Origin of the sequence: Synechococcus sp. UW69 (genome assembly GCF_900474185.1) — a bacterium.
In the GTDB taxonomy this organism is placed as follows: domain Bacteria; phylum Cyanobacteriota; class Cyanobacteriia; order PCC-6307; family Cyanobiaceae; genus Parasynechococcus.
The window spans coordinates 168595-278948 of record NZ_UCNW01000011.1; the positions used below are offsets into that span (position 1 = coordinate 168595).

Annotated in this window: 132 protein-coding genes, 1 tRNA gene and 2 pseudogenes (2 of these 135 only partly in view); 67 read left to right on the forward strand and 68 right to left on the reverse strand. The window is 58.6% G+C overall.

Going from position 1 to position 110354, the window contains the following annotated elements; all coding sequences use genetic code 11:
- Together DXY29_RS11730 and DXY29_RS11735 are read left to right on the forward strand one after the other, a co-directional pair.
- A protein-coding gene (locus tag DXY29_RS11730) for an FAD-dependent monooxygenase (RefSeq protein WP_115025217.1) crosses the window boundary here: on the forward strand, positions 1-435 show its 3' end. It extends 711 nt beyond the left edge of the window; only the last 435 of its 1146 coding nucleotides appear in the window; its start codon lies beyond the left edge, outside the window; its stop codon occupies positions 433-435.
- A gap of 20 nt (positions 436-455) precedes the next feature.
- A complete protein-coding gene (locus DXY29_RS11735; protein WP_115025373.1) occupies positions 456-668 on the forward strand; it encodes a DUF2949 domain-containing protein in 213 nt (70 codons plus the stop codon).
- Here the strand turns inward: DXY29_RS11735 and DXY29_RS11740 are convergent.
- Positions 659-1213 (reverse strand): adenine phosphoribosyltransferase, encoded by a 555-nt coding sequence (locus DXY29_RS11740; protein ID WP_115025218.1) that lies wholly within the window; start codon positions 1211-1213, stop codon positions 659-661. The two genes, DXY29_RS11735 and DXY29_RS11740, sit on opposite strands and share 10 nt — an antisense overlap.
- Positions 1214-1220: 7 nt before the next feature.
- On the opposite strand from DXY29_RS11740, the gene DXY29_RS11745 reads away from it, so the two are divergent.
- From DXY29_RS11745 to DXY29_RS11755, 3 genes are read left to right on the forward strand one after another with little or no spacing between them, the layout of a single operon-like run.
- Positions 1221-1769: a DUF3038 domain-containing protein gene (locus DXY29_RS11745; RefSeq protein WP_115025374.1), complete on the forward strand. Its 549-nt coding sequence runs from the start codon at positions 1221-1223 to the stop codon at positions 1767-1769.
- Positions 1770-1776: 7 nt separating this feature from the next.
- Complete coding sequence (locus tag DXY29_RS11750) at positions 1777-2391, forward strand: DUF4335 domain-containing protein (RefSeq protein WP_115025219.1); 615 nt, start codon at positions 1777-1779, stop codon at positions 2389-2391.
- A 59-nt stretch (positions 2392-2450) separates the two neighbouring features.
- Positions 2451-2819, forward strand: a complete 369-nt coding sequence (locus DXY29_RS11755; RefSeq protein WP_115025220.1) for a hypothetical protein — start codon at positions 2451-2453, stop codon at positions 2817-2819.
- Here the strand turns inward: DXY29_RS11755 and DXY29_RS11760 are convergent.
- A complete protein-coding gene (locus DXY29_RS11760; RefSeq protein ID WP_115025221.1) occupies positions 2804-3268 on the reverse strand; it encodes an EF-hand domain-containing protein in 465 nt (154 codons plus the stop codon). The two genes, DXY29_RS11755 and DXY29_RS11760, sit on opposite strands and share 16 nt — an antisense overlap.
- 136 nt (positions 3269-3404) lie before the next feature.
- Between DXY29_RS11760 and DXY29_RS11765 the strand changes: the two genes are divergently transcribed.
- The 3 genes from DXY29_RS11765 (at position 3405) to ppk2 (ending at position 6439) form a co-directional block, all read left to right on the forward strand.
- Complete coding sequence (locus DXY29_RS11765; protein WP_170952223.1) at positions 3405-4130, forward strand: response regulator; 726 nt, start codon at positions 3405-3407, stop codon at positions 4128-4130.
- 1 nt (position 4131) lies between these two features.
- Complete coding sequence (locus tag DXY29_RS11770; protein WP_115025376.1) at positions 4132-5457, forward strand: ATP-binding protein; 1326 nt, start codon at positions 4132-4134, stop codon at positions 5455-5457.
- A 67-nt stretch (positions 5458-5524) separates the two neighbouring features.
- Complete coding sequence (gene ppk2, locus DXY29_RS11775) at positions 5525-6439, forward strand: polyphosphate kinase 2 (protein ID WP_115025377.1); 915 nt, start codon at positions 5525-5527, stop codon at positions 6437-6439.
- Between the two features lie 288 nt (positions 6440-6727).
- Here the strand turns inward: ppk2 and DXY29_RS11780 are convergent, their stop codons facing one another.
- Positions 6728-7030, reverse strand: a complete 303-nt coding sequence (locus tag DXY29_RS11780; protein ID WP_115025222.1) for a hypothetical protein — start codon at positions 7028-7030, stop codon at positions 6728-6730.
- Between the two features lie 207 nt (positions 7031-7237).
- Here DXY29_RS11780 and DXY29_RS11785 point away from each other — a divergent pair, with 207 nt between their 5' ends.
- Positions 7238-7450: a hypothetical protein gene (locus DXY29_RS11785; protein ID WP_170951270.1), complete on the forward strand. Its 213-nt coding sequence runs from the start codon at positions 7238-7240 to the stop codon at positions 7448-7450.
- Positions 7451-7737: 287 nt separating this feature from the next.
- Here the strand turns inward: DXY29_RS11785 and DXY29_RS11790 are convergent, their stop codons facing one another.
- The 5 genes from DXY29_RS11790 to DXY29_RS11810 all read right to left on the reverse strand — a co-directional run bounded on the left by DXY29_RS11790 (position 7738) and on the right by DXY29_RS11810 (position 11503).
- A complete protein-coding gene (locus DXY29_RS11790) occupies positions 7738-8376 on the reverse strand; it encodes a hypothetical protein (RefSeq protein ID WP_244279387.1) in 639 nt (212 codons plus the stop codon).
- A 49-nt stretch (positions 8377-8425) separates the two neighbouring features.
- Complete coding sequence (locus DXY29_RS11795) at positions 8426-8647, reverse strand: hypothetical protein (RefSeq protein WP_041435027.1); 222 nt, start codon at positions 8645-8647, stop codon at positions 8426-8428.
- 89 nt (positions 8648-8736) lie between these two features.
- A complete protein-coding gene (locus DXY29_RS11800; RefSeq protein WP_115025223.1) occupies positions 8737-9234 on the reverse strand; it encodes a thermonuclease family protein in 498 nt (165 codons plus the stop codon).
- Positions 9231-10484: an organoarsenical effux MFS transporter ArsJ gene (arsJ, locus tag DXY29_RS11805; RefSeq protein WP_115025224.1), complete on the reverse strand. Its 1254-nt coding sequence runs from the start codon at positions 10482-10484 to the stop codon at positions 9231-9233. The genes DXY29_RS11800 and arsJ overlap by 4 nt, the downstream gene beginning before the upstream one ends.
- The gene (locus tag DXY29_RS11810) at positions 10481-11503 is read right to left on the reverse strand and encodes an ArsJ-associated glyceraldehyde-3-phosphate dehydrogenase (RefSeq protein ID WP_115025225.1); all 1023 of its coding nucleotides are present in this window, start codon (positions 11501-11503) and stop codon (positions 10481-10483) included. Before DXY29_RS11810 ends, arsJ begins: the two co-directional genes overlap by 4 nt.
- 63 nt (positions 11504-11566) lie before the next feature.
- Here DXY29_RS11810 and DXY29_RS11815 point away from each other — a divergent pair, with 63 nt between their 5' ends.
- Genes DXY29_RS11815 through DXY29_RS11825 form a run of 3 tightly spaced genes read left to right on the forward strand, consistent with a single transcriptional unit; the run spans position 11567 to position 13592 of the window.
- Positions 11567-11881 (forward strand): helix-turn-helix transcriptional regulator, encoded by a 315-nt coding sequence (locus DXY29_RS11815; RefSeq protein WP_166017367.1) that lies wholly within the window; start codon positions 11567-11569, stop codon positions 11879-11881.
- Between the two features lie 2 nt (positions 11882-11883).
- Entirely contained in the window at positions 11884-12501 is a 618-nt protein-coding gene (locus tag DXY29_RS11820; protein ID WP_115025226.1) for a DUF938 domain-containing protein, read from the forward strand.
- On the forward strand, positions 12498-13592 hold the full coding sequence (locus tag DXY29_RS11825) for a mechanosensitive ion channel family protein (protein ID WP_371411088.1): 1095 nt from the start codon (positions 12498-12500) through the stop codon (positions 13590-13592). The genes DXY29_RS11820 and DXY29_RS11825 overlap by 4 nt, the downstream gene beginning before the upstream one ends.
- Here the strand turns inward: DXY29_RS11825 and DXY29_RS11830 are convergent.
- Positions 13553-13867, reverse strand: coding sequence for a Tat pathway signal protein (locus DXY29_RS11830; RefSeq protein WP_115025228.1), 315 nt, complete (start codon positions 13865-13867; stop codon positions 13553-13555). The genes DXY29_RS11825 and DXY29_RS11830 overlap by 40 nt on opposite strands.
- A 38-nt stretch (positions 13868-13905) precedes the next feature.
- Positions 13906-14310, reverse strand: a complete 405-nt coding sequence (locus DXY29_RS11835) for a hypothetical protein (protein ID WP_226422374.1) — start codon at positions 14308-14310, stop codon at positions 13906-13908.
- Between the two features lie 55 nt (positions 14311-14365).
- Here DXY29_RS11835 and purS point away from each other — a divergent pair, with 55 nt between their 5' ends.
- The 4 genes from purS to DXY29_RS11855 are packed head-to-tail and all read left to right on the forward strand — an operon-like array spanning position 14366 to position 17430.
- Complete coding sequence (purS, locus tag DXY29_RS11840; protein ID WP_115025381.1) at positions 14366-14620, forward strand: phosphoribosylformylglycinamidine synthase subunit PurS; 255 nt, start codon at positions 14366-14368, stop codon at positions 14618-14620.
- Entirely contained in the window at positions 14617-15273 is a 657-nt protein-coding gene (gene purQ / locus DXY29_RS11845) for a phosphoribosylformylglycinamidine synthase subunit PurQ (RefSeq protein ID WP_115025229.1), read from the forward strand. Before purS ends, purQ begins: the two co-directional genes overlap by 4 nt.
- On the forward strand, positions 15273-16238 hold the full coding sequence (locus DXY29_RS11850; RefSeq protein ID WP_115025230.1) for an LD-carboxypeptidase: 966 nt from the start codon (positions 15273-15275) through the stop codon (positions 16236-16238). Before purQ ends, DXY29_RS11850 begins: the two co-directional genes overlap by 1 nt.
- A gap of 4 nt (positions 16239-16242) precedes the next feature.
- A complete protein-coding gene (locus tag DXY29_RS11855; protein WP_244279388.1) occupies positions 16243-17430 on the forward strand; it encodes a CARDB domain-containing protein in 1188 nt (395 codons plus the stop codon).
- 67 nt (positions 17431-17497) lie between these two features.
- On the opposite strand, the gene fba is transcribed toward DXY29_RS11855, so the two are convergent.
- The 7 genes from fba to accD all read right to left on the reverse strand — a co-directional run bounded on the left by fba (position 17498) and on the right by accD (position 23517).
- Positions 17498-18571 (reverse strand): class II fructose-bisphosphate aldolase, encoded by a 1074-nt coding sequence (fba, locus tag DXY29_RS11860; protein ID WP_115025231.1) that lies wholly within the window; start codon positions 18569-18571, stop codon positions 17498-17500.
- Positions 18572-18697: 126 nt separating this feature from the next.
- A complete protein-coding gene (locus DXY29_RS11865; RefSeq protein ID WP_115025232.1) occupies positions 18698-19765 on the reverse strand; it encodes a class I fructose-bisphosphate aldolase in 1068 nt (355 codons plus the stop codon).
- 312 nt (positions 19766-20077) lie between these two features.
- Positions 20078-20827, reverse strand: a complete 750-nt coding sequence (locus DXY29_RS11870; protein WP_115025233.1) for a histidine phosphatase family protein — start codon at positions 20825-20827, stop codon at positions 20078-20080.
- 94 nt (positions 20828-20921) lie between these two features.
- Positions 20922-21047: a class I fructose-bisphosphate aldolase gene (locus tag DXY29_RS13940; RefSeq protein ID WP_115025383.1), complete on the reverse strand. Its 126-nt coding sequence runs from the start codon at positions 21045-21047 to the stop codon at positions 20922-20924.
- A gap of 139 nt (positions 21048-21186) precedes the next feature.
- Positions 21187-22266 (reverse strand): Gfo/Idh/MocA family protein, encoded by a 1080-nt coding sequence (locus DXY29_RS11880; RefSeq protein ID WP_115025234.1) that lies wholly within the window; start codon positions 22264-22266, stop codon positions 21187-21189.
- Position 22267: 1 nt separating this feature from the next.
- On the reverse strand, positions 22268-22639 hold the full coding sequence (locus tag DXY29_RS11885; RefSeq protein WP_115025235.1) for a hypothetical protein: 372 nt from the start codon (positions 22637-22639) through the stop codon (positions 22268-22270).
- Entirely contained in the window at positions 22636-23517 is an 882-nt protein-coding gene (gene accD / locus DXY29_RS11890) for an acetyl-CoA carboxylase, carboxyltransferase subunit beta (protein ID WP_115025236.1), read from the reverse strand. Before accD ends, DXY29_RS11885 begins: the two co-directional genes overlap by 4 nt.
- Positions 23518-23703: 186 nt before the next feature.
- Here accD and DXY29_RS11895 point away from each other — a divergent pair, with 186 nt between their 5' ends.
- Positions 23704-24246 (forward strand): ferritin, encoded by a 543-nt coding sequence (locus DXY29_RS11895; RefSeq protein WP_115025237.1) that lies wholly within the window; start codon positions 23704-23706, stop codon positions 24244-24246.
- Between the two features lie 12 nt (positions 24247-24258).
- Here DXY29_RS11895 and DXY29_RS11900 read toward each other — a convergent pair whose 3' ends face one another.
- From DXY29_RS11900 to hisA, 15 genes are all read right to left on the reverse strand, one after another.
- The gene (locus DXY29_RS11900; RefSeq protein ID WP_115025238.1) at positions 24259-25056 is read right to left on the reverse strand and encodes an A24 family peptidase; all 798 of its coding nucleotides are present in this window, start codon (positions 25054-25056) and stop codon (positions 24259-24261) included.
- Positions 25044-25292 carry a hypothetical protein gene (locus DXY29_RS11905; protein ID WP_250398494.1) on the reverse strand — a complete coding sequence of 83 codons (249 nt, stop codon included), beginning with the start codon at positions 25290-25292 and terminating at the stop codon, positions 25044-25046. The genes DXY29_RS11900 and DXY29_RS11905 overlap by 13 nt, the downstream gene beginning before the upstream one ends.
- Positions 25293-25398: 106 nt before the next feature.
- Positions 25399-26301, reverse strand: coding sequence for a phosphoribulokinase (locus DXY29_RS11910; protein WP_115025240.1), 903 nt, complete (start codon positions 26299-26301; stop codon positions 25399-25401).
- Positions 26302-26365: 64 nt separating this feature from the next.
- A complete protein-coding gene (gene leuB, locus DXY29_RS11915) occupies positions 26366-27439 on the reverse strand; it encodes a 3-isopropylmalate dehydrogenase (RefSeq protein ID WP_115025241.1) in 1074 nt (357 codons plus the stop codon).
- 32 nt (positions 27440-27471) lie between these two features.
- Complete coding sequence (lpxD, locus tag DXY29_RS11920) at positions 27472-28515, reverse strand: UDP-3-O-(3-hydroxymyristoyl)glucosamine N-acyltransferase (RefSeq protein ID WP_115025242.1); 1044 nt, start codon at positions 28513-28515, stop codon at positions 27472-27474.
- A gap of 35 nt (positions 28516-28550) precedes the next feature.
- Positions 28551-29624, reverse strand: coding sequence for a glutamate 5-kinase (proB, locus tag DXY29_RS11925; RefSeq protein WP_115025243.1), 1074 nt, complete (start codon positions 29622-29624; stop codon positions 28551-28553).
- Positions 29621-30142 carry a YqeG family HAD IIIA-type phosphatase gene (locus DXY29_RS11930; RefSeq protein ID WP_115025244.1) on the reverse strand — a complete coding sequence of 174 codons (522 nt, stop codon included), beginning with the start codon at positions 30140-30142 and terminating at the stop codon, positions 29621-29623. Before DXY29_RS11930 ends, proB begins: the two co-directional genes overlap by 4 nt.
- Complete coding sequence (locus DXY29_RS11935) at positions 30130-30684, reverse strand: DUF3727 domain-containing protein (RefSeq protein WP_115025245.1); 555 nt, start codon at positions 30682-30684, stop codon at positions 30130-30132. The genes DXY29_RS11930 and DXY29_RS11935 overlap by 13 nt, the downstream gene beginning before the upstream one ends.
- Positions 30685-30704: 20 nt before the next feature.
- The gene (gene ruvX, locus DXY29_RS11940; protein ID WP_115025246.1) at positions 30705-31181 is read right to left on the reverse strand and encodes a Holliday junction resolvase RuvX; all 477 of its coding nucleotides are present in this window, start codon (positions 31179-31181) and stop codon (positions 30705-30707) included.
- On the reverse strand, positions 31181-32212 hold the full coding sequence (locus tag DXY29_RS11945) for a hypothetical protein (protein ID WP_115025247.1): 1032 nt from the start codon (positions 32210-32212) through the stop codon (positions 31181-31183). Before DXY29_RS11945 ends, ruvX begins: the two co-directional genes overlap by 1 nt.
- Before the next feature lie 38 nt (positions 32213-32250).
- Positions 32251-33411: a F420-0:Gamma-glutamyl ligase gene (locus DXY29_RS11950; RefSeq protein ID WP_115025248.1), complete on the reverse strand. Its 1161-nt coding sequence runs from the start codon at positions 33409-33411 to the stop codon at positions 32251-32253.
- Between the two features lie 64 nt (positions 33412-33475).
- Positions 33476-34042, reverse strand: a complete 567-nt coding sequence (locus DXY29_RS11955) for a thylakoid membrane photosystem I accumulation factor (RefSeq protein WP_115025249.1) — start codon at positions 34040-34042, stop codon at positions 33476-33478.
- A gap of 15 nt (positions 34043-34057) precedes the next feature.
- On the reverse strand, positions 34058-35656 hold the full coding sequence (locus DXY29_RS11960; protein ID WP_115025250.1) for a DUF3685 domain-containing protein: 1599 nt from the start codon (positions 35654-35656) through the stop codon (positions 34058-34060).
- Between the two features lie 67 nt (positions 35657-35723).
- Positions 35724-36092, reverse strand: coding sequence for a Fur family transcriptional regulator (locus DXY29_RS11965; protein WP_226408286.1), 369 nt, complete (start codon positions 36090-36092; stop codon positions 35724-35726).
- Positions 36093-36220: 128 nt separating this feature from the next.
- A complete protein-coding gene (hisA, locus tag DXY29_RS11970) occupies positions 36221-36988 on the reverse strand; it encodes a 1-(5-phosphoribosyl)-5-[(5-phosphoribosylamino)methylideneamino]imidazole-4-carboxamide isomerase (protein WP_115025385.1) in 768 nt (255 codons plus the stop codon).
- 71 nt (positions 36989-37059) lie between these two features.
- On the opposite strand from hisA, the gene DXY29_RS11975 reads away from it, so the two are divergent.
- Positions 37060-37980, forward strand: coding sequence for an NAD-dependent epimerase/dehydratase family protein (locus DXY29_RS11975; protein WP_115025386.1), 921 nt, complete (start codon positions 37060-37062; stop codon positions 37978-37980).
- On the opposite strand, the gene DXY29_RS11980 is transcribed toward DXY29_RS11975, so the two are convergent.
- On the reverse strand, positions 37949-38485 hold the full coding sequence (locus DXY29_RS11980; protein ID WP_115025251.1) for a CDP-alcohol phosphatidyltransferase family protein: 537 nt from the start codon (positions 38483-38485) through the stop codon (positions 37949-37951). The genes DXY29_RS11975 and DXY29_RS11980 overlap by 32 nt on opposite strands.
- A 31-nt stretch (positions 38486-38516) precedes the next feature.
- On the opposite strand from DXY29_RS11980, the gene DXY29_RS11985 reads away from it, so the two are divergent.
- Positions 38517-38990, forward strand: coding sequence for a CBS domain-containing protein (locus tag DXY29_RS11985; protein WP_115025252.1), 474 nt, complete (start codon positions 38517-38519; stop codon positions 38988-38990).
- A gap of 1 nt (position 38991) precedes the next feature.
- On the opposite strand, the gene DXY29_RS11990 is transcribed toward DXY29_RS11985, so the two are convergent.
- Positions 38992-40155 (reverse strand): hypothetical protein, encoded by a 1164-nt coding sequence (locus DXY29_RS11990; RefSeq protein ID WP_115025253.1) that lies wholly within the window; start codon positions 40153-40155, stop codon positions 38992-38994.
- 85 nt (positions 40156-40240) lie between these two features.
- On the opposite strand from DXY29_RS11990, the gene DXY29_RS11995 reads away from it, so the two are divergent.
- The 3 genes from DXY29_RS11995 to DXY29_RS13125 all read left to right on the forward strand — a co-directional run bounded on the left by DXY29_RS11995 (position 40241) and on the right by DXY29_RS13125 (position 41496).
- Positions 40241-40702, forward strand: coding sequence for a L,D-transpeptidase (locus DXY29_RS11995; RefSeq protein WP_115025387.1), 462 nt, complete (start codon positions 40241-40243; stop codon positions 40700-40702).
- A 25-nt stretch (positions 40703-40727) separates the two neighbouring features.
- Complete coding sequence (locus DXY29_RS12000) at positions 40728-40997, forward strand: hypothetical protein (RefSeq protein ID WP_115025254.1); 270 nt, start codon at positions 40728-40730, stop codon at positions 40995-40997.
- Between the two features lie 277 nt (positions 40998-41274).
- The gene (locus DXY29_RS13125) at positions 41275-41496 is read left to right on the forward strand and encodes a hypothetical protein (protein ID WP_136987767.1); all 222 of its coding nucleotides are present in this window, start codon (positions 41275-41277) and stop codon (positions 41494-41496) included.
- Between the two features lie 562 nt (positions 41497-42058).
- Here the strand turns inward: DXY29_RS13125 and DXY29_RS12010 are convergent.
- On the reverse strand, positions 42059-42430 hold the full coding sequence (locus DXY29_RS12010; protein WP_115025256.1) for a hypothetical protein: 372 nt from the start codon (positions 42428-42430) through the stop codon (positions 42059-42061).
- Between the two features lie 1120 nt (positions 42431-43550).
- Positions 43551-43883, reverse strand: a complete 333-nt coding sequence (locus DXY29_RS12015) for a hypothetical protein (RefSeq protein WP_115025257.1) — start codon at positions 43881-43883, stop codon at positions 43551-43553.
- Positions 43884-45070: 1187 nt separating this feature from the next.
- Here DXY29_RS12015 and DXY29_RS12025 point away from each other — a divergent pair.
- From DXY29_RS12025 to DXY29_RS13610, 5 genes are all read left to right on the forward strand, one after another.
- Positions 45071-45340 carry a hypothetical protein gene (locus tag DXY29_RS12025; protein WP_115025259.1) on the forward strand — a complete coding sequence of 90 codons (270 nt, stop codon included), beginning with the start codon at positions 45071-45073 and terminating at the stop codon, positions 45338-45340.
- A 131-nt stretch (positions 45341-45471) separates the two neighbouring features.
- Positions 45472-45729: a hypothetical protein gene (locus tag DXY29_RS13135; protein ID WP_136987769.1), complete on the forward strand. Its 258-nt coding sequence runs from the start codon at positions 45472-45474 to the stop codon at positions 45727-45729.
- A gap of 65 nt (positions 45730-45794) precedes the next feature.
- The gene (locus DXY29_RS12030) at positions 45795-46019 is read left to right on the forward strand and encodes a hypothetical protein (protein WP_115025260.1); all 225 of its coding nucleotides are present in this window, start codon (positions 45795-45797) and stop codon (positions 46017-46019) included.
- 940 nt (positions 46020-46959) lie between these two features.
- A complete protein-coding gene (locus tag DXY29_RS13605) occupies positions 46960-47106 on the forward strand; it encodes a hypothetical protein (RefSeq protein ID WP_170952224.1) in 147 nt (48 codons plus the stop codon).
- Positions 47107-47454: 348 nt separating this feature from the next.
- A complete protein-coding gene (locus tag DXY29_RS13610; RefSeq protein WP_170952225.1) occupies positions 47455-47616 on the forward strand; it encodes a hypothetical protein in 162 nt (53 codons plus the stop codon).
- A gap of 911 nt (positions 47617-48527) precedes the next feature.
- Here the strand turns inward: DXY29_RS13610 and DXY29_RS12045 are convergent.
- From DXY29_RS12045 to pdeM, 4 genes are all read right to left on the reverse strand, one after another.
- The gene (locus DXY29_RS12045; protein WP_115025263.1) at positions 48528-48761 is read right to left on the reverse strand and encodes a hypothetical protein; all 234 of its coding nucleotides are present in this window, start codon (positions 48759-48761) and stop codon (positions 48528-48530) included.
- Positions 48754-49323, reverse strand: coding sequence for a 4'-phosphopantetheinyl transferase superfamily protein (locus DXY29_RS12050; protein ID WP_115025264.1), 570 nt, complete (start codon positions 49321-49323; stop codon positions 48754-48756). Before DXY29_RS12050 ends, DXY29_RS12045 begins: the two co-directional genes overlap by 8 nt.
- Positions 49324-49326: 3 nt before the next feature.
- Entirely contained in the window at positions 49327-50700 is a 1374-nt protein-coding gene (locus DXY29_RS12055; protein WP_244279404.1) for a hypothetical protein, read from the reverse strand.
- Positions 50701-50771: 71 nt separating this feature from the next.
- Complete coding sequence (gene pdeM, locus DXY29_RS12060; RefSeq protein ID WP_115025266.1) at positions 50772-51446, reverse strand: ligase-associated DNA damage response endonuclease PdeM; 675 nt, start codon at positions 51444-51446, stop codon at positions 50772-50774.
- Positions 51447-51802: 356 nt separating this feature from the next.
- Between pdeM and DXY29_RS12070 the strand changes: the two genes are divergently transcribed.
- Positions 51803-52876, forward strand: coding sequence for a transporter substrate-binding domain-containing protein (locus tag DXY29_RS12070; RefSeq protein ID WP_115025267.1), 1074 nt, complete (start codon positions 51803-51805; stop codon positions 52874-52876).
- Positions 52877-52884: 8 nt separating this feature from the next.
- On the opposite strand, the gene DXY29_RS12075 is transcribed toward DXY29_RS12070, so the two are convergent.
- Entirely contained in the window at positions 52885-53121 is a 237-nt protein-coding gene (locus tag DXY29_RS12075; protein WP_115025268.1) for a CopG family transcriptional regulator, read from the reverse strand.
- 84 nt (positions 53122-53205) lie between these two features.
- On the opposite strand from DXY29_RS12075, the gene DXY29_RS12080 reads away from it, so the two are divergent.
- Together DXY29_RS12080 and DXY29_RS12085 are read left to right on the forward strand one after the other, a co-directional pair.
- A complete protein-coding gene (locus DXY29_RS12080) occupies positions 53206-53808 on the forward strand; it encodes a PCC domain-containing protein (RefSeq protein WP_115025269.1) in 603 nt (200 codons plus the stop codon).
- A complete protein-coding gene (locus tag DXY29_RS12085; RefSeq protein WP_115025270.1) occupies positions 53786-54040 on the forward strand; it encodes a DUF6737 family protein in 255 nt (84 codons plus the stop codon). The genes DXY29_RS12080 and DXY29_RS12085 overlap by 23 nt, the downstream gene beginning before the upstream one ends.
- Before the next feature lie 204 nt (positions 54041-54244).
- Here DXY29_RS12085 and DXY29_RS12095 read toward each other — a convergent pair whose 3' ends face one another.
- Positions 54245-54445: a hypothetical protein gene (locus DXY29_RS12095; protein ID WP_115025271.1), complete on the reverse strand. Its 201-nt coding sequence runs from the start codon at positions 54443-54445 to the stop codon at positions 54245-54247.
- A 43-nt stretch (positions 54446-54488) separates the two neighbouring features.
- A complete protein-coding gene (locus tag DXY29_RS12100; RefSeq protein ID WP_115025272.1) occupies positions 54489-56024 on the reverse strand; it encodes an NAD(P)/FAD-dependent oxidoreductase in 1536 nt (511 codons plus the stop codon).
- Positions 56025-56068: 44 nt separating this feature from the next.
- Between DXY29_RS12100 and DXY29_RS12105 the strand changes: the two genes are divergently transcribed.
- Entirely contained in the window at positions 56069-56608 is a 540-nt protein-coding gene (locus tag DXY29_RS12105) for a rhomboid family intramembrane serine protease (protein WP_115025389.1), read from the forward strand.
- Between the two features lie 2 nt (positions 56609-56610).
- On the opposite strand, the gene DXY29_RS12110 is transcribed toward DXY29_RS12105, so the two are convergent.
- Positions 56611-57342 carry an AhpC/TSA family protein gene (locus DXY29_RS12110; protein ID WP_115025390.1) on the reverse strand — a complete coding sequence of 244 codons (732 nt, stop codon included), beginning with the start codon at positions 57340-57342 and terminating at the stop codon, positions 56611-56613.
- A gap of 390 nt (positions 57343-57732) precedes the next feature.
- Here DXY29_RS12110 and DXY29_RS12115 point away from each other — a divergent pair.
- A pseudogene (locus DXY29_RS12115) lies at positions 57733-59037 on the forward strand (flavin monoamine oxidase family protein).
- A 64-nt stretch (positions 59038-59101) separates the two neighbouring features.
- On the opposite strand, the gene DXY29_RS12120 reads toward DXY29_RS12115, so the two are convergent.
- Entirely contained in the window at positions 59102-59599 is a 498-nt protein-coding gene (locus tag DXY29_RS12120; RefSeq protein WP_136987772.1) for a hypothetical protein, read from the reverse strand.
- 235 nt (positions 59600-59834) lie between these two features.
- Positions 59835-60131, reverse strand: a complete 297-nt coding sequence (locus DXY29_RS12125; protein ID WP_115025274.1) for a hypothetical protein — start codon at positions 60129-60131, stop codon at positions 59835-59837.
- 369 nt (positions 60132-60500) lie between these two features.
- On the opposite strand from DXY29_RS12125, the gene DXY29_RS12130 reads away from it, so the two are divergent.
- From DXY29_RS12130 to DXY29_RS13945, 3 genes are all read left to right on the forward strand, one after another.
- Complete coding sequence (locus DXY29_RS12130; protein WP_244279392.1) at positions 60501-61088, forward strand: phycobilisome rod-core linker polypeptide; 588 nt, start codon at positions 60501-60503, stop codon at positions 61086-61088.
- A gap of 24 nt (positions 61089-61112) precedes the next feature.
- Entirely contained in the window at positions 61113-61415 is a 303-nt protein-coding gene (locus DXY29_RS12135) for a ferredoxin (protein ID WP_115025276.1), read from the forward strand.
- Positions 61416-62478: 1063 nt separating this feature from the next.
- Positions 62479-62646 carry a DUF4278 domain-containing protein gene (locus DXY29_RS13945; RefSeq protein WP_115025278.1) on the forward strand — a complete coding sequence of 56 codons (168 nt, stop codon included), beginning with the start codon at positions 62479-62481 and terminating at the stop codon, positions 62644-62646.
- 114 nt (positions 62647-62760) lie between these two features.
- On the opposite strand, the gene DXY29_RS13145 is transcribed toward DXY29_RS13945, so the two are convergent.
- Positions 62761-63051, reverse strand: a complete 291-nt coding sequence (locus tag DXY29_RS13145) for a hypothetical protein (RefSeq protein ID WP_136987773.1) — start codon at positions 63049-63051, stop codon at positions 62761-62763.
- Here DXY29_RS13145 and DXY29_RS12155 point away from each other — a divergent pair.
- The 3 genes from DXY29_RS12155 to DXY29_RS12165 are packed head-to-tail and all read left to right on the forward strand — an operon-like array spanning position 63050 to position 63796.
- On the forward strand, positions 63050-63268 hold the full coding sequence (locus tag DXY29_RS12155; RefSeq protein ID WP_115025280.1) for a hypothetical protein: 219 nt from the start codon (positions 63050-63052) through the stop codon (positions 63266-63268). The two genes, DXY29_RS13145 and DXY29_RS12155, sit on opposite strands and share 2 nt — an antisense overlap.
- Positions 63269-63276: 8 nt before the next feature.
- Complete coding sequence (locus DXY29_RS12160; RefSeq protein WP_115025281.1) at positions 63277-63546, forward strand: hypothetical protein; 270 nt, start codon at positions 63277-63279, stop codon at positions 63544-63546.
- A 40-nt stretch (positions 63547-63586) separates the two neighbouring features.
- Entirely contained in the window at positions 63587-63796 is a 210-nt protein-coding gene (locus DXY29_RS12165) for a TFIIB-type zinc finger domain-containing protein (protein WP_115025282.1), read from the forward strand.
- Here DXY29_RS12165 and pepN read toward each other — a convergent pair.
- The 3 genes from pepN to DXY29_RS12180 form a co-directional block, all read right to left on the reverse strand.
- Positions 63786-66389: an aminopeptidase N gene (pepN, locus tag DXY29_RS12170; protein WP_115025283.1), complete on the reverse strand. Its 2604-nt coding sequence runs from the start codon at positions 66387-66389 to the stop codon at positions 63786-63788. The genes DXY29_RS12165 and pepN overlap by 11 nt on opposite strands.
- Before the next feature lie 189 nt (positions 66390-66578).
- Positions 66579-66989: a cAMP phosphodiesterase gene (locus tag DXY29_RS12175; protein WP_115025391.1), complete on the reverse strand. Its 411-nt coding sequence runs from the start codon at positions 66987-66989 to the stop codon at positions 66579-66581.
- Between the two features lie 106 nt (positions 66990-67095).
- Positions 67096-67683 carry a hypothetical protein gene (locus DXY29_RS12180; RefSeq protein ID WP_115025284.1) on the reverse strand — a complete coding sequence of 196 codons (588 nt, stop codon included), beginning with the start codon at positions 67681-67683 and terminating at the stop codon, positions 67096-67098.
- 107 nt (positions 67684-67790) lie between these two features.
- Here DXY29_RS12180 and DXY29_RS12185 point away from each other — a divergent pair, with 107 nt between their 5' ends.
- Positions 67791-68942 (forward strand): histidine kinase, encoded by a 1152-nt coding sequence (locus DXY29_RS12185; RefSeq protein WP_115025285.1) that lies wholly within the window; start codon positions 67791-67793, stop codon positions 68940-68942.
- Between the two features lie 47 nt (positions 68943-68989).
- A tRNA-Glu gene (locus DXY29_RS12190) sits at positions 68990-69062 on the forward strand.
- A 45-nt stretch (positions 69063-69107) separates the two neighbouring features.
- Here DXY29_RS12190 and DXY29_RS12195 read toward each other — a convergent pair.
- Positions 69108-69629, reverse strand: coding sequence for an SRPBCC family protein (locus DXY29_RS12195; RefSeq protein ID WP_115025286.1), 522 nt, complete (start codon positions 69627-69629; stop codon positions 69108-69110).
- Positions 69630-69790: 161 nt separating this feature from the next.
- On the opposite strand from DXY29_RS12195, the gene DXY29_RS12200 reads away from it, so the two are divergent.
- The 7 genes from DXY29_RS12200 (at position 69791) to DXY29_RS12230 (ending at position 77009) form a co-directional block, all read left to right on the forward strand.
- Positions 69791-70981 (forward strand): FAD-binding oxidoreductase, encoded by a 1191-nt coding sequence (locus DXY29_RS12200; RefSeq protein WP_115025287.1) that lies wholly within the window; start codon positions 69791-69793, stop codon positions 70979-70981.
- A gap of 154 nt (positions 70982-71135) precedes the next feature.
- Positions 71136-72659, forward strand: a complete 1524-nt coding sequence (gene zwf / locus DXY29_RS12205; protein WP_115025288.1) for a glucose-6-phosphate dehydrogenase — start codon at positions 71136-71138, stop codon at positions 72657-72659.
- 55 nt (positions 72660-72714) lie between these two features.
- Positions 72715-74001, forward strand: a complete 1287-nt coding sequence (locus DXY29_RS12210; RefSeq protein WP_115025289.1) for a glucose-6-phosphate dehydrogenase assembly protein OpcA — start codon at positions 72715-72717, stop codon at positions 73999-74001.
- Positions 74002-74015: 14 nt separating this feature from the next.
- Positions 74016-75443: a cobyrinate a,c-diamide synthase gene (locus DXY29_RS12215; RefSeq protein ID WP_115025290.1), complete on the forward strand. Its 1428-nt coding sequence runs from the start codon at positions 74016-74018 to the stop codon at positions 75441-75443.
- Positions 75410-75691, forward strand: coding sequence for an acylphosphatase (locus DXY29_RS12220; RefSeq protein ID WP_230332886.1), 282 nt, complete (start codon positions 75410-75412; stop codon positions 75689-75691). Before DXY29_RS12215 ends, DXY29_RS12220 begins: the two co-directional genes overlap by 34 nt.
- A gap of 85 nt (positions 75692-75776) precedes the next feature.
- Positions 75777-76151, forward strand: a complete 375-nt coding sequence (locus DXY29_RS12225) for a hypothetical protein (protein WP_115025292.1) — start codon at positions 75777-75779, stop codon at positions 76149-76151.
- A 171-nt stretch (positions 76152-76322) separates the two neighbouring features.
- Positions 76323-77009: a GAP family protein gene (locus DXY29_RS12230; protein ID WP_115025293.1), complete on the forward strand. Its 687-nt coding sequence runs from the start codon at positions 76323-76325 to the stop codon at positions 77007-77009.
- A gap of 1 nt (position 77010) precedes the next feature.
- Here DXY29_RS12230 and DXY29_RS12235 read toward each other — a convergent pair whose 3' ends face one another.
- The 5 genes from DXY29_RS12235 to folD are packed head-to-tail and all read right to left on the reverse strand — an operon-like array spanning position 77011 to position 81465.
- Complete coding sequence (locus DXY29_RS12235) at positions 77011-78462, reverse strand: ATP-dependent RecD-like DNA helicase (protein WP_115025294.1); 1452 nt, start codon at positions 78460-78462, stop codon at positions 77011-77013.
- Complete coding sequence (locus DXY29_RS12240) at positions 78459-78971, reverse strand: divergent PAP2 family protein (RefSeq protein WP_115025295.1); 513 nt, start codon at positions 78969-78971, stop codon at positions 78459-78461. Before DXY29_RS12240 ends, DXY29_RS12235 begins: the two co-directional genes overlap by 4 nt.
- Positions 78968-79858, reverse strand: a complete 891-nt coding sequence (gene crtE, locus DXY29_RS12245; RefSeq protein WP_115025296.1) for a geranylgeranyl diphosphate synthase CrtE — start codon at positions 79856-79858, stop codon at positions 78968-78970. Before crtE ends, DXY29_RS12240 begins: the two co-directional genes overlap by 4 nt.
- Positions 79859-79885: 27 nt before the next feature.
- Complete coding sequence (locus tag DXY29_RS12250) at positions 79886-80575, reverse strand: TIGR02466 family protein (protein WP_115025297.1); 690 nt, start codon at positions 80573-80575, stop codon at positions 79886-79888.
- A gap of 8 nt (positions 80576-80583) precedes the next feature.
- Positions 80584-81465 carry a bifunctional methylenetetrahydrofolate dehydrogenase/methenyltetrahydrofolate cyclohydrolase FolD gene (folD, locus tag DXY29_RS12255; protein WP_115025298.1) on the reverse strand — a complete coding sequence of 294 codons (882 nt, stop codon included), beginning with the start codon at positions 81463-81465 and terminating at the stop codon, positions 80584-80586.
- A gap of 70 nt (positions 81466-81535) precedes the next feature.
- On the opposite strand from folD, the gene DXY29_RS12260 reads away from it, so the two are divergent.
- Positions 81536-83626, forward strand: coding sequence for an HDIG domain-containing metalloprotein (locus DXY29_RS12260; protein ID WP_115025299.1), 2091 nt, complete (start codon positions 81536-81538; stop codon positions 83624-83626).
- A 12-nt stretch (positions 83627-83638) separates the two neighbouring features.
- On the opposite strand, the gene DXY29_RS12265 is transcribed toward DXY29_RS12260, so the two are convergent.
- From DXY29_RS12265 to DXY29_RS12285, 5 genes are all read right to left on the reverse strand, one after another.
- Complete coding sequence (locus DXY29_RS12265; RefSeq protein ID WP_370631216.1) at positions 83639-83899, reverse strand: SemiSWEET family sugar transporter; 261 nt, start codon at positions 83897-83899, stop codon at positions 83639-83641.
- Positions 83883-84488: an RluA family pseudouridine synthase gene (locus tag DXY29_RS12270; RefSeq protein ID WP_244279393.1), complete on the reverse strand. Its 606-nt coding sequence runs from the start codon at positions 84486-84488 to the stop codon at positions 83883-83885. Before DXY29_RS12270 ends, DXY29_RS12265 begins: the two co-directional genes overlap by 17 nt.
- An 8-nt stretch (positions 84489-84496) precedes the next feature.
- Positions 84497-84985: a hypothetical protein gene (locus DXY29_RS12275; RefSeq protein ID WP_115025300.1), complete on the reverse strand. Its 489-nt coding sequence runs from the start codon at positions 84983-84985 to the stop codon at positions 84497-84499.
- Between the two features lie 82 nt (positions 84986-85067).
- A complete protein-coding gene (locus DXY29_RS12280; RefSeq protein WP_115025301.1) occupies positions 85068-85370 on the reverse strand; it encodes an MTH1187 family thiamine-binding protein in 303 nt (100 codons plus the stop codon).
- On the reverse strand, positions 85370-85618 hold the full coding sequence (locus DXY29_RS12285) for a hypothetical protein (protein WP_115025302.1): 249 nt from the start codon (positions 85616-85618) through the stop codon (positions 85370-85372). The genes DXY29_RS12280 and DXY29_RS12285 overlap by 1 nt, the downstream gene beginning before the upstream one ends.
- Before the next feature lie 90 nt (positions 85619-85708).
- On the opposite strand from DXY29_RS12285, the gene DXY29_RS12290 reads away from it, so the two are divergent.
- Together DXY29_RS12290 and DXY29_RS12295 are read left to right on the forward strand one after the other, a co-directional pair.
- Complete coding sequence (locus DXY29_RS12290) at positions 85709-86161, forward strand: hypothetical protein (protein ID WP_115025303.1); 453 nt, start codon at positions 85709-85711, stop codon at positions 86159-86161.
- Between the two features lie 66 nt (positions 86162-86227).
- Positions 86228-86437: a hypothetical protein gene (locus tag DXY29_RS12295; RefSeq protein WP_115025304.1), complete on the forward strand. Its 210-nt coding sequence runs from the start codon at positions 86228-86230 to the stop codon at positions 86435-86437.
- Between the two features lie 18 nt (positions 86438-86455).
- On the opposite strand, the gene DXY29_RS12300 is transcribed toward DXY29_RS12295, so the two are convergent.
- Positions 86456-86701 carry a Nif11-like leader peptide family natural product precursor gene (locus tag DXY29_RS12300; protein WP_115025305.1) on the reverse strand — a complete coding sequence of 82 codons (246 nt, stop codon included), beginning with the start codon at positions 86699-86701 and terminating at the stop codon, positions 86456-86458.
- Between the two features lie 61 nt (positions 86702-86762).
- Here DXY29_RS12300 and DXY29_RS12305 point away from each other — a divergent pair, with 61 nt between their 5' ends.
- Complete coding sequence (locus DXY29_RS12305; protein WP_115025306.1) at positions 86763-87056, forward strand: hypothetical protein; 294 nt, start codon at positions 86763-86765, stop codon at positions 87054-87056.
- Here DXY29_RS12305 and DXY29_RS12310 read toward each other — a convergent pair.
- Positions 86994-87818, reverse strand: a complete 825-nt coding sequence (locus DXY29_RS12310) for a carbohydrate ABC transporter permease (protein WP_115025307.1) — start codon at positions 87816-87818, stop codon at positions 86994-86996. The genes DXY29_RS12305 and DXY29_RS12310 overlap by 63 nt on opposite strands.
- A gap of 10 nt (positions 87819-87828) precedes the next feature.
- Complete coding sequence (locus DXY29_RS12315; RefSeq protein ID WP_115025308.1) at positions 87829-89451, reverse strand: 2-isopropylmalate synthase; 1623 nt, start codon at positions 89449-89451, stop codon at positions 87829-87831.
- Between the two features lie 109 nt (positions 89452-89560).
- Here DXY29_RS12315 and DXY29_RS12320 point away from each other — a divergent pair, with 109 nt between their 5' ends.
- A complete protein-coding gene (locus DXY29_RS12320; protein WP_115025394.1) occupies positions 89561-91156 on the forward strand; it encodes a glycoside hydrolase family 57 protein in 1596 nt (531 codons plus the stop codon).
- A gap of 85 nt (positions 91157-91241) precedes the next feature.
- Here the strand turns inward: DXY29_RS12320 and DXY29_RS13895 are convergent, their stop codons facing one another.
- The 3 genes from DXY29_RS13895 to gyrA form a co-directional block, all read right to left on the reverse strand.
- Positions 91242-95237 carry an autotransporter outer membrane beta-barrel domain-containing protein gene (locus DXY29_RS13895; protein WP_170952226.1) on the reverse strand — a complete coding sequence of 1332 codons (3996 nt, stop codon included), beginning with the start codon at positions 95235-95237 and terminating at the stop codon, positions 91242-91244.
- A gap of 394 nt (positions 95238-95631) precedes the next feature.
- Positions 95632-96870 carry a lycopene beta cyclase gene (gene crtL / locus DXY29_RS12330; RefSeq protein WP_115025310.1) on the reverse strand — a complete coding sequence of 413 codons (1239 nt, stop codon included), beginning with the start codon at positions 96868-96870 and terminating at the stop codon, positions 95632-95634.
- Positions 96871-96872: 2 nt separating this feature from the next.
- On the reverse strand, positions 96873-99476 hold the full coding sequence (gene gyrA / locus DXY29_RS12335; protein ID WP_115025311.1) for a DNA gyrase subunit A: 2604 nt from the start codon (positions 99474-99476) through the stop codon (positions 96873-96875).
- 92 nt (positions 99477-99568) lie between these two features.
- Between gyrA and DXY29_RS12340 the strand changes: the two genes are divergently transcribed.
- The 5 genes and pseudogenes from DXY29_RS12340 to rsmD all read left to right on the forward strand — a co-directional run.
- The gene (locus tag DXY29_RS12340; RefSeq protein ID WP_115025312.1) at positions 99569-100144 is read left to right on the forward strand and encodes a CAAD domain-containing protein; all 576 of its coding nucleotides are present in this window, start codon (positions 99569-99571) and stop codon (positions 100142-100144) included.
- A gap of 48 nt (positions 100145-100192) precedes the next feature.
- Positions 100193-101356, forward strand: a complete 1164-nt coding sequence (locus DXY29_RS12345) for a GuaB3 family IMP dehydrogenase-related protein (RefSeq protein ID WP_115025313.1) — start codon at positions 100193-100195, stop codon at positions 101354-101356.
- 182 nt (positions 101357-101538) lie between these two features.
- Positions 101539-101862, forward strand: a complete 324-nt coding sequence (trxA, locus tag DXY29_RS12350; RefSeq protein WP_006851354.1) for a thioredoxin — start codon at positions 101539-101541, stop codon at positions 101860-101862.
- Between the two features lie 26 nt (positions 101863-101888).
- Positions 101889-102530 carry an imidazole glycerol phosphate synthase subunit HisH gene (gene hisH, locus DXY29_RS12355; protein ID WP_115025314.1) on the forward strand — a complete coding sequence of 214 codons (642 nt, stop codon included), beginning with the start codon at positions 101889-101891 and terminating at the stop codon, positions 102528-102530.
- Positions 102527-103060 (forward strand): annotated as a pseudogene (gene rsmD / locus DXY29_RS12360) (16S rRNA (guanine(966)-N(2))-methyltransferase RsmD); the annotation flags it as partial. The gene hisH and the pseudogene rsmD, both read left to right, overlap by 4 nt.
- A 16-nt stretch (positions 103061-103076) precedes the next feature.
- Here rsmD and petG read toward each other — a convergent pair.
- Positions 103077-103193, reverse strand: a complete 117-nt coding sequence (petG, locus tag DXY29_RS13765) for a cytochrome b6-f complex subunit V (protein ID WP_071823076.1) — start codon at positions 103191-103193, stop codon at positions 103077-103079.
- Between the two features lie 56 nt (positions 103194-103249).
- On the opposite strand from petG, the gene DXY29_RS12370 reads away from it, so the two are divergent.
- The 10 genes in view from DXY29_RS12370 to DXY29_RS12415 are tightly spaced (at most 59 nt apart) and all read left to right on the forward strand, a layout consistent with a single transcriptional unit that may run on beyond the window.
- Entirely contained in the window at positions 103250-103654 is a 405-nt protein-coding gene (locus tag DXY29_RS12370) for a cytochrome c (RefSeq protein WP_115025316.1), read from the forward strand.
- Between the two features lie 9 nt (positions 103655-103663).
- Positions 103664-104410 (forward strand): RNA methyltransferase, encoded by a 747-nt coding sequence (locus DXY29_RS12375; protein WP_115025317.1) that lies wholly within the window; start codon positions 103664-103666, stop codon positions 104408-104410.
- A 28-nt stretch (positions 104411-104438) separates the two neighbouring features.
- Positions 104439-105587 (forward strand): serine hydrolase, encoded by a 1149-nt coding sequence (locus tag DXY29_RS12380; protein ID WP_115025318.1) that lies wholly within the window; start codon positions 104439-104441, stop codon positions 105585-105587.
- Positions 105584-106936, forward strand: coding sequence for a DUF3370 domain-containing protein (locus tag DXY29_RS12385; protein ID WP_115025319.1), 1353 nt, complete (start codon positions 105584-105586; stop codon positions 106934-106936). The genes DXY29_RS12380 and DXY29_RS12385 overlap by 4 nt, the downstream gene beginning before the upstream one ends.
- Positions 106937-106956: 20 nt before the next feature.
- Complete coding sequence (bchI, locus tag DXY29_RS12390; RefSeq protein ID WP_115025395.1) at positions 106957-108045, forward strand: magnesium chelatase ATPase subunit I; 1089 nt, start codon at positions 106957-106959, stop codon at positions 108043-108045.
- Between the two features lie 18 nt (positions 108046-108063).
- Positions 108064-108528 carry a crossover junction endodeoxyribonuclease RuvC gene (ruvC, locus tag DXY29_RS12395; protein ID WP_115025320.1) on the forward strand — a complete coding sequence of 155 codons (465 nt, stop codon included), beginning with the start codon at positions 108064-108066 and terminating at the stop codon, positions 108526-108528.
- Positions 108525-109073 carry a 5-formyltetrahydrofolate cyclo-ligase gene (locus DXY29_RS12400; RefSeq protein WP_115025321.1) on the forward strand — a complete coding sequence of 183 codons (549 nt, stop codon included), beginning with the start codon at positions 108525-108527 and terminating at the stop codon, positions 109071-109073. Before ruvC ends, DXY29_RS12400 begins: the two co-directional genes overlap by 4 nt.
- A 35-nt stretch (positions 109074-109108) precedes the next feature.
- Positions 109109-109528, forward strand: coding sequence for a hypothetical protein (locus DXY29_RS12405; protein ID WP_244279394.1), 420 nt, complete (start codon positions 109109-109111; stop codon positions 109526-109528).
- A gap of 7 nt (positions 109529-109535) precedes the next feature.
- On the forward strand, positions 109536-109958 hold the full coding sequence (locus tag DXY29_RS12410) for a SufE family protein (RefSeq protein WP_115025322.1): 423 nt from the start codon (positions 109536-109538) through the stop codon (positions 109956-109958).
- A gap of 59 nt (positions 109959-110017) precedes the next feature.
- Positions 110018-110354, forward strand: partial view of a homoserine dehydrogenase gene (locus tag DXY29_RS12415; RefSeq protein ID WP_115025323.1) — the 5' end (the start) only. 971 nt of this gene lie beyond the right edge of the window; only the first 337 of its 1308 coding nucleotides appear in the window; it begins with the start codon at positions 110018-110020; its stop codon lies off the right edge, out of view.

Below are 110354 nucleotides of genomic sequence, written 5' to 3' on the forward strand. Positions count from 1 at the left end.
CTTCCCCCAGGAATTGAGCCAGATCGTTTGCTCGATCAACCCAGAGCTTTCCCTCAACAATGGCTGCTAGCTCGGCGCTTTCACCGCGGTAGAGGCGTGCTGATCGGAGAAGCCGCTCACCGCTGCCATCCCGTAGGAGGGCAGGGGCTCAATCTGTGTTGGCGCGATGTTGATGGTCTTCTCTGCGCCGTGCAACGGGGCGGCAGCGCCGCAACGATCGCGAGGAACTACGGGATGAGCCGCTGGCTGGATGTGCTCCAAGTGGGTTTGGCGACTGATCTTCTGGTGCGTGTGTTTTCCAACCGCCAACCGCTGCTGTTGCCGCTGCGGCGCTTGGCTCTGCAGCTGCTGAAACAGTTTTCTGGTCTGCGCAGGCTCAGCCTGCGGGCCATGAGTGACGGCCCCATGCAGCTTTGGCAGGCGTTGCCAAACTGATAGCAGCGCCGGTCAAGACCATGGTGTTGTGCAGCCATCGGCAACCTCCACCAGCCGACTCCCTGCTGCAATTTCTTCAGCGTCGGCTGGGACTGAGCCCCAGTGCCCTTGAACTGGGGCAACGCCAGGCGGAACTGGAACAGGCCCCACTGCCGATCGTGCTTTGGAGCTTTGGCTTGTTGAGCTTGAACCAGCTCGAAGAGGTCTTCGACTGGCAGAACAGTCAGCCGTAACGCAACAACGCTTCCACGGGTTGACCTGCGGGCAACGCTTGGCGCCCACCAAGCCCCTCCAGCTCGATCACAAACGCAAAACCCACCAAGCAACCACCGGCCTGCTCCACCAGTTGTCCCGTCGCTGCAGCCGTTCCACCCGTGGCAAGCAGATCGTCCACCACAAGCACCCGCGGCGAATTTTCAAAGGCATCGGCTTGGATCTCTAGCCGATCGGTGCCGTACTCCAGGGCGTAATCCAAACCAACCACCTCACCGGGAAGCTTTCCGGGCTTCCGCACAGGCACGAAGCCAAGTCGTCGGTCGCTGGCCAGAGGAGCCCCAAAAATGAAACCCCGGGATTCGATCCCCACGATCAGATCAGGCTTCACCTCATCGCACACCCGGCCCAGCTGCCGGATCACTTCAGCCATGGCCTCTGGTGATCGCAGAAGCGGGTTGATGTCTCGGAACAAAATTCCAGGCTTGGGAAAGTCGGGAATTGAGCGAATGTGCGACTGAAGATCCAAATCCAGGTGACGCAATGGCATGGCCCCTGGCATCATCGCAGCCATGACTGAAGCTCCATCGTCCAGCATTCTCCAAGGGGGTGCACGACTTAGCCGACGGGGCGTTGAGCGTCTCGATCTGCTGTTGCTGACCATCGAGGCTCTCGACCTCAATGGTGGCGAGGCGATGGTCTGGACCAGCCAGCAGATGGGCCTCCAGGCTCAATTCCCTAACCGGGTTGAGCTCTGGAAGCGGCGTTGTCACAACCCCCTGAGGCGCACCACCTGCCGGGACCAGCTCGACCCTGTCGATGCCGAATCCCTGATCTGCCTGGTCTGTGCCATGTCGGAGCGGCTGTATCCGATGCTCCACCAACTCCTGTCGAGCCGCGAGCCGGAACAGCTCACTCAACAGCGTTGGCAGTTATTCCACGAGCGTCTGCGGGACCTTATTGAGGAGCGAATGAATCTGCGGCGGGAAGCCGTGGTTCGCCTTCTCAAGATGGAGCCGGCGGGAGCTCTGCACCGTCAGCTGATCAGCACCCTGGCGTTCTGCGCAGGCCCAGGTGGAATCAATCGGCTCCGCGCCACCTTGCTCGATCCCACTCCATAGGCCGACCATGTTGAAAACGACCTACCAATACGAACAAACGGCAGCACGGCTTGTGGTGGAGGGCTTTCCAGATCTCTCCGCCGGGCATTCCAGTGATGCGGTCGGAATCCTCTCGTCCTGGCGGCTGCAGTTGGTGGGAGCACCGGAACTGGAAGGCACGCGGGATCATCTCGAGGCCCTGATGGCAGCAGTGATGCCCTACGCCAGACATCGCTTATCTGGAGTGCAACGCCGCTTTGGCCAGGAGAGCGGTTTTGTGAGCATCGGGCCGAATCAGACAAACCATCTGCTGGAACTACGCAGCAGCCGAGAGGGCGTTGAGCCGCTTCAGCTCAAGCTCGATGACGCTGAATTGGCTGACCTGGTGCGCTGCCTCGATCAGTTGCGGATCGACACCAGGGTCAAGCTGACCTGGACGTTTCCCGAGGACCGGCCCCTGCAGCGCCAGGAGATCGTCGATCGCATTCCTTTGCAGAAACGCCTAGGACCGCCACTTCTTGCTGGGGTCGCCCTGGCATGCTCCATTGCGACCGCATGGCTGGTTCCATTGCCTCAGGAGATCAAGGAGACATCGCCAGCTGCAGCGCCCGTGGAGAAGCCGGAAACGCAGTCAGACCGTTGACGTGCAGGAAACACGCTTCAGAATCGCCGGAGTGACGGCACCCTGATCCGCACCAGGCCATGAAGAAGGCACGCCGGAGCAGCAAACTCGATCAGCGGCGAGTCTTCCGGCCCCGGCGTCGGTTTCCCTACGGCCCAGTCTTGCGTCAGTTCACTGTCGTCGTGCTGATGCTGGCTGGTGCAGCGGGCCTCGTCGTGCTGCTGCAGCAGTTGCCCCAGCAGGTCGACATCATGCTGCTGGTCAGTGAAGCCATCGATGATCTGATTGGCGGCGTCCAGCAATTGCTGGAGGCCCTGCTCAGGCTTGCCGCCATCGTGCTGATCACTGCTATTGCGCTTCTGGCTGGAGTGCTCCTGCTTGGTGCTCTCTGGAGGTTGATTCGCATCATCCGACTGGTGGTGTCTCCCCCCAATCAAGGAAGGCGCTGACGCGGAGCTAAGGAGCGCTGATGATTCCACAACTCCTGCAAGGTCACGGTTCCGTCCCGATCACGATCCAAAACGTTGAAGTTGCGACTGATCCAAGGGATGCGTTTGGCTTCCCGTCGATCCAAGCCACGGTTCCGGTCGCGGTCGGCCTGGCTGAAATGCTGCTTGAGCCTTGGCCCACTGGGCGATGAATCCTGGAGACGTAGATCCTCCAGCAGAAGATAGGAACGATTGTTCTGGCGTTTGAGCCGACGGCTCAGCCCACGGCGTCCCTGCACTTCAGACGCATCCAGTCGACCATCACTGTTGACGTCCAAGCGGATGAACAATGTTTCCATCCTGGCGCTGTAAACACGCATGGTCTTGTTGCCCGGGCCAGCCTGCAGTGCCAAGGGACTCACCACGAATGCCAACGGCCCGAGCACACGGATGGCGGTCAGCGCATTCATGACGCCAGCCTATGGAGCTTGGGCATCTCTGACGATGACTGATGGATGACCGACGCCTGATCAGCTGTGACTGGGTCCTACCGGAAAGGGACAGAGGCTTAGCCACTGCATACCATCAGCCCAACCGCTGATGGACATGGCCAAGGACACCATGATCTGGGTGGTGGATGACGACCCGGAACTGAGAAAGATGGTCGGCACGTACCTGATGGATCAGGGATACGACGTACGCAGTCTCTGCGATGTAAAGCAATTCGAAGCGCGTCTGGAGTGCCAACGCCCAGACCTGGTGGTGTTTGATCTGATGCTGCCCGGCGATGATGGCCTGACGGCGCTGCGGAGACTGCGGGATGCCGGAGATGATCTCCCTGTGGTGATGCTCACCGCCCGTGCCGACGGTGTTGATCGGATCATCGGCCTCGAGCAGGGCGCAGATGATTACATCGCCAAACCGTTCTTACCTCGGGAACTCACGGCCCGGATCGAAGCCGTATTGCGACGGCGCAACGCATTGCCGGCAGGAACACCGGTGGAAGGTGGTGAGTGCGTCGGTTTTGGAGACAACCAGCTGGATCTCTCCTCGCGCACGTTGCTGAAGAACAATCAACCGGTTGTGATCACCAGTGGTGAGTTCAGTCTTCTGGCCGCCTTTGTTCGCCACCCGCATCGGCCCCTCTCCCGGGAGCGCCTGATCGAACTCGCCCGAGGTCCCGGCAGCGACACCGATAGCCGCAGCATGGACGTTCAGGTGTCACGGGTGCGCAAGTTGGTGGAACCGGATCCAAGCCGGCCCCGCTACGTGCAGACGGTTTGGGGATATGGCTATGTCTTTGTCCCGGATGGCACGCCGAGATCCCGCTGAGATGCCCAGCCAACGGGGGATAACAAGTGGACTAGCCCGCTTCGGTGTCTGGGGTACGACGCTTCTGGCCAGTTGGATGCTGGCCCTACTGGTGCTGCAGGTGCTGTTCGGGCGGCAACTGGAACGCATCCAGACCCTGCAGCTGGGTCGAGATCTGGCGTTGAACGTGCGCCTCACTGAATTGACCCTGGAGCGCTATCCCCCCGCACTGATCAGCGAGCTCACCGGTCTGGAACTGCTGGTCAGCCAACAACCATCGAGACCAACCAAAGAGACGCAGGGGATGGCCCAGCGGCGCCAGGAACTGCAACAGGTGCTCTGCTCTCGCCTGACGCACTGCCCTGAGCTCCGACCAGCCCCCAACAGGTCTGGAACGCCCGAGGTTTGGATTGAGCTGTTTTCTCCGCTGGAACCGGTCTGGCTGCGCACACCCCTACCGATGGCACGCGCCTGGCCGCCGCAACCGATGCTCCTGCTGCTGGCCCTGGTGAGTGCTGTCGTGATCACTGGGGTGCTCTACCTACTCCTTGATGTCGCCCGTCCCCTTCGAAAGCTCGAGGACGCGGTCTCCCGCGTGGGGGAGGACAACGACCGCGATCCAGTCCCGGAGCAGGGGGCTCCAGAGGTTCGGCGAATCTCGCGACGCTTCAACGCCATGGTGCGTCGGCTCGCGGAAGCTCAGAGGGAGCGCGTCACCATGCTGGCGGGCATCGCCCACGATCTGCGGGCACCTTTGACGCGGCTGCAGTTCCGTCTGTCGATGCCGGAGCTGAACGCAGATGAGCGAACGCGCTGCCAAAGCGATCTGGATGCACTCGAGCGGATCACAGGCCAGTTTCTGCTGTACGCCGGAGGCGGTGAACGCGAGGAGTATGTCGTCTGTCCGCTGGATCAGTGGCTGGCTGAAACGGTTGCTGGACAGCCCAGTAACCAGCTGCAACTCCAACTCAGTTCCATCAGCGCGCGAATTCGACCGATTGCCCTGGGGCGCGCCGTGAGCAACCTGGTCGACAATGCATTCAGTTATGGCACCACACCAGTTGTCGTTCGCCTACGAAAGACGGGATCAGAGGTAGCGATTGAAGTCTGGGACCAGGGCGAGGGGATACCCAGCAGTGATTGGGAACGTGCTCTGCAACCCTTTCAACGCCTGGATTCGGCACGGGGACGTCAAGGCCATTGCGGCCTAGGGCTGGCCATCGTGAATCATGTGGTCCGCACCCATGAGGGAAAGATCAATTTCCGGCAAGGGAACGGTGACCCAGGACGATTTGGCGTCATCATCAACCTCCCCAGGGATGAGACGAAAAGTACCGTAATTCCGTAAAAAATCGGCCCGGATCGTGCCCGCTGACGGCGTGCCTGCCAAAACAGAAGAAAGATCCACCTCCAGCATGCGCCAGTCAAAAGAACATGACTTCACAGGCGTACTCGAGGCCATAGATCACTACAGCGATGGCGATATCGACCATCCTCAGGAACTCATGGTGGAGCTACAAGAGGGCTTTTCCAACAAGCACAAACGGCTGAGCAAAAAGATCTACGAAAAGGAGCTGGCCAAACTCCAGACAGAACTGGTCAAGATGCAGTACTGGGTGAAAGCCACGGGCTTTCGCATGATCATCCTGTTTGAAGGACGGGATGCCGCAGGCAAGGGAGGATCGATCAAACGTCTGACGGAACCATTGAACCCAAGGGGCTGTCGGGTGGTTGCCCTGGGTACCCCGTCAGAGCATCAGAAAAGCCAATGGTATTTCCAGCGCTACGTCGAGCACTTCCCCGGTGCTGGAGAAATCGTCGTCTTCGATCGCAGCTGGTACAACCGGGCCGGGGTGGAAAAGGTCATGGGTTTTGCAAGCGCCGAACAGGTCGAGCAGTTCTATGTGTCCTGCCCCCGGTTTGAGCAAATGCTGGTGCAGGACGGAATTCTGCTGCTGAAATACTGGTTCTCCATCAATGATGATGAGCAGGAGAAGCGTTTCCAGGAACGCATTGATAACGAAGAGCGGCGCTGGAAAATGAGTCCTATGGACATCGAGTCGCGCAATCGCTGGGTGGAGTACTCCAAAGCGAAAGACATCATGTTTTCCAAGACGCATATTCCAGAAGCACCTTGGTTCACCGTGGAAGCCAATGACAAACGTCGCGCTCGCCTGAATTGCCTAAGCCACATTCTCAGCAAGGTGCCCTATGAAGACATGACACCAGAACCGATCAAGATGCCAAAACGTCCAAAACAAGGCGGCTACAAGCGACCTCCCTTCAACGAACAGTTCTTTGTTCCCAACCACTATCCCTACAAAGACTGAAGGGCTCTCCTGCGCACAAGCGGAGCTAAAAAATATTTAAACCAAATCAATACTCTTTTTTATAAAGCAGCATTAAGGTGCATAGGCATCGTCGCATGTCGACCGCCTCTGTGCACCTGAGCGGCTTCAGCAAACCCTGAATCCCCCCACCAGGAAGCCAACCGGGGAAACCAATGGGGGCTCAACCCGATCTCACTGAGACAAAGCAACTGCAAAAGCAACTGCAATCGAACAGGACCGAACTACATATCGGGATACACCAATCCGATGCTGATACCTAAAGCCTCGTCAATAAACAATGAAGCAGAACAAATAGATCAGCAGCGAAAAGCCAAACACCAACATTCCAACCGATGTCTTGATACGCATCCATTTCTTATCCCACTTATAGGGTGCCATCACCAAAATCGAAAACAACGTCAACCCGGCATACACAACCAAGGTGTGTTTTGGATGCTCCTTTGCAAGAATCATGCCGATCCCATGCCAAAAGAATGTCAGCATGGATGCATAGGACGAAATCGCTCCAAGGTTATAGAGCAACTCTTTGTGCTTTCTAAGTTGCTCTCCAATCCAGTATTGAAGACGCATCGAGGAACTCGAAGAGAGATAGCTGAAATTTAGCGATCAAAAGTTTTACCTCAACCCTGGAGAAATAACGTCACAGAATTAAGTGCTGATAGCAAATGAGCAGGCTTCACCCGAAGTACTCACTGGGCTTGAGTCGAGACGTCAGCACGCTTTAAGGTGTCGGACCATCCAGTCCTGCGGGTTTTGCTCGGTTCCTGGCAAGTCCTAATGCGATGCATCGCCAGTGCGTTGTTCCTGTTGGCCCATGGCCTGCTGGTGCTTGAGCACATCGCGATGGGCACAGCACTCCACGGGATTGCTGAATTGTTTCTCGCTCCTTGGGCCCTGCGTCATAAGGCCTGGGACATCATCGTGATCGGACTAATTTTCTGTGTCTTCGACCTGTGGGGAACCCTGCGTCTGACCGGCGCCCTTGTCTAAGAGCACCGCATCAATCCAAGTTTCAAACGCTCAACCGCTGAGCCGCTGGGACCAAAAGCCAAAGAGCTGCCAAGACGACCAAAGAAACATCCCGAGAAACACCCAGTTCAGCCAAGCGGGACGGCGGTCGTTTTCAAACATCTCTAAAGGAAGCGAAGGCGACACCTGACCTTATCGGTGACGCGCATTAATGGCCATGGCGAAGGAGTTGGAGCAGCAGCAGCCCTCCCATGCCGCCGCATCCCACCAAGAGCCAGGGAAGACGAGCCTGCCGGGCGTCAGGCAATTCATCGCGAAACACCGCCATCAAAAGCCCTCCTCCCAAGAATGCCGTCGCGATGGCCAGGGTGAGCGCATCCACGGGATGAAACACCAAGGCGTGCAGAAGCCCCCACAACAAGGGCGGCGCTTCCAATCCAACGATTCCGACGGCGAAATCGCTGAGGATGGTGCACCGCGGCGTAGCGGTCCGTCAACAGAACGTGGGCGCTGATCGCAACAGTGAACAAGATGCCGTAACCAATCCCGGTTGTGATGAGTGATGGCAGGGAATAGGCATAGAGATAGTTGATCGCCGCAAAGCTGAAGAGCTGCAACCACACCGCAAAAGGAGGTGCATCTTCCCTTTGCTTCATCACCACGTTCAGACTGAAAACCACCAGGACGCCCAAGAGGGCAATCAGGAACAGCAAAGCCTCCACCAGAGGTGTCGGCACGTAATCGATGAGACCCCGAGCGTCCGAAAGTTCAGATCCCCCCGTTGCCAACTCCGGCAGGAGATGGAGAAACACATAGGCCAAGCCAGCCCCACCTCCAACCGACGCCCAGCGTTGCTGATGCTGCTCTGGACGCGAGAAGACCAAACTGGCCAGCCAATGACAACTGCCGATCGCCAGCACACAGAAAAAAGCGACCCCCCAGACCACTGAACGGAATCAGTTGCTCAAAGTCTGATCAGCAGCGGCCGAACCAGCATCACTTCGCCGAGGAACTCCAATCGGCAGAGCGAAACGACACATTGGCACCACCACTCCGTTTTAAGTCGTGCATGCCTTCCAACTGGTTGTACACCGACAGAAGCTGCCGCCGCATGTGATCGGTGTGGGGCAGATCAGCGATCAAACGCAGCACATCTTCCAGGGATCGCTTGGCGTCGATCACCAAACGACAATCAGGGCTGCCAGGTTCATCGCGCATCAGATCGGAAGCGAATAATTCCATTCAGCAGAAAATTCCGGCATTCGGGTGTCTGAATCCCTACCAATGCAGCGATATTCAGCAGAAATTCAGGGTTCACCACCACCTTCCCGTTCCATCACATCCCAAGGACGCTCGAGCGGAGGTTGCGCTGACCAGACCCCAAGCTCTGCAGAGGCCGCCTCCGTTTCAAGAACGGAATAATCGAGATCATCACAACGTCCAAGGAAGCCATCCCAGGCAACAACCGCACCTTGACGAATCAAGGCAGCACCGAGATCTTCCCCATCGATCAGGAGGCGTCCCACCAGGCGTCCGTACACATCGCGTGAGCGGAGCTCAAACAAAGCTTGGTCTCCGACCTTCACTAAGGCACTGATGGCCACCGATGCACGCGTTGCCCATGGCGTCTGACTCCGTCGCGGAGCCTGGAGACAAGCCAGCCGAACCGCTCTCCCCTGACCATCCAACTCAACCAGCAGCTGCTGCGCGTTGCTGATGCTCAACACCCGAACCGGCTGCAACTCTGCGCGACTCGAAAGCGGCAGAGCCAAAGCCATCAACAGTGCTGCAGCAATCCTCTTCATCCTGGGGCATTTCGCACAGCCGGCAGTCTGAGGCTGCTGACCCATGACAACAACACCAGCAGTGACGATGCCCAGAGGCAGGCCTGCATGCCAGCGGCCTCCGTCTTCCCGAGCATGAACACCGCTCCAGAGAGCATGGTTCCCACCAGGCGCCCAGCAGCATTGGCCATGTAATAGAAGCCCACGTTGAGGCTGACACTCTCCGCATCGGTGTAGGCCAGCACCATGTAGGAGTGGATGGACGAATTCATCGCGAACACCACACCGAAGGCGGCAAGGCCGGCGGTGATAGCAACCGCCACATCAACCTCTCGCCAAAGCGCAACAGCAATCAGAGCCGGGATCGCCGTCAAAAGCGCACTCCAGAACTGCACGGCGGACACGCCAGGCGGAGCGGTCTGACCCCAGAGTTTTCGTAGACCAGGAGCTGTTCCCTGGACGATGCCGTAACCGATCACCCAAAGGCCAAGGAAGCCACCGATCTCCCAGAAGCTCCACCCCAAGGAAGCCTCCAGAAACACCGGTAAGGCCACCACGAACCAGACATCACGGGCACCGAACAGAAAGAAGCGCGCCAAAGACAGCACATTGATGCCCTGGGATTTGGAGAACAGGGCTGCAAACGCTGGTTTTGACTTCATCTTTCCGATCTCCCCCGGCAGCACCAGGGTCAGCAGGAAGGCGAGGGCAAGGCCCGCGGCCATCCAGCCCACGGCGGCGTTGAAGCCAAAAGCGGTGAGCAACACCCCACCCAGAAAAAAGCCCACACCCTTGAGAGCATTCTTCGATCCCGTCAGGATCGCCACCCATTTGAACAGCTTTTGTTGCCCCTGCTGTTCATCCTCTGGGGTTTCGGGCACCACAGTCTTGATGGCACTTTTGGCGCTCATCTTGTTGAGATCTTTGGCGATGCCACTGATCGCCTGAGCCACCATCACGTAAACCACGCTCAACAGCTTCGGCCACCCAGCTGTGACGGGAATCAACATCAGCAGTGCAAGGATCTGGAGCAGCGTGCCCATCCAGAGGGTTAGCCGAAGCCCATAGCGGGCACCAATCCAACCGCCGTACAGGTTGGTGACCACCCCAAAGAATTCATAAAAGAGGAACAGAGCGGCGATCTCGAGGGTGGTGTAGCCGAGCTGGTGGAAATGGAACACCACCAACATCCGCAGGGCACCGTCGGTGAGCGTGAAGGCCCAATAGTTGGCGGTGACGATGCCGTATTGCTGCAGCGGCGAGAGCTTCATGACTCGCGTTCCACCACATGACAGGTGAGGTCGGCCATGCGGCAGCTGTAGCCCCATTCGTTGTCGTACCAGGCGAACACTTTCAGCTGGTTGTCATCCACCACCATCGTCGAGAGGGCATCGACGATCGAGCTGCGGTTGTCGTTGGTGTAGTCGCAAGACACCAACGGGCGTTCCTCGTAGCCGAGGATTCCGTGCAGCGGACCATCGGCTGCAGCTTTGAAAGCAGCATTCACCTGCTCCACCGTGACGTTCTGCTTGAGCTCGAACACCGCGTCAGTGAGGGAACCATTCAGCAGGGGAACGCGCACGGCATGGCCATTGAGCTTGCCCATGAGCTCGGGGAAGATCATGGCGATCGCCTTGGCCGACCCGGTGGTGGTGGGGATCAGTGAGGTCAGTCCGGAACGTGCCCGGCGCAGATCACTTTTGAAGGAGTCGATCGGCACCTGGGTGTTGGTGATGTCATGAATGGTGGTGATCAGTCCGTGCTCGATCCCAAAGTTTTCGTGCACCACCTTCACCACCGGCGCCAGGCAGTTGGTGGTGCAGGAGGCCGCCGTCACCAATTTGTGCCGCGCTGGCTCATACAGCTGATGATTAATGCCATAAACAATGTTGAGCGCCTCCTCACCGGCAACAACACCCTTCACCGGACAGGCCACCACCACACGCTTCAGGCCCACCTGCTCGAAGTAGGGGTTGAGGGTCTCCGGCGTCTTGATCTTTCCGCTGGCCTCCAGCACCATCTCCACACCCCGATCGATCCAAGGCACAGCCGTGGGATCTTTTTCGCTGGACCAGGTGAGCTCGGATCCCTCCACAGTGAAACCATCGGCACTGCTGGCGATCCCCCGATCCCAACGACCATGGACGGAATCGAACTCCAGCAGGTGAGCCGCCGTTGCAGCGTCACCAGCGGGATCATTGACATGCACCAGTTCAATGCCAGGCCGACCCCAGAGAGCCCGAAACACCAGACGACCAATCCGTCCAAACCCGTTGATACCGATGCGCATAGCAACCCCACTGATCAATCAAATTATGTTGATCAAAACAGATCGGTGGATGCTGCTCCTGTGATGCAGAACACCCTTAATGTCGAGCAGTCGAGGCAGATGCTCAAAGCACTGGCCGACCCCATCCGCCTCAAGGTGATTCATGCACTGGCGCTGGGGGAACGATGCGTCTGTGATTTAACGGGGGATCTCAATCTCCCCCAGTCCAAACTCTCCTTTCACCTCAGGGTGCTTCGCGAAGCAGGGCTACTGACCGATCGGCAAAGCGGTCGCTGGATTTACTACCGGCTGCAACCGAATGCCCTCGCAGCGCTGGAGGCCTGGCTAGCCGATCTGCGCCTCCACTGCAGCCAAGACGCTGTCCCCTGTCAGGAATAACGATGGACCAACGGCTTTTTTTTCCGGCAACGGAACGCAATCGCAGGCCCATCGGGGATCTGCTGAGCCAGCTGCTGCCCGCTGCAGGAGCTGTGCTGGAACTGGCCAGCGGGAGTGGAGAACATGCCGTCTGCTTTCAACAGCGGTTCACGAATCTGCTCTGGCAGGCCAGCGATCCGGATCCAGACCATCGCGCCAGCATCGACGCCTGGATCCGCCACCAAGGCCTGAGCAATGTCATGCCAGCAGCCCTCAATCTTGATGTTGAGGAACGACCCTGGCCCCTCCCCCAAACCATTGGAGCGTCACTGAACGCTGTGGTTTGCATCAACCTGCTGCACATCAGTCCAGCCAACTGCACCAATGCGGTGCTCGAAGAATCTGCCGTGCTGCTGCCCAGCGGCGCCCCACTGATCATCTACGGCCCCTTCATGCGCAATGGCGCCCACACGAGCGCGAGCAATGCCGCCTTCGACAGATCGCTAAGGGAGCGGAACAACCAGTGGGGGTTGAGAGAGGTGAGCTTGGTCACGTCTCTTGCCGCCAGCGCTGGGTTCAAAACCGACGACGTGGTGCCCATGCCCGCCAACAACCTGACTCTGGTGCTTCGCCGCCGTTGAGCGAAGAGGTTCTTGCCAGCTCTCACCAGGCACTCCACAATTCAGCCTTAACAACGGCGGAAGGCATGGGTCTTGGTGAGCTCTTGATAAAAATCCTGATCGGCATCGCTGCCACCCTGGTCCTGTCCTTTCTGTGCAGGAAAATCTTTCCTCGCTTCACCAAGAGAAGCAAAACCAACTTCGACGACTTTGTCCTAAATGCCCTTGCGGATTCAATCATTCCGTTCGGAATTGTCGTCGTCCTGATCCTCACGCAAAAAGAACTTGGGCTGCCCATCAACGTTGAGCGTGCCTACGACACAGCACTAAGACTTGTTGGAACAATCGTTCTGATCAGGTTTGTCAACCGTGTCGGCGCTCGCTTTCTGACGGGGGTCGCCCGACGTTCAGGTGCAGAAGATCTTGAGCATTTATTTCAAAGTCTTCTCCCACTACTAAGAGCAGTGATCTGGGGCATCGGCACCCTGGTGCTGCTGCAGAGCCTCGGTGTAAAGATGACCGTGATCTGGGGCTTGTTAAGCGCCGGCGGTATCGGCATTGGCTTGGCCTTGAAAGAGCCGGCCCAGGAATTGTTTGCCTACATGATGATTCTTCTGGATAAGCCATTCACCGTTGGTCAATTCATCTCGGTGGGCTCAACATCAGCAACAGTGGAAAGAATCGGTGTTCGCTCCACCCATCTGCGAAGCCTGCGTGGCGAACAAGTGGTGATGAGCAACTCAACCCTCACAGGCTCAACCATCCTTAATTTCGCCGAAATGGCGCAACGCCGCATGATCTATTCGATTGGCGTCACCTACGACACAACTGTCGATCAGATGAAGTCCATCCCAACCATGATTCAAACCATCATCGATTCTCAGAAGCACAGCACCTTCAATCGCTGTCACTTCACCGAATTTGCTGATTCAAGTCTGAATTTTGAGCTTGTTTATTACATCGACACCCGAGATTTCACCGTTGCATTAAATGATCAGCAAGCGATCAACCTCGCAATCATGGATGCTTTTGCCCGAGCAGGCATTGAATTTGCCTTCCCAAGCCAAACGCTCTACTTAGAGGGAGATTCACTCACTGGCAAAGCGTCTTGATGGGTCGGGGCTGCCGAACGCCAGACAACACCACCAATCAACAAGGCCAACGCAGCCACAGCCGCCGTGAAAGGAATCAAGCGACGCTGATCCGCACTTGTTCCGAGAGTGATCTGCTGGGAGATGTTGTCGCGCCGCGACGCCAAAAATGATTCCTGACGACAGCTGGTGCAGACCGTGTTGGAAATGCCTGCATTTTTCAACTTGAAGCCGTAACGGCCTGGGATCTCAACAGGTGTTCCGCAGCTGGAACAGGGGAGAGAAAAAACAGCCATCGGGAATCTGCCCTCTCCACAGGTCTATCACCACGATTTCATTCCAGAGGGATGGCCCCATGGGCGCAGACAGCGCCCCAACAGAGACTGCGATCCGCCGTCCAGGAGGGTTGCACCTGCAGCCACGCCTGGTTCTGACCAACCCGCATCATCATCTGACCAGTTCCGTCATGGACGAATTCGACGCGCTGCTGATCCCAGGTCAACACCCAGCGCTGTCCAGGAGTCGCGGCGACCATGCGGCATGGACTCCAGGCCTGCTCTCCGATCCGGCAGCGCATCGATGCCGCTGCAACGGACGTGCCGCCGACTGAACTACCGATTATCAGTAGAGCAGCTGTCCAGAGCTTGATGTGAAACACAGACACTCGCTGGGCAGCACGCTGGCGAAAGGACTCCTCCTCACCATGCGAACGGGCGACTGTCACGCCCGTGGGGGGCACCAGATCTCTTCAGGGTTTGGTGTCTGTCAGGATTCGATCAGACCAGTTGCTGATCGTGCCGCGTTTTCAAGCCCGCGTCCTTGTGCGTCTGCGCCCCTCTGTGCTCGATCCAGCCGGAGAAGCCGCGCGTGGTGCCGCTGAACGTCTTGGGGTGGAAGGCCTCAGCAAATTGCGGATCGGAAAAGCCGTGGAAATAGAGATAGAGGCCCCCGATGAAGCGGAGGCCCGCCGCAAGTTGGAATTGCTCAGTGATCGACTGCTGGCCAACCCGGTGATCGAGGACTGGACTCTGGAGCTGAACCACTCATGAGCATCGGGGTCATCGTTTTTCCGGGCTCGAACTGTGATCGGGACGTGCAATGGGCAACGGAGGGATGCCTGGGCTTGAGCACACGCCGGGTCTGGCATGAAGAGACCGACCTGAGCAGCTTTGACGCCATCGTTCTGCCTGGAGGGTTCAGTTACGGCGACTATCTGCGTTGCGGTGCCATTGCACGCTTCGCACCAGCCCTGCAATCGCTGATTGACTTTGCAGCCCGGGGCGGTCGCGTGCTCGGGATCTGCAACGGATTCCAGGTACTGACGGAACTTGGGCTGCTGCCCGGAGCACTGACCAGAAACCGGGATCTGCACTTCATCTGTGAGAACACGCCCCTCAAGGTTGTGAGTCAGCGCTCGGCCTGGATGCAGGGGTACAGCGACGGGGGCGGAACGCTGACCTTGCCGATCGCCCACGGGGAAGGCCGTTATCAGTGCAGTGATGACACGTTGAAACAGCTTCAGGACGAAGACGCCATTGCCCTCAGCTACGGCAACAATCCCAATGGATCAATCGCAGACATCGCCGGCATCACCAACACCAGCGGCAACGTTTTGGGCTTGATGCCCCACCCGGAACGGGCCTGTGATCCTGCGACTGGAGGAACCGACGGCCGACGCATGCTGGAGGCCCTGCTGGGCTGATGCAGAGCCGCCGGACGCTGCTGATCTCAGGGGCATCCACCATTGCATCCACTGTCGTCACGGCCCTGCTCCCCCCCCGGGCCATGAGCGCCCAGCGGAGGTTGGCACCGCTGAAACCTGGAGCACGCATCCGCGCCGTGAACCCCGGCACATGGATGGATCCAGACACCGATCTGAAACTCTTGCTCGAGCGCTGTGATGAACAGCGCTGGCATCTGGAGATCCCAGCAGCAGTCACCCGTCAGTGGCGCTATTTCTCCGGAACCGACCGGGAGCGGAGCAGCGATCTGACGGCTGCCTGGAATGATCCAACAGTTGATGCTGTGCTGACCGTCGGAGGTGGCTGGGGGGCCGCCCGCGTGCTCGAAGCCGGATTCCGCTTTCCACGACATCCAAAATGGAGCCTTGGGTTCTCTGACACCAGCTCCCTGCTGCTGGCCCAATGGGCCGCCGGCCTGCCTGGGGGGATCCATGGATCCAGCGGCGGCACAGATGCGCAGTGGCAACGGACGGTGGATCTGCTCCGTGGACGTCCGGTGGAACCTCTGCAGGGAGAGCCAAGACGGCGGGGGATCGCTCGCGGCCCTTTGGTTGTCACCAATCTGACCGTGGCGACCCATCTGATCGGAACGCGCTGGCTTCCCTCTTTGAAGGGGGCCATTTTGGTGCTGGAAGACGTTGGAGAAGCGCCCTACCGGGTGGACCGAATGCTGACCCAATGGCGCAGCGCTGGCCTTTTGCAGCACTTGGCGGGGGTGGCCTGCGGTCGCTTCAGCTGGGCAAAAGACGACATCCTCCCCGGTGATTTCACCATGGAGGAGATCCTTGAGGAACGCCTGGGCGATCTTGGCATTCCCCTAGTGCTCAATCTGCCGGTGGGCCATGGTCGCCCCAACGAGGCTTTACCTCTGGGATCACAAGCACAACTGGATGGCCAGCGGGGCCTTCTCAGCCTGATTCCCTGATCTGTTGGCAAAACGCTGGTCCTTCGGTGGCTTTGCCGCTAGCGATGGACCAAAGCAGCTGACCCTCGTGGCCGACCTCACCATCGCGAACACGGTGTCCGATCTGATCCTGGGTGATGTCCGCGAACATTTGCCGCTGGAGCGGATTCCCCTGCAGGGCGACGTGCTTGGGCTTGGGACCACGACCAGCATTGACAACGGAGAGCTGACCTTTCTGCAGGACAGCTCATCGACATCAGCCATCTGGCGTTGCGTGGCCCATGACGGCAGCATCATCAAACTCTCTCCTGGCGATGGGAGTGGTCACTTCCCATATGTGTGCTTCACAAGGGATGCATCCACCCTGCGTCGCCCTGTGGCGATTGAATCGCTCGGACCCACGGAGGAAGCGCCTCTGCAAAGACTGGTGGCAGAAGCAATCGCCCAGGGACAACGCTCCGGAACCCTTGAGTCGGCTCCCATCTACGGAGTGCGGATGTTGACCCACTGGCATGAACTCGTGATCACCGTGGCCTCCAAGCTCTGCATGGGTCAGCAGCGGCGCAACATGAAAGTCGCCGCAAGTGAAGCGGGATCATCAACCGCAGGTCAAAGCATCTACGACATGCTTCAGCACTACCGACTGGCGCCGCAACCTACGGAGAAAACCAACGATCCAATCCGCTATCTGGGACGCGCGATGCAGTGGGATTGCTGTGGTTTTTTTGACACCGAACCGGAGCTGGGGCGCGTCACCGTTCCTCAGCCAGGCGCCCACTTGCATCTCCATGGATGCAGCACTGATCTGGCCTATGGAGGACATCTTCACCATGAACATGCTTCAACCAGACTCAAACAATTGGAACGCCTTTGGCTGTATCCACTCCAGACTTTCAGTGCCCTTGGAAGCGATATGGCCGTTGAAGACTTGAGCTTCGACAACGGAATGATTCGTTTTCGTGTTGTGAATGCAGGGGAAATGGACGTGAGCGACGTTGGCGTGGCCGTTGTGATTAATGACCGCTACAGCTGTCGTCGTTACATCAGGATCCCCTGGTTAAGTGCAGGCGACGATGAGGAATTCACCTTGTCGTTATCCCTCCCAAGCGGCAAGCAGCTGATCACAGTGATCGCAGATCCTGAGGAGATTGTGATCGAAGCGGAGAACCGTAGGAACAACAATCGATTGGACTTGGAAGTCCAGATTCCATGAGCTTTGGCATCAATCATCCACAAAAAAAGGGGCCCCGAAGGGCCCCTGCTGGAGATTGATCTCTGAATCAGGCGGCGACAGCAGCCTTGGGATCGAGAGCACCCTTGGCGTACAGGCCGGCGAAGTGGGTGATGCTCTGCTGCTGGATCTTGCTGGCATTGCCGGCAGCCCAGAACTGCTGGTAGCGGTCGAGGCAGACCTGCTTCATGTACTTCCGCGCCGGCTTGTTGAAGTGGCGGGGATCGAAGTTGGCAGGGTCAGCCATGGCTGCCTCACGCACAGCGGCGGTGAAGGCCAGACGGTTGTCGGTGTCGATGTTCACCTTGCGCACACCATTGCGGATGCCCTCCTGGATCTCTTCAACGGGAACGCCGTAGGTCTCGGGGATGGAACCACCGTGCTTGTTGATCATCTCCAGCCATTCCTGGGGAACGGAGGAGGAGCCATGCATCACCAGGTGGGTGTTGGGGATGGCTTTGTGGATCTCAGCGATGCGGCTGATGGCCAGCACTTCACCCGTGGGCTTGCGGGTGAACTTGTAAGCGCCGTGGCTGGTACCGATAGCGATAGCCAGAGCATCACACTTGGTCTTAGCGACGAAGTCAGCTGCCTCAGCAGGATCGGTGAGCAGCATGTCTTTGGACAGCTCTCCCTCGAAACCGTGGCCGTCTTCGGCTTCACCCTTACCTGTTTCCAGGGATCCCAGACAACCCAGCTCACCCTCAACGCTCACACCGACGGAGTGGGCGAAGTCAACAACCTGCTTGGTGACGTTGACGTTGTAGTCGTAGCTGGCGGGAGTCTTGGCGTCGGCTTCCAGGGATCCGTCCATCATCACGGAGGTGAAACCGTTGATGGCAGCGGAATAGCAGGTGTCAGGAGCGTTGCCGTGGTCCTGGTGCATCACCACAGGGATGTGGGGATAGGTCTCGGTCGCGGCCAGGATCAGGTGACGAAGGAAAATTTCGCCGGCGTAGCTGCGGGCACCGCGGGACGCCTGGAGGATCACGGGGCTGTCGGTCTCGTCAGCCGCTTCCATGATGGCCTGGACCTGCTCGAGATTGTTCACGTTGAACGCAGGGATGCCATAGCCGTTTTCGGCGGCATGGTCGAGCAAAAGCCGAAGCGGAACGAGCGCCATAGGAAAAATCTGATACGGAACCTTGACGGAAAGACTCCGCCGGGCGACGACTTTACCTATTTGTGTTCAAATTGTCACCAAGCCCATCCAAACAAACGACAGGGCTTGGTGAAATTCGATTCATTATCAGTAGGTGTAACCGGCGACAAACAACTGTTCATCCGACGAAGGCTGAGAGCCAGCCACGTATTTGCCGAGTGAGGCTTCAGAGTTGGCTTGGGCCCTTGCAGACAGTGCTTTCTGGCCAGCTTCGGTGTTAGTACCAGCCCAACCTTTGAGGCAAGAGTGCTGCAGGGCACGGCCATAGGAGAAGCCGAGGTTCCACTTGGCCTTGCGCTCAATGCTGTTCATGTGGTTCAAGTACACCGAAGCAGCTTCCTCACTCAAGCCTCCGGACAGGAACACAATGCCGGGCACACTGGCAGGGACACTGCGCTCGAGGGTTCGCACTGTCATGGCTGCGACTTTTGCAGGGTCTGCCTTGTCTGGGCAGTCCGCGCCCTGAACCGTCATCGAGGGCTTCAGCAGGGTTCCTTCAAGCAAGACACCGTTGGCGTAGCAAGCGTGATACACCTCCTGAATGACGTGTTCCTGAATTCGAGCGGTGGTTTCGATGCTGTGGTTGCCATCCATCAGGATTTCAGGCTCCACGATGGGAACAAGGCCGGATTCCTGAACCGAGCGGGCATAACGGGCCAAACCCCAAGCATTTTCGCGAACAGAGAGGGCTGAAGGGCAGCCATCTGCCGTGATTTGCAGCACAGCACGCCACTTGGCGAAGCGAGCGCCCTGGGCGTAATAGTCAGCAGCACGCTCGACCAACCCATCAAGACCAGTGCAGAGCGTCTCGACGGCGTTGGCACCACCCAGAGGCCTCAGGCCCATATCGACTTTGATGCCGGGAATAATTCCGAGCTTGCCCAGCTTGTTCACCATGGACTCGCCGTCAGCATGGTTTTGGAAGAGGGTCTCTTCGTAAAGAATGGCTCCGCTGATGAAATCTCCGAGCCCCGCTGTGGTGAAGAGCATCCCCCGATAGGCCTGTCGATTGGCTTCGGTGTTCTCCACTCCGATGGAGCCAAGACGCTTGCCGATCGTCTTGGTGGACTCATCAACAGCAAGAATTCCTTTGCCAGGTGAGGCAAGGGATTGTGCGGTTGCAATCAGTTCGGAGGAATAATCAGACAGTGCCATTTGACTTATCGGAATTGAGGGAGTCTCGGGGCCTCGAAGGACAACCTGGCCTCTCTGATTACGCATTTGAGTAATATTTGCTACGAGCTATTTGTATTTTTTGGTTTTTGAGGGCGTGCGAGATTGGATCAGTTGTGCGCATGGGTTGTGCCCATGGATGGTGCGATTTCAGGCTTCAGATGCGCACTATTGCTGGATGCCTCACCCTTTTGGATCGATCGTCGTTCAATGCTCCTCTTCAACAAAAAAGGCTGACTCTGAAAAGATCCAGCCTTTTTTTTCGAACCAAGCCTCAATCTTGAGCAGACCGATTCACAGCTGAGAGAGGGCCTGCCACTGATTGGGCAGAATTTTGGCAACTAATTCGAAGCTGCCATCACCGAGAGGCTTTGCAACGTATGCGACGCCCATGGGTGCGGGATAAATTCCATTGGTTGGAACGATCGGCATCGTCACACCCTGGAAAGGGTCATCATGTCCAACGAGGAATGTATTTTCCCCGGCTTCAGGCTTCGCGGACATCAAGGGAGCAATGCGCTTCGCATACTCTTTGTAATCCTCAGGAGTGCACTCAACACAAGGCAAGAAATTCAGATTTGAGTTCTTGGTGTAGGTGCCGAAAGCCAACTCAGCTGTGTTGTACGCACGGCAGTAATCACTTGAGATGACATCTCCTACAGGAATACCTGCAGCCTTGATGCCTTCACCAATTCTTTTAGCATCAGCTTTGCCTTCATCACTCAAGCGTCTCTGAGTGGTGCAATCCAAAAGATTCAGCTCAGGGCTGACCTGATCGCCCCAGTCCTTCGTGGTTTTGGCATGACGGATGTAGATGACATAACCGCCATCCCTGAGAGCACTGGCGAGATCTTTACCCTCAACTTTGTTGACGAAATCTTTGTTGTTCTGTTCTCCAGAGAGGGTGGTGTCATTTTGCTCATAGGCTTCAACCTCACTGGTTTTCACATCAGGCTGTTCCTTGGATGAATCCTCGCCGACCGATCCAGAGGAGCATGCCGCCATCAGGAGAAGAGCAGCAATGCAAGTTACTTTTTTAAGCATTGATCAAAGAGCTATGTACTTATTAAAGCGATTGAAAAAATGCGAGACATTTTCAAAGACACGCCAAGGCGTCTCCGTTGATACAGGATTGAAATCAAGCGGGTTGCTGGCTGTCCAAGCCCACCCCGATGGGAGCAAGACGCTTATCAAGCGTCTCGCTGGATTCATCAACAGCCAAGATCTCGTTCCCAGGAGCGGCAAGGGCTGGCGCAGTAGCCATCAGTTCCAAGGTGTAATCCACTAGAACCGTCGAGTCGGTTCAAGCAACATCAGTTTTTCAATCTGAACTGATGAAAAAACACACGCAAGTTAAGTGCAGGCCTATAAATCAGGCCAAGAGATTGCATCATTTGAAGCGATCAAGTGTGAGATAGCGATGCTTCAACCCGATCGCATACGTCGCGGCTCACCACTCCTTCAGCCAAACCAGGAATCATCGGATTGCCGCTGCGAATGCTGTCAGCCCACCAACCCAACACTCTGGCAACGGGCGCAATCCGACCATCACTCCAGGTTTGTGTAAACGCGAGGTCCGCATCTAGAGGCACCTCTCTTAGGCCCTCACCCAACGGTGCATGCTGAAGTTCGAATCCGTGCACATAGTCTTTCTGATTGCTGCTGCTGAGCACCAGGGACCCGTCTGATCCAGTGATGTCGAGGCAGTACCCACGTCCGCAGCGGGACACCGAACTCAAGCTGACCTGGGCTGGCACCGGCACGTCCGGTCGGCCTTGCCATTGCAGATTGGCCTGAATCAATGACACATCCGGTGCATCAACAGAGGCCAAGCCCCCATTGGGATGAGGTCTCTGAGCAATCGAAACGCTGTTCAAAGCTTGAACAGACCCCAGGGGACCAACCAACCAGGCGAGCATGTCGAAGGCATGGGTTCCCAAAGCGCCAATCACACCGCCGCCTTGATCGGCCTGGGAATACCAATTCCAGCTGCGCCGGGGATCGGAACGGCTGCCCATCAACCAGTCGAGTTTGACCAGCCAGGGAGTACCAACAGCACCGGCCCGAAGCAGACGCTCCGCCTGCATGAACAAGGGGACGGCTCGATATTCGTAATCAACACCAACCGATAGAGCCCCTGCCATCGCGAGCCGCTGAAGCTCCCGGGCTTGATCGGCATGCAAGGCGATGGGCTTCTCCAACAGAAGATGCTTACCGGCCTCAAGGGCTCGACGAGCCAACTCGAAGCGCGGTGCAGGCGGTGTGGCAATCACAACGCCTTCGACTGCAGGATCCGCAAGCAGAGCGTCCCAGTCGCTGTATCCCTTCAGCCCATGCACGGCCGTGGCGGCATCCAGCCGCTCCTGACGTGGGTGCCAGAGGGCGACCGCCTTCAGATCGGGAGCTGCGGCAAGCGCCGGTAGGTGCACCTTCTCACCAAAGCCGAGACCGGCAATAGCAACACCAATGGGTTGTGGAGGCATCTCAGCTGGAGAGGGGTTCGGTGCAGACAGCCTCAATCACAGAGGTGATCAACCCGTCGTCCCCGGCAGGCTGCCATTGGGCACGAAACCGCGGCAAACCATTCACCTGCTTGTCGCGAAAGAGACCTTGCGCACAGTCCAGTTGCATCACATAAAGCTCCCCAGCAGGCTGGTTGCCATCGTCAGTTGCCGCTGGTGTGAAGCGGCTCAGCACCGTTCGGAAGCCATCCCGATCGATCCGGACACTGCCGCGATCCCACCACTGCTGGCCAGCGTCGGTGGAAGGAACCTCGATCCATTCGACAGGAGCGGCCAAGACGGGTGCTGCCCAGCAGATCAAACCCAGAATCAGGGCAAGTCCGAACCTGATCATGCGCTGGTGAGCTCCATCGGTTTGCAGCCATGCAAGCGCAGCAGATTGGCCAGGGTGGAGCGCAGCTGGGTGCGTGGAACGATCGTGTCCACGAACCCGTGCTCCTGCAGATATTCAGCCGTCTGAAAATTGTCCGGTAACTTCTCGCGCAGGGTCTGCTCAATCACGCGACGCCCAGCAAAGCCAATCAGCGCTTTCGGCTCCGCAAGGATCAAGTCTCCCAACATGGCGAAACTGGCCGTCACCCCCCCGGTGGTGGGGTGGGTGAGCAAGGGCATGTAGAGCAGCTCGGCTTCGCGGTGGCGTTCCAGTGCTCCGGAGATCTTCGCCATCTGCATCAGGCTGAGCATCCCCTCCTGCATCCGGGCACCGCCGGACGCACAGACGATCAGAAGCGGCAGCTTTCGGGCTGTGGACTCCTCGATCAGACGGGTGATTTTTTCCCCGACCACGGATCCCATCGACCCACCCATGAAGCGAAAATCCATCGCCGCCAACCCCATGGGGATGCCTTCAACCCGGCACAGCCCCGTCACCACGCCATCCCGCAGCCCAGTCGAGGCCTGACTTTCCCGCAGTCGGTCGGCATAGGCGCGCCGGTCTTTGAATCCCAGTGGATCCACCGGTGCCAAATCAGCATTCAGCACCTGGAAGCTGTCGGGATCGGCAATCAGTGCAATGCGTTCAGCACTGTCGATCCGGTGGTGGTAGCCGCAGTTAGCGCAAACACTTGCATTCAGCTTCAGGTCTTTGAGATAAACGACCTGACCGCACTCAGGACATTTGCTCCACAGACCATCGCCTTCATCGGGTTCCTGCTTGACGTTGGCAACGAACTGACCCTTGCGGCGATCAGCAAACCAATCGAACAGAGACACACAGGGCTGTCAGCTCTCTCCATTAAAAGCTGCCCGGGGGAAGACCTTCCAGATGGCTCACAGCAGAGCGAACCACCCTCTGCTGCCCCAGAACGTGATCCATGTTCTGGGGCAATGTTTTTTCGTTTTTGAACCCGACAGATGCTGTCTTTAGCCTGCCGATAACGAGATTGAGCAACGTCAGGCATGAGCTCCCACACAGCTGCCATCAATACCCACTTATCCCTTGAATTCCAAGCCAGCCACACTTACCTGGCTATGTCGATCTGGCTGCGGGAAAAAGATCTGATCGGTTTTTCCAGCTACATGCTGAACAAAAGCGTTGAAGAGCGTGGACATGCCTCCAAGCTGATCTCGTATCTGGTGGACAGTGATTGCGAGGTTCAATTGCCAACGATTGAGTCACCGCAACGGGATTGGGATTCCGTCGAAGCACTCTTCGACATGGTTTACAGCATGGAGAAAGACGTCACACGCTCGATCAACGACATCTACAACCTCTCAGAGAAGCAAGGAGATCGCACCGCGACAGCCATGCTGGATTGGTTTATCGAAGAACAACTACAGGAAGAATCAGAAGCTCGTTTTGTGATCAAACGGTTGCGCCTGGCCGATTCGAACAGCGCAGCGCTGATTCTTCTGGATCAACAATTCCTCGATGGGACGCTGCTGGCCAATGTGAAAGCAGGCCGAGCCTTTGATTCCCAGGGAAGTAGCGCAGGAGCTTAAGCCCAGATCGGTTCAGCCACCCAGCAGCATCACCCATTCGCTCCACCACCACAGCGGACCCGTCAACCAGACCAACCAGATGCCGAGAGCAATAAACGGACCGAAGGGGAAGGGTTCCCTAGGGCCAAGATGCCCACTCAAACGAGCTGCACCGCCAACAGCGGCACCCGACGCAATCGCAATGGCCATCGCGGCTGCGATACCCCCAAGTCCCAGCCATGCCCCACCCAGCGCAGCCAACTTGGCATCACCCAGGCCCAGCGCAGGTTGACCCAAAAGCCGTTCGGCTAGGGCACTGAGACCTTCCAACAGCAGCAAAGCCAGTACAGCTGCGATCAGATGGGTTGCAAGAACGGAGACCCCACCAACGCTGCTGACGAACAACCCCAGCACCACACCCCAGCGACACAGGGGCTCCGGCAACCAAAGGTGGTCAAGATCGATCAACACCAGAGGCAGCAGCAGAGCGATCAGAGGAAGACCAGCCCAGGGGAGCCAGAGATCGGGGAGCCCGGCACCAGCACCAGGCCACACCAATACAGCTGTCATCCATAAGCCGGCACTCAGGGCCTCCACCGCTGGATAGCGCCAGCTAATCCGGGCATGACAGTCGCGACAGCGCCCTCTCAGCAGAAGCCAACCGAGCACCGGGAGATTGTCATACCAGCGGATGGAATGGCCACATTTGGGGCAGTGGCTGCCGGGAAACACCACCGATTCCTGACGGGGCAAGCGCCACACCACCACGTTGGTGAAGCTGCCAACGCAGGCGCCAAGCAAAACGATCCAAAGCAAGATCAACCCTTCCATCGGGTCCGGCCACGGCTCGTGCGGCCACGGATCAGATCGATCGCGATGAACTCTTCATCCGGCAGCAGGACGGGCGTCTCGAAGACCACCCGACCGTCGGGCTGCTGCGAATCAACAACAACCCCAAGAGGCTCATGCCCCGCAGGTGTGCTGGAGAGATAAGCGAAGTAGACCCGACGGGCTTGGGCAATCAGCGAACGGCTGTCAATGCGATCCCAGCGTGGAGCCGACGGCACACCCGAAGCTCCACGAATTTCGAAGGAGGGCGTTGACAAAGAAATAGAGCCCACCTGATCACTCAGATGGACTCATTGTAGAGATGAATGTTGTATCGAGAAGCGATCAGCTGACCTTCTTCTTCTCCTCGATCATGCGGTGAATGATCGGAGTGAGAATCAGTTCCATTGCAAAGCCCATCTTGCCGCCGTTCACCACGATGCTGGTGGGGCTGGACATGAAGGAATCGTGGATCATGCTCAGCAGATAGCCAAAGTCGATTCCCCACTTCTCGCGAGCACCCTTGCGGAAGTGAATGATCACGAAGCTTTCATCAGGCGTCGGGATATTCCGGCAGATGAAGGGGTTGGAGGTGTCCACCGTGGGAACCCTCTGGAAGTTGATGTCGGTCTGACTGAACTGGGGGCAGATGTGGTTGATGTAATCCGGCATCCGGCGCAGGATCGTGTCAACGATCGCTTCAGCGGAATAGCCGCGCTCAGCATTGTCACGATGGATCTTCTGAATCCACTCGAGGTTGGTGATCGGCACCACGCCCACCAGCAGGTCAGCCAGGGCCGACACGTCGTATCCCTCTCCCTTCACGCCACCGTGAAGGCCTTCGTAGAACAACACATCAGTGCCTGAGGGGATGTCTTCCCAAGGCGTGAACTGACCCGGCTCGAGGTTGACACCAAGACGGGCGTTGTGTTCGGCAGCTTCTTCGGGGCTGTGGAGGTAGTAGCGCTTCTGACCGGCACCGGTCTCGCCATAGGTGCGGAATAGCTCCTCAAGCTTGTCGAACAAGTTGGCCTCAGGGCCGAAATGAGAAAAGTTTTCACCCTTGGCCAGGGCATCCGCCATGGCCTTTTTCATGGGCATCCGCTCGTAGCGGTGGTAGCTGTCGCCTTCCACCACTGCAGGGGTAATGCCCTCCCTCGCAAAGATGTGCTCGAAGGCGCGCTTGACGGTGCTGGTTCCAGCTCCGGAAGAACCAGTAACAGCGACAACCGGATGACGCTTCGACATCGACGCGGGGACTAGAGGCCCGGCGATCTTGCCAGATCAGGGCCCAATTACACCAATCCGAAGTTCAAAGAGCTTTGAGCAATTCCTCACCCATTGCGCGACAACCCAGTTGTGTGCAGCCTTCTGCCATCAAATCACCGGTACGAAATCCGCCGGCCAGAACGGCATCAACAGCGGCTTCGAGATCATCGGCAGCAGCACTCTGCTTCAAACCAGTGCGCAGCATCATCGCCGCCGAGAGCACCATGGCCATCGGGTTGGCCTTGTCCTGACCAGCGATATCCGGGGCCGAACCGTGCACAGGCTCAAACAGTCCAGGCCCTGCGCTGCCGAGGGAGGCCGAAGGCAGCATCCCGATCGAGCCGGTGAGCATCGCCGCCTCGTCGCTGAGAATGTCTCCGAAAAGGTTTCCCGTGAGCAGCACATCGAACTGACGGGGATCACGCACTAGCTGCATCGCTGCGTTGTCCACGTACATGTGGCTCACATCAACACTGGCGTAACCGGGCGCCAGGGCATCCACACGATCACGCCAGAGCTGGCTCACGTCGAGAACGTTCGCCTTGTCCACCGAGCACAGCCGTCCACGCCGCTCCTGGGCGATCTCAAAGGCCACCTTTGCGATCCGATCCACTTCCGAGGCGGAATAGGTCATGGTGTTGAAGCCACGCTCCTCTCCCTCGGTCTCGATGCGTCCCTTGGGCTGACCGAAGTAAATCCCACCAGTGAGTTCACGCACCACCATCAGATCCACACCCTCAATCACCTCTCGCTTGAGGCTGCTGGCATCAATGAGGGCCGGAACAATTTTGACCGGGCGAAGATTGGCGAACAGCTCCATGCCGGATCGCAAACCGAGCAGACCGGTTTCCGGACGCTTTTCGCGGGGAAGACTGTCGAAACGAGGGCTGCCGATGGCTGCCAGCAAGACAGCATCCGCTGACCGGCAGGCGTCCAGGGTGCTGGCGGGAAGTGGCTCACCGGTGGCATCAATGGCGCTGCCGCCGATGGGCTGTTCCTCGAAGCTCAGCGCAAAACCATGGCGCTCACTGACAACCTCCAGCAGCTGTCGGGCGACAGCGGTGATCTCCGGGCCGATCCCATCACCTGGCAGAAGAACAACGCGGTGCTGAGCCATGACGGTGCGGTGCGGCAGGTCGACCGCTGAGGTTACTGAGGGGAGTCGCGTTTGAGCTCGCGCAAGGTCTTCGCCATCTCCGGCAGCTTGCTGAAGGCGGCAGAGCAACGCAACCAGAGACGATTCGGAATCGCGGGGTAACCGCTCACCACCTCACCGGGAGCCACCTCACCGTGGATGCCGCTCTTGGAGCTGGCAATGGCACGGTCGCCCACCACGGCTCGATTGGCGACACCCACCTGGCCCGCCAGGATCACCCCCTGACCGATCCGGGCTCCTCCAGCAATTCCAACCTGGGAGGCGAAGGCACAGCCAGGGCCTGTCGTTACGCCGTGGCCGATCTGGACGAGGTTGTCGATCTTGGTGCCGGCACCAATCCGGGTCTCCCCCACCGATGGACGGTCGATGGTGCTTCCACAACCCACCTCAACGCCATCCTCGAGAACCACCTGACCGGTCTGCGGCATTTTTCGCCATCCCTTCGCCGTCGGCACGAAGCCGAAGCCCTCGGACCCGACAACGGCGTTGGAATTCACCACGCATCGCTTTCCAAGACGGCTTCCAGGGTGCAGCACCGCATTGGCGTGCAGCTCACAGCCATCACCCACCACCACATCGTCGTAAATCACAACCCCGGGATGAAGGATGCAATCGGAGCCGACACGACTCCCCTCGCCGATGCAGACCCGCGGCCCTACAGCACTACCTGGCCCCACCACCGCCCGTTCATCAATAACCGCCGAGGGATGAATCTCCGCCAACGGCCGGCGACGGGGATGCAACTGGTCGAGGGCTTCAGCAAAGGCCAGACGGGGGTCAGCGAAGACGGCAAAGGCAATGCCGTGCTCGGAAGCAAGATCAATCAGGTCCTGTTGGTCGGGCAGCAAGAGAGCGCCCGCTCCACTGGCGCCAAGCGCAGCAGTTAAGGCGTTGCCCTTCTCCAGGAAGCTGAGTTGCGAGGACGAGGCCTGGTCGAGCGAAGCGGCACCCTCCAGCCATGGATCCAATCCGAGCTGGCTCCAGCGCAAGCCTGCATCACCGGTCTGCAGAACCTTGATCAGGGTGCTGAAACGCATGGCCGCCACGACAGTCGCGCGGATCGTAGACGTGGCTAACGACCGCGTAACACCAGAACATCGCGATGCACCACCACCGGGGAAGCCTCACCCGGAGATACGGCGTTCATGGCGGCCCGCAGCTGGTCGCTGTCCATCGAACAGAGACCACGGCCCAAGTCCACACCATTGGGGTCAAGCAACTGAACAGGCTGATTGGCAGCGAAGTGGCCGCGCACCGCCGTCACACCCACGAGCAGCAGGGACGCGCCACGGTTTTTTAGAGCGTCGCAAGCCCCCGCATCCAGCTGCAGTTCACCCTCAGGCCGGAGCACGTGGGCCAGCCAACTGCGTCGATTGCCCAGGGGTTCGGGGTGGGGATGGAACACCGTTCCACCTCGTTCCCCCTGCAGCAAGGCCTCCAAGCGAGAAGGATTACGGCCATCGGCGAGCTGCACCGTGATGCCACTGGCGGTGGCGATTCGGGCTGCCGCCAGCTTGGTCGTCATGCCCCCAGTGCCCCAGCGACCACCATCCCCAGCCCCCTGTTCCAATTGGTCCAAATCCCTGGGGTGGCGAACATCCGAGATCGGCTCGGCGTCGGCATCGACCCGGGGGTCCGAGGAGTACAGCCGATCAACATCCGTCAGCAAGATCAGTTGCTGCGCTTCAACGGCTGCGGCGACCAGGGCCGACAAGGTGTCGTTATCACCGAAACGCAACTCCGCCGTCGACAAGGCATCGTTCTCGTTGATCACCGGCAGCACCCCCCAGCTCAGCAACTGCCTCAAGGTGCCCGAAGCATTCTGATAACGACGTCGATCGACCAGATCGGAGCGGGTCAGCAGCACCTGCGCCACCGAACAACCATGACGGGCCATGGCGCGTTCATAGAGAGCCATCAGCACTCCCTGGCCGATGGCCGCAGCAGCCTGCAGGCCCACAACCGTGTCCGGTCGGCTGGACTTGGCCAGCTTCTGGCATCCCAGCCCGACGGCACCACTGGTGACCAGCACCACTTGATCCCCACGGGCCATGGCCGCTGCGAAGCAACGGGCGTAGCCCTCAATGGTTGCAGCGGTCTCACCCCTCAGGAGGCTGGTGCCGATTTTCACGACCCACAGGGTCATGCTGAAGACGCCCCCATCCAGCGCGCCAAGGCGCGTTCAAGCCGCTGTACACGGTCATGGCGACAGGGCTTGCCGTCATCCCGAACAGGCCGGACCAACACCGTGTAGAGCCCCATGCGGTTGCCGCAGAGCACATCTGTGAACAGGCGGTCACCGATCATTGCGATCGCGGTCGGTGGCACCGCGAGATCGCGAACAACGAAGCGCAGTGCTCCACGGCGCGGCTTTCCAGCCCCGGAGGTGAAGCTGACCCCCAGCTGATCAGCCACTGCGGCGATCCGATCGCGGGAGGGGTTGTTACTGAACAGGTGCAATTGCATGCGGCGGCCTGCATCGACCAACCAGTCGTGTACCGGGCCTGGCAGGGTCACATCACGACCGGGCAGAAGGGTGCGGTCGACATCAATAACCGCAGCCCGCAGACCATGGGCAGTGAGATGGGGCAGCGAGAGCTGGGCAATGGTGAGCCGTGGATCCCAATCAGGAGTCAACCAGTGCTGTCCCGTTAATCCGGCCATTCACGCTCCTCCAGTTCCGCCTCAATCAAAGGTTGAACACGGTCCAGCTCATCGTCGCTCAACAGCACCGCCTGGCCGTCCACCATCCGCACCAGAACGAGGAACGGGTCGAGCGGAATGTAGAGGCCGTATTCCTCCGCTTCGACCATGAAGCTCACCAACAGCTCAAAGGTCTCGGCGTCCTCGTCAACGTCGTCGTCCTCTTCCAGCTCATCGAGATCATCTTGATCCGGCTCATCCAATTCACCACTCACCGTGAGGGTGATCGCCGATCGCACCAAGACCAGGTCGTGCTCCTGGAGCACCACATCAGCCACCGAAAGAATTGGCTCACTGCTGGCGACTTCCGTGATCGGCACCGGCTCAGCATCGTCATTGAGCCGAAACAGGGAAACCGGCGTGTCAACCGGTGACAGCAAGGCGTAGTCCTGCCCCTCGAGGGGAATCAGATGTTCCAGGAAACACAGCAGGTCATGGCCCTCGCGATCGCGGACCAGCAGGGTGGGGTGATCGCTGCTCTTTCCGGGTCCCGACTCAGACATCGACGCGACTCTGACTGGGCTCAGGATCCACCATCGGCCGCCCCGGCGCCCGACCTTGAAGCACTCTGTTGGGCCGGTTTGAGCTCCGGACCCTCCGCCAGCCATTGCTCCAGCAGCAGGGCAGCGGCAGCACTGTCCAGACGTCCGCTGCGGTCCCCCGTCAGCCCGAATTGTTCCCCGGCCGCCCAGGTGCTGCTGTGCTCATTCACCCAAGCCAGGGGCAGGTCGAGGGCAGTGGCCAGTCGGAGGCCGTAGCGCCGACAGTGTTCCGCCTGGGCCGTGGGCTGGCCTGCAGCATCCAGGGGCAATCCGACCACGAGGCCCTGCACCGAACGTTCACGGCAGTGGGCACGCAGAACGATCAGATCGGCATCAAACCGACCTCGACGCAGGGCAGCGAGGGGCGTCACGCTGATGCCGAGAGCATCGCAACCGGCCAGACCGATGCGCCGCCGGCCCACATCCAGGCTGAGGATCGAACAGGGTCGCGGCCGCATCAACGCCGATCGCCAAGGCTTGGTGTGGGAAGGGGTGTGCCCTGGGGCCGCAGACGACCCAGCACCTGATCCAACGATCGTGTCAGCTGCAGGTTGCGCTGGGGTGACTGACGACGCCACATGCTGCGTCCCAGCAACAGCTGCTCATCACCGCGGGTCCAACCCTCCGCCTCCAGAATCTTGCTGAGGGGTGCATCGTCAAAAGCCGTGAGCAGCCCGCTGGGGCGGCCGCGTTGAAGGATCCCGTTCAAGACGCTGGGAAGGGCCTGATCCAGCCGAGGATCCCAGGCAATGTCCCGCATCAGCTCCACAAGACCGGCCTCTCCTGCATCGGGGAGTCGAATGCAGCCCGCCAGAACAGCGTCTCCGGCCATGAGCACGCCGCAGCCGGGTCCGCTCCTGTCCAGCAGATCTAGCCAATGACGGTCTGTGATCTGTCGGAGATGGCTGTAGCTGCCGCCCTGTTCGATGGGCCACAGCAACTGGGCGGTGCGGCGGTTCAGTGCCGCCCAACGCAGACCCGCAGGCAGCTGATCGCTGCCCATTGACTCAACCTCGCCACCAGGTGGACACCAGCACTGATACGGGCGAAGCGGTTGAAAGCCGAGTTCCCGCAGCAGGGCGATGGCCTCGGCATCCGTTGCAGGGCAACGGATCACCCAACTGCAGATCTGGGCCGTCCAGGAGTGCAGGGCCTGCTGAAGCAGGGCCTGCTGGACCATCCGATGACTGTGATCATCAACCGGGCCAAGCAGCTCCGGCAATTGGAGGATCCAGCAGCTGCCACGACGGTTGAACGGCCGGGCAACAACGCTGGCCACTGGGCGGTCACCATCGAGGGCCAGCAAGCAACGCGGCGAGCGACTGGGGAGCAGATCAGGGAAGCGCTGCTCCACTGAAGAGAGCCATTCACCGATCAAAAAGCCCTGAAAACGCGACAGCTGCTCAACCGGCGCATCTTGAACCCACCGCGCCAGATGGGCCGGATTAAGGGGCTCAATGCGAATTGAGGTTGTCTTGGGCTCTGTCACCGGACACCCTCCAACCCCAACTGATCACAATGTATCGCTCATTCCAGCCCTGGCCGCACCAACACCAGTGGGGTGCGCTCATTGGCATTGCCAGCGGGATTGGGACGCAGGGCCCTCCCCAGCAATCCCTCGTCACAACCGGGACTGGAGGCCAGAACCTTCACGCGGCCGAGGTCGTTGACGTCCACGATGGCGACGTCAACACCGAGTTCGGCAGAGGCATCACGACAGAACTGCTCGGCACGGGATGGACCGAGAACAATGGTTTGGTCATAAGGGGGCGTGGTTCCTGTGATGTCATCAATCAAACGGGCCTGATCACCAGCAAGGCGATAGAACCCTCCGGAAATACCAACCAGCTTCATCAACAGCCCCCCCAGCAAGGCAGCAAGAACCCGGGTCGGCCCCACCAGATCGATCAACGTCTGCATCCCGCAAGCTGTCGCGAGGCTGCTGGTGGGGTGGAACACCCGGCAAGCCAGACGCGCGACCATTCCAGGCTCGACTTCACTGGGGTGGCGGTAGCGCCCCTGGATCACCGCAACGGGGGTCTCCCCGATGGTGAGGATGTCACCGGGCTGAATCAGGTCAGCGGCATAGGTGCGCAAGACCGCAATGGCATCATCCAACGGACCGAGCAAGTGGGTTCGCAGCGGCAGTACACGGCATCCCTCTCCTTCTCTGAAGCGGGCTTGATCGGGCTGCAGTGGTTCAGGACGCCGAAGTGGAACCAGCACACCCTGACGGCGCTGCAACCGACCAAATGGTCCGTAATTCAGCCAGTGAGCATCAACCCAGAGGCTGTCGACCCGAGCGGAGGGAGAAGGACCGGTGATCTCGATCGAGACCTTGGCGCGTGTGCTCTTACGGCCCTTGACGATGTACGCCGGCCAGTAGCCATCTTCCCGGGTTTCCTCATCGGGATGGTCAGCAATGATCCGCGTTTTGACCTCCAGACCGGCGGGATCTGACGAGCCCAGAAGCACGGGTTCGACCCGCAGTTCCGGCACAAAAACCTCCATGCGTGGATGGGGGTTGCTGATCTCCAGCACACCTTCAACGCGGAGACGGCCGCCCAGTTCGTCCACGCGCCAGTCCAGGGGAGTCATCCGCAACGGAGACGCTGGCCGGAGACGATGACGGAGCTCAAGCCAGGCCACACAAAGTCCAAGGCCAAGCGGAGCAAACAGCAGCGACACAGCGGATCCGGCTCAACGACCGGGACAACTGGCCGGCAGCGTAGGCGGCGTGGCTGTGGGCGTCTCAGTTCGCGGTGACTTCGATGTTCACTTCGTTGAAACTGCCTTCCTGATCAATCCGGCCCAAATCAGGAGCCGGAAGTCCGGTGGATGCGCTGATGGCTTTATTGATCACCCCCAGAGGGACCTGGCCGTTCTGATCGAAGACAACCCGGCCATCCGTGCCAATCACGACCACTTGAGGAATGGCTCCAGACCAGTAGGTGGCGGGGTCACCCGCCCCAAGCGCTTCTCGTCCCTGTAGCGGGTCGGTTGGGAGAGGCAGCAAATCGATGTTGCGTCCCCAAAGCCGTTGCAGCTCCGACACCACCGGGGCGAAGCGTTTGCTGACGGCGCTGTCGTCGAGGTAATAAACGATCACAGCTGTCCGTCCCTCCGCGAGGGAGTCCTCCAGGGTGTTGGGAGGAGGAACCAAAGAGCCGTTGCCGGCATAAAGGGCATAGATGTTGCCGTCGTAGCTGTCGCTGTTCAACACAGCGGACGCTGGGGCGACATGGAGCAGCAGCGCGATCGACACGGTGATCAGACAGCGCACCAAAGCAAGCATCAAGCCGAAGCAGCGGATCGCCATTGTGGACCCGGAGCCCTAACTGCGGCCGAGGCTGCGACCCATTCCCTGGGCAATGCCACGCCCAACAAGTCCGATGGCCCGGCCCAGCACCTGGGTTAGAAGGATCACGGCAAGATCGCCAATTCGACGCACCACAGCCTGCACCTGCGGTGCGAGGGCATCCCTGGCCTCCAACAGCAACGCCACCTGTCGCTGCCACCAACCGAGCTGATTCAACTCGTTGTCACGGGGCTCCGTCAGCAGCAGCGGTTCGATGCGACCAGCCCGAAGCTGAAACAAGGTGCGCTGACTCTCATAGAGCTGGATCGGGCGCTCGACCCAGTCGGCCCAACGCAGCTGGGTGTTCAAGCGATTTCTGAGGCGATCGAGTTCTCGGGTCGCCAGGAGGGGGTCGCGTAGGAGATAACGACGCAGCTCAGGCCAGTCACCACAAGCATCGAGGAGTTCTGCCCCAATCAGTTCAGCCGTTCTGACCAGCCAATTGCTAACCAGCGTTTCGAGCTGCAGGAATGCCCTGGGGTCATCCGCCGGCAACAGCAACCCGTTCACCAGCATCGGTTGATCCGCCACCAGCGGAGCCAGCATCCCCGTTGGATCAGGCATCTCTCCATCCGCCCCGGTGAGATCAGCACGGCTCAGCAGTGACGCCACGACCGGTTGCAGCTCCCCATTGCAGGGGATCTGGACATAGCTGCCCGCCAGGGCGGTGAGCGCTTGCTGGCGTAACTCCGGCTGCAGGGCATCCCAGGCCTGCGCCATCGCCGTACCGTCCTGGCGGGTGCGCAGACGCTGCAAAACCTGATCGAGCTGTTGCAGCAAGGCCAGCAGCAACTCCCGGCGCCGCTCTGGATGCAATCCCTCAATCGCTAGAAGACGACCGGTGGAATTGGTCAGTCCAGCCTGAACCGAGCCATCAATGCGGTCGCGGATGGCATCCCAGACAGCAACGGCATTGCGTTCTCTGAGACTGATCGCCGTGGTCGTCGGTGATCCAGGGGAAGATGACGCCGTTGAGGTCAGGGGTTCTGCATCCTCGAGACCGAGCTGGAGTGGCCCCCAGAGCCAGAGCAGCAGCCCTTTGGCGAACTGAAGTTCGCGACGACGACCCGTCAGCAACGCGAAGAGCAACGCCTGCTGCGGGGGCGGATTCAGCATGACTTCCACCAACTCGAGCTCGCGGCTCACCTGCTGCAACCCACTCACCAACAGCCACTGCCCAAGGCCCATGGTCTGGTCTTGGCGCCTCCCCTCCGAAGGGGCCTCAAGACGAATATCCCGCCCCCCCTGCAGCAGGATTTCAATCGAGTTCTGCAGGCTCTGCGAATCGGCATTTTGAAGCAAGCCAGCCGCTGGCAGACCCAGCAGCTGCTCCCGCGACAACCGGATCTCGCCAGGCAACAGCAGCAGAACCGGGGCCGGTTGCCAGCGCTCCTGCAATGCGAACAGCTCCTGTTGAATCGCCGCCAACGAGGCCACGCGGTCGACCGACCAAATCACCAAGGCCGGAGACCCCGTCAGTCGCTCTGGGCGAAGAACAACCTCCCAATCGTCATGGGCGGACGTGAGTTTTAGCGCCAGCGACTCTCCGAGCAGATCCGGAGCGAGCAGCAACATCCGCACCGGTGAAGGAGAGGCCAAGCGCTGAACCCATGCAGTTGGGCTCAAGGTAACGAGCTTCTGCTCAATCCTCCAGTGCGCGCCTGCCGTTCAATTGCAGCGTGTACGACTCGATATGAAAGCCGGTGCGCTGTTCAATCTGACGCAACAAATCTGGCGGGAGAACGACATCGATATCTTCGATCGAACCGCTGTCCAAACAGGTGAGATGGCTGTGGGGATCGCTCCTATAGCCGTATAAGCGACCACTCGCACGATCCAGACACTCGATCACGCCTGCCGACTGCAGGGCTTCGAGGTTCTGATACACCGAGGTATGGCCGATGCTGCGGCCCCTCAGATTCAGTTGTTCAAAAATATCTCGAGCACTGAGGTGGCTTTTTTCACTCCAGAGCAGGTCCAGCACCATGCGTCTTTGGCGGCTGAGGCGCATTCCCAGCCGTCGGCATTGCTCAAACACCTGCTGCAAGCTGCCCGGAGGGGACAGCGTGCTGGTCTGAGTGGCGGCTGCTCTTACCACAAAAGGTGCCTGCTCCATCAACCATAAGGCCCAAGACCAGCTCAGGCGATGTCTGCAGCCACTGCGGTGACGTCCTGAAGCCTGGCAGCACCGATCGCTGCGATGGCTTCGCCTAGGGCGACACGACCGTCATACAAAGCTCGCCCAACGATTACCCCGGAAACACCGAGGGGCTCGAGCGGCAAGAGCGCCAGGAGGTCAGCCATGCAACCGATGCCACCCGAGGCGATCACAGGAACAGCGCTGCATTGCGCCATGGTTCTCAAGGCATCCAGGTTGGGGCCGGCGAGGGTTCCATCGGTGGCGATGTCGGTGGTGATGATCGCAGCAATGCCGGCAGCACTGAACTGTTGAGCCAGATCGGTGGCCAGAACATCGCTCTGCTCGATCCATCCCCGGGTCGCCACCCGGCCGTCGTTGGCATCGATGCCGACCACGATGCGGCCGGGATGGCGTTGGGCCAACTCCTGGACCAACTCCGGCTGTTCGATGGCCACCGTGCCGAGGATCACCCGGTCCAGGCCACAGGCGATCAACTCTTCGGCGCGTTCGAGGGAGCGCACGCCACCACCGAGCTGAACAGGAATGTCGAGGGCGGCGGTGATGGCCCGCACCGCTGCGTCATTGATCGGCTCACCCCGTTTGGCGCCATCGAGATCCACCAGGTGCAGCCGTGTCGCCCCCTGGCTCTGCCAGCTGAGGGCCTGAGCAACGGGATCCTCACTGAAGCGCGTCACTTGGTCGTAATCCCCTTGGTGAAGCCGGACGCAGGCTCCATCGAGCAAATCAATGGCGGGGATGATCTCCATCGGGGTCGGACCAGAGACCCACCATCCTGCAGCGCCACGCTTCAATGGCTGCGCTTTTCGGGCCCAAGTGCATGAAGATCCTGGTGATGGGGGGAACCCGCTTCGTGGGCAGGCCCCTGGTAGCCCGCCTGCAGGCCCAGGGCCATGCACTCACCCTGTTCACCCGCGGCAAGAACCCTGTCCCCACCGGCGTGGAGCACCTCTGTGGCGACCGCAGCAGCGATGAAGGATTGAGTGCGCTTCAGGGCCGCAGCTTCGATGTGATCGTCGACAGTTCCGGCCGCAAGCAAGAAGACAGCAGCCGGGTTGTGGACATCACCGGGGCCCCATGTCATCGCTTCGTTTACGTGAGTTCGGCCGGGGTCTACGCCGACTCCGACCAGTGGCCCTTGGATGAGTCCAGCCCCACCGACCCGCAGAGCCGTCATGCTGGCAAGGCCGACACCGAAGCCTGGCTGCGGCGTGAAGGCATTGCCTTCACCAGCTTCCGGCCGACCTACATCTACGGCCCTGGCAACTACAACCCCGTCGAACGCTGGTTCTTCGACCGCATCGTTCACAACCGACCGATTCCGCTCCCCGGCGACGGCAGCACCATCACCCAACTGGGCCATGTAGAGGATCTGGCTGAAGCGATGGCCCGTTGCATCGAGGTGGATGCTGCAGCCAACCGCATCTACAACTGTTCCGGTAAACAGGGCATCACCTTCCGGGGCCTGATTCGCTCAGCAGCGGTGGCTTGCGGTCGTGATCCCGACGGCCTCGACCTGCGCAGTTTCAATCCCAGCGAGCTCGACCCGAAGGCCCGAAAGGCCTTCCCTTTACGGCTCAATCACTTCCTCACCGACATCACTCGGGTCGAACGCGAACTGGCCTGGCAACCAAGCTTTGACCTGGCCAAGGGCCTGGCCGACAGCTACACCAATGACTATGCCCTGAACCCAACCGCTGAGCCGGACTTCAGTTCTGACGTGGCGCTGATCGGGGAGTGATGTAGGCGAGAGCTGAACTCAGAGCCAGGGCGAGGGATGGCCAGAACAGCCACCAGCCCAGGCTCGGCAGCCAGGGAGAACCGATCCAGCCGGAGGGCCAGAGCATCAACAACAAGCTGACGAACTGAAGAATCGTCTTGGCTTTTCCCGACAACGATGCAGGCGCCCCATCACTGGCCTGGGCTCGCCATCCCGAGATCAGTAATTCACGGGCAAGCAGCAACCAGACGGCCCAGAGCGGGAGCACCGCGGACGACGCCAACCAGAGCAACGGAGCCGCGATCAGCACTTTGTCGGTCAGGGGGTCCAGACGCGCACCCCAGCTGCTTCCACCCCCAGCCCGGCGCGCGAGCCAGCCGTCGGCCGCATCACTGAGACCCGCCAGCAGCAGCAACCACCAGGCCCAGCCCTGCCAGCCCAGCTGCAACGCGATAACGAGAGGTAGACCGGCAACCGCTCGCGCCACGGTGAGTCCGTTGGCGATCGAACGCAAAGGCAGAGACAACGCTCAGAATGCGGATAGCTCAACTCCGATCATGGTCCTGCAGCTCACGGTGGCTGATGTGATGACGCAGCCCGTTCTGACTGTCACGCCCGAGACCCCATTGCAGCAGGCTGTCCAAATGATCAGTGACCACCACGTCAGCGGTTTGCCGGTGGTGGATACGGAAGGGCGTCTGATCGGCGAACTGACAGAGCAGGATCTGATGGTTCGGGAGAGTGGCGTTGATGCCGGCCCTTACGTCATGCTTCTGGACAGCGTGATCTACCTGCGCAATCCCCTGAGTTGGGACAAGCAAGTGCACCAAGTCCTCGGCACGAGCGTGAGCGATCTCATGCGCAAGGACTCCCATAGCTGTGGGACCGACCTACCGCTCCCAAGGGCAGCATCCCAGCTCCATGAACGGGGAACGCAACGCCTGTTCGTCCTGGATGGGAACCAACGTCCCGTCGGCGTGATCACCCGAGGCGATGTGGTGCGTGCCCTCGCCTCCCATAACGCGGGCTGAATCAGAGGGCCGGCCGAATCCCGATCGCAATGGGTTGAATCGAACGGAAACTGACGAAGTCACCCACCTTGAGCTGGGCGAGCGGATCGCCATTGAGCCCATTGCGGACATCAAGGTTATGGACCCCTCCGAAAGGCCCCCTCAGACTGAGTTCATGGTCTTGTTCGGAGATTTTCACAACTTCAGCGGTGCCGGTGGCCATCGCCACCCGGGCTCCTTTGCGCACCTCACCGAAATCCTCAGACAAGATCACGTCTTGGCGTGTGAACGTGAGGGTGTTCACAGAGCTTTTGCGCAGATCCACCACCAGCCCGTCGAGGATGTCGATGATGACCTCATCACCGTTGCTGAGACCGGCTGTTTTGAGCTCGCCACCCATGGTGATCAATAGGTTGTGCCCGTAGGGGCTCTGCACTTCCATCACCTGCTGGCCAGGCTTGAACTGCAGCAGCGTTCCCTGCACCTGCGAGAGCTCAAATGCCTCCAGCAGCTCGGCCTTCAAGCTGGTGGTGCGAGCAGGAACGGCACTCAACAAGGGTTGTTTCTGTGACGACCCTGCCTTTTGAGCGGGTGAAGAGACCCGATCAATGCCCACGGCCACGGGCTGAATCAAGCGGAAATCGACCAGATCGCCTGCCTTAAGCGCAGGGAAGAGATCACTGCCACTGGGCATCACAACATCCAGGTTGTGGATGCCGCCGAGCGGTCCCACCAGGCTCAGGCTGCGGTCGGTCGCCGACACCTTCAACACCCTTGCTGTACCTGAAGCCAGGGCCACCCGCATGCCTTTCTTCAAGGGACCCATGTCCATTGGCATGTAGATGTCTTCGCGATTGAAGCTCAGCGTTGTTTCTTTGCTGCGATCTAGATCAACCACCAGGCCGTCCAACACGGAAACATCCACGCGATCTCCCTTGCGAAGGCGAAGCGGCGCCATGTCGATTCCGACCGTGACAATTTCCTTATGACCTTCTGGATCGATCACCTCGATCACCTTCTGCTTCGGCAGCACGGCATTGACCACACCACGCAGATGGGTGACTTCAAAACCGGCCAGCTGCTCGGCCGTGAAGCCAGCCCTGGAGGGCATGTTGAACGCGAGAGCAGACACAACAGCAGCCGCCCCAGCGGCCAAGACACGGCTGATTGAGGAGCAGCGGGTCATCGTTCAGGCACGGGCAAAGCGACGGGATGACGCTAGCCCCTTTCGAATAGGTCAAAATGCCTGCGGTCGCCTGTTGCGCAAACCGATGCAGCTACGTTCACTCCTCCTGACGGCGGCGTTGGGCCTTGGCGCGATGGCCGTGGTTCCGGCGCAAGCCGAAACCTCCATCCAGATCAGCCTCAAAGACCGATATCTCACCCTCCTTGATGACGGCAAGGTGATTGGCAAGTACCCCGTGGCGATCGGCGCACCGGAATCACCGACTCCGGCGGGAAGCTATTCGGTCACCAAAATGGACCCGCAGCCCGTGTATCACAAGAAGGGCAAGGTCATTGCTCCCGGTCCGAAGAACCCCGTGGGAGTGCGCTACGTGGCTTACGTGCAGATCGGGACAGGCGAATACGCCATCCACGGCACCGCATGGCCCAACTGGGTGAAATTAAGAGCCGCAGTCAGCCTTGGCTGCATCCGCATGCTGAACACCGACGTGATTCAGGTGTACAACCGGATCAAGGTGGGTACACCTGTGGTCGTCACCAGCAACTGATCTCCTTTATTCCCTTTCAAGTTCGATGCTGCGCTTCCTACTGATTGCTTGTGTGGTTGCGGTTGTTCCCCTGCATGGGCATGCCAACCCGACGGAGGAAACCAAAGAAAATGACTTCCTTGACCTTGTTGATGGCGACGGAAACGTGCTGATCCAGGCCCGAGGTGTTGCTGCTGTCAATGCCGAAGCACGGGCCCAAGGCCTTTCGTTTCCGGCCCTTGGATATTGGTCACCAGAGGGTCACTGCTTTGTGAAACCCGCCCCTGGAGATTGCAACGGCGTGTTCAAGCGCTGATCGGTTTTGAGGATCGAAGACGCAAAACAAAGGGAATAGCATTGACCGCGAAATAGCATTGAACCGGCGAAGCTTTCAGGAATAAACCTGGTTTATATGCGCTCCTGGAATACCTTCTCAGAGATTATTTAAAAGCGAAAGCAAGATCCCGAAAAGCGGCGACGTCAAAACAACAAAAAACCTTCATCTCTGACGGTGACGAGCCAAAGGAATCACCCCTCAGGCGACAAATCAGACTGATGCAATACTTGTCTCTAGGAGAAAGGAAGGCCAGGAGATGTTCAAATTCAAGCTCAACACTCATCCAAACAAAATCAACAAGAAAGAGCTGTGTGAATTGGCCCTCTCCGACAAGGAAAATCAGCTGAGAGAAGGATTTTTCCAGCAAGCTTTATGCCCCGATCTGACGAAAGGCTCATCCCCAGATACCAACCCAAAAGCAGCTCGGTCACAACTGTCTCCTCAAGGTCTTGGATGCCGCCATACAGCCAACACTTGAAGCTGTAAGGATCCTTGGAGCGTGGTGCTGCGACAAGTTGTCCCAGCAGGAGCTGGGCAATGCAGGGAGTCTTGAGGCATGGTTCCGACGTGACCACATGACGTGGTCACACATCACTCGGCCCAGCGCAGTAACAGGCTTTGTTATGCCATGTCACTCAATCGTGGTGGAGCCCTCTGGATCAACATCGGCAGGCCGACCAAAGAAAAAGGCCGAGGCACCACCCCCGACCCTCCAGCGCACGGTCTCTGCACCGTACAAGTTGAAGTCTGTAGCGCACTACTACAAAAGCAACCAGGCTTTACCTCTCTTTAGGTACCCAGCCCATCTCCCTCTACCAGGTCGTTGCCAAGAGTTTGCGCCAATTCTTTGGGTCCTGACCCTGTCGAGCCAGAAGGCGAAGATCGCTTACTCGGAGATGCTTAAGCAGTCGCTCCACTCAATCCCATCTGCTCTGATGCGGCTTAGACAACAGCTGAGTTGAATGACTGATTCAGCCTGGGAAGCAGGACTCACGGCCTTCAAGGGGGCGAGCGAAACGCCCCCTTTCCTACTGAGACGTTCAGTCCGTCTCGACAATCACTGCTGAAGCAGCACCCTCGCCTGCCATCTCTTTCAGAGAGTCAGCCGCGCAGAGGGAAGACAATGCAATGACGACCAATGCAGCACTGTTGATCACTTTGAGCACAACTGGCAGATGGAGGTTGACCATCTCGCGGACGTTTGTCATGGAAAAGTTCACAGCGAACATATTGATGATGCACCCTTTGTCAACCCAATAAGGGTTACTGCGGGTGTCGCAGGTCATGACCTGAACGTGACTGCCTGAGGTGTTCCGCTTGGATTGGTTATCGGAATATTCCTGCTTCAGAGGCCTCTCAATTAACCGCCCTTGCAGTATCTGACCCTCTCTGGAGACAGCGGTGGATCCCATCCATTTCTTGGGGTCAATACGCAGATCGCCGATGGAATGGTCTGAATCAGCAAGCAGAACGCGATGACCAACAGCGCAAAGCCTGTGCCGGGAGCATGGATGTTGGCCTGGAACCAGGGTTTATTTGCCATGTCGCCAGTGTGGCTTTGCTCAGAGTTTCTTGTCGGATCGAATCGAGGATCGCAACAACGACCGTTGCCTTCCCCTTGCACACCTCGGAGCGACCTCAGCATCACCCCCCGCCGAGCACTGCCAGCTTGATCGCCAACTTCAATGGCCGCCTTCGCTTCGCTAGCGAAGGCTTTTTACTGGAAGACCGTATTAACCGTACGCATAAATACTTACGCAGCCTGCTAGACCTGAGTCACGTCATGAGAGGCGGTAGCCCCGGCATCGAACACCGGGGCTTTTTTCTGCACACAAGCCACGGTGCATAGGGCAAAGCCTTGAACATGAGTGCGGGGCGTAGGGATACCGCCCCACCGTCTTCAGCCCACCGGCCAGTGCTTCCACTCAGCAGCTTCGGGGATCTCGTATGCAGCTCGTCGATCCCTGCAGCTCTTCCCAAGGGATAGGCCATGGAGGCAGGCGGCAGGGAACGACATCGAAGCGCTCGCATCTCCTGCCACCAAACTCAAGTGGGTCACCCCTAAACCAGACCCAGCACTTCTGAGGCCAGGCGGACTGGCATCAAAGGGGCTCAATGAAGAGCGGTTGAAATTCGCAAGGTCATTGGGTGCAGCTCAACAGCTGACCAAAGGGCGGCTGCCTCGCCTTGATCCAAAATTCAGGGTCGGTATAAAACGCTCGGTGCAGACAAAAAAACCACTCCAGATGTGGAGTGGTTCTCAAAGCCGTAGCAATCCCCATCACCCGGCCATCTGCACCAAATCTTGATGCGTTGGAAGAATAGTACTCATAGATGCCCTAGATGTGGTGTTCTACAAAGTCACTTAATGCTGTGGTGTAGTTGCATAACGATTGTCTTTCCAAAGACTGCGACCCTGCATGTAGCGGCTATTGGGGGTAGTCTGAATGCCCCCATCACCCGGCCCGCTCCAGCAGCGGGCTTTTTTGTTGTCTGGCCACTACATGTGGTGGTGTGTGTGTGGGGGCTCGGTTAACGCGGATCGCCGTTGTACACGACCTCCAAAACAGAAGCTCCGTCATCAGAGATCAGGATTTCAGTTTCAACCGTTGGTGGCTCAGCTGCCTCTTGCCAGCCTGGAGCGCCACCATCAAAGACGAACAAGAAGCCGTCGCTGGCATTCTTCAAGCAGTCGCCCCCTCCCTTGCCTGTGGCGTACATACATTTCGCTGCTCTGTAGTTGCTTAGTCCACCGTTAATGGATTCAGCGCGCATCCTGGCGGTGTTGATTGCACTTACGTTTTCCTTCGAAACTTTTTGGGCAAGAGCGGGAGACACAATTAATGCACTCACCAGAAGTCCCATTGGCAGGCTGACGACTCTTTTCAAGGTAAATCAATTAAAAGCGCTAACACTGCCTAGCAAAAACTGCAAAGCCACACAGGGTCGAGATTTGAATTCGTTCTTTTAGGACCAACAAGGGGATCGTCCTTTCAGGCTGCGAACGCTTCCTCTCCAGCACCATCGGCTGCTTGCTCAGCACCAAACTCCCCTCGCAGAACACCTTCTGCCTTTCGCATCATCTTGTGGCAAGTCTCTTTATCAGCAGCGGCATAGGCAGCATCCATACATTTCACGTACTGCTCCTCAGGGGTCACAAGCCGTTTGCCGTTGGGCGGAGTATCGGCCTGATTCCCCTGACTCGCTGTAGTTGGAATTACTCATCTCAAGCTGGGCAGTGGTCAGCTGCATCAAACAAAACCCCGCCAACGCCATTGTCATTCCAATAGATCCCGCCAGCTTCTGCTTTGGGGGGAGTAGAGATAGCGACACCGAGAGCAACAAAGGCGCCAGCTACGCCGGCCAGAAAAGGCAGTGTGAAATTTTTCATGATGATTCTTATTGGCTTTTTTGATAGGTTTTCCCCTGTATTCACACCATTGCCGTATCAATAGGGAATGACTTCCCCCATCTGAGGGATTGATTCATTTGGACCGCTCCCCTATTTCAGGGATGTCATCTCTCGAAGCTCTGGAAACACTGGTGGTAGGTCACCAGAGGGACATGATTCAACTACCCAACCTGGAACTAAAGCCAGAACGACACGAACTTGTGAAGCTGATGTGTGCTCCTTTCAGACAACACCCCGATTATCAGAAGACCAAGGTTGACTTCCATCAGTTTGTGAATCGGATGGAAAATCGGAACGTCCTGAACTGTCTTGCCGCCATGAGAGGGAGCCAGTCACCTGCCCCATGCTGGTCAAGCCAGTGAGATTGACTGATGTACTGGTGAACAATCCAACCAAGGCTGAAGTCACCGCGGTGTGGATTCAATCTTTTGGACTGCTGAGGAAGGTTGTATACGGTTATCAACGCGCAACGGCGAGAACAAAACGAGGTTGCCTGCCACCAAGCCAGCAGTGACAACCACAGCAACGAGGACCTCTAAACCTTCTGACGTCTTGGCTTGCATGCCTTCAGCATGCCTCCTTGTTTTGCAGAGGGCGAAGCAATGTCTGCTTTTCAACTTGACGAAGGGAACGGGGTCCGTTGATACGTCATCTGCAAATCGAGGAGGGTTACGACGGAGATGTAGCAGCCTCCTACCGCGTGGCGTTGACCACACAGTTCCACGACGACACAGGCGATGTCCCGCCCATCAAGTTCGAGACCGGGCACCAGGGGAGAGAGGCAGAACACCTGACTCGTTTTATTTGGGACAGAATTGTGCGCCTCCTTGTGATGGGCAAAGAGTTGGAAGCCAACTCCCTTTTGGAGGAGTTTGACGAGCCACCTCTATGGGACGACCCACTCGACTGAGCCATGGGAACTCCACTAACACAGTGGCTCCAGTTGGTTGCCTGGGTGCTGCTAGCAACAACATTGATTTGCTTGAGCGCAACAGGGGTCTTCTGAATTGAGAAGCTGGATCCGTATTTGCTAGCAGTCACTTGCCGTCACTGTGGTTCGGCCTGCAGGCGGCTATCCACCTCACAGTTGAATGCAGTTCTTGCGACATTTGTGAAGTCAATATTTTTCAAAAGATGTCAACCGAAATCCGTAACTGGGCCGTCGTTGCTGCAGCAATGGAAGCCCGAGGTGCAACCAACAGCGACATGTATCGTCGTGCCAAAGCTCTTGCTGCGGGCGAATCCGACCCAATGCCAACAAGCTATCCGGCGGCACCTTTTAGCATTTCTGCAGCCTGATTAGTCGTTAACAGCCAAGCGGCCCTGGCTTCAATCCAGGGCTGTATCTAGCCTCACTTTTTCTGATGACCAACCACCATCTATCAGTGGAACAAAGGTTCCATCTAGAAGCCGCATTCAGGGAGATTGACAGTTGTAAGGACATTGAAAAGTTACGTGCACTCACGAAGCAGATCATTACCGCACAGGAGAATGAGAAGGCCTTTGCCCGCGAGGCAATGCAACAAATCCGGAAAGAGATGGAGACTGCCGCTCAAAAGCGATTCGGCTTCGACTGGGGGCAGCATTGAGCGCTTGGATTGGCTTGATCGAGTGAGTGTGTATCGCCAGCTTCCGTGGTGGACTTTGTAGACAAATAGACCAAGCCTGAGTTCTCAAACACCTGTCGGCACAGTACATGGCGCTTCTGACGAAGGCATCATCGTGGGCTCCCGATTGATGACATAACGATGACCACAAAGCAATGCCAACGCCACGCAGAGAGAGGGTTCAGTTCGTTGGTATGCGTCAAGCGATGACAAGCTGGCCGAGGATCCTGCAACAACAAGACCTCAGCCCTTCAAGTGTTCAATGAGATACCAAAGTTAGGTATCACCACGAACCTACTTAAACAAGTATGTAAACAATCGATTCGAGAAGAAATAGATCCTTAATCTCCATCGTCCAAGCGATTCGAATGAATCCAGCTAAGTACCTGCCGCCCAGGGGCTCGATCATGATTGTCAATCAGAAGCCGAAGAGGAGGTGGCAAACCGCTATCAAAGCAAGAGAGCAACAGCTCATTCGGTTAGCAGAAGAAGCACTTGCCTCAAGACAGGAGAGGAAAGTGGTGAATTTCTTGGGCTACGAGGATGTCGATGTGGCGGCTTGAGACCATCGATATTTCAGCCCACAGAATCAAAGCGGAAGCGAGTCGAGCATCCTGCTCGCCTGCGTTCGTTCCCGTCAGGTGCATCAACCGCGCGGAGACGTGACTTTCTTGGGGTTAACCCGGGGTATTGAGTGAAGGCATTGCATTGGCCTATGGAGCGCATGCAAAGGGGCTGTCCCCTCTAAAACCAACCTTGCTGTTCAAAACTCAGCCCTACGAACGGCGAGCTTTCCACGCAACGACACGGCGCAGACTCAAAGCCCTGCCAGATCGGGCGCCAACGTTCATCAGTATTTCCACTCAAAAGTGTCGCGACCGATACAAAATGACCTACGCTTCCCCTCAATAGAAGATCTTCATTGAACGAATCCCAATTCGACTTGGCCGCTGAAGAGAAGAACCGTCAGCTAGCCATGGGAATTTCGTTCAGCACAGCAGCCATCGGGGTCTTCATCCTCCTGGCCTACCGCGTTGGAACGTGCTGCTCCTGGTTTACCCCGGCCTAGAAGCCAAAGACGACTGGAAAGAGCAGACATCGCGAACGATGTAGCTCTCCAATCAGGTATGTAAACCCAGTGAAGCGCAGGAGAAACCAGAGGCGATACGAATGTTCTTTTGCTTGGTTGCCACCAAAAAAACAAGAAGAAAGCACATCAACAACCACCCGTCAGCGACCCGAAAGAGCGCACTGGCTGACGACCCTTTGACAATGAGCTGTTGAACCGATTTCTTTTGCATCAAATCGGTCGACAGTGGAGTTGAGGTAGCTCATAGGTCTTCCTCATGCGTCGTGAGAAGGAGAGGCAGGGGTGGGACCTTGCCTTTTTACTGTCCACCTCTTGGCTTTTGACCAGATGACATTTCAGTGGCTCAAGGAAGCTCGCAGGATCGGCAAACGCCTTGCACCTGTTGACAAACCAACCGACATCCAACGCAGCGACGAGACGCACGAAGTGATTTGCGGCATTGCCGGCTGTGTCATCAAGAGGAAAAAATTCAACCGCTTCTCCTCGTGAACTTCTAGACCACACATCAACCGACACCGGCTGACCAAGCTCGCCCACGCGTACGAGATGGCACCTGCATGCCATCAACAATCACGCTGGGATCAAAATCTGCCCACAATCAGCCCACAGATTGAATCAGCGGTTCATAAGCCCCGATGCAGTTCAGAGGCGTGCACTCAAGAAGGGCGAAGTTTGTTTGAGCTCATTCCTGATGCACACAGCTCATTAATACGACTTTCAGACGCCTGGGTGTTCGTGCAAAACGACTGCCAACTCTGACTCAGACAGGGCAGCAGGCTCATGGTCCTGAGTTTCCCCAGAGGAAGGGGCGTCTGGGAGGCGAAAAGCTTTCTCGAGGTCTGTCTTCGTGGCACCAAAGGGGTAGGTCATAAAAAAGAGGACCGCCCACGGCCCCCTAGGAACGACTAGACGACGCATCCCTGCGCCTCCGTTACATTAGTCAACATAGTTTTGTAACGAGAGCCATGGCTGTCAGCACCCAAGACCTGCTCGTCCTGTTCGGCAGCTTTGGAATGGCCCTCTTTGCCTTGAACATCTACAAGCTCACGAAGCCAGCCAACGGCTGATGAGCCGCAGGGGTTGCAACTCCAACAGAGACTTCACCTGCGCGGAAGGCTGACCTGATACATCGAATCCTCGGCAGGCTTCCATTGAACGAGATGGAGGCGATTAATTTGATTACTCTCCAAACAATCCCAGATTGTGGCTCCAGAAAGTGTTGCCATCGACCAGAGATCTCCCTGACTTTTCATCTGCTTGCGATTGCGATCTTTCCACTCAGTCCAAATAATTTGTGGATATGAGCCGACGTGCTCACTCAGAATCACTACCGTGAATTCCACCGAACCCGAACCAAAAATCGTCCAGAATTATAAGTTGTTGAACCTCATTTCTTAGCTTCAGGAGGCTGGTTTGCGCCAGATCCGCCAGACGAGCCAGCCGGTCACCCCAAGCCAAAGAAATGCCACGGCCGACAGGATGGGGACGACGATGAGATAGCTCCAAACTCCCAGGGCCACCCAAGCGAGAAGGGACGTGATCAACGCTTTCTGAAAATTGTTGGCCTCGGCGAGACGTTGCTGAAGTCGAGTTACCACGCTGCTTTCCGATGCTCCATCCCTTCCTCTAGCCACGGATGCACTCTGCGACAGCAACGCTGAAGCCCTCCTGCTTCAACAGGCTGAGCGAATAGCGCAAGCCATGGAGCCGTGCCGCGGCCCCGTCCGGCGCAATCCTCACGTTGGCGAGGCCTCCAGCGAGCCCCAGCCCCGCTGCCTTCAACACGGCTTCCTTCGCCGTCCAGGCCTGAATCAGCGTCCAATGCTCCAAACAGTCCGTTGCTTCAGCGGCAGAGGCAAACAGACGTTGCGTCAGGAGATCGGGCGCCACGCGCAAAGGCCGGTCCAGCACTTCCACATCAACGCCAATCGGACCGGGCCCCAACACCCCGATGGTGAGTGACCTGGTGTTGGAAATGCTGTGGTGCAAGGGGTGATCACGCACCTGGGGCTTTCCGTAGATCGTGCGGCCGATGTCATCCACAGCAACGACGTGTCCTGCATCGGCGAACAGCCGGCAGGTGAGTGTGTCACTCAACGCCCGCTGCACGGCTCGCGTCGAGGGCTGGGGCAGACGCGCCACCAAGACCCGCCGTTGCGTGCCGGGAATGGGCCACCAGGACCACTCGGTTTCCAAAACTCAATCCTGCTCAACCGATAGGGGCACCGGCGGGAGGGGCGGTAGATCAGGTGGCGGCGGCGCCTCCTGAAGGAGATCAGAGGTCAGTGCATCCGCAGGCTCCGCCAGGAGAACCTCTGCGGGATTGGCCGTGGGCTCATCGAGGACGATCGGCGGCGGCAGATCGGGGGGTAACGGCGCGAAAGGCTGCGGCTCGATCCAACTGTCATCCGGATCGGGCTCGGCAGGTTCCAGCTCCCGAATCAAGGCAGGCTGCTCCCGCAAGACCAACGGATCCGCCGTGATGGGGGGTTCCCGCAAAGGAGCTCGATCCACATCAACCCCAGCGTCGCCGGCATCGGCAGGGGCCCCAGGCTTGATGGGGGTTGATGGTCCCCAAATCATCCTGGCCAAGGGTTCGACACCCTGTTCCATCACCCTGTTCAACCCCGCCAGGGCGCGATCAGCGAGATGGTTACCGAAGGACGACACACAGTCGGCAGGGCCATTGCAGGCCTCATCCATCACCAGTTTTGGCGTCAGACCAGCGATCAGGTTGCCCTGCAGAGGGATCTGGCGCGGGCTCAACCGCAGCATGTAGGGCACATGCACAAAGCTGGTCGCCCCACCACTGATCCAGTTCGCGTCCTCTTCGGTGAATCCTTTGACCCCAGGAATGATGAACCGACTCTTCGACGCATGATCCGGCATGTAAGCCGCGAGGTAGCCCCTGCGATGGGCCAGCTCCTTGCTCTGTTCGAGGGTCAGACCGTCACGGCTCATCAACACTTCCATGCGACCGTCCTGCCGCAGTCCCATCACCATGCGGATCCGCGGGAGGTAGTAACGGATTCGCTGGCCCATGCTGATGCTGTAAGCCCCCTTGTAGCTCTCGGGTGGCGCCTCGAGGTCGTTGTAGAGACTGTGGAGGCCACCGATGAAGGTGTCGTAGGTCTGGCTGCGGGTATCGGTCAGCTCCCCATAGCCGAAATCAATGCTGCCGTCATGGCGGATGCCGACATAGGCACGCTGCCGTGAGGCCGTGCGGTTCCGCCCACGCCAGACCTTGCTACCGAATTTGAGATCGCCTAGAGGCACAGTGATCTCACGGCCAGCATTGTCCACATGGCGCTCATACATGGGGCCTGAGACATAGGCCAGAGCAGCGCTGTCCTCGTAAGCGTCCTGTTCACGATCCCAGCCCTCCAGCAACCCGAACCGCACCCGTCTTGGATCGAGATCTAGGGCGTAGACCTCGTCGTCTGGGATGTAGCTGAAAGGCTCAGCATCCAGCCGTCTCTGTTGAGCAGGGCTGACATCCCGGGCACCGCGATCGGAGCGCTCGGGAGCGACAGGCGCCAGAGCGATCAAGCCGCCAAAAACTACGAACGGCATCGCCAGCAGCAGCCATCTCTTGCGGAGCTGCCTGCTCCGCTTGGGTCGGATCCGCAACTCAGCAGGCTGAGTCACGCGATCCTTCGCTCTCGGTGGTGGGGGAGTTGTTCGAACCAAGGAATGATGGAGCCGTCAGCAACCAGCCATTGCCGGTAACGGTCGCCGCAGTCATGGCCTCCCGTCAACTGTCCGAAAGCGGGAATTACAAGACGCGGACCATCCGGATCAAAGGCGAAGCAGGGCAAACGCAACTGATCAGAACGGCTGCGAAGCCGGGTCATGGGATGCAAATGGCCACACACATTCAACAAACCTGGCTCCGGAACCCGTTCAGGGGCATGACTTAACCAGAAATTGCCAAGCCGCTGTGATGGCTGCTGGGGCATGCCTTCAATCCAGCTACCGCAATCATGGTTCCCACCGATCAGCACAACCGGACAACCACAGAGATCAGGCAATGCCAACAACGTGTCCCGCAGCGGAGCTGTGATGCCAATCCGGGCGTGCACCAGATCACCCAGAACAAACAATCGCTCAGGCGCCCAGGCGTGACACAGGGCCAGCAGTGGATTCAGGGTTCCTTGATCACCGTCACTGGGCATGGGAACGCCATGGGCCTGGAACACCTCGGCTTTGCCGAGATGCAGATCGGCCACGAACAGCTCACGACCCTCAGCCCGCCATAACGCCCGCTGGGGCAAAAACGTCAGGGAGCTCTTGCCCCAGGCCCACTCCAATGGGGTCATGAATGGTTCAGATGTCGGATCTGTAGCGCTGGCTGCATCTGATTCCCGACGTCGTGCCTCAAGCTTTGGAGACCTCAGGGAGACTCATTGTGGCGCGAAGCGAGGGTCCACACCAGCTCGCGATTTCAACTCTTCGAACACTCGAACAACGGTTAAGGGTTCTGGAGGAGGCGGGCCGTTACGAATGTGCTTATGCCCTGAGGATGGAAGTTGCCGACTGGTTACTCGGAGCCAGAGATGCCAATCTGACTGCACCACTCCATCCCTAAGCCTTCGATGACCATTGCCCTGCTGATCGCGCTAGCGGGTTCCCTGGCTGCAATGGCCGTGATCGTGCGTCGATTGGAACAGCGCTGATGCCAACCCTTCGACGCTGGTCCTTCGTACTAGCGCTCGCCTGCATCAGCAGCGCAGTTCCAGCGCAGGCCGAGCAGCTGAAGGTTGGGATCAGTGGCTCACCTCCTTTCGTGATCAAGGACGGAAGTCACTTCAGCGGCATCAGCCTCGAAATCTGGAGGCGCGTCGCCGAAGACAACAACATCAGCTACAAGCTGATTCAGCAACCGACGCCCAAAGCCGGTATTGAAGCGGTGGACGACGGAAGCATCGACGTGCTCGTCGGCCCGATCAGCATCACCTCCCGCCGACTTGCCATCCCAGGGATTGACTTCACCCAGCCCTACTTCCTTAGCAAGGAGGGCATCCTTCTTCCCCTCAAAACACCCTCCATTTTCAGTCGCGTTCAGGTGTTCTTCGGCTGGGCCGTGATCTCCTCGGTTTTGGTGCTGATCAGCGTGCTGTTTGTGGTTGGCAGCCTGATCTGGATGGCCGAGCGGCAGAAGAACAGTGAACAGTTTCCCCGCGACTGGCTTCCCGGCATCAGCAGCGGCATGTGGTTTGCCCTGGTGACCTTGACGACGGTGGGCTATGGCGACAAAGCGCCCGTAACGCGCACCGGCCGTGGCATCACGGGAGCCTGGATGGTGATCTCGCTGATTGCGGTGTCCTCCCTGACCGCCAGCCTCGCGTCGGCGTTCACGTTGTTTCTCTCAGGCGCCACAGAAACAGCGATCGACAGTCCTCAACAGCTCAGCAACCGACGGGTCGCCGTCGTTGAAGGCACCGATGGAATGGAATTAGCGGAAAACCGGGAGATGCGCGTTGTCCCAGCTCCCAACCTCGCCAGCGCCGTTCAGTTGGTGATGTCACGCAAGGCCGATGCCTTGATCTTCGATCGACACTCGATCCGCTATCACCTCAAAAACAACCCGGATCTTGCGGTGCGTTTGGCACCATTCAACGTGTCGGACGAAACCTACGGATTCGTGCTCAAGCCAACGAGCCCGCTGCGGACGCCCATGGGTGTGTCGATTTTGAAGCTTCAACAAAGTGGAGAGGCAGAGAACATCGCCAACAAGTTTCTGGATTGATCCTTTGCTTAGCCCAGCGGACGATGACGACGCAGGGCCTCTTCCAGCAGATAAGCGGCCAAATTTCCACAACTGCGCCCCTCGGCGAGAGCATGCCGCTTGAGGTCATCCATCACCCCCCGAGGCAGGGTGACATTGATGCGCTCCGAACCAGCCGCATCCGCCACCGCAGCCGTGCTTGGGGCCATGGCCTGACCCTCGATCCGCTGCTGCAACTCCTGAACCAGGTCTTGAAGGAGGGACACGATAACGTGAACATATTCACTCAATATAAGCACAATATCGTGTGAAACAGGATTGCGTAATCTTGAGCACCCTTTTGAGGCGCCATGCATTCCCTGCCGCTGAAGCTTGCTCCCGGCAGTGATCTGCGCCTCAGCCTTGAAGAGCTGGCCCAGCGGGACGGCATCAGCGGCTTTGTTCTCGGAGTGGTCGGCAACCTCACCAAGGCGTCGTTTCAATGCCCCGGCCAAGCCGACCCCACCGTGCTGGAGGGCGACCTCGAAGTCATCACCCTCAATGGGACCTTCTCCCCTGAGGGCGTTCATCTGCACCTGAGCCTGTCGGATGGGGCCTGCCAGGTCTGGGGAGGCCACCTGGAGCCAGGGACCATCGTGCAGAAAGGCGTCGACCTGCTCATTGGTGTGATTGAGCAACGCGAAGGCAGCCCTGCGCCGCAATCCTCGACACCACGGCTGGAGATCGCCGTTCTTCCCGGATGCCCCTGGTGCAGCCGTGCCCTACGCATCCTGAGAACCCTGGACCTGCCGCACACCGTCACCACCGTCAACGACGACGCAGCCTTCCAGGCCGTGCAACAACGCAGTGGAATGACCACCTTCCCCCAGGTGTTCATCGACGGATCCGTGATTGGTGGCTACGACAACCTCGCCGCCATGCAAGCCGCCGGTGAACTCGACGCCCTCCGCTGAACCGCCGGAACAGCCACCCCCGGAGCAGCCGCCGTTCTGGTCTCTGAAACCCTGGTGGTGCCAGCCTTGGTCCATCGTCTCCACAGGGGTGCTGGTGGTTGGCGGGTCCTGGGGACTCCTGCATCGCCTGTGGATCAGCCTTCCCCTGGCCCTGGGCGTGTTGGCCTGGTGGCTGCTGTTTCTGGTGCTCGTCCCGGCCGCCTACCGATCCGCTGCGGAACCGCACGGATGAGGTCTTCAGCCTTTCGCTGCATCGACCAGCAGCTGTTCGCACGGGTTGCCGCAGAGGCTTTGAGGACGCAGAAGATCAGTTCCACACCCTGGTGGCCCTAGACGCAGAAAGCGTGATTTTTGAACTGAAACAGGGGTCCTATTAGCCCTCGCAGGACAAGGACGTCCTCAGCCGCTTCCCCCTAAGAGGGCACACCGGAGGCCGTCACGCCTGGCGTGACGCTGCGCGGGAACGCTGCTTCTCCTCGAGCAGTTCTCCCTCCAGCTGTTCAATTAAACGGCTGACCAACGCCTGGAATTCCGGTTGGCAGCCACGAAACGCCGCCTTGTGACGGATCGGCTCGTTGCGCATGCGCAGATCGGTCAGCATCAGCTGAAGCGAATCAATCCGAGCGTTGGAATTCATGGACTGAGAGGACGTTCCGAAGGGAGGTTATGACGCAGCTGTTTCAAAGCTCCAGCTCTCGCAGCAGACGGTTCTGCGTCTCCCGACCGAGAACGGCATGGGCCGCCATGGCACCACTCGCCGCGACGGGAGGGATTCCTATGCCGGGGAAGGTGCTGGCCCCACAAAGCCAGAAATTGGCAAGGGGCGTCGACACCCCAGGGAACAACCCTGCAGCGGCTGAAAGCGAAGGGCCATAACTGCCTTGATGCACATTGAGGAAATGGCTGTGGGTCAGCGGCGTTCCCTCCATGATCAACTCGCAGCGGTCGCGAATGTCGGGGATACGTCGTTCCAGCACGCGCCAGAACACAGCGCATCGCTCCTGTTTCATCCGCTGATACGCCTCACTGTCGCGCTCCAGATCAGCCCAGAGCTCCCACGGCTCGCTGGCCGGGGTGTAGGCATGCAGCACATGGCGACCCGGCGGAGCCATGGAAGGATCCAACACCGACGGGATGGACAACACCACGGCATTGCGTTCGGCGTCGATCCCACGCTCCCAGTCATCAACCCAGACGGTGTGGATCGGCAGATCCTCCAGCCCCGTGGCATCAAAGCCCAAATGCAGATGTAGAAAGCCATTGCAGGCCGGCGTCGCCTGGCGTTGACGCTGCCACTTCGGCGCGACGGAGTCCGGCAGCAGCGCAAGGGTGGACCAGATATCGGCATTGCAGATCACCTGCCGCGCCGCGATCGACGTTCCATCCGCCAGCGTCGCACCCACGACGCGGTCCCCCTCCACCTGCAGCTGTTGCACAGCCACACCCGTGTGCAAGTTGCCCCCATGGGCCTTCAATCCACCCACCAAGGCCTCAACCACCGCAGCACTTCCACCAACGGGGTAGTCGAGATGGGCCTCCGGTTCGAACCACTCGCCGAACAGCGTGGCCATGGCAGCCGCATTGGTGTCTCCCATCGGCATGCCACTGATCAGGAAGGAGAGGAGATCCACCCAATGGCGCAGGAAGGGATCGGTGAGGTGACGATCGACCAGGGGGCCGAAGGAACCGGAGAGATGACGCATCGCCGTGAGGTGCGGCAACAAGCGCCCGCCGCGCTTCAGCAATTGCGCCATGCCATCCACCCCGGGTCGCAGGGCCAGCAGGGGCAGGGCATCTGCGGCGGCAGCAATCGGCCGAAGGGCTTCGACAAAACGCCGCCATTCCGCGGCCACCTCGGGACCGCGCAGGCCGCGAACCACAGCCTCAAAATCGTCATGCCCCACGGCGATGCGCAGATCACCTTCCGGCAACAGCACATCCCAGGTTCGATAAGGGATCACCTCCAAGGTCTGGCCTAAAGCGCGCAGCACCTGAGCCAATGGATTGCTGCTGGGCCAGCGACCCAGACCACTCCAGAGGGATGGACCGGATTCAAAGTGATAACCCTGGCGTTGAAACCCATGGGCGGCCCCACCCGGTTGGTGATGGGACTCCAGCACCAGCACGTCGCGACCAGCGCGGGCACAGAGGCCAGCGGCACATAATCCGCCGATGCCGCTACCGATCACAAGGATGTCGACGTCTCTTTTGAGCATCCATGAAGCACGCGCGTCATCATTGTGGTCATTGGCGCAAGACGATGCGCAATCGACTACTGCTTCCCGTGCTGATCCTGACGGTGGCCTGGGGTCAGGAGCTGATCGACCAGCTGATCTTTGCGGGGCAGTGGAATCTGCCAATGGGACCGGATCAACCCTGGTGGGGGGTCCTGACCTCCCCCATCAGTCACGCTGGTTTTGGACATCTCATCTCCAACAGCCTGGCCTTTCTGCCCCTGAGCTGGCTGGTCCTCAGCAGGGGAATACGCGATTACCTGAGCGTCTGGCTTTCCGTGCTGGTGATCAACATTCCGGTCGCCCTGTTCTGGCCCACACGGAGTCATGGTCTCTCCGGGGTGGTCTATGGGCTCCTGGGCTACCTGCTGCTGATCGGCTGGCTTGAACGTCGCATCCTGTCCATCGTCCTGGGGCTTGTGGCGTTTTGGCTCTACGGCTCAGCCCTGATCGCCTTGATCCCCGGCGTTTCAGCCGCCGGCGTGAGCTGGATCGGCCACAGTGCAGGCTTCATCGGCGGATTGGTGGCCGCTCTAGCGATGTATCGCGAGCCCTCTGCCGATTGAGGTCAGGGGTGAGACAAGACAGCATCGAGAAACGCCAGGGGGCGATGCATGGTGGCGGAATAACCCAGCAGACTTTGATCGCGATGGCTGTAAATCACGCTGTCATCAGCATCAAGCAGCACCGTGGCACCGCGCTGGGTGATGTAGTCATCGCAAGGCACATAGGTGCGCCAGTGCCGGAGCACTTCGTTCATGTTGCGCAGACGCTTGGTTGCAAGTTCAAAAGGTCGCTGAAAGCCATCACCACCGGCCCGGCGGAACAGACCTCCACGAAAGCGGGGCAGAGGAAACGCCTCGATCCACTCCTCGTCATCGAAGATCTGGGCAGCTGAGCGATCACCGGTGTAACCACGCAGCACCTCACGCAGGGTGCCTGGAGATCCCACACCGGCACACATCAGCAGAAAACCAGGCCATGGCCCACCAGGCAGATGCAGCCCGGACTCCAAGCCAAGGGAGTGATGCAACACCGGTGAAGAATCCACGATCAGCTGCTGCAGGGGAAACGCCGTGAAGGCAGCGAAGCGCTCAGCGCCAGCAGCGTTGCCAATGCCGAACAACTGAACCTTGACCCCGGCCGCCGCCAACTGGGGAAGCCTCGGCACCAACGCCTGGGCATATTCGATCGAGTCGAAGTCACCCAGCTGGCCGAGCACAACAACAAGACGCTTGCTGACGCCTTCCATGCCTGGGATTTCAGCGAGACGATCAAGCAGTGGCTGAATGGGGATCATTGCCGTCGCGACAACCCGGTAGACAAAAAGGGCTGTTGTCAACGGAATCGTGGCAAACATCGGCGAGCATTGTGTTCAGCACCATTCCCTCCCGCAGCAGGCGGGGGTGTTCAAGAGACAGCAAACCATTCCAGATCCGCCAAGCATTGACGGCATGGCAATTCAACGAAAAGAGCTGTGATTTGTGCTGAATGAATGCATTAATTAGGTGAAACGGGTTGAACCAGTCTGTTCGCAATCGATTCGTCTCATTCGCGCATCAGAGACACGAGAATCAACCAAGGTCATCACTCCAGATCACACTGGTCCGATTCGAACGCGTTTTCAACGACAGATGACTCGTCTTCGAAACAGCGTGATTGAATCGAACTCATCAACTTGAATTTATAAATGTCAAAGCAGTGGGATGTGGTCGTCATTAGTGGCGGACTTGCTGGCATTACAGCTGCACGCGACCTCCAGCAACGCGGACTTCGCACCGTGGTCATTGAGGCCAATGATCGCCTTGGCGGCCGCACCTACACCATCGAGGACGAAGGCTGCACGGTCGAACTGGGCGGAACATGGATTCACTAGACCCAACCATTCATCTGGGCTGAAAAGGAAAGGTATGGGCTCAAGATTGAGGAGACTCCCGGCTGTGTGGCTGAACACATCGCCATCCATCGCGGAGATCGTATTGAAGCCCTGGGCGAACACGAAATTGCCGAATTCATGGACGGGTTTGATCAATTTTTCTCCGAAGCGATCCAGGTTTGGGAACGCCCCTATGACGCTCATCACACCTGGAAAGCCATCCAAGAGCGTGACACGATCTCCGTTGCAGATCGCCTGGCGTCACTCAATCTGACGCCGCTTCAACAAGCCTCTATCGGAGGATTCCTTGAGATCCTCTCCATGTCTGCACCTCATTCAGCATCGTATGTGGAAATGATGCGTTGCTACGCCCTATCCGGGTGGAACACTGTTGTCTTCAAAGACACAGCTGCACGCTACAAGTTTGCCAACGGAACAGGTGCTTTGGTGGACGCCATTGTGCGCGATGGAAATTTTGATGTCATCACCAATGCACATGCAACAACGATCACTCATGGCCCCGATGGCGTGAGGGTTGAAACCAGTGAGGGGAACATCTATCAGGGACGAGCCGGAGTCATCACGCTTCCCATGAATGTGATGAATACGGTTTCCTTCAATCCACCTCTTTCTGCTATTAAACGAGAAGCAGCTGACCTCAAACATGCCGGGGGTGGATCCAAGGTTTTCTTTGTCGTAAAAGGCGATCCCGGCGCCGTGATGACCTTGGCTCGCAGTGCGGACTCAGCGCTGATTGGCAGCTTCACCTACCACCGCGGGGAGCATCAATCCCTGCTGGCGGGCTTCAGCTTGGAACCCGATGCACTGGATAAATCCGTCGAGGAGTGGCAATCGATCTTCAATGCTTACCTGCCTGAGCTCGAGATCATCCGCACCTTCGGACACCCCTGGGGAACGGACCCCTTATCTCAGGGCAGTTGGTGCAACTACCGCCCAGGCACCGTGACGCGCTTCGCCGAAGCTCTTCCCCTCCGAGAAGACAACCTCTTCTTTGCCTCCGGAGACCATGGCGATGGATGGCGGGGCTTCATGGAAGGAGCCATCGCCAGTGGATCACAAACAGCGATAGCCGTTCTGAAAACGTTAGGCCAAGGCTAACTGCACTATGGGTACAAAAGAAAACAGACAACGAGTAAAAATCTATGCCAAAGGCAATAAGCCATCAAATAAGTCCAATACTAGCGAATAGGCCTTTGCTCAGAATCATTAACAGGCAAATTGAGGTTCCAGCCACCAAACTAAAATTAACTAATTGGAAAATTACCGGGCTTTGCAGCGATTCCAACTGCGCCGTCGGCTTTTGATCTTGACGAGATCCCTCCCAATAGGCGAAGACCAAACCCTTCTTGGCCACAAGCTTGTCACGAGTATTTAGCGAGCCGTAGCCAAACTCACTAATCATTTGCGATTGCTGCTTAATTTTTTTACTCTCGGCCACAAAAACAGACTGTATCCAATTACTATGCGCGCGAATACCAATCGCAATCCAAAAGATTACTGGAATGCATACAAGGAGGTTTAGATAGTCCATTGAAGTAAAAGCATATTCTGACCATTGATTTCTTGAGCGGTTATTATTTTGATCGCAGTCGCGCTGATATATCTTCCATTCCTGTGATGATTTTTGGCGAAGACGGCCAAGAATGGATGCAATATGCACATAAATTTGCTACTCAGAAAGGGCAGCTTGGTTAAGCCTATACGGATCATTCGGGAAAATGCCCCTAAAGCACCACACAAAAAACTAAACTCAACTGGATTTGATTGATTATTACTTACTGCTTACTCACGGGGCATTTAATTACCGGGTAGCAATTTCATTGCCAACCACGGCATTTAGCCTGGCATTGAAGTTTCTATAGTAATTTCAGACTTCTTTCACTTGAAACGAAAGCCTATTTCTTTGTTGCAGATGACTGATCGACCGAAGCAGATTGTTCTTTCACAGTTGCGGACGGCTTCTTTTGACCCTCTGAAGTCTCACTCTTTGTTGCAGATGATTTTTTCTCAGATACAGATTTCTCTTGTTTGACCACTTTTTCCTGTTTGACTGGTGGCTTCTTTTTGGGTTTCAGCTTGCTTGTATCCAGAGCACTTTCACCAAATGATTTATAACCCAGCAAGACCAGTCCGCCGACCACAGGGATCGAAGCAATACCACCCATGGCAATTTCAAATCCACTTAGAGCCACGTTTCATTTAAGCAAATACAATTGCAATACTGCACGATAAAAGCGTTTTAGGATTTCAAAACGCACTATGGGCAAGTATCAAATGGTCAAAGTTTAGACTCTTTTTTGCATGGCAAATGTTTTGATCCTTCATTTTACTGTCACTTATTGTCTTGCCTATTATTCTTTGGATGTAATTCTTACATTAAAGAATTTCCAGGTTAATTGGCCTCCCTTTCTTCCAGGGCTCGTTTACGATTCAATCTATCAAGCCAAAACTCCCGGGTTGACGCTATATCAGGTCGCTTACCTCAGCGTCGATCAGATCTATCGGCAGAATTAGCATCTGAAATAATCGGGAAGTGCTACCGCCAGATTTTTTTTCATGCGATGTCTTTTGATCGCGATCCTTTTCTAGAATCTCAATTTAAGTCTGGCAGCATCACAGTAAGGGATTTCGTAAGGGGCTTGCTCCTCTCAGAGCGTTTTTACAATGGATATGTTGCATGCAACAATAACGAGAGAATTGTCGAGCAGGTTTTAGGGCGGGTTTTGGGCCGTCCTGTTTATGGCTCAGACGAAAAGGGGTCTTGGTCTATTGTTATTGCTGAGCAAGGATTTTCAGGATTTGTTGATGCTGTTCTTGCCTCTCCTGAGTATTTTGAGAGATTTGGAAATGATGAGATACCTGAACAAGTTAATCGAACCTTGCCAGGCCGTCCTCAGGGTGAGATGCCCATCTATCAGCGCCTGCCCCGCTATGGAGAGAGTTGGCGCGAGCGCTTGATTCGTGATGGGTTGATGTTGTCTATAGATGCTTTCAATAAAATTAGTCGTCCAATGACGGTATCCCGTCAGATTTACGAAAAGCCAAAGGGTCGTCTTCTCAAGCTTTGGCTTCTTTTCTTAATTGTTGGTGGCGCTGGAAGCCTTTACTTGGTGCTTTTAATCTTCAGCCAGATGTTTACGATTCGCTGAAATTTTCATGGAAGCTTGGTACAGATGTACATAGAAAGAAATCTGGTTGATGCAGCTTTTTCATCACATCCTGGGCAGCTTCGTACGGGATCCGAACCATCTTTAGGCGGAGGACTTCGCGACAAAGCAGTTTGGGTTGAGGAAGTTGACTGCATTGGCTGCCGTTATTGCGCACATGTAGCGTCCAATACTTTTGTGATGGTTCCAGAAACAGGTCGCTGTCGTGCGATTCGCCAAGACGGTGATTCAATTGATCGAATCCAGGAAGCGATTGACACCTGTCCTGTCGATTGCATTCATTGGGTCGATTTTGAAGACCTCAACTGAAGAGCTGATGTTTATTTCAACGCTCAATGCTTCCGGTTACGACTGCCGGTAGCTGGTCGGTAAAGGTTGGCTAGTAAACCCAAATACTTAAAACAGGCTGGCGGAGTTGCTCAGCACCAGTGAGAAACGCTGATCTGACTCCTCCCCTTCAAAAGAGGAGCCAGGCTGTGCATGCGGTGTCTGCGTGGGAAAGATCGCTGACACTCAGCGCCCAATGACCATGCAGGGGCCAATGGATGGAGGTGTGGACCCTCCAACAACACCATCACCCGGCTATCGGTTCAATGCTGTTCCGATGAGGCGAAAGCAGCGACCATATGAGCCGCAGCCATGTTGTGGCTTAACTCGCCTTCAGTGAATCATGCTGGTCGGACCCCCAGACCTCTCATTGGCAAGGCGTCAGATTGGGCGGAAGGGTTCCATAAGACCTTGCCTTGCACACGCCCTGAGAGAATCAAAATAAAGGGAGAAAGCAGGTGGGCAAAAAGTCTGGCTTCACCAGTGCAGAGATCGAGGAGATCAAGCGTCTGTATCTGAAGGAAGGTCGATCGATTCTCCAGATCCCCAAGATCCTTGGCAAAGGCAGCGAAAACTCAGTGCGCAACGCACTGCATAAGGCACGAATCAAAAATGCACCCGAAGAACGTATCAAGCTTGATCGGTTCAAGCCAGAGCAAATCTATGGAGAGATCACTCTCTTAAAACGACTCACAAAATCAAAAAAGCTGAGATTTCACGCAAGATGCACATGTGGTTATGAATTTGATGTTGACCCTTTTCGGCTAACATTGCCAGAGCATCACAAAGACAGAATTTCTGCATGCCAACGGTGCAGCAAAGAGAAATAATCTCCAATACCTCGCGCTTTTCACGACAACTGAGACGACAGTCGATAACAAGCAATAAACCCTTTTCCCTGTCAGGCCAAGGCCAGACGACGGCGCCTGTATCAAGCCGAGGCCATTTTAACAATGGCTAAAGAACGAAGTATCCAGTGGAACCTTGCGGGCCTTCAGCGACGATGTAGAACTTGAAAACATTTTTATTCACTCCCTACTAAGCCATGGAACTCACCTTCTTGGGCAACAAATATGCAAAGTCAGAGAAAGCAACTACCAGGCCAACAATCCAACTCAAATACATGGGTAAATCCTATCGGGCCGATCAAGTCAATTCGGTTCGCAATTCCGTTGTTCTGACTTATCGCGGCGTCTCCTATTCCAAGGCCTGAACAGGCTCAGGTTCCACCCCTGCCCTGTCGCCGCCGGCCTCAGCCCTGATGGGGCAGCAGAAACTACGGCAAGAAGATCAAGCATCAGCAAAAATGGCGGGATGAGATTTCTGATCACAGCCCTTGTCGCGTCATGGGCATTGGTCTTGCCGGTGCGGAGTGCGGAACCGATTCCCCTCGTGGTGGTTCCCTTTGACGCAGCATGGGGATCGCGACGTCTTCCCGTGCAGCCAGCAGCGCTTCTGCCCCCACCGCCAGTCCCCGAAGCGAAGCAGGACACGGAATCCAAAACTGAACCGAGACATCAGGGTCAGCGCTGGTGCCGTGGCCGTTGCTAATGCCACCACCGCTGTCGCTCAAACGCGTTTTGTGTAAACCGAAGACATCACTTCTGACTCCCGTCATGCGACACACGGCTCTGTTGATGGCCGTAATCCTTTGGGGCTCCACGGCTCTCGCAGGCGGGAATCGGGCCACAGCCCAGGGCCCCTCAGAGCAGTTCGCCACCGCAGAGGCCATGCGCGTGGTCCCAAAAGGGGCAACGATCACCGACACAACCTGCAAAAGCATTGATGTGGGATTCAGCAGCCGCTATCAGTGCACCATCACTTACAGCCCCTGAGCAGATCAATGAAAGGCTTGCTTGCTCCGTGTTGGGCCTTGCTGCTGCTTGGAGTACCGGCCGCGGGACGCGCCGCATTCGATGAGTGCCAGCTGATGGATCAGGTGCTGAATCGCCTGGGCAACGCCATGGCAATCAATCGAGCAATCATCGCTGAGAGCAGTGACAGCAAAGCTGTTGCTGTGGCGAGCGAAGCTCTTGCCCAGCAGAACGAGAGCTATCGACGCACAAAGCGCCAGCGCTCCAAAGCAGGCTGCGAAGGCTGGGAACGGGACTAACTGATGCCAGGCAAGCTGGTGGAACGATGATTGAGAGACCTTGGCCGTCACCGTCTGCCAGAACTGCGGAAGCCGTCGGTTTCGTGCCGATCGATCCATGGCCGGACGGCTGGTCTGTCAGAACTGCGGTCTTGCGGCAGGGAGCCGAGCCACGCGCCCAACGCCGCTGAGCAATCGGCGCAGCAACAGAAAGTTCTGGCTGGTCATCCTGCTGCTGGCGATCATCGTGCTTGTGGTGATCACGTCATGAGCAACTGAACAACCTCGGCCGTGTTTGCAGAGAGGGGCTCTGACGCCAGCTGTTCGATGGCCTGACGCATCACCTTCTGGCGGTCGGATCCGTAACTGTTGCAGCGGCTGAACACCTTGGCCATCCGTGAAGCTGTGATCGGATTCCGGGAATCAACCGCTGCGATTTGCTCAGCCATGAACCGATAGCCACTGCCATCGGTGGCATGAAATGCCTGCACATTGGCCGTGAATCCGCCCAGGACGGCGCGCAAGGAATTGGGAGCGAGCGGATCGAAGCGTGGGTGCTCCAAAAGCTGCTGAACCCGCTCCAGAGCATTCGACCTGGGGGCCGACGCTTCCATCGCAAACCAAGCGTCAAGGATCACGGGTTTGTCCTTCCAACGGTCGTAAAACAAGGCCATCGCCTGCTCACGCTCAGCACTGTCGAGCGTGAGCAACGCGCGCAGTGCTCCCCGCGCAAGGGTCATCGAAGGCCCGGAGACCGCCGCTAGTGCCTCAGCCTGAACCATTGCGTCCCCAGCAGCTGCAAGCCAGCGCCAAGCCAAAGCCGTCAGTGCACGGCCGCCCTGACCGGCTGGCCAAGCCATGGCCCAGTCAGCCCGCGCCAAGTCCAGGAGTCGTCGCAGGGACGACTGCAATCGAACACCCATCTCCTGGGTCCACTCCCGGAACGCCTGATCCAGCGAAAGGGGGTCCACTGGCGATTGCAATGCCTCCAGTTCCGCCATTCCTGGAAGTGCAAGCAGCGCCGCCAGGTCCATGCCATCACCACCGTCGTAAGCGGAGATCCTCTGATCCAGAGCCTGAATCAGAGCCTCCTCCACGGCACGTTTCGGCTGGTTTTCAGCCCGTGCCAGAAGCACCTGACGTGCCAAACGCTGAGCCGCATCCCAACGGCAGAAGGGGTCATCATCGGAAGACAACAGCTGCAGACACTCCTCCAGCGACTGGTCCAACCGCACATGGACCGGCGCCGAGAACCGCCGCAGCACGGATAGGGCAGGGGCGTTGTCACCGGGCTGGCCCTGCAAGGTGATGCTGGCTCGCTCACCCTCCATCACGAGCAGCTCTTCCTCACCAACACGGCCCTGATCTCCGACCAGCGCGATGGCGATCGGCAACACAAGCGGCAGTTTTTCAGCTTGTCCCGGCGTGGGGGGCGTCGTCTGGTGCAAGTCGACGGTCAACTGGCCAAGTGAGGAATTCCAGTGCCGTTCAACCCTGAGTTCCGGTGTTCCAGCCTGGTGATACCAGCGCTGAAACCGCTCCAGATCAAATCCCAGGGGTTCTCCCTGGCTGGTCGCCCCATCGGCGATTGCCTGAACAAAGTCCTCCGTTGTGGCGGCCGTGCCATCAAAACGTTCCACGTAAACCTCCATTCCCTTCATGAAACGCTCAGGCCCAAGCAAGGTGCGCAGCATGCGGATCAGTTCCGCGCCCTTTTCGTAAATGGTTGTTGTGTAGAAGTTATCGATCGCCTGGTATTCCGATGGCTTCACGGGATGAGCTGTGGGGCCTGCATCCTCTCGAAATTGGGTATTACGCAACATGGCAACATCCTCAATGCGCTTAACCGCTTCAGAATGCAGATCTGCAGTAAAACATTGATCACGAAAAACCGTTAGACCTTCTTTAAGCGAGAGCTGAAACCAATCCCTGCATGTAATGCGATTTCCACTCCAATTATGAAAATATTCGTGCGCAATGACGCTTTCGATTCTTTCGAGCTCGGCATCGGTTGCAGTCACCGCATCGGCGAGAACAAGCTTTGAATTGAAGATATTCAGACTCTTATTTTCCATTGCGCCCATGTTGAAGTGACGCACCGCGACGATGTTGTACTCATCAAGGTCGTATTCGAGGTTATAAACAGATTCATCCCATGCCATGGATCGCTTCAGCGACGCCATGGCATGGGCCGTGAAGGGTTCATCACCCTCCTCAACATGCAATCTCAGGGTGACCTGCCGGCCCGACGTCGTTGTGTACTGATCACGAATCTCCCTCAGGTCTCCGGCCACCAGGGCGAACAGGTAAGAGGGTTTGGGGTAAGGATCGTCCCAGGTCACAGCATGACGATCAGCGCCAACGCGCTCGGTCTCTATTGCATTGCCATTGCTGAGCAGCACAGGACAAAGGCTGCAGCTGGCCTCAATCCGCACCCTCCAACGACTGAGCACATCCGGACGATCAGGATGCAGGCTGATGCGTCGAAATCCTTCGGCCTCGCACTGAGTGCTTAGGAGACCACCGCTGGCATACAACCCCTCGAGAGAGCTATTGGAGTAAGGATCCAGACGGCAGCAGGTCTCCAGCACAAACGGCTGGGTCGGAACATCTGCGATGGTCAGAAGTCCGTCAGCAAAGCTGTAATCCTCAGGCTTCAAAGGCGTCTGGTCGATCGCGAGGGATTCGATGGCCAGATCGACGCCGCACAACACGAGGGGCTCACTGGAACGACGCGGTTGAAGGCTGAGCCTGGAGTTAACAACGACATGGTCGCTCTGAATGTTCACATCCAGGGCAATGTTGGGAAGATCAAAGGCCCATGGCGTGTAGTCCGCTAAACGAATCGAAGCAGCTGCAGTCATGGGCTAACGACGCAAGGACACATCAATCCTGACGGACAGAACCCACAACTGAGGGCCTTCAGCCAAAAGCTGAACCTTCAGACCACCAGGTATAGAACTAAATATTATCGATCAATCCCAAGATCGGAATCTTTCATAGCTTAGAAAATCGAGATATTTGTCACTACAAGAGAGGGAGAAGAGCTCTTCCTATTTCTTGGCGGGCTTCAAGGACGCGGCTGCTTTCTCAAAGCGTGCTTTCTCTGCGGCAGGAACTGATTTGGGACAGAACTTCAAAGCGCCGCCTACGACCATAAAGCCAGCATTGTTAAGGAACTGCTTCTCAGGCAAAGGAGTCTTGGAGCCGGGAAGCAAACCGCCATGCTTGCCGTAGATCACATGCAACTGAGCGGCAAGAGCAACCGCAAGAGACTTGCTGAAATCGATCTTCTGGGCCCTCGCCTCACAGAAGGTGGCGATCGACATCACCCCATACGTATTGACTTCCATGGCCGTAGCAGGGGTGGGCTTGGCCTTTGACGCCTGAGCCTGAGACGTGGCGGGAAACAGCAACGGAGCTGCCATCAACAGGGCAGCGGTGGCTAACGAACGACGAATCACCTTGGTTCTCGGACGGCTCACTTTTTTGCAACTTACCGCCCAAGCAAAGGCTTCACGAGGGTTGGGCGCGGTTGTTGAACTGGGACAACAGCAGAACGGAATACCCCTATTCGTCCTCGATCGGCGGCAGGGAATCGGAAAGTCGAATCTCGTGATGGTGCTCAACGATGGAGAGATCACCGTTCTCCCAGCTGTAAATGGCGCGATAGCGGTAGCGGTCCTGATCCACAAGCCGAATGTGCTCAAGGATGTCCCATTGCTGATAGTGGGATTCGAGGATGGTTTCGTGCTCATCCACTTGCCGGATCCTGGTTCTCACAGGGTCTCCAGTGAGATAACCACGACTTCGTTGGAGCTGATGGCCCCAAAGCGTGGCCTCCATCACCCCATTGCGCTCAAACCAAGGCTTCCGTGCAAAAAATTCGTCGGAATGCTGGTCCTCCTGGTCGGACCACCAGCTAAATCTGTACCGACTCTCGCCGGCCTCGGGGTGGGCGAAGGCCTCCATCTTGAGGTTCATATCCAAATGCAGCACCTGGTCGTCACTGAAGGTGTACTGCCGTCTGGAACGCCAGACCCCCAAATTGCGGTTGAACCAGCGACGCAGGCTGCTGTCGACCTGAATCGTCGGCTGGACAGCCACTCCAGCGGGAGCGGTCAGAGGAACACGGTTTTGCGCGGAAAAAAGCGACATGGACCGCGTCGATGACGCCATGGAGTGTTCTCCATCGTCTTAGCTCTGATGGCGGTTCAGTCAAAAACCCATAAGGTAAGCATCGGTTTTTGTGATCTTGAGTCCGCGTGGTGAAGGACGGTCCCAAGACCCATCAGCCGTTGAAGCTATTGCTGGTGGCAGCGCGACACCACCTGTCTGGCCAGGATCTTCGTTCCGTGGTGCAGTTTCTGGAACGGGAAGACCTGGGCTTCGAAGTCACCCTGCAGGTCGCTGATCCCTCACACCAACCCGAACTTCTGGAACTGCATCGCCTTGTGGTGACGCCAGCCCTCATCAAACTTGCTCCAAACCCGAAACAGGTTTTTGCAGGAAGCAACATCCTTCAGCAACTCAAAGGGTGGGTACCGCGCTGGAAACAGGATGGGGTGGTAAGCGGTCTCGGCCTCAGCCTCAGACCCACGGAACTTGATGGGAGTCGGACCCAAAAGGAACTCCAACTCGAGGATCAACTCTTGGTGCTGCGTCAAGAGAACGAGACACTGATCGATCGCGTTCATGCCCAGGAACGCTTGTTGCGCATGGTGGCCCATGAACTGCGCACACCGCTCACGGCAGCGGCGTTAGCCCTGCAAAGCCAGCGCTTGGGACAGATCGACATGGATCGCTTTCAGGATGTGATCACCCGCCGCCTGCAGGAGATGGAGGCGCTGTCAAAGGATTTGCTCGAAGTGGGAACCACCCGTTGGGAAACGCTGTTCAACCCGCAACGGCTCGACCTGGCCAGCGTTTCTGCCGAGGTCATTCTCGAGCTCGAAAAATTGTGGTTGGGCCGAAACGTCGAAATACAAACTGATATCCCCGCTGATCTTCCCAAGGTCTTTGCCGACCAGCGCCGCATGCGTCAGGTGCTGCTGAATCTCCTGGAAAATGCCCTGAAGTACACCGGGGATGGAGGGCACATCTCACTCACCATGCTGCACCGCACCAGCCAGCGAGTGGAGGTCAGTGTTTGTGACAGTGGTCCCGGTATTCCGGAAGCGGAACAACAGCGAATTTTTCTGGATCGGGTTCGTCTACCGCAAACCTCCGACCAAACCACCGGGTACGGCGTGGGTCTGGCGGTCTGCCGCCGCATCGTCGAAGTGCACGGCGGCAAGATCTGGGTTGTCTCAGACCCTGGAGAAGGAGCCTGCTTCACCTTCACGGTGCCGATCTGGCAAGGACAAGGTGTCGAATGGGGACAGGCTGTCTTGACGGAGGGTCCGACCAAGCCCTAGTGTTCACAAGTGATCAGGAGCACTGACTGCTCGCTCATCACGGCCTCGCCCCCATCGTCTAGAGGCCTAGGACACCTCCCTTTCACGGAGGCGACAGGGGTTCGAATCCCCTTGGGGGTATAGACAACATCGCGAATTCAATTCGCGATGAGTTGAGCAGCGAATTCAGCCGTTTCTTCGTTGCGCTTCCTTCACCACAGCGCTCAGATTGCTGGAAAGATCATCGCGCAGTCGCTCTTCAATCAAACCAATCGGCATGCCTAGGCAGCCTTGAACCGTCAGCTCGTAGAGCAGTGAGCTTCCGTCTGGACGTTGACGGATCTGCCACGAACCTTCGAACCGCCTGAAATCACCTTTCACCATGCGGAACTGCAGCAGTCCGTCGTGGCGATACTCCGTCAACTCCAACTGAACCTGGGCTGAGAACCGAAGCCCCAGGAGCTGCTGACTGCCCACCTGCTGAAGCCGTACCGTCTGGCCTTGGCGCTGGATCAGCTCGCTGGAGCTGAGGTTGGGGATAAACCGGGACAAATTCTCGTAATCCGTCAGCACATCCCAGAGGAGCTGAACAGGCATCGAAGATTTCAGTTCCGCAGCGAGACGACGCGCACCCTGGGGCAGCCGCTCCATGGTCTGCTCAATCGCAGTCGCTGAATCGCTGGAGGTTTGAAGCCCACGTCCAAACATTGTCTGGGGGAGAACCAAAAGAGGCGCCGAAGCGAGAGACCGAACCTGGGGATCTTAAGGAGGTCGCCTGAATCACATCGAATTCTGTTCCAAAGAGCAACCTTTTTGTGTGAAATCGAAGGCCACGCCTATAGTCGCGCCACAAAAAGCAGGTAATTTCAATGCGGGTGTCCAATGCAGCGACAGAACATTGCAATGAGGTTCTGTTCACTGTTGTGGCAAGTGGTCCCCAGGTCGGCTCACAAGCGTCCGTGGTTCAGACCTACACCGTTGCTATGAACCAGTTTTCCGCACTTTTCAAGCGATTGGGGGCCAGCGGCGCCAAAATCGTTTCGGTGAATGGTGTGGAAGTAGAGCATTCAGCCGCTCCCGTTGCCGCCACCCCGGCACCTGCCAAAAAAACCGCCAAAAAACCCGCTAAGAAAGCCGTGACGTCAAGCGCCCCGAAGAAAAAGCCCCACGCCGACGTACCGGTCAACACTTACAAACCCAAAACACCGTTCATGGGAACGGTGACCGAGAACTACTCCCTGCTGAAGGACGGTGCGATCGGTCGTGTTCAGCACATCACCTTTGATCTCGCGGGTGGTGATCCTCAGCTGAAGTACATCGAAGGCCAGAGCATCGGCATCATCCCCGAGGGTGAAGACGCCAAAGGCAAACCTCACAAGCTGCGGCTGTACTCCATCGCAAGCACACGCCACGGCGACAACCTCGAGGGCAACACCGTCTCCCTGTGCGTTCGCCAGCTCGAGTACAAGAACGATGCCGGCGAACAGATCTATGGGGTCTGCTCCACTTATCTCTGCGACATCGAACCCGGCACCAAGGTGAAAATCACCGGACCGGTTGGCAAGGAGATGCTCCTGCCTGACGATGAAGAGGCCAACGTGATCATGCTGGCGACGGGCACAGGCATCGCCCCGATGCGCACCTATCTCCGCCGCATGTTCGAGCCCCGCGAACAAGACACCAACGGGTGGAAGTTCCGCGGCAAAGCCTGGCTGTTCATGGGCGCACCCAAAACAGCCAACCTTCTCTATGACGAGGATTTCCTCCACTACGAGAAGGAGTACCCCGACAACTTCCGCTACACCAAGGCGATCAGTCGGGAAGAGCAGAACGCCAAGGGCGGCCGGATGTACATCCAGGACCGTGTTCTGGAGCACGCTGAAGAGATCTTCGCCATGATCGAAGATCCCAAGACCCACGTTTATATGTGTGGTCTTCGCGGCATGGAGCCGGGCATCGACGAAGCCATGACAGCCGCTGCTGCTGCCAAGGGCCTCGACTGGTCTGAACTGCGCCCGCAGCTGAAGAAAGCCGATCGCTGGCACGTTGAAACCTATTGATCGATCGCCTTCAGATCGTTTCCGGTCCACCCCTCGGGGTGGACTTTTTTTTTCGGTTGAAAACAAAAGCTGAGATCAACACGGAAACAAAGCAGCAAGTCCATGTCTGTTGCCACTTCCGTGCCTAAACCAGCGTCAGAAGCCTGGACGCTCCATGGTCGCCACGATGACAAACCCCCTACGGGTTGGACTGCGACAGGAGCGCGTGATCGCGCCGCAGTGTCTGGTGATTTTCGGCGCGAGCGGGGATCTGACCCACCGCAAACTGGTTCCAGCCCTTTTCGAGCTGTTCAAGCAACGGCGACTTCCCAGTGAGTTTGCCCTTCTTGGCTGTGCTCGACGGCCGTGGAGTGATGAGGAGTTCCGCGGAAAGATGGCGGAAGCGCTCTCCAGCACCATCAAGGACGACCCCCAGGCCTGGGAGCAATTCGTCAGCAAACTCTTCTACGAGCCGGTCGACCTTCAGCAACCTGAGGATGTTGTTCGGCTCGGCGGACGGCTCGAGCAGATCGATCAACAGTGCGCCACCCGCGGCAACCGCACGTTTTACCTCTCTGTGTCGCCCAAGTTCTACGGCAGTGGCTGCCGCTCACTCGCCGACGCAGGCCTGTTGAAAGATCCCAAACGCAGCCGGGTGGTGATCGAGAAGCCATTCGGTCGCGACTACGGCAGTGCCCAGGCCCTCAATCGTGTGGTCCAGACCTGTGGGCAGGAGAACCAGATCTTTCGCATCGACCATTACCTGGGCAAGGAAACCGTCCAGAACATCATGGTTCTGCGATTTGCCAACACGATCTTCGAGCCGATCTGGAACCGCAATTACATCTCCAGTGTTCAGATCACCGCAGCTGAAACCGTCGGGGTGGAGGAGCGCGCCGGGTACTACGAATCGGCAGGTGCTCTGAGGGACATGGTGCAGAACCACCTGACACAGATGCTGGCGATCACCGCCATGGAACCTCCAGGTCGCTTTGATCCGGAAGCCATCCGCAACGAAAAAGCCAAGGTGCTCCAGTCCGCCCGACTCGCTGACGAGCTCGAGCCCTGGAACTGCTGCATCCGCGGCCAGTACGGTCCCGGTGGTTCAGCGGAATCACCCCTGGCTGGTTACCGCCATGAACCCGGTGTCGATCCCAACAGCACCACCGAGACCTACGTGGCGATGAAACTGTTCATCGACAATTGGCGCTGGCAGGGCGTTCCGTTCTATGTGCGCACCGGCAAACGCCTGGCCAAGCGCATGAGTGAAGTGGTGCTCACCTTCCGCGAGGCGCCGGTGCATCTATTTGATGCGGCCACCGGAGGTCCCACCGCCAATCAGCTCATTCTGCGCATCCAGCCGGATGAAGGAGCTGAATTCCGCTTCGAGGTGAAATCACCAGGGTCTGGGATGCGGAGTCGCCCCATCGACATGGAATTCTCCTATGACGAATCGTTCGGAGAACCCTCCGATGAAGGCTATGTGCGGCTCCTCGCTGACGCCATGCTCAGCGATCCCACCCTGTTCACCCGCAGCGATGAAGTGGAAGCCGCATGGCGTCTGTACACCCCTCTGCTGGAGCTGATTGAAGACAGCCCCTGGCAGCTGCCGGTCCATCCCTATGAATCACGCACCTGGGGGCCTGCCGCAGCGGATGCCCTACTGGCGAAAGACGGACTGCTCTGGCGACGCCCATAACTGACCTGTTTCTCAGCTCTCCACGTCCCGCTCCACTCCCTGCTGCTCCGTCACGATGTCCCCTCAGCTCACCCTCCAAACCCCGCTTGAACTGGCACCTGCGGAGGTGCCCCACTACCTCGAGCAACTCTGGTCCCCGGAGCAGCAGGGCAGCACGGGCACCGGTGCGAACACCTTCTGCCTGCTGATCTGGCAACCCGCCTGGGCCGAGCAGCAATTGATCCGGTGTGGCCGCCTGCCTGGGCCCATCACCGGACAGCAGTCCGCCCCCTTGATCGCTGCGGGTCGCCAAGCGGTGATGGATGCCGACCTCCCCCTCAGCACACCTCCCCTCGATGGGGCTGTGGTGAAGGCGATGGCTGATTTGGGGGGACAGGCCAGCGCAGAAGACCTGCGTGGGCAATACATCGATCCGGCCCTGAGTGCACTGATGCCTCGTCGCCTGATCACCCTGGCACCAACGATTGATACGGAGCAGTCGTTGGAAACACTCGTGGCCGCCTACTGCCCGCTGCCTGAAGAAGGGGGTGGCACCACCGCGTGTGGGGATGTTGTGGTTCTGCGGGGCGGCCATGGCGCCCTCAATGAAGGACTCTCAATTCTCGAACCGCTGCTGCCTTCATCGATGCCTGCCTGGGTCTGGTGGAACGGATGCATGGATGAAGCGCCGGACCTGATGCAGCGGCTGACCAGCGCGCCCCGTCGTCTGATCATCGATACAGCGATGGGGGATCCGCATCAGTGCCTTGACCTGCTGCGCTCCCGCGTGGAGAACGGCCAGGCGGTGAACGATCTCAACTGGCTGCGATTGCGCAGCTGGCGCGAGACCCTCGCCATGGTGTTTGACCCGCCGCAACAGCGTGATGCCTTAAGCCACATCACACGCCTGGACATCGATGTGGAAGGGCATCATCCCGCCCAAGGGCTGCTGCTTGCCGCCTGGATCGCCGATCGGCTCGGTTGGACGTTGGTCTCTTCCGCCGCGACCGACGACGGCACATCAGCCCTGTTCAAGCGTTCCGATGACACGGAGGTGCGCTTTCAACTAATGGCTGTACCGACGGGCCAGCCCAACGTGCATGCGGGACAGATGGTGGGGCTTCGACTGATTGCTGAGCCGGAGAACGGCCAAGGCGTTTGTGTGATTCTCTGCGCTGAATCAGGGGGGTGCATGCGTTTGGAAGGTGGCGGCATGGCCAACCTCGAGCTGCATGAAGAAGTTGTTCCCGTTCAGCACGACACCCCGGAAATGGATGTCGCCCGACTGCTCGGCGGCGGTCACGACAGCACCAACCCCCTCCTGGCCGCTGCTGCACCACTGGCTGCCAGGCTGCTGGGCTGAGCCGCGTCTAAGCCATGGCCGCCGTCATCGCTGCACCAGCCAGTGGCAGCGGCAAAACCCTGCTGAGCCTGGCACTGTTGAGCTGGGCGCATCAGAACGGACGACGAATCCAACCCTTCAAGGTTGGACCGGACTATCTCGATGCCCAGCTGCTGAGCCAAGCCTCCGGTCAGGCCTGTCGCAACCTCGATCTCAATTTGTGCGGGGAAGACTGGGTTCGGCGGGCATTTCACGGTTACGGCGGAGTCGCTGACCTAACCCTCGTGGAGGGAGTGATGGGCCTGTTCGACGGCATCGGCAGCAGTGAAACGGGAAGCACCGCCGACGTGGCCCGCCTGCTGGGCTTGCCGGTGGTGCTGGTGCTGGATGCCGGGGGGCAGGCCGCCTCCCTCGGCGCCCTCGTTCGCGGATTCCGCGATCACGATCCCAACCTGGCAATCGCCGGAGTGGTACTGAATAAGGTCAGCAGCCCCAGGCACCGGGAGCTCCTCGGAGAGGTACTTGACCGCATGCAGGTGCCCTTGCTGGGCTGTCTACCGCGCACCGAGGCCCTTGCACTGCCGGGCCGTCATCTCGGTTTGGCCCCTGCCCATGAAATGGAAGCTCCCGAACAACGACGCCAAGCCTGGGCCGCTCTGGCCAGCGAGCATCTGAACATGGAACGCCTGGAGCCCTTGCTTCTGGCACCCCGCCAAGGGCCGCACCCTCTGGCCGACATCCCAGCGGTGAAGGGGCAACCCCTTCCTGTGGCTCTTGCCAGTGATGCTGCCTTTCACTTCCGCTACCAGGAAACCTGTGAACTGCTGGAGCAAATGGGCATGCCCGTGCTCCGTTGGAGTCCCCTTGCCGATGCGCCCATCCCTGCCGAAGCCAAGGGGCTGATCTTGCCGGGCGGCTTCCCAGAGCAGCATGCAGCCCAACTCAGCGACTGTGAACAAAGCCTGACGTCTCTTCGACAGTTCGTGCAGCATCGGCCTGTCTACGCCGAATGCGGTGGGATGCTCATGCTCGGACAGAGGCTTCAGGACCTCGATGGCAACGGGCACAACATGACGGGCATTCTTCCGTTCAAGGCCCAGCGTGGCCGGCTGCACGTGGGCTACCGCCGCCTGCAGGCTCGGCGGGACAGCCCTGTCGTTCAGAGCGGTCAAAAGCTCGTTGGTCACGAATTTCACCGTTGGGAGCTGCACACCAATCGGCAGCCCTCCGACCGATCAGTGCTGTGGGACATTGAGGGATGGAAAGTCCATCGACATTCGGAAGGATGGGTCGATCAGACGGTTCACGCGAGCTGGGTACACCTGCACTGGGCCAGCTCTACGACGATTTGCTCCCGATGGCGCGCCGCGCTCGAAGCCGGGGAGAAGCGATCGCCAAACGGTTTGTCAGCCGCCAGCAACACCAACGGATACAACCGTTCGTCGAACGCTGGCGCTGGGTAATCGAGGGACGCGTCCAACGGGTGGGATTCCGCGCCAGCTGCAGTCGGCGCGCCCTGGATCTCGGGATCAGCGGATGGGTTCGCAACCAAAGCGATGGCAGTGTCGAAGTGCAAGCCGAAGGCCCACCACTCGCCTTGTCTGAACTTCGGGCCTGGTGTGAGGTCGGACCTCCGGGCGCGCGAGTGCTTCGGGTGAAACCAAGCCAGCTCCCTGTCACAGGCGATGACTGGTTCGAAGTGCGGTACTGAAACGTACAAGCGAAAACATTGGGAAGGACACTGCCACGCTCAGCCCACCTAGCTACGGCTGAAGCAGGACCTTCGCGCCTGACGCATGCTCCGCTTCGGATTTGTCCTCTTGATCACAGCACTGCCCCTGCTCGGCATGGAGGCGATGAGCACGCGACGGGAGACGACGAAGCAGGTGTTCGATTCAGCGACAGAGGCCCTCGAGGCCTGTCAGAGCTGGAGGCACAGGGAAGGACAGTTTTCGGCGTTGATTCCTGCTGCTGCACCGGTGTCAGATCAGGCACGCGAAGTACACACCGACATCCGCAGCTGTGAAGCCGATTTAGACCGTGCACTGATTCTGGGGCGCCGCTACAGCGTTGTGGCCAACGTTCACTACAACAAAACACTGCGGTCTCTGCACCGCCCGATCAATCGCACCTTTCCTTACCTGCTGACAGGTGGCAAAACTGACGACTAAAGAACCTGGCGTTCCTTGAGCAACTTCCTTGATACCAAAGACAAAGCCTTCTGGAGAGCCATTCTCGGCGTTGTGAGCCTAGGGGTGAGTATTGGCCTGGCCGCGTTGATCCTGCGACTCTGAGCAAGGCGCTTGTCGAACATCAACGATCGAGGTTCATAACCTGAATGAATGGCGGAACCCAGGATCTGGACGGAGCTGCTGACCTACGGGATTGGCGTGGCACTCTCGCCCATTCATATCGTTCTGATGCTGCTACTGCTGCTGGGGGAGTCGCCCCTGCGGCGTGGTGGGTTGTTTCTGGGTGGGTGGCTGCTGACCAGCGCCCTGGCAGTTATCGGGCTGCTGACTCTTGGACATGGACTACTCCTGGACATGACCCAGGGATCCGACCACCGAACAGGCCTTGATCTGATTGGCGGTGGAGCCTTAATCGCCCTGGGCGGGCGTGAACTGGTTCGAGGCGTGCTGGAAAACGGAGCAGCCCCGTCCTGGAGCAGTGCCGTGGATCGCTTTGCAGCAATGCCACTTCCCTTGCTGTTACTAATCAGCAGCGTCACAGAAGTCATCAGTCCCGACGACCTGCTGCTGTTCGCCAAGAGCGCAGCCGTGATTCTTGCCGCACAGTTGCCTTTGCGTGAAGAAATTGCCTGCAGCGCAGGGTTCAGCGCCGCGGCCAGTGCCCTACTTGTGATTCCATTTTTGGCTGTGTTAGCCGGACGTCAGCGGGTCCTGCCGCTTCTGCAAAACGGCAAAGCAGCCCTTCTCCGACGCGGAGAACTGGTGGTGGGAAGCCTGAGTTTCGGGCTAGGGGCCTATCTGGGCTGGCAGGGCATCAGTGGGCTGATGATCAGCTGATTCATTTGGGTTCTCTCGCGTTGTCGAATTCGCGCTGCCATGAGGCGCGCAGGTCAGACGACGTCTCCCCGCCGAGCAACCAGACCCCCGTGCGAGCACGGGACACAGCGACGTAACAGAGCTGCTGACGAATCGAGGGATCCGCCCGGAACACATCTGGCGCCACAAAAACATCCCCAAAGCTGCTGCCTTGGCTGCGGTGCACCGTGAGCACAGCTGCAGGACCAAGCGAAGCGAAAGCATCGCGAATCAAAAAGTACTGACGCCAGATCGCTCGCCCGTTTTTTTTACCGGCATCACGGGCCTGCTTGCGCAGGCGGTGCATCACCGCATCAAGCTCCTGACGACCGGAACTTCCGATCGGAGGCTGCAGGCGCAGGGTGAGTTCCAGATCCCCGGCATTCACCGTCGCAGACAGCGTCTCGATCACAGGCACGGGACCGTCGGCTGACGACAGGCCGAAATCCGCCAGATCACAGGCCTCCGGCTTGATGTCACGCACAGTCACTTCGCGGTTGGAACCCAACACCATGTCGGGTTCTTCGCCGGCCTCTTCACCATCCCTTGAGGCCGGTGCCATCACCGCAGTGCGACTGATCAACACCTCACCAGGCAGCACCGGCATCTGATCCGCCATCTCCCCATGAATGGCACGGCGCGCATGGGGCACAAGACGATCCAAGGTGCGGTTCGTGTAGCAGAGGATGCGTGCAGCATCGGGGTTGTCTTGCACCGAGGCTTCACGCAAGGCACGCCGGGCCTGATCCAGCCACTCCCGTTGGATCAAGCTGCACACCTGGCCCTGCGGTGATCGAATCGGCGGCATCAGCGGCGGCATCTGGCAGGGCAAGCGACCCTCCCGGAGACCAGAGGCCAGCTGGAGCACGGGTCCTTGATGACGAACCACCTCGGTCAACGTGGCGGAACAAGACCGTTGCATCGCAAAAACGGGACTGTTCTCCTCTCCCACCGGTGGCAACTGGGCGGGGTCACCAACGAACACCAAACGGGTCTTGAACGGATGGGCGCACTGGAGGGCAATGCCCAGCAGGGTGCTGTCGACCATGGAAGCTTCGTCAATCAGCACCAAACCCAGGTTCTCCAGGGCCATGGCCGTCTGCTCTGTGGGTTCGCAGAGTTCAGCGTCAGCGGATCGCTTGAGCTTCAGCCGCAACAAACGATGGATGGTGGAGGGATACCAGGTGGGTTGGAGACCCTCCAACTCCAGCGCCTGGCGTAAAACGCCAACCGCTTTGTGGGTTGGGGCCACAACGGTCCAACACAATCCGCTGGCTTCCACCTGCCTTAACAGCCGCATCGAGAGGAAGGTCTTGCCGCTGCCGGCGAAACCACTGAGCACAAACGGCGTGCCATCAACGGGCTGATTGAGCCAGGACGCAAAGGCATCTGCCGCCGCCTGCTGATCAGCGGTGAGCTCAGCGGCTGCGGTCACCCCAGCCCCGCTCCAAGACGGGCCACCAGATGCAGCGGTGATCCCAGATACACCAAGCCGGGCAAGGCGATGGCGGGGCCCATCAGGCTGCCCACCAGCACCTGCAGCCGACTGTGGCCCAGGCTTTCCTTAAGCGGCTTCGCATGGGGCTCCGGCCAAAGCGAATCAGGCAGGCCGTTGACCCGTTCCGCCGTCAGCCCGGCAGCGCGACGAATGCCGCTGGCGTCGTACATCACGACAAACGCCACCATCGCCGCGAGGGCGAACAGGGGGTGATCAAAACCAAGGGTCCATCCAACACACGCCGCCGTCCCTGTAACCAGGGCGGAGTGGCTGGAGGGCATGCCACCGGTTTCAATCAGCACCGCCGGACGCCAACGGCGGTGCAGCAGCAACTCAAGGAACAGTTTGGACAACTGAGCTACACCGCAGGCCATCAAGCCCCAGGTCAGCGAACTGTTGTCGAACACCTCCTGCACAACAGCGTGGGAGGGAATGGCTTCGATCATCGGTCGCGGCTGGTGATGAAGTCGGCCAATGCGAGCAGGGGAACCGCCTTCTCGGCCCAAGGCTGGAGAGCTTCTTTCGCTTCATTGACCAACGCGTCAGCCCTGTGGCGGGATTCCTCTAACCCCAGAAGCTTGGGATAGGTGGTCTTATCGGCGATGAGATCTTTGCCGGCGGTTTTGCCCAACACCTCGCTGCTGGCGGTGATGTCGAGAATGTCGTCAATGATCTGGAACGCCAAGCCAATCCCCCTCGCGTAGACGCGTAGGGCCTTGATCAGCGCTTCATCGGCGCCGCCAATCATGGCCCCAGTAATGACACAAGCGCTCAACAGAGCTCCCGTTTTGTGGAGGTGGATGTACTCGAGGGTTTCAAGATCCACCTCCTTTCCTTCGCTTTCCAGATCCACCACCTGGCCGCCCACCAGACCTGGCGCACCGGCCACCAACGACAGTTCTCCCACCACCTTGAGCAGACGCTCAGCAGGAACATCCGGACTGCGCAGTGCCACCATTTCAAAGGCTCGGGTCAGCAGTGCATCACCCGCGAGGATGGCAACGGCTTCGCCGTACACCTTGTGATTGGTGGGACGACCACGCCGCAAGTCATCGTCATCCATGGCCGGCAGGTCGTCATGGATCAGCGACATGGTGTGGATCATTTCAAGCGCCACCGCAGTCGGCAGAGCCTGCGATGCGTCCCCCCCGGCCAACTCGCAGGCGGCGAGGCAAAGAATTGGACGCAACCGCTTTCCACCGGCAAGCAGCGAATACCGCATCGCTTCCCTTAAGGACTCCGGCCTCTCAGGACCTAGGGATCCATCAAGTGCCGTTTCCACCCGCTCTTTGGCCTTGCCGAGATAGGCCTTGAAATCAAACTCGGCGCTCATGGGTGGACCCTGGCTGGCGGGATTCTCTCAGGCCGAGTCCTTGATGCCGAGTGGGACCCAATCCATGGGGTGGGGTGTTCGCATCTCGCGTCCCTTCCCTGGCGCCGTGGTGATGGCGAGGTCATAGGAGACCGAATAGCGGGGTCCTCCCCCTTCATAGGGGAGCACCCGATGCCGAAGATCCGAAGGGAACAACAACAGCCGGTGGGGCGTCGGCGCGAAAACACCACCGGAGACGGCGGCATCGCGATAGGGAATCGCCATCACATGGCTGAAGTAATCGTCGGGAGCCTCAAATTCAAGCTCCCCACTCTCGTTCGCCGGATCTGCCAACACATAAAACACCGCACTCAACTGAGCATTGCGATGGCTGTGCAAATCAATTGTTCCGCCATCTCTGGCACAAACCACAGGCCAGGCTTTTTGGATGTGCGCCACAAGGCCGTGATCGTTCCCCAGGAGCGCACGGAGATAGTCCGACACGTGAACAGATAACTGAGCGTTCAGCCACTGGAACGCATCCATACGATGCAACTGATCCAGGCCGGCGTGGCCCAACAAATCTCCCGTGAGGTTGTTGCGATCGCTGAACTCAGGGTGCTGATACACCTGCGCGTCGAACTGCTCAAGCTGTTGCTGCATGGCTGCGGCCGTCGCGACATCCGGTTCAAGATCCGCCTGCAGAACGGGTGTTGGAAACAGCCAGTGCAGCGCCATTGAATCGATCAGGGCACGAGATCGTCCAAATCATGGTCAATGTTGTGGCGTCTGCACCACGCCACCACGGTGTTGACCAGAAGCATCGTGACCGTCATCGGTCCGACACCTCCTGGGACAGGTGAGAGCGCACCGGCGATCGACTCGATTTCATCAGCGCGAACATCACCGCATAGACCGCCTTCAGGCTTGCGGTGAATACCGACATCCACCACAGCCGCACCCGGCCGCACGTGGTCTGCCCCGATGAACTGGGGACGCCCTGCCGCCACAACCAGAATCTCAGCCTCCTGGGAGTGCGCCGCCAGATCTGCCGTGCGGGAATGGGCAATGGTGACGGTCGCGTTGGCCGCCTGAAGCATCAAGGCCATCGGTTGTCCCACAAGAATGCTTCGACCGATCACCACAGCGCGCTTGCCCGCCGGGTCGATTCCATTGCTGCGCAGCAACGCCATCACTCCTGCGGGGGTGCAGCTGCGCGGGCCCGGTTCCCCCTTAAGCAGCCGGCCGAGATTGAGCGTGTGCAGACCATCTGCATCCTTCTCGGGATCAATAGCCATCAGCAGTGGCCCCTCATCAAGGCCTCCAGGGAGCGGAAGCTGGAGCAGGATCCCATCCACCTCCGGGTTGGCATTCAGCCGTTCAATGGTCTGAAGCACGACCGCAGCAGGAGTGTCGCCGGGGAGGTGATCGCCAAAGCTGGCCACACCAATCCGAGCACAAGCCTTTTCTTTGTTGGCGACGTAGACGGCGCTGGCCGGATCCTCTCCGACACGCAGCACCGCTAACCCTGGCGGTCGCCCCACCTCAGCCAGACGCTGTTCGATCAGGGATTGAAGACGACGCTCCACATCCCTTGCCAGCACCTTGCCATCCAAACGCAGGGCCATGGCATCTCAGTCCACTGCGTCCAGCATGCCCTCTGGAGAGAGCTAGCGTGAAGCCGCTACGGGGTCCTTTTTGGTTCGCGTTCCACGGCTGAGCAGCCTCAGGAGGAACTGGCTGCGGCTCGAGGGCCCAGGGAGCCGCCTGCTGCGCTGGACGCGCTTGCAAGCCTTCGTCGTTCTGCTGTTGTGCCTATCTGTGGCGGCCGTCTCAAGCCTGCCTTGGCTGATCAAACCAGAACTCCAGCCGGGATCGCTGGCACCATTTGACGCCATCGCACCGAAAGATGTCCTGGTTCAGGACAACACCGCCCTTGAGCAGCAGCGCGCCTCTCTGGTGGCGCGATCAGTGGTCCAGGTCATCGATCAAGACCAGAACCAACGACTTAAACAACGCCTGGAACAGCAACTGCTTCAGCTGCAGGAGATCACCAACACCGGTTCGGGAGCCCGGATCGGGCCGGTCAACCTGTCCGAGCCGGAGCAGAAGTGGCTGGAACAACGCAGCGAACAGGAGCATCTCGCCTGGGATGTCGCGGTGCGAAGCACTGCAAATCGGATGCTCAGCCAAGGACTGGTCAGCAATCTGGCCGTTGAGCAATTGCGCCGGGCTGCCGACCTTCAACTGAAGGCTGTCGCACTGAAGGAGCCGGCGTCCCGATCCCTGGCCACCAAGGTGCTGACCAGCACCCTGCGCGGGAGCAGCAACCTGCGCACCGACCCGAACCTGAGCAAACAGCTGATCGAAGAGCAGCTGACCAAACAGGCCATCCCGACGATCCAAGTGCGCAAGGGAGATCTGATCACCCGCAAAGGCGAACCGATCAGTCCCCAGGCCTACGACGTGCTCGATTATTTCGGCCGCGTGCGCCGCGAACCCCAACCTTTGATTTGGTTTCAGCGGTTCGTGGAAGCTGCTGCTGGCTGCGCAGCAATGCTGTTGGTGATGCGGCGCGAACGGCCTGGCCTGGAGGTACGCCACGCCCTGCTGGCGGTGGGACTTCTTCTCCTGGTGCAGGTCGCCAAACTCTGGTTCAAGGGAACCGTGAGCCCGCTCGCCGTTCTGGTGCCACCCACCCTGGTGCTGGCTGAAGGTCTCGGTACAGGCTGCGGTTTGGTCTGGATGGGTGTAGCCGCTCTGCTCTGGCCGGAACCCGTGCAGGGTCTGGGAGATGGTCGCCTTCTTGTGGCAGCAACGGTCGCTGCAGCTGGTGCCTTGATCGCGGGCCGTCAACGCAGCCGCGGACAGCTCCTTCAACTAACGGTGCTGCTGCCGATCGGTGCCCTCGTGGGCCAATGGTTGCTGCTGCAACTACAGCCCCTCACGGGCCTGCGGCTCTGGGGAAGCCTGAATCCCAGCCTGGATGAACTAGCCACCGACACCCTGCTGCTCGGGGTGCTGCTGATGCTCAGCCTGCTGCTGATCCCCATTCTCGAGGGATCCTTCGGATTACTGACCCGGGCGCGGCTGCTGGAACTGGCGGATCAGGAACGCCCCCTGCTGCGGCGCCTCTCCTGCGAAGCCCCTGGAACGTTTGAACACACCCTGATGATCTGCGGCCTGGCGGAGGAGGGGGCGCGGGCCATCGGTGCGGACGTGGATCTGATCCGGACCGGCTCGCTGTATCACGACGTCGGCAAACTGCATGCGCCGGACTGGTTCATCGAGAACCAGAAAGATGGCCCCAATCCCCACGACGCACTGGACGATCCCCAGGCGAGTGCAGCGGTGCTCCAGGCCCACGTGGATGAGGGGCTGAAGCTGGCGCGGCGCCACCGACTGCCCCGGCCCATCGCCGATTTCATCCCTGAGCACCAGGGCACCTTGAAGATGGGCTACTTCTTCCACAAGGCCCAGGAGCGCGGCGGGGCGGTTGAGGAACGCCGCTTTCGGTACAGAGGCCCCGAACCTCGCTCCAAAGAAACAGCAATTTTGATGCTGGCTGACGGATGTGAGGCAGCCCTGCGATCCCTTCCTCCCGACACCTCTGATGCGCAGGCGGTGGACACGGTGCGACGAATCGTGGAGTCACGACAGCGGGATGGACAACTGCGCAAAAGCAGCCTCAACCGCAGCGAAGTGGAATTGGTGATCCGTGCCTTCGTACAGGTGTGGCGACGGATGCGCCACCGCCGCATTCCCTATCCGATTCCAGCGCGACGTTGATCGGCTGCTCCTTCATCGGCATCCAACAATCTTGCGCTGCAGCACAACGGCAGCCGGAACCAGGGTGATCAGGTTGGCGACCAGCACAGGGCCATCCTTGACCAGCAAGCCGTACAGCGACCAAAGCGCAACGCCACTGGTGAAGAGGCCATACATGCCCAACGAGATGGACTTGGTGTCACCACTGCGCAGCGTCTTGATGGCCTGCGGAAAGAAGCTGACCGTCGTCAAGCCTGCGGCCAGGTAGCCAACGAGTTCAGAACTCAGTTGCAAAGGGAACCTCCTGCGAGATCAAACGAACGCGTCGGTGGGTGAAGGGATGCCGAAAGCTCAAGGCCTGGGAATGCAGATGCAAGCGGAACGAACGAGCGGCATCCCCATAGATGGGATCACCAACGATGGGGTGTCCGAGCTCGGCCAGATGGGCCCGCAGCTGATGGGAGCGCCCCGTGAGCGGGCGCAGCCAGATCCGCGTGCCGTGGGCACAAGCAGCGCAGACTTTCCAAAGGGTTAGCGCCAGACGTCCCTCGGGATGGCGGCCGTAGCGCGGGGGTTGGCGTGACAGTCGTGCCAAGGGGCTAGCAATGCAGCCGCGGCCAAGGAGCTCCCCCTCAACATCCGCCTGGTACAGCTTGTTGATCCGACGTTCGGCAAATAGGGCACTGAGCCGCCGTAGGGCATCGGCACTCCTGGCCAGCAGCAGCACACCCGAGGTGTCGCGATCCAAGCGGTGAACCAATCGCAGACCTTGCTCCTTGCACTGCAATCGGGTGATCACGGAGTCCTGTTGATCAGGCCCGAGGCCCGGTTGCGTCAGCAGGCCGGCGGGCTTATCGACCACCATCAGCCAAGGGTCGAGCATCAGCAGCTTCAAGGGGAGAGTCGAGTGGCGCAGTGTTTTTCAAACAAGGCCACCACCTGGATGGGCGGCAGAGCCTGAACCAGCCTGGCTTCCGCCTCAACGTGATGCTGACTCGTGTGATACAGCTGCAACTCGTGAAAAGTATCCGGCTCAAAACGGCGGGCCTCCGCCATGTTTTTGGCCAACAACGGCGCGGGCATCAAGTTTCCGCCGTTACACGACTGCATCACATGGGCTGATTCGTGGGCCAGAACGACCCAAACAACCGATGGATCGTCGGGAAGGTTGTTGCCACACATCAAGAGGGCCTGCTTGCCCTCATGAAAGGCCCCCAGCAAGCCGGCAGGACAGTCAGGCGCCACCAGCGCATTGACGCCCGCCCGCTGCAGCAGCCGCAGGTAACTGGCGATGCGATCCCACGTTGACGCCTGAACGGCACCTCCCGTCAGGCTCATGACCAGCAGAGCCAACAACACCCCCCCGAAACCTCGACGCATGGGGCAGAGCAGCGCTGAACAATCTCATTGATCCCAAAAGCGACTCAAGCCGCGCCGAAACCCACTAAAGATCTATAGATTTTCAATCACTGAGGAGGTTCTCAACGGAAGCGACCTTCTCGGAGAACGACTGCTGCCGATCGGTTCGAGTGTTGAGCTTGAGGGTTGTGTAGAGCCGTGGGGCTCCCATGCCGTGCAACTCAACGTGACAAGCGCGCACACAAGCCATGACCTCCTCCCAGGGGCCTTCGATCGCGGTGCCATTGGGACCCAGCTGATGCTGAAGGCCCGTGGCAGCAATCACGCGTTCACAGGCGGCGATGTAGGGGGAAAGACTGACGCCAACGCCGATCGGCACAACGCAGAGGTCAACACTGACCCACATCAGTCCACCATCACGCTGGATTGGCTCAAGCAGCTGACCGGATAGTCGATGGTGCGCCAACTACCGCTGTCGGTTCGCACTTCAACTGCAATTCCCTGCTGTCCCATCGAACATCGAGCCCCTTGTCCAGTGCACCAATCACTGGCCTCGGCGAGAGCTAGTTCCAACGTGTCGTAAGGGGCATCGAGCACCGGATGAGGCTGACCGTCAAGGCCAACCAACCGGTAGCGGGAGCGATGTTTAGCCATCGCGATCCAATCCCGGAAGTGTCACCATTCTCCCATGTTCATGGCCCCGAATCATCCACACACTGGAGCCAGCAACATGGCGGCAACGACATGAGTGAGCAGCTGCAGCAGGCCTACAACAGCTTGATGGCCAAGGCCCCGGGGGCAGCGTTTCAGAAAGCTCGTGCCCTGTATCTCAACAAATATCCACTTCCCCAACCTGACAGCACTGTCCCACTGCGTCTTTACGTCTGCGAGGAGCAGCTTCAGGAATCCGTTCAGCCCGCCAACGACGGCCACCCGAATCACCGTCTGGCCATTCTCCAGTCACGACCGGGGCAATTGGCCGTGGTGCACTGGCAACAGCCCGATCCCCCTGAGACGGAACAACTCCGCAGCTACCTCCAAAACACCTGGGATCTCAACACGGACGAACTGAAGATCACGGCCCTCAGCGCTCCCTGGTTCAGAGACGGCGGTCATCAGAGCCGATTTGCAGCACCGGACGAGCTGGCCTGGCAACAACAAACCCTATTAACTCTCCAGGAGGGAAAAGAAAAGTAATTCCGCAGATCGAAGCAGACTGCAAGAACGCACCGCTAGCGATCAATTAGAGCCCCCTCTCAGCTAATGCTCACCAAGTACGCCGAACGCTACGTGCTGCGGTCCTCCTCAGCCGGCGGTTACCTCGGCGTCAATGCCGTTGATCAACACATCGAGCGGCAGCCATCCCTGGACAAGGCCTGGATTTTCCACACCCACGATGGTGCCGTCACCCACGCCCGCTGGATTGGAGAAGTGCACGGCGAAACACCGGACGTCGTGAAACTGGATCAATGAAAAGTGAAGCGTTGGTGGTCAGCCGTTAATGAAATTGCGTAGGCGACGCGATTCCGAGGCCTGATCCTGCTGAAGCTCCGCTGCTGTTCTGACGCGATGTTCACGCTGCTGTGCCGCAAAGACATCCGCCTCGGTCAAGACGTATCCGCGCTCGGCAGCGAGTGCAAGAAACTGCTCAAGATCCATAGGCTGTGCCAAGGCCTGGGCCAGTCCAGGATCGCTGTCACGAAGGTTCAGAAATTGATCCAGATCGTCGAGAGACATCACAGCAGCTCTTGTTGGAACATCCCATTCAAGTCAGCATCAGCCTGATTCGGGAGGTCGCATGCTGTTGAAACTGATCAGCTGCGGCAGCCTCGCTCTTGTGAGTGTTCTCGTCGTAACGCTGCTGAAGGGATTGAAACAGCAGGATCAACGCATCCATGCGCTGCAAGAACGGATCCATCAGCTGGAGCAACAAACACCAGACCATGCCCACAGCGACCTGCTCAGCCAACAGATGGGCTTGATGCAGGAACGCATGGATGCCTTTGCGGCCATGCGCACATCCATCAACTCATCCCTTCACAGCATCCCCGCTGGCATTGGGCAGGATGAAGCGCTGCAACAGCACGAATAGCAATAGAACCGGCAGGATTGACACCACCGATCCGGCCGCAACGATCCGCCAATCCAGTGAAAAGCTGCTGGACAGCTGCTGCAGACCCAAAGGGAGTGTGTAAAGCGATGGGTCGTCAAGAATCACCAGAGGCCAGAGAAAATCACTCCAAGTGCCGATGAAGACAAACATCGCCAGGGTGATGAGATCAGCTTTGGCAGCCGGGATCATCACGTTCCACCATTCCCCCAAGCGACTGCAACCGTCAATCCGTGCCGCCTCCTCGAGTTCCTTGGGAACGCCAAGAAAGCTTTGGCGCAGGAGATAAAGACCAAAAGCAGTGGCCGCCTGGGGGATCACCAAGGCCAGCAGGGTGTTGCGCAACCCCAACTGAACCATCAGCAGATACAGCGGAATCATCACCACCTGAAAAGGAATCAGGATCGTGGCCACCACCAAGCCCAGCACCAGGCCTCGGCCGGCGAAGCGCAACCTGGCCAAGGGGTAGGCGGCAAGGGAGCAGAACAGCAGGTTGGCCAGCACCGCCAGGCCACTCACCACGGTGCTGTTGAACAGATAGGTGGTGAGGGGATTGTCTTGAAACAGCCGGACGTAGGCATCGAAGCTCGGCTGGGCGGGCAACAACGCCGGCGGACTGCTGAAGATGTCTTCCGCCGGACCCTTGAGCGAGGTGCTCACCAACCAGAGCAACGGCGTGAGCACCAGCAGCGCAAGAAGAATCAGCAGCACCAGCTGAACAGCCCGGGCGGTGGAGGTGCGCATGGGGTCGGCTCTAGAGCGTCGGTCGGGTCTCCAGAACAACAGGATCCTTCTGCGGATGCAATGACTGGCGCTCCTCACCGGCCACCAGGCGATTAAGAGCATTCACAAAAGCCATCGCCGCTGCCACCACCACATCGGTGTCGGCAGCGTGGCCGGAATAGAGCGCACCGTTGCGTCGCAGGCGGATGGTCACATCGCCCATGGCATCGATGCCCTCGGTAACCGACTTAACCGAAAACTCGATCAATTCATTGGGCACACCCGCCAGATCATTCAAGGCACGACAGACGGCATCCACAGGACCGGTGCCCACCGCCGAGCCTGTGGTCTCACTGCCCTCTTCATCCAACAGCGTGACGGTGGCAGTGGGGCGCAGGCTGCTTCCGCAGCTGACCTGAACCAGCTTCAACTGAAAGCGGGCTTCAGGCTGCTGCACCTGTTCGCTGACAATCGCCTCCAAATCTCGGTCCGTGATCTCGCGCTTGCGATCAGCCAGTTCCTTGAAGCGAGCAAACGCCTCATCGAGATCGTCGCGGGTGAGGTCATAGCCCAGTTCCTCCAGACGGGCGCGAACGGCACTGCGACCACTGAGCTTGCCGAGGGAGATGCGGTTGTCAGACAACCCCACGGTCTTGGCATCGATGATTTCGTAGGTCAGCCGGTTCTTGAGCACGCCGTCCTGGTGAATGCCGGATTCATGGGCGAAGGCGTTCGCACCGACGATTGCCTTGTTGGGCTGAACAACCATCCCGGTGAGATTCGAGACCAGCCTGGAGGTCTTGGTCAGCTCTTCGGTGCGTACGGCCGTCAGTGGCGTAGGGCTTTCCTCATCCCGTCCGAAGAACGGGTTGTAGTAGCGACGCCGCACATGCAACGCCATCACCAACTCCTCGAGGGATGCATTGCCGGCGCGTTCGCCAATGCCATTGATCGTGCATTCGAGCTGACGGGCGCCGTTCTTGACCGCTTCGAGGAAATTCGCCACCGCCAGACCGAGATCGTTGTGGCCATGCACCGAGATCACGGCATCGGCGATGTTGGGCACGTGCTGATTGATGCCCGCGATCAGAGCACCGAACTCCGACGGCGTGGTGTAGCCAACGGTGTCGGGAATGTTGATCGTGGTGGCACCCGCAGCAATCGCCGCCTCAATCACCTCGTAGAGGAACTCCGGATCACTTCGCCCTGCGTCTTCACAGGAGAATTCAACGTCTTCCACAAGCGAGCGGGCATAGCTCACCATCTCGGGAACAATGCCCAGCACATCGGCACGGCTTTTGCGCAGTTTGTGCTCGAGGTGAATGTCGCTGGTGGCAATAAAGGTATGAATGCGGCGACGCGGCGCCGGTGCAACCGCATCGGCGCAGGCCTTGATGTCTGCCCTCGATGCCCGGGCCAGACCGCAAATAATCGGACCGTTGTCCCCACCGACCTGCTGGGCGATCCGCTGCACAGCGGCAAAATCACCGGGACTGGCGAAAGGGAATCCAGCCTCGATCACATCCACGCCGAGCCGAGCCAGCTGCTGGGCGATGGCCAGCTTCTCCTCAAGGTTGAGGCTCGCCCCCGGAGACTGCTCACCATCCCGCAGGGTGGTGTCAAAAATCAGGACGCGACCGGGGTCCTTGGCCATGGAAGGGGCTCCAGCGGAGGTCTTAGTCGGAATGACTATGAGTTAACTCATCTTAGTTCAGGCATGGAGATGGAATCGGATTAAATTCAGCCACCGTTTGGGCTTGTTCGTGACCAAAGGCGCTGTCGCCCTGGTGTTGCATGCCCATCTGCCCTACGTGCGATCGGCAAAACCAGGCTCTCTGGAAGAGGACTGGTTTTTCCAGGCACTGATTGAGTGCTACCTGCCCCTGCTCGAAGCGCTGGAACAGGCCAGCGCAGACCCAGAGCAACACCCCAAACTCACCATCGGCTTATCGCCGACGCTGCTATCGCTGCTGAGTGATCAAGACCTCAAGCAGCGCTTTCCCCAGTGGCTGAACGAGAGGCTCGCGCTGCTGCCGAAGGCGGATCCTGCGCTCCGCGATGGCGCCGAGCATCTGGCGGCGTCCATCAAGCGACACAAAGCGGCATGGCAGGACTGCGATGGTGACTTGATCCAGCGTTTCGCAGCCCTGCAGCGCCAGGAGGTGGTCGATCTACTCACCTGCGGCGCAACCCATGGCTACCTCCCCCTGCTGCGCCATCACCCGGAAGCGGTGCGCGGTCAACTGCGCACCGCGGTGCGGGAACACCAGCGCCTCGTCGGGGAATCGCCTCTGGGGATCTGGTTGCCTGAATGCGCCTATTACGAAGGGCTGGATCGCTGGATGCGCGATGCCGGGCTCCGCTATGCCGTGCTGGACGGCCATGGGCTGCTGCATGGCCGGCCCCGGCCCCGCTACGGGGTGTACGCCCCGATCTGCAGCCGTAATGGGGTGGCCTTCTTCGGGCGTGACAGTGACGCCACGCTGCCGGTGTGGTCGGCCAAGGATGGCTACCCCGGCGATCCCCACTACCGGGAATTCCATCGCGATCTGGGCTGGGACCTGCCGATCGAGGAGCTCAAGCCCTTGGGGCTCGACCAACCGCGACCGCTTGGCCTGAAGCTGCATCGGGTGACCGATCACAGCGCACCGCTGGACCGGAAACAGCCCTATGAACCGGGGGTGGCTGTTGAACGGGTGAAAGAGCATGCAGCGGATTACCTGCAGGGCCGTCGGCGGCAGCTGGATCAGCTGAGCCGCGCCATGGATGTGCAGCCGCTGCTGGTGGCCCCCTTCGACGCCGAACTGTTTGGCCACTGGTGGTTTGAAGGGCCCACCTTTCTCAGCCAGCTGTTCCAACAGGCTCCCCAGGAGGGGGTGAGCTTCACCCGGCTCCGCGATGTGCTGAACAGCGTTGGCCAACTCCAACTCTGCGATCCCTGCCCCTCCAGCTGGGGACAGGGGGGCTATCACGACTACTGGCTGAACGACAGCAACGCCTGGATCATCCCCGAGTGGGAAAAGGCCAGTGCCGCGATGGTGCAGCGCTGCAGCCGCGGGGTGGGCAGTGAGCAGGCCATGCAGTGGCTGCAGCAAGCCGCTCGGGAACTATTGCTGGCGCAGTCGTCGGATTGGAGCTTCATCCTCCGGGCCGGCACCACCACCGAACTGGCCAAAGAACGGGTGCAACGCCACCTGGGCCGCTTCTGGCAACTGATGCAAGCGATCGACGGCACTGCAGAGCTACCGGAGGGTTGGCTCGAGGAGGTGCAGATGGATGACCGCCTGTTCCCGCTGATTCAGCCGTTGGACTGGGCCCCGCTCCAGCCCCCGGCACAGCCTTCTGCACCCAGCGCATAAAAAAATGCCTCCCTCATTTGGGGGAGGCGTGGGTGTTCAGCACTCCCTCAACTGAGGGATCAGTCGTGCATCAGAACTGGCCCAATCAGAACTGGAACGTCACACCCCCGCTCGCACGCCATGTCGTGCCGCGGTCGCTGGCCCAAAACTCCATGCCGCCCCGGCCATACAGCTTCACGGAGACGCCGTTGAAGTTCTGCACCGTGTAATCCAGCCCTGCCTCAATCAAGGCGCCGTTCTCGGTGCCCAGCTGTGACTCGAAATCCACCGTTTGGTTGGTGAACTTGTAGCCAATCTCCTGGCCTTCGTTCGCCTGGTTCCAATCCGCCAGCCACGCCGCCCGCAGACTCGGCACCAACAGCGCACGCTCACCAGTGCGGATCGGCACCGACAGCTTCATCCCCAGCTCCGTCTCAGCAAAGTTGGTGGTGCGGCTCTTGTACTTCAGCCGCAGGTTCTTCTCCGTTCCATGGCTTTCCGAGAAACCTTGCTCGTGGTTGCGGGTCCACACCACCTGGCCCTGGGGTTCCAGCACCACGCCACCGGTCTTGAACGGGGCACCGATCCGCAGTGCTCCCAGATAGCTGGTGACGCTCTTGTCACCCTTCGCAGTATTCCCGCCCAGATCCTCGTTGATCCTCAGGATGTTGCGGGACTGTTCACCGCTGAATTCACTCGCCCCCAGCAGGCCCTGCACATAGAAATGGCGAGTGGAGTACTGGGCCGTTAAACCACCTCCCCAGCCCTCGGGGTTCCAGCTGCCGCCACCAGTCTCACCACTGTGCTGATGCACATTCAGATCGCCGTAATTCGCATAAGCACCGATCTGGAATGACTCACTCAGCGCCACATCCACACCAAAGCTGGTGCCGTAGGCATCCAAGCTGTAGTCGTTGTAAAGAATTGACGACTCATCAGCCCGGCTGTTGCCGCCGAATCCCTTCACCCAGGCGCTCACGCCATCACGCTTGGCCAAATCCAGCTCATCGTCCTCCTCATCGACAAGGCTGACGCCGTCGAACTCAACAACAACAGCGTCTTCCTCAACCTCAATCGCAACAGCAGCCTCGCCGTTCACCGCAGCATCAGCAACCTCAACCTCAGCGTCCTCGCCTCCTGCAACTGCTCCTTCCACATACTCAGCCGCTTCTCCATCACTGAGCTCATCAGCCTTCAGCCACAGCGGTTGTACAGGGGCCGCCTCCTCAATCACGGCCTCCTCAACCGCAACGCTCTCCTCAACAACCTCTTCTGCGATCAACAGCTCCTCGAACTGACGCAACGGCTGCCGTTCAAACACCGCATCCACCAGCAGGTTGTTATGCAGCGCCAAACCGCGGCCCGCTGCATCCACATTCCGCGGCGCTAAGCCGCTTCCCACCAGCCGAGCCAATTCGCCGTAATCAAAGCTAAAGGCCAGATCAATTTCCTCATCCTCAACGCCATCAAGCAGAGCGTCGATGATCTCCCCTGCCACCTCTTCTTCTTCCTCCCAGGCTTCATCTTCATCACCGGGGATATCACTGATCACATCACACAAATCATCACCCACTTCACAGCCCGGTAGCTGATCTAATTCACCATCGCCATCATCATCGGGGTCCTTTTCATCCGGGATGCCGTCGTTGTCGTCGTCCTTATCGATCACATCAGGCTCACCATCGCCATCGGTATCCGGCAGCTCATTACTCACCAAGCAATCATCGCCCTCGCATGGCTTCTCAGGTTCGGGATCAATAACATCTGGCAAGCCGTCATCATCAGTATCTGGCAGCTCATTGCTCACTTTGCAGTCATCGCCCATACATTCAGGGTCAGGCTCTGGTTTCGGGTCCGGGTCCGGGTCCGGGCAACCCGGGCTAGCTGGGTGAAGCTGGCAATCGATCTGTTCTTCACTCTTGGCTTCAACAACAAGATTAAGCGATCCCTCTTTGAGATATCCCTGGTACATGGCAGAGGCACCTGTAACAGCATTGGCTTCACCAAGACCTTTAAATGGATACTCGACATCATTCACAATCAAAACAGTATTCTTGGCCAGCTTCTCTTCATTAGAAATCTCGCCATCGATAATGCTCCAGGTCCCTTCAGGCTCATTACCTGAAATGTCAGTAATCACATTCAGCGTGCCTTCATCGTAATCAAATTCTCCACCATTTTCAATTTGGATCGGTGCTTCATCATCTTTGTCAAACACATAGGCATTGATCTTTCCATTATCTAAATCGAGATCTTTGACTTTTAAAGGGTTACGAGTACTGACACTCAGCTCTGCATTAGCGCTCACAAGCTGGATATCATTGATTTCAAAGTCACCCGTAATATTTTTTGGCAGCAATGCTAGATCAAGGTGGCCTGATCCACCTATTTTCACGGCCGATTCTTTCGGGATTGCAGTGAGGCTTCCAGCGGTTAGATCACCATTAACAATCTCAGTATTGCCTTTATAGGTATTTTTACCAGAGAAGATTGTCTTGCCTTCACCCACCTTCCTGAACTTACCAGCACCATAAATTTCTCCCGAAAACTCGGAATCCAGCTCACCTGCTCTCAAAGTCTCTAACTCGGCAATCTCTATATTTCCATCTCCAGAAATTGAGCCAACAGTGTCTGATGAATAGACATTGTAGTAAGCATTTTTCTTGACAATGACTTCTGTTGTATTAGGAAGATTGCCTGTAACAGACAGCTGACCATCTTCAATGGTCGTTGAGCCTTCATAAGTACTTGCCCCCGACAATATTAATTCCTCAGATCCAGACTTGGACAAACCGCCTTTACCTTTGATCCCCCCGGAGACCTTCAAGGGGCCATCCGCTTGAATCGATACTTCATCATCGATGACAAATCCTGAGTCGAGAAAAGCTTCATCATCATCCTTGCCATTCTTAAGAGTTCCACCTTTGAACACAAGATCATCAATCGATACTGAATTTCCGTAAAGATCCAAGGCACCATCCTTCTTAACAATCACCTTGCTAAGGATCTCGCCTCCCTTCAGATTTTCTTCAGCGAAGTAATCTCCGAAGCCATTATCCGAAGTCAGCCTTGCCGTACCACGAACAACATCAATCGTGATTGCATCGACATCGGCATAGCCACCCTCGCCGCCAAACTCCCATACCACTTTGCTGTCATCGTACGGCCCCTCTTGATCTGCACCTACCTGCCAAGTTTTTAAATTGGGGAAATCATTTGCTTCATTAAAGCTATAATTATCATCATTCCAACCTAGAATTGCAACCGACATTTCATCAGCATCGCCTACTCGTATACGATCACTTCTTTTTCCAGCTAGAATAATTCGTTCAAGACCAAATCGCGAATCTTCATCAGGATCACCAACCCCCCACTTAATAGAATAGCTGCGATTTACAACAGACTCATCCCTTTCGTTCAATGATATAAATTCTGCAGACGGAGAGACCTGGAAGGAAGACAGCGAAACGTCTTGGTCTATATACATAAGTTCATCATCATTAAGTACTTGAATAGTTCCATAATTCAAAAACTTATCGACTTTAGATCCTTCGTAGCCATAAATATCGAAAGCACTATGAGCAGAAACAAATTTCGTATAGTTTTCGAAACTTTCAGCATTGGCATCATAAAACCTAACCCCTTCCCATACTCCTGCGTCTGAGCCCGACCCAACACGACCGAGATCCAGACTTGAGTCGAAAATTATGCGACCAAAGTTATTGCCAGACTTATCTTCTGAATCACCATAACTCGAATACAAGAAATCAGTTAATGCGTGAAATTTACCCTTATAAGTAAGATTGAGAGGATCGCCGTCTGCGTAGTGTTTATACAAGTCAGAAATTTGGCCCATATATTCTATATCTCCACTACGCTTTCCGCCCTGAATGACGAGATGATTAACATCTCCAGCCTTGTATTCAACCGTAAATGGATTGAAATCGTATTCCCCCACTCGGTAATCCTCCTGAGCGAGATCCAACGTTGCGGTTTTTCCATCAATTTCAAGCTCTAATCGCCTCCTCTCCTCGTCGAACACTTCAATATTCGCCAATGCAGATGGCGCTCCTATAAGAGACGCAGAAAGAAGCGCAGACATTGAGGCCAATGAAAACACAAGAGCTTTCTCAAATTTCATCAGCCGAAAACAGTAGATTTTCTTCTTCTAGACAAAAACCAGTGGCACGACAACAAACTCGTGATACACAAAAAGCGAGTCTCATTGGTCTTGTTATGAGTTCAAGGTCTTGCTCTAGGAGCTTCAAAAAGTGAACCCTTTGATGCATTGGATGAGTGAGCAGATCTCGAAGTTCGCGAGATATTTCACCCCTTTTCCCTCCAGACGCCCGAATTGAAGTAACATTAAAGAGGCTAAACTCGAAACTCTGAGCGCTGGAGTTTGAACGCAGCGATTGTTGGTGAGGCATGCAACACAAGGGGGATGGCCAACATTCAAGTTTCAGAGCGTTTTGGCTATGCCAACTGCACTGATCTCAAAACCCCGGCACCTGATCCTGAGCCGCCCCTAGCACCAACCCCCGCCGCAATTCCCAAGGCGAAAGGGCAAACAAACGCAGCATCACCCCCATCAAGCGCGGCAGCGGCAGGGTGTTGGTGAGGAAGCCAAACCACTCCTCTCTAGGCAGCGAAAAGAAGGTGGCGAAGTGGGTGCGCAACAACGCTTCGTTGAAGCCCATCAAGCGACCCAAGCCGAATTGATAGAGCTGGTGGCGCAGCACCAGTTCGATCGGCCAAAGCGCCTGCCAGCCCCGTTGCGCCAAGCCCGCTGATCCGAGGGCTGGATTGACAAGGGCTTCGGCAATGGCCTGGGCCAGATCTGGGCCCCGACGCAACAGCGAGCCCACCATGTATCCCGACGCGGGATGCACCATGCTCGCCGCCCCACCAAAAGCCAGCACCGGCTGACGGCGATCGGGCAGCGGCAGGTTCATCGGGAAGAGGCAAAACTCCTCATGGATCACCTCGGTGATCTCCACGCCCCGCTGATCCAAGCGCTGCTGCAGCCGTTGCTTGAGCACGTCGTAGGGAACACCCGGTGCCAAAGCGAGTGAGGTTTCTTCCACGAAGAACACCCCATCACCAAAATCCATCGCATAGAGAAAGGTGGGCGGTTCACGGCGCTGCGCTTCGCTGAGGTGATCGCAGCGGTAGTCCATCAACACAAACCGTCCCGGCTCAATCGGCGGTTTGGAAAAACGCCCCACCACGCCATAGGCCGCCTGGCCCGCCACCGGCCCCTGATCCGGCCGGCGAATGTGGGGCGTGCGCGAACCAGAGGCATCGATCACCAAGCGCGCCTGCAACGTGGTTCCCGATGCGCAGCACACGTTGGTGGTGGAGCCATTCACGTCCACCCGCTCAACGGTGTCTTGATGCCAGACCACCCCATCAGCCCGCGCCAGCCAGTAGTGCTGTAAGGCAGCCCGATCGAACAAGCCGTAGTCAATTCCATGGCCATAGCTCTGATCCTGAGCCGTTGTGCCGCCTGCGCCGAAATAACTGACGGTGTCGTTCCAGCGGTGCTCCAGCAGCTGCTCGAGCCCCACCGCTTTGAGTTCATCGGCCCAGATGCCGTAGGTGTTTGGCCAAGGAGCGTCGACCGGTTCGGGAGCGATGCCGGCAACAGCCACTCCCCGTTGATTCAGTTCAGAAGCGATGCAAAGGGCGGCAGGACCGCCCCCCAGCACCAGCACATCCACCGGCTCAGCCAAGGTCAGCTGTCCTGCGCGTCTGATCCGGTGTCTTCCGATGCAGTGGTGTCGTCGTCAGCAGATTCGTCTTCCGCTTCTGGCGGCACCAGCACCACCTTGAGCAGCCGGTCACCTTTGTCCAGCTTCTGCAGACGAACACCCGTGGCAGCCCGCGACTGCTGGGGAATGGCATCGGCGCTGGTGCGCACGATCACCCCCTTCTCGCTGACGAGGAGCAATTCCTCACCGGCACCGAGCACGCTCAGGCCCACTAGCTGATCGGCCTCGGTGCGGAACTTCATCGCCCGCAGGCCCATGCCGGCCCGCTTCTGCAAGCGGAATTGCGTCACCGGCACCCGCTTGCCCAGACCCGAAGCCGATGCCACGAGCACCCAGGGCCCCTCGGTGGCGGCATCCTCTTCTTCCTCTGCGCTGGCGGCCACCTGATCGGCGAGTTCCACCGGAAGCACATCCATGCTCACCAGGGCATCGCCATCGCGAAGGTTCATCGACCGCACGCCGCGGGCCGTACGGCCCAGGGGCCGCAACTCCTCATCACTGAGGCGGAAGTGGATGGTCATCCCGGCTTTGGAGCCGATCAAGACGCTGTCGCCGGGCACCGCCAGGCGCACCCAGGTGAGGGCATCGCCTTCCTCCAGGTTGATGGCGATCAGACCATTGGAGCGGATGCTGCTGAAGGCCGAAAGGCGGGTGCGTTTGATGAAGCCACCTCGCGTAAGCATCAGCAGATCGGTGTCGTCGCTGAACTCCGAAACCGGAATCAACGTGGTGATCGCCTCTTCCCGGGGAATCGGCAACAGCTGCACCACCGGGGTGCCCTTTGCCGTGCGGCTGCACTGGGGCACGCGGTAGGCGGGAAGCGCGTACGACACACCGCGGTCGCTGAACAGCACCAAGGTGTCGTGGTCGTTGCAGCTGATGAACAGCTTCACCGCATCCTCACCCTGGCTGCGGGTTCCGGCCTTGCCGCGGGTGCCGCGGCTGGTGGCCTCAAATTCGCTCACCGGCATCCGCTTGAGGTAACCGGTCTCAGTGAGCAGCACCACCGAACGCTCATTGGCGATCAGATCGATGTCGGAGAGCCCACCGCCGAGGTCAAGGATCTCCGTGCGACGAGGGATGGGGTAGCGCTCCTGCAGCTGACCGAGCTCGTCCTGGATGATGCCGAACACCCGCTCACGCCGGCCAAGGATGTCCTTGTAGTCGGCGATCTTGGTGACCAGATCCTCGTGTTCAAGACGGATCTTGTCGGCCTCCAGAGCCGTCAGACGACGCAGCTGCATCTGCAGGATGGCGTCGGCCTGGATGTCGGAGAGGCCATGGCGTTCCTGCAGCTGTTGGCGTGCAGTTGCCGTATCGGGAGCGGCCCGGATCAAGGCAATGATCGGGTCCAGCTGATCGAGCGCCAGCAGCAGGCCCAGCAGGATGTGGTCGCGCTCTTCGGCCTTGCGCAGCAAGTAGCGGGTGCGGCGCTCGATCGTCTCGACCCGGAAGTCGAGGAACACCTCGAGCATCTTGCGCAGGGTGAGCAGGATTGGCTCGCCATTCACCAGCGCCAACATGTAAGCGCTGAAGTTGCTCTGCAGCGGGGTGAGCTTGAACAGGTTGTTCAGCACCACCTGCGGGTAGGCGTCACGGCGCAGCTCCACAACGATCCGCATGCCATCGCGGTCGCTTTCGTCGCGGATGTCGGAGATGCCCTCGAGCTTTTTGTCGTTGACCAGCTCTGCGATGCGCTCGATCAGCGCCGCTTTGTTGGTCTGATACGGCAACTCCGTGATGATCACGGCATCGCGATCGGGGCGTCCCGGCACCTCGAGCGTTTCAATATTGGCCACTCCGCGCATGGTCACCGAGCCGCGGCCGCCCAGGTATGTCTCGCGGATGCCTTCACGCCCCAGGATTTGACCACCGGTAGGGAAATCCGGGCCAGGGATCAGTTGGATTAACTCCTGATCGGTGATCTCCGGGTTCGCGATCAACGCGAGTAAGCCATCAATCAGCTCATTGAGGTTGTGAGGCGGAATATTGGTCGCCATGCCCACGGCGATGCCCGCTGAACCATTCAGCAGCAGCTGCGGGATGCGAGCAGGAAGCACGGTCGGCTCCTGCTGGGAGCCGTCGAAGTTATCGGCGAAATCAACCGTCTCCGCCTCGATGTCCTCCAGGAGGCTGTCGGTGGTCAGCGCCCGCAACCGCGATTCGGTGTATCGCATGGCCGCCGGTGGATCGTTGTCCACCGAGCCGAAATTGCCGTGCCCATCAATCAGGGGCATCGACATGGAGAAGTCCTGGGCCATGCGCACCAGGGCGTCGTACACGGCGGTGTCGCCATGGGGGTGATATTTGCCGAGCACTTCGCCCACCACACGGGCGCATTTGCGGTAGGGCCTGTCGCTGGTGAGGCCCAGCTCATACATCGCGTAAAGAATCCGTCGATGCACGGGCTTGAGACCATCGCGGGCATCGGGCAGAGCCCGGCCAACGATCACACTCATCGCGTACTCCAAATAGGAGCGCGACATCTCGTTGCGTAGGTCCGTCTGAATAATCCGATCGTCGGAACCGCCAGGACCGCCGCCGACAGGCCCCACAGAATCCGTCATACGTGCATCAGACGTCCTTTAACAGTCTATCTCGGACAGTGGAAGCAACAGGAAAACTCCGGATAAAATCCCAACCGCTTTGCACTGACGTGATGGGTCCTGTCGACGAGCCTCGCCCTGAAGCCGAAACCCCAGGCAGCGACCCCACGCCAACTCCTGCTGCTACCCCCGTTAGTAGTCCGGAGCCAGCACCAACACCGGCACCAACCCCCGCGCCTACGCCAGCACCAACACCTAAGCCCACGCCAGCACCGGCACCAACCCCCGCGCCTACGCCGGACCCTGTGATCGCGTCCACCGTCTCCATCCCTGCGCAGGACGCTTCAGATCAGGACGGCTCAGATCAAGACGGAGGTGAATGGGAGCTGCTGGTGGGCAAGGCCAAAGCCTGGGTGGAGCAGAACGATCTTGCTCAGCTCTGGACCAAAGCCCAGTTGCCGCTGCGGGTGATTGGAGGGTTGATTGCCTTCGCCCTGGTGGCGAAGGTGTACTCCGGTGTGCTCAACACCATTGACAGCCTTCCTCTGGCTCCAGGCCTTCTTGAGCTCGCCGGCCTGATCTGGTTGATGAATTTTGCTCTTCGCAACTTGATCAGGAACAGCGACCGGGACAAATTCATCACGGCCACCCGGTCAACCTGGAGCCGTATCACGGGCCGCTCGAGCTGAAGCGATCATCCCGATTGGTAGCTTGATCAGACTTCATTAAGTCGCGCGGTGGACATTCAGCTCGGACGCTCAAAGACCGTTCGCCGGGCCTACGGAATCGATGAAATCGCTCTGGTGCCTGGGGGTCGCACGGTTGACCCCGAGGTCACAAACACCCGTTGGAAACTCGGGGGCATCGAGCGGGAGATCCCCATCATCGCCAGCGCCATGGACGGCGTGGTGGATGTGGACATGGCCGTCCGTCTGTCCCAGCTCGGCTCCCTTGGCGTTCTCAATCTGGAGGGGGTGCAAACCCGATATGAAGACCCCAACCAGGTTCTGGATCGCATCGCAGCCGTCGGGAAGGACGAATTCGTCCCACTGATGCAGGAGATCTACAGCCAACCGGTTCAAGAAGTCCTGATCCGCAAACGCATCCAAGACATCAAGGCCCAAGGAGGCATTGCCGCCGTGAGCGGAACCCCGGTAGCTGCTCTGCGTTTCGGCAAGGCCATCGCCGAAGCAGGAGCCGATCTGTTCTTTGTGCAGGCCACCGTGGTTTCGACGGATCACATCGGTCCTGAAGGCCAGGAGACCCTTGATCTCAAAGCCCTCTGTCGCGACATGGGCGTCCCCGTGGTGATCGGCAACTGCGTCACCTATGACGTAGCCCTGCAACTGATGCGTGCTGGTGCGGCGGGCGTGATGGTGGGAATCGGACCGGGTGCCGCCTGCACCTCCCGCGGCGTTCTCGGTGTCGGAATTCCACAGGCAACAGCGGTTTCAGACTGCGCGGCCGCCAGGGCCGACTACGAAAAGGAGAGTGGTCGCTATGTACCGATCGTTGCTGACGGTGGCATCGTGACCGGTGGTGACATCTGCAAATGCATCGCCTGCGGGGCTGACGCGGTGATGATTGGATCGCCCATTGCCCGCGCGGACGAAGCCCCCGGCCGGGGCTTCCACTGGGGCATGGCAACGCCAAGCCCGGTGCTGCCTCGCGGCACCCGCATCAATGTTGGGAGCACAGGAAGCATCGAACGCATTCTCCGCGGCCCTGCCAAGTTGGACGACGGAACCCACAACTTGTTGGGGTGTCTCAAAACATCCATGGGAACCCTTGGTGCCCGGACCATCAAAGAGATGCAGCAGGTCGAGGTGGTCGTTGCGCCTTCATTGCTGACGGAAGGGAAGGTTTACCAAAAGGCCCAGCACCTCGGGATGGGCAAATAGAGCAGAGCTAGGCTGAAGCGTGTGCGGGCTTAGGCCCACACACTCCTCACACCCCCCAGCCCGGCGCGATCGGGCTTTCACTCTTGATGGAGAGCGACTGTCACAAGTTCCCTTCTTGACAGGGAAGGGCTGTGTTTTCGCTCGAAACGGTTGCTAAATTCTCCCTAATTCTTCCTGCTCATATGTCTAGCGCCGCTGCCGTTACCGATGCTTCCTTCGAGCAAGACGTACTCCAGAGCGACGTGCCGGTTCTTGTGGACTTCTGGGCGCCCTGGTGCGGACCCTGCCGGATGGTGGCTCCGATCGTCGAGGAGATCGCCAAAGAATTTGACGGACAGATCAAAGTCTTCAAGCTCAACACTGACGAAAATCCCAACGTTGCCAGCCAGTACGGAATCCGCAGCATTCCAACCTTGATGGTGTTTAAGGGCGGTCAGAAGGTCGACACGGTTGTGGGCGCTGTTCCCAAGGCAACCCTGTCGGGCACCATCTCCAAATACCTCTGAATCTGTCTCCAGATCGGAGAGATCGGTTGAGTCTGAACCTCGGGTTGATCGATTACGGCATGGGCAACCTCCACTCAGTGGAGAAGTGCCTAGAGCGTCTTGGTGAAAGCTGCAGGCTGATCAAAGACGCTGACCAGCTCGATGGCATTGATGCTCTGATCCTTCCTGGGGTAGGGGCTTTTGATCCCGCCATGGCCAACCTCAGGGCCACAGGGCTAGTGCCCCACTTGCTGCGCTGGGGTCATGACAATCGCCCCTTGCTTGGGATCTGTCTCGGCCTGCAGCTGCTGTTCGAACACAGCGACGAAGGAAGCGATCCCGGCCTCGGTCTCCTGGCCGGAAAGGTGAAACGTCTCCCCCGTGGCAGCGGCGAACGGATCCCCCACATGGGCTGGGCCCCGTTAAGGCATCACGGCAATTGCCCACTGCTCAACAGCGAAATCCCCTCTGAATGGGTGTATTTCGTCCATAGCTACGCCGCAGTTCCCACCGATCGGAATGACTTGAAAGCCACGGCCGCCTTCGGCGATCAGGAGGTCACTGCTGTTGTCTGGAAAGGCCGGTTGGGAGCCTGTCAGTTCCATCCGGAGAAGTCGTCTGATGCCGGAGAACAAATGCTGCGACGCTGGTTGACCTGGCTGCAGCGCGGGGCCGAGCCCATCCGATGAGCGGTGGCGGGCAACTTCGGCTCAGCGGCGGTCGACGTCTGCAAAGCCCTGGAGGACGCGCCACAAGACCCACCACCTCCCGTGTCCGTGAGGCGGTGATGAACATCCTCGCGCCGCGCTTGCAAGATTGCCGCTGGCTGGATCTATGCAGCGGCAGTGGGGTGATGGGCTGCGAGGCGCTGCAACGGGGTGCACGCTGCGTGGTGGCCGTCGACCAAGACCCGCAGTGCATCCGTATCACTCGCGCCAACCTCAGCACGGTTGCAGCTGGTTGTTCACCGACGCCCGAAGTGCGCACAGAACGTCGAGAACTGATCGGATGGCTGCGCAGAGGATGGAGCAAAGACCCCTTCGATATCGTCTACTTCGACCCTCCCTACGACCAAGGCCTCTATGAACCGGGCCTTGATGCGCTCGCCCAAGGGAATTGGCTTCACCAGGACTCTCTCGTAGTTTGCGAACACAGATCCAACCTGAATCCCGTACCGGGCTCAGGCTGGTCGGTTCTTGATCAGCGCCGCTACGGCATCAGCGGAGTGCTGCTGCTCAGCCCCCCAGAGCACTGCCACCGCGGCGGTACTGGTTCCAAGCCGCCACAAACAGACCCATCAGGGTGACGGGAATCAAACCAAGAACGATGCCGCACAGCAGAGGTTCGATCATGGTGTCGCGTCAGCAATCAGAATTGAGCAGAATTCTCTCATTGGAACTCAAGGTCTGTGGTCCAGCCGTCACGAATTGCGGCCGAATCAGCATCAGCTGATTCGGCCGATCGAGGGCGCGGCCTGATCGCCGCTCTTGTGGTCTCGGCCGCGACCGCTTGCGTCGTACTACTGCTCTGGGTTCTTGGGAGTGCCCAGCGAGATCCCTACATCAAGGCCAGCCTTGAACTGCAAGGTGCCGTTGACCACGGCGGCCAGCTGTTCCGCATCAACTGCGCGGGCTGTCACGGTCTGGCCGGCCAAGGACTGGTCGGACCTTCTCTGCAGGGCGTCAGCAACAACGTGAAGGACCCAGCCTTGGTTCACCAGATCATCAGCGGCGAAACACCACCCATGCCGAGTTTTGAGATGGAGCCGCAATCAATGGCCGACCTACTGGCCTACCTGCACACACTCAGCTGAGCCGGTGCCTTGAATGCCGTCGTTGTGCTGGTCGAGCCTGCCGGCCCTCTGAACATTGGAAGCGTGGCCAGGCTCTGCGCCAATTTCGGTGTGAGCGAACTGCGGCTCGTGGCCCCCCGCTGTGACCATCTCTGCGAGCAGGCCGTGCAAATGGCGGTTCACGGGCAATCGCTGCTTGACGCCGCAGCGGTGTTTCCTGACCTACTCACAGCCATCAACGACTGCCGACGCACCGTGGGCAGTTGCGGACGTCTGGACCATGGCGAGATTCCTCTACAAGATCCCGAACAAGCCCTTGGATGGCTGTTGGCCAGCGATGGCAGCGCATCCAGCGCAAAGGCGCCCGTGGCCCTCGTGTTCGGGAGAGAGGACCGCGGCCTTAGCAACAGTGAGCTGAGGCTCTGCCAGAAAGTTCTGTGTTTACAGAGCGGTGAGGCCTATCCCTCCCTGAATCTGTCCCATGCCGTGGCTGTGGTTCTGCATGAGTTAACCCGTCTCAATAGTGCGGAGACAGAAGCTCGCAGCATCGCCCCTCCATCTCCTGACCCGGCAGCCGCAAAAGCGCTGTCAGCGTTGCTGGACGATGCAACAGACCTCCTGCTGGAGGCGGGTTTTCTGTTGGAGCACACCGCCTCAGCGCGCATGGCCAAAGTGCAGGATCTGCTGCAACGCGCGACGGTGCGCGCCGAGGAAGTGGCTCTCCTGCGGGGCATGGTGCGCCAACTGCGCTGGGCCATCCGCACCAAGCGCCCCTAATCTCTGCCGCATAGTCACGGCTGAAAGGTTGACCAACAGTCGTTCTTCACGTCGCTCCGCAGGCTGGGGAGGGCCGGCTCGGCTCATCCTGCGTCTTGTGTTGATGGGAGTCGGCCTGGGACTGCTCACAGGCACGGGCCTCCGGCTCCTGGCACCGCGCGTGCAGCAGCAGGAGATTTCACTGCCCAGCTGGCTGGCCGATCAACCGGTGATCACAACGCTGCTCGGTGAAGCCGTTGAGCCCCAAACCATTGGGGAGGCCTCGAAAGACGAGAAGCTTGCGCCGGCAGCAGCGAACGTCCTTAAGCAGGCACGATTTGCCCCAAAGCAGGAAATCAAGGCCTTATCCCAGCGCTGGGTGGAACTGGCCAGCCAACAGACCGATCTGCAGGCCAGCGCCTATATGCTCATCCTGGACGACGGTCGCTTTGCAGCCATGCAGGCGGAGCGACCCATGCCAGCCGCCAGTTCGATCAAGACACCGATCCTTCTGGCAGTGCTGGAACTGCTGGACCAAGGAACGCTTCAGTGGAACGAGCCCCTCACGCTGACCCAAGAGCTGGTGGGTGGAGGCGCCGGATGGATGGCCTCCCGGCCGCTGGGCAGTCGCTTCCCCACCTATGAGGTCGCCACAGAAATGATCCGGGTCAGCGACAACTCCGCCACCAATCTGATGATTGCCAGGGCAGGGGGAATGGAGCAGATCAATGCCCGCTTTCAGGAGCTGGACCTCCCAGCAACCGTTGTGAACAACTGGCTGCCGGATCTCGATGGAACCAACACCACAAGTGCACGGGATCTAAGCCGTGCCATCGCTTTGGTGGATAGCGGCGAGGTTCTGGGTCCCCGAAGCCGGGATCTATTTCGCGAGGTGATGGGGACGTCAGTCACCAACACCCTTCTACCCACGGGCTTGATGCGCGGCCTGGGTGGTGCTCAGGGTGCACCCGACGACAGCCTGGCCCGCAAGGGTTACCGCGTCTACAACAAAACCGGTGACATCGGACTTGCCTACGCCGATGCCGGTCTGATCGAACTGCCGGACGGCAGACGCGCTGTGGCGGGATTTCTGGTGAAAGGCCCCTTCAACGACCCCAGATCCACGGAACTGATTCGTCAGCTCTCCGCCGCCATGGCACCGCATCTGAAACCCAACCCTGCCCCTCCAAAACCATGAAGCTCGCCGCTCTGTTGTCCGCAGCTTGGGTGAGTGTTGCGGCGATGCCCGTCTCTGCAGAGGTGATTGAGCGTCAGCAGAGCGTTCGCCCCTTACCGGGAGCCCTCGACAACGTGTTGATGGTGAACGACAACAACCCCGAACTCATTCAGAACGACGGCATCCTGATTTCAACATTTCCAGATAGGGATGCAGCGTCCGTTCCCGTTGTGCTGAACGGCCGCTTTGACCTGTTCAGCCACCACGTCTATGCCGGTGATGCGGAAGGCAGTCCAACGTCGACTCTGTGGCTGGCGGTTCTAGCGGCTCCCCTGGGAGACGCTCCGGTGACCCTGCAGCTGCTCTCGGGAAGCACCTCACTATCTCAAGCGACGGAACCGGGCCAAACCCAAGCTCCCTTCCTGCCTTTGCCGAGCCTGATGCAGGAGACCACCGAGGTTGTGGCCGCTGGACCTGGCAGCCGCGTCGCCGGAGATCTGTTGGCAAGTCGAAGCGCACCGGAACTCTCCAGCCGTCGCTGGACCCTTCCTCCAGGCTCACCCACTCGGCTGATGCTGTTGCCCATTCCAGTGGCAGGTCTCGACCCACTGCTGAATGGTCGCAACCTGCAACTGCGGTTCCACAGCTCCGCCCCCGTGGCGATAGCCACCCTGGCTGCCCATGGGAACGATGGACAGGCTCCAAACGATCAGCACTGGCTTCAGCTGCTGAAAAGCCGACGCTTGAGCAGCAAGGAGCATCAACCAACCCCACGGGGCAGCAAAGGCAAGATCATCTATTCACGGGTGAGCGGTGTTCAGATCGGCAGCAGCTGGCGGGCTCGCCTAACCGACCCAGGGAGCACTGTTCTGGCCGCACCTAAGGCACCCATTTCATGGCCGATCAGCAGTTTGGAACGCGGAACCCTCGCCACTAACCAGGTTCAAACCGCTGAGCTCGAGAGGTTTTATCCCGGAACAGCCTGGGCCGCCCATGGGAACTACGGGGTGGAATACGACCTCACCCTGCCCCTGAAGAACACAGGTTCAGCCCCTGTGAAGCTGCAACTGTCTCTGGATTCACCCCTCAAAGGCAACAGCCAAACCTCCTTCCTGCGCTTCCGCGATGACCTCAACGGACCGGTCATGTTCCGGGGGCCAATCCAGACCACGGGTCTAGAGGATCCAAAGGGTGTTCCCCAGGGACGCCAGACGCAGCATCTTGTGTTGCGCCAGGGTCAGCAGGGATCGTCCCTGGGACAGGTGATGCTCAAACCAGGGGAAGGCAAGCAAGTGCGCGTTCGCTTGATCTATCCCGCTGATGCCACACCGCCGCAGGTCCTCACCGTGCAGCCTGTGAAACAATCCTGAGCACGCCAACAGATTTGCTCGTGACTGCACCCCGGAAGCGCAGGGTCTTCCCCTTCACTGCAGTGATCGGTCAGGAGGAGATGAAGCTGGCCCTGCTTCTCAACGTGATCGACCCACGCATCGGTGGCGTCATGATCATGGGGGACCGCGGGACCGGTAAATCCACCACGATCCGAGCTCTAGCGGATCTACTGCCCGACATCGAGGTGGTGGCTGGTGACCCCTACAACAGTTCGTCCACCGATCCCGACCTCCAGAGCAGTGAGGTGCGCGAGCGAATGCAACAGGGGGAAACCCTCAGCACCGAGCCGCGGCAGGTGCCAATGGTGGACCTCCCCCTGGGTGCGACGGAAGACCGTCTTTGCGGCACCATCGATATCGAAAAAGCCCTGAGCGAAGGTGTTCGCGCCTTTGAGCCTGGTTTGCTGGCCAAGGCCAACCGTGGCCTCCTCTACGTGGATGAGGTGAACCTGCTCGACGATCACCTTGTCGACGTGCTGCTCGATTCAGCCGCCTCCGGCTGGAACACCGTGGAACGGGAAGGGGTGTCCGTGCGCCACCCCGCTCGTTTTGTCTTGATCGGCTCCGGCAACCCGGAGGAAGGCGAGCTACGTCCCCAACTGCTCGATCGCTTCGGGATGAGCGTTGAGGTGCGCACCGTGCGCGATCCAGAGCTGCGGGTTCAGGTGGTGGACCAACGCACAGCCTTTGACAGTGATCCCGATGGCTTCAGCACAGCTGTGGAGGGAAATCAGAATGCCCTTCAGCAACGCGTGGTGGAAGCCCAGCAGCGCCTGGACCAGGTGACCATCGACGACGATCTGCGCCTGCGCATTTCCGCCGTCTGCGGTGAGCTGGATGTGGATGGCCTGCGGGGTGACATCGTCACCAACCGAGCCGCCCGGGCCCTGGCCGCCTTCGAGGGGCGCACCGAAGTCAGTGAAGAAGATGTCGCCCGCGTCGCCTCCTGCTGCCTGCGGCACCGTCTGCGTAAAGACCCCCTCGAACAGGTGGATTCCGGCGACCGTGTGGTCAAGGTGTTCTGCAAGGTGTTTGAACGAAGTGAGAGCAGCGATCGCGCTGATTTCGAACTGGCCCTCGCCGCCTGATCCCACCACAATCAGCCCATGCGCATCCTCGGCATCGACCCGGGCCTGGCCCGGGTGGGCTATGGGGTGATCGACATCGACGACGGATGCCAGCGCATGCTCGACTGCGGCATCATCCAGACCGACCCGGGTCGCTCGGATGGTGACCGAATGGTTGAAATCGCTGGTGACCTGCGCCAACTCATCCGGATCTGGCGACCGGATCTGGCCGCCGTGGAGAAGTTTTTCTTCTACCGATCGAGCAACACCATCAACGTGGTTCAGGCACGCGGAGTCGTGGTCATGACGCTGGCTCGCTTCAAGATCCCGATGGTGGAATTCCCTCCCATGCAGATCAAACTCGCCGTGGCGGGGTTTGGGCATGCCGAGAAAGACGAAGTCCTGGAGGCGGTGATGCGGGAGTTGAATCTGAATGAACCACCAAGGCCGGATGATGCGGCCGATGCCTTGGCGGTCGCTCTGACAGCGTGGCTGCAGCGATGAGCGCAAAGCAGATGCTGCGCCATCACTTCAGAGAGCAGCGCCAATTGGGAGAGGTTGCCACCCGCGCCATCCAGGAAGCGGTGGTGAACCTGGTCGGCAGTTCAATCTGCGGCAACGGATATGTGGGGATCTACTGGCCCCTACCGGGTGAGGCGGATTTACGTCCGTTGCGTGATGTTCTCCATCCGCCGCTGGCCTTGCCGGTCGCCGATGGCGAAGGAGGACTCATCTATCGGAGCTGGACCAAAGAAGCTCTTCAGCCGGATGGCTGCGGCATTCCTGCGCCCGCCGAGGGAGAGGCTCTTCGGCCCGATCAATTGGCGCTGTTGTTGGTGCCGGCGCTAGCGATTGACCGCGATGGAATCCGCCTGGGCTATGGCGGTGGTTACTACGACCGTCTCAGGGCTGATCCCGCCTGGGCCACCACACCAGCCTGGGTGGTGCTGCCCTCAGCCTGCATGGCGACCGAACTGCTGCCCCGCGATCCCTGGGATCTTCCTTTCACAGGATGGATCACGGAGCAGGGTGCTGGTCGGCCGACCTGACTCACCGCATCATGGGCTCCATTGATCGTCCTTCCATGCTGCGTCTGCTGGCTCCACTGGTCCTACTCAGCGCGGTTCTTCAAGGCACGGTTCTGGCTCCCGCCAAAGCCCATCAGATCGAAAGCGCTCTGCACTATCTCGATGGTGATCTGCAACTGAGCAGCAACTTTTCCAACGGGGAACCCACCCAAGGTGCCGTTGTGCGATTGCTCAATGCCGATGGCACCCCTGGGCAAGAACTGGGCCGCACCGATGCAGACGGACGCCTCAGCCTCGATCTCAGCACGGTGGTCAACGGCACCGTCGATCTTCAGGTGGACGGTGGTCCGGGCCACCGCGACTACCTGGAGCTCCCGGTTCAAGATGGCGCCGTGAATCTGAACGAGGTGGTCGTGTTCCCCTTCAGCCTGGTGTTGGTGGGGCTGCTGGTTAACGTGCGACGTCGAAACGACTGAGCCCGCCATGGCCACTAGCACTGGCAGTGATGCCCTCGACCGGATGGTGGAGCGATTGGGCGGCACTGCTGATCCAAAACGCCGTTACGAATACGTGCTCTGGCTGGCAAAAAAGCTCGCTCCTATGCCTGCAGAAGAGCAAACCGAAGACATCAAAGTGAAGGGGTGTGTGTCTCAGGTTTTTGTGCGGGGCGCCCTGGATGACGGGGTGATGCGCTGGCGGGGAGACTCCGATGCTCTGATCACCAAGGGGCTTCTGGCCTTGTTGATCCAGGGTCTGGATGGGCTAACCCCGGCCAAGGTGCAGGCGGTGGACCCGGCCTTTATTGCTGCGACTGGTCTTCAGGCCAGCCTGACGCCTTCGCGCGCCAATGGCTTCCTCAACATCCTTCTGGCCATGCAGGAACAGGCCAGGCAGTTGGAGAACTGAAGCGAAATCACGCCAATACATAGAGTCGCTCAAAATCGTTCCAACACGGATCAGAGGGAATGGCAGCAAAGGTCGGCGTGGGTCTGCTGGGGCTGGGCACGGTTGGCGGTGGAGTGGCTTCAATCCTCCAGAGTCCCGGCGAACGCCACCCGCTGGTCAATGAACTGGAGCTGATCCGGGTTGCCGTCCGCGATCTGAGCCGGCCCCGCCCCGTGGTCCTGGACGAGAGCCTGCTCACCACCGATCCATCGGCGGTGATTCAGGACCCGGCGGTGGACGTTGTGGTGGAGGTGATCGGTGGCCTGGAACCAGCCCGCAGCCTGATTCTTCAAGCAATCGCAGCAGGCAAATCCGTGGTAACCGCCAACAAGGCCGTGATCGCACGCCACGGCCAGG

Coding starts and splice junctions, on each gene's coding strand:
- DXY29_RS11735 (WP_115025373.1), top strand. CDS start 456: ATGGTGTTGTGCAGCCATCGGCAACCTCCACCAGCCGACTCCCTGCTG.
- DXY29_RS11740 (WP_115025218.1), bottom strand. CDS start 1,213: ATGATGCCAGGGGCCATGCCATTGCGTCACCTGGATTTGGATCTTCAG.
- DXY29_RS11745 (WP_115025374.1), top strand. CDS start 1,221: ATGACTGAAGCTCCATCGTCCAGCATTCTCCAAGGGGGTGCACGACTT.
- DXY29_RS11750 (WP_115025219.1), top strand. CDS start 1,777: ATGTTGAAAACGACCTACCAATACGAACAAACGGCAGCACGGCTTGTG.
- DXY29_RS11755 (WP_115025220.1), top strand. CDS start 2,451: ATGAAGAAGGCACGCCGGAGCAGCAAACTCGATCAGCGGCGAGTCTTC.
- DXY29_RS11760 (WP_115025221.1), bottom strand. CDS start 3,268: ATGAATGCGCTGACCGCCATCCGTGTGCTCGGGCCGTTGGCATTCGTG.
- DXY29_RS11765 (WP_170952223.1), top strand. CDS start 3,405: ATGGCCAAGGACACCATGATCTGGGTGGTGGATGACGACCCGGAACTG.
- DXY29_RS11770 (WP_115025376.1), top strand. CDS start 4,132: ATGCCCAGCCAACGGGGGATAACAAGTGGACTAGCCCGCTTCGGTGTC.
- ppk2 (WP_115025377.1), top strand. CDS start 5,525: ATGCGCCAGTCAAAAGAACATGACTTCACAGGCGTACTCGAGGCCATA.
- DXY29_RS11780 (WP_115025222.1), bottom strand. CDS start 7,030: ATGCGTCTTCAATACTGGATTGGAGAGCAACTTAGAAAGCACAAAGAG.
- DXY29_RS11785 (WP_170951270.1), top strand. CDS start 7,238: ATGCGATGCATCGCCAGTGCGTTGTTCCTGTTGGCCCATGGCCTGCTG.
- DXY29_RS11795 (WP_041435027.1), bottom strand. CDS start 8,647: ATGCGCGATGAACCTGGCAGCCCTGATTGTCGTTTGGTGATCGACGCC.
- DXY29_RS11800 (WP_115025223.1), bottom strand. CDS start 9,234: ATGAAGAGGATTGCTGCAGCACTGTTGATGGCTTTGGCTCTGCCGCTT.
- arsJ (WP_115025224.1), bottom strand. CDS start 10,484: ATGAAGCTCTCGCCGCTGCAGCAATACGGCATCGTCACCGCCAACTAT.
- DXY29_RS11810 (WP_115025225.1), bottom strand. CDS start 11,503: ATGCGCATCGGTATCAACGGGTTTGGACGGATTGGTCGTCTGGTGTTT.
- DXY29_RS11815 (WP_166017367.1), top strand. CDS start 11,567: ATGCAGAACACCCTTAATGTCGAGCAGTCGAGGCAGATGCTCAAAGCA.
- DXY29_RS11820 (WP_115025226.1), top strand. CDS start 11,884: ATGGACCAACGGCTTTTTTTTCCGGCAACGGAACGCAATCGCAGGCCC.
- DXY29_RS11830 (WP_115025228.1), bottom strand. CDS start 13,867: ATGGCTGTTTTTTCTCTCCCCTGTTCCAGCTGCGGAACACCTGTTGAG.
- purQ (WP_115025229.1), top strand. CDS start 14,617: ATGAGCATCGGGGTCATCGTTTTTCCGGGCTCGAACTGTGATCGGGAC.
- DXY29_RS11850 (WP_115025230.1), top strand. CDS start 15,273: ATGCAGAGCCGCCGGACGCTGCTGATCTCAGGGGCATCCACCATTGCA.
- fba (WP_115025231.1), bottom strand. CDS start 18,571: ATGGCGCTCGTTCCGCTTCGGCTTTTGCTCGACCATGCCGCCGAAAAC.
- DXY29_RS11865 (WP_115025232.1), bottom strand. CDS start 19,765: ATGGCACTGTCTGATTATTCCTCCGAACTGATTGCAACCGCACAATCC.
- DXY29_RS11870 (WP_115025233.1), bottom strand. CDS start 20,827: ATGCTTAAAAAAGTAACTTGCATTGCTGCTCTTCTCCTGATGGCGGCA.
- DXY29_RS13940 (WP_115025383.1), bottom strand. CDS start 21,047: ATGGCTACTGCGCCAGCCCTTGCCGCTCCTGGGAACGAGATCTTGGCT.
- DXY29_RS11880 (WP_115025234.1), bottom strand. CDS start 22,266: ATGCCTCCACAACCCATTGGTGTTGCTATTGCCGGTCTCGGCTTTGGT.
- DXY29_RS11885 (WP_115025235.1), bottom strand. CDS start 22,639: ATGATCAGGTTCGGACTTGCCCTGATTCTGGGTTTGATCTGCTGGGCA.
- DXY29_RS11895 (WP_115025237.1), top strand. CDS start 23,704: ATGAGCTCCCACACAGCTGCCATCAATACCCACTTATCCCTTGAATTC.
- DXY29_RS11900 (WP_115025238.1), bottom strand. CDS start 25,056: ATGGAAGGGTTGATCTTGCTTTGGATCGTTTTGCTTGGCGCCTGCGTT.
- DXY29_RS11910 (WP_115025240.1), bottom strand. CDS start 26,301: ATGTCGAAGCGTCATCCGGTTGTCGCTGTTACTGGTTCTTCCGGAGCT.
- leuB (WP_115025241.1), bottom strand. CDS start 27,439: ATGGCTCAGCACCGCGTTGTTCTTCTGCCAGGTGATGGGATCGGCCCG.
- lpxD (WP_115025242.1), bottom strand. CDS start 28,515: ATGCGTTTCAGCACCCTGATCAAGGTTCTGCAGACCGGTGATGCAGGC.
- proB (WP_115025243.1), bottom strand. CDS start 29,624: ATGACCCTGTGGGTCGTGAAAATCGGCACCAGCCTCCTGAGGGGTGAG.
- DXY29_RS11930 (WP_115025244.1), bottom strand. CDS start 30,142: ATGGCCGGATTAACGGGACAGCACTGGTTGACTCCTGATTGGGATCCA.
- DXY29_RS11935 (WP_115025245.1), bottom strand. CDS start 30,684: ATGTCTGAGTCGGGACCCGGAAAGAGCAGCGATCACCCCACCCTGCTG.
- ruvX (WP_115025246.1), bottom strand. CDS start 31,181: ATGCGGCCGCGACCCTGTTCGATCCTCAGCCTGGATGTGGGCCGGCGG.
- DXY29_RS11955 (WP_115025249.1), bottom strand. CDS start 34,042: ATGGCGATCCGCTGCTTCGGCTTGATGCTTGCTTTGGTGCGCTGTCTG.
- DXY29_RS11960 (WP_115025250.1), bottom strand. CDS start 35,656: ATGTTGCTGCTCGCTCCGGATCTGCTCGGAGAGTCGCTGGCGCTAAAA.
- DXY29_RS11965 (WP_226408286.1), bottom strand. CDS start 36,092: ATGCGCCTCAGCCGCCAAAGACGCATGGTGCTGGACCTGCTCTGGAGT.
- hisA (WP_115025385.1), bottom strand. CDS start 36,988: ATGGAGATCATCCCCGCCATTGATTTGCTCGATGGAGCCTGCGTCCGG.
- DXY29_RS11975 (WP_115025386.1), top strand. CDS start 37,060: ATGAAGATCCTGGTGATGGGGGGAACCCGCTTCGTGGGCAGGCCCCTG.
- DXY29_RS11985 (WP_115025252.1), top strand. CDS start 38,517: ATGGTCCTGCAGCTCACGGTGGCTGATGTGATGACGCAGCCCGTTCTG.
- DXY29_RS11990 (WP_115025253.1), bottom strand. CDS start 40,155: ATGACCCGCTGCTCCTCAATCAGCCGTGTCTTGGCCGCTGGGGCGGCT.
- DXY29_RS11995 (WP_115025387.1), top strand. CDS start 40,241: ATGCAGCTACGTTCACTCCTCCTGACGGCGGCGTTGGGCCTTGGCGCG.
- DXY29_RS12000 (WP_115025254.1), top strand. CDS start 40,728: ATGCTGCGCTTCCTACTGATTGCTTGTGTGGTTGCGGTTGTTCCCCTG.
- DXY29_RS13125 (WP_136987767.1), top strand. CDS start 41,275: ATGTTCAAATTCAAGCTCAACACTCATCCAAACAAAATCAACAAGAAA.
- DXY29_RS12010 (WP_115025256.1), bottom strand. CDS start 42,430: ATGGGATCCACCGCTGTCTCCAGAGAGGGTCAGATACTGCAAGGGCGG.
- DXY29_RS12015 (WP_115025257.1), bottom strand. CDS start 43,883: ATGGGACTTCTGGTGAGTGCATTAATTGTGTCTCCCGCTCTTGCCCAA.
- DXY29_RS12030 (WP_115025260.1), top strand. CDS start 45,795: ATGACCAACCACCATCTATCAGTGGAACAAAGGTTCCATCTAGAAGCC.
- DXY29_RS13610 (WP_170952225.1), top strand. CDS start 47,455: ATGACATTTCAGTGGCTCAAGGAAGCTCGCAGGATCGGCAAACGCCTT.
- DXY29_RS12055 (WP_244279404.1), bottom strand. CDS start 50,700: ATGCCGTTCGTAGTTTTTGGCGGCTTGATCGCTCTGGCGCCTGTCGCT.
- pdeM (WP_115025266.1), bottom strand. CDS start 51,446: ATGACCCCATTGGAGTGGGCCTGGGGCAAGAGCTCCCTGACGTTTTTG.
- DXY29_RS12070 (WP_115025267.1), top strand. CDS start 51,803: ATGCCAACCCTTCGACGCTGGTCCTTCGTACTAGCGCTCGCCTGCATC.
- DXY29_RS12080 (WP_115025269.1), top strand. CDS start 53,206: ATGCATTCCCTGCCGCTGAAGCTTGCTCCCGGCAGTGATCTGCGCCTC.
- DXY29_RS12095 (WP_115025271.1), bottom strand. CDS start 54,445: ATGAATTCCAACGCTCGGATTGATTCGCTTCAGCTGATGCTGACCGAT.
- DXY29_RS12100 (WP_115025272.1), bottom strand. CDS start 56,024: ATGCTCAAAAGAGACGTCGACATCCTTGTGATCGGTAGCGGCATCGGC.
- DXY29_RS12105 (WP_115025389.1), top strand. CDS start 56,069: ATGCGCAATCGACTACTGCTTCCCGTGCTGATCCTGACGGTGGCCTGG.
- DXY29_RS12110 (WP_115025390.1), bottom strand. CDS start 57,342: ATGATCCCCATTCAGCCACTGCTTGATCGTCTCGCTGAAATCCCAGGC.
- DXY29_RS12130 (WP_244279392.1), top strand. CDS start 60,501: ATGTCTTTTGATCGCGATCCTTTTCTAGAATCTCAATTTAAGTCTGGC.
- DXY29_RS12135 (WP_115025276.1), top strand. CDS start 61,113: ATGTACATAGAAAGAAATCTGGTTGATGCAGCTTTTTCATCACATCCT.
- DXY29_RS13945 (WP_115025278.1), top strand. CDS start 62,479: ATGGAACTCACCTTCTTGGGCAACAAATATGCAAAGTCAGAGAAAGCA.
- DXY29_RS12155 (WP_115025280.1), top strand. CDS start 63,050: ATGCGACACACGGCTCTGTTGATGGCCGTAATCCTTTGGGGCTCCACG.
- DXY29_RS13145 (WP_136987773.1), bottom strand. CDS start 63,051: ATGACGGGAGTCAGAAGTGATGTCTTCGGTTTACACAAAACGCGTTTG.
- DXY29_RS12160 (WP_115025281.1), top strand. CDS start 63,277: ATGAAAGGCTTGCTTGCTCCGTGTTGGGCCTTGCTGCTGCTTGGAGTA.
- pepN (WP_115025283.1), bottom strand. CDS start 66,389: ATGACTGCAGCTGCTTCGATTCGTTTAGCGGACTACACGCCATGGGCC.
- DXY29_RS12180 (WP_115025284.1), bottom strand. CDS start 67,683: ATGTCGCTTTTTTCCGCGCAAAACCGTGTTCCTCTGACCGCTCCCGCT.
- DXY29_RS12195 (WP_115025286.1), bottom strand. CDS start 69,629: ATGTTTGGACGTGGGCTTCAAACCTCCAGCGATTCAGCGACTGCGATT.
- DXY29_RS12200 (WP_115025287.1), top strand. CDS start 69,791: ATGCGGGTGTCCAATGCAGCGACAGAACATTGCAATGAGGTTCTGTTC.
- zwf (WP_115025288.1), top strand. CDS start 71,136: ATGGTCGCCACGATGACAAACCCCCTACGGGTTGGACTGCGACAGGAG.
- DXY29_RS12210 (WP_115025289.1), top strand. CDS start 72,715: ATGTCCCCTCAGCTCACCCTCCAAACCCCGCTTGAACTGGCACCTGCG.
- DXY29_RS12215 (WP_115025290.1), top strand. CDS start 74,016: ATGGCCGCCGTCATCGCTGCACCAGCCAGTGGCAGCGGCAAAACCCTG.
- DXY29_RS12225 (WP_115025292.1), top strand. CDS start 75,777: ATGCTCCGCTTCGGATTTGTCCTCTTGATCACAGCACTGCCCCTGCTC.
- DXY29_RS12230 (WP_115025293.1), top strand. CDS start 76,323: ATGGCGGAACCCAGGATCTGGACGGAGCTGCTGACCTACGGGATTGGC.
- DXY29_RS12240 (WP_115025295.1), bottom strand. CDS start 78,971: ATGATCGAAGCCATTCCCTCCCACGCTGTTGTGCAGGAGGTGTTCGAC.
- crtE (WP_115025296.1), bottom strand. CDS start 79,858: ATGAGCGCCGAGTTTGATTTCAAGGCCTATCTCGGCAAGGCCAAAGAG.
- DXY29_RS12250 (WP_115025297.1), bottom strand. CDS start 80,575: ATGGCGCTGCACTGGCTGTTTCCAACACCCGTTCTGCAGGCGGATCTT.
- folD (WP_115025298.1), bottom strand. CDS start 81,465: ATGGCCCTGCGTTTGGATGGCAAGGTGCTGGCAAGGGATGTGGAGCGT.
- DXY29_RS12270 (WP_244279393.1), bottom strand. CDS start 84,488: ATGCTCGACCCTTGGCTGATGGTGGTCGATAAGCCCGCCGGCCTGCTG.
- DXY29_RS12275 (WP_115025300.1), bottom strand. CDS start 84,985: ATGCGTCGAGGTTTCGGGGGGGTGTTGTTGGCTCTGCTGGTCATGAGC.
- DXY29_RS12280 (WP_115025301.1), bottom strand. CDS start 85,370: ATGTGGGTCAGTGTTGACCTCTGCGTTGTGCCGATCGGCGTTGGCGTC.
- DXY29_RS12285 (WP_115025302.1), bottom strand. CDS start 85,618: ATGGCTAAACATCGCTCCCGCTACCGGTTGGTTGGCCTTGACGGTCAG.
- DXY29_RS12290 (WP_115025303.1), top strand. CDS start 85,709: ATGAGTGAGCAGCTGCAGCAGGCCTACAACAGCTTGATGGCCAAGGCC.
- DXY29_RS12295 (WP_115025304.1), top strand. CDS start 86,228: ATGCTCACCAAGTACGCCGAACGCTACGTGCTGCGGTCCTCCTCAGCC.
- DXY29_RS12300 (WP_115025305.1), bottom strand. CDS start 86,701: ATGTCTCTCGACGATCTGGATCAATTTCTGAACCTTCGTGACAGCGAT.
- DXY29_RS12305 (WP_115025306.1), top strand. CDS start 86,763: ATGCTGTTGAAACTGATCAGCTGCGGCAGCCTCGCTCTTGTGAGTGTT.
- DXY29_RS12310 (WP_115025307.1), bottom strand. CDS start 87,818: ATGCGCACCTCCACCGCCCGGGCTGTTCAGCTGGTGCTGCTGATTCTT.
- DXY29_RS12315 (WP_115025308.1), bottom strand. CDS start 89,451: ATGGCCAAGGACCCCGGTCGCGTCCTGATTTTTGACACCACCCTGCGG.
- DXY29_RS13895 (WP_170952226.1), bottom strand. CDS start 95,237: ATGTCTGCGCTTCTTTCTGCGTCTCTTATAGGAGCGCCATCTGCATTG.
- gyrA (WP_115025311.1), bottom strand. CDS start 99,476: ATGACGGATTCTGTGGGGCCTGTCGGCGGCGGTCCTGGCGGTTCCGAC.
- DXY29_RS12340 (WP_115025312.1), top strand. CDS start 99,569: ATGGGTCCTGTCGACGAGCCTCGCCCTGAAGCCGAAACCCCAGGCAGC.
- trxA (WP_006851354.1), top strand. CDS start 101,539: ATGTCTAGCGCCGCTGCCGTTACCGATGCTTCCTTCGAGCAAGACGTA.
- petG (WP_071823076.1), bottom strand. CDS start 103,193: ATGATCGAACCTCTGCTGTGCGGCATCGTTCTTGGTTTGATTCCCGTC.
- DXY29_RS12385 (WP_115025319.1), top strand. CDS start 105,584: ATGAAGCTCGCCGCTCTGTTGTCCGCAGCTTGGGTGAGTGTTGCGGCG.
- ruvC (WP_115025320.1), top strand. CDS start 108,064: ATGCGCATCCTCGGCATCGACCCGGGCCTGGCCCGGGTGGGCTATGGG.
- DXY29_RS12400 (WP_115025321.1), top strand. CDS start 108,525: ATGAGCGCAAAGCAGATGCTGCGCCATCACTTCAGAGAGCAGCGCCAA.
- DXY29_RS12405 (WP_244279394.1), top strand. CDS start 109,109: ATGCTGCGTCTGCTGGCTCCACTGGTCCTACTCAGCGCGGTTCTTCAA.
- DXY29_RS12410 (WP_115025322.1), top strand. CDS start 109,536: ATGGCCACTAGCACTGGCAGTGATGCCCTCGACCGGATGGTGGAGCGA.